Here is a 111,917-nt window from a genome sequence, read left to right as displayed (position 1 = left end):
ATGGAACGGACCCCAGAGGCGATCGCCAACAGGCGGATAGCGCACGCTGCGCACCGCCTTCTCGGCATCAGTGCGGCTCGAGATCATCGGGAAGTTGATGCCGAGTGCGCCCAAGTCCATCGGCGCCTTCGCCAGATGCGGCTCGTTGGCGGCGATGCGCACCAAGGGCACGCACGGCGTGCCGGCCGTGGCCGTGATCATCGCATGCGCGGTGGAGAGATCGATCGGCCCGTGCTCAAGGTCGACGATGATCCAGTCGAGCTGCTGCGCCATGATGCGCACCGTCTGAATGCTCGGGATGGTGGCGATGGCGCCGAAGGTCGGCCGCTTGTCGCGCCAGGCCTGCTTGAGGCGGTTCAGCGGCTTGGGCGTTGCGGACATCATCTGCTCTCCGTCAGGCCGGCACGCGGCCGCCGAAATAGGGTGTGAGCGCGCCGCTCAGCTGGTGCGGCTTGTTCGAGGTGAAGATCATGGTGGCGCCGCCGTCGGCGGCCTCGGCCACGGCAGGGCCGAGCAGGTCGGCGACGCGCCGGGCGATCGCCGGGGCTGGATCGATCCAGGTCACGGGCCAGGGCGCCAGCCGTTCGAGCCGGTCGAGCAGCAGCGGATAATGCGTGCAGGCCAGCACCACCGTGTCGGTGCGGGCGGCCGGATCCTCGGCATCGCCAGTGAAGCAGGCGGCGATCTCGGCCGCGATCGCGGCGTCGCTGACGCTGGTTCCGCTCAGCGCGGCTTCGGCCAGCGACGCCAGCTCCGGCGAGCCGACCAGCGTGACCGCGCAGCCCTGCGCAAAGTCGCGGATCAGCGCGTGGGTGTATTCGCGCTGCACGGTCGCCTTGGTGCCGAGCACGGAGACGCGTTTCGTCCGGGATTGGGCGCAGGCCGGCTTGATCGCCGGCACGGTGCCGACGAACGGCGTCTTGTAGGCCGCGCGCAGCTCGGCCAGCGTCTGCACCGAGGCGGTGTTGCAGGCGATGACGACGAGATCCGGCCGATGCGCTGATATCAATTCGCCCATCAGCGGCACCACGCGGGCGATCAGCGCCTCCTGGCTGTGATGGCCATAGGGAAAGAACGCGTCATCGGCGACATAGACGACATGCGCATCGGGCCGAGCGCGCACTACCTCGCGCAGCACGGACAGGCCGCCGAGGCCGGAGTCGAACACGAGAATCGTGGGGCGCTGGGTCACGCGGGCAGTGTACCGGAAGCAGGAGGCGGGTTCAGTCGGTTTTTCCCGTTAGGCTCGGGCGGGAGTAGGGCGCCTGGGTGTGTTCCGGCGGCGGAAGCGAAGGTTCAAAGCCGGCCTCTGTGTCGTTGCTGGGTCATGGTGTCCTTATGGCCACCGGCGCATCCTCAAATTCAGTGTCATCCCGGCGAACGCCGGGATCCATAACCACCGGCGGCAGCTGATGCGCGAACTGGCCGCTCCAGCGTGCCTCCCACGCCCGCCGCGGCGTCTGGGTCACGGGTCGGCGCCGCGCCGACGCTGTCGCGTCGTCGTGTCTTGCCCGGGACGACAGTGGGGGCGTCATGCGAGCGAAGCGAAGCAATCCAGAGTCCCGCGACGACTCTGGATTGCGTCGTCGCTGCGCTCCTCGCAATGACGGCGGTGAGATACGGGTGAAACATGCGCTCTCATCCTCGCACCCGCTTTCGCGTCCGAGTATTGCTCGTTTCATCGCCCTCTCGAAAATGAGGGCGCGGGGAAGGCCGGGTGCCGGTCGCACCCATGGCCCGCCTGCGAAAAAAAATGCAGGCGGCAGGAACCACAGGTACGGGCCGGATCATCCGGCCTTCCCCGCGCAATGGGTTTACGGCTTATACGTGCTCTCCCCGGGGACCGGCTGTCTTGCCCCCGTCATCAGCGCGCTCGTCGAACTTGCAAGCGCCAACTTGGCATCAGCACCGGGATGCCAGGACCACACGATTTCGCCGTGCGCATCGGATCGTTCGTCGGCATGATCGCTCACGCTGCAACCCGACACGCCCACCGCAGCCCGCACTCCACGCTCGTGACGATCGCGAAACGCCCCTCAAGTGAGACGGGATGGGGCGCAACATAGCATGTGTTTCTGAAAAACGGAAGCAAAAACTTCCCGCTCCAGGCGGGCGGGCGATCTGCCTGTAACGATTTGGAAAACCTGATTTCGGGTGAAGGTGATCGCCAAATTGCCGTGACAGTGCAGGGCTGCAACTCGAAGCGGCTTGTAATCAGACTTGCTTCCGTGGGTAGATTTTCGATGAAACGCGTTTCACAATATGTATGATCGCCGCATGGGCATGAAACAATTTTCTGGCGAGCTAAGGCGGTTCCTCGCAACGGAAGAGCCGGAAGTTCTATGTATCACTGGCAAATGGGGTGTAGGTAAAACTTTCGCATGGAGGTTTTATCTCAGGGAAGCGAAAGACGCGAAAGCGATCGGGCTGGAAAAATACGCGTATGTGTCACTCTTCGGGCAGAGTGCCCTTGATGACGTTCGGTATGCCATTTTCGAGAACACGATCCCTCGTGACGAGATTGGCAAGAAAGCTGACCTCAAGACATTTGAAAAGACGGTCGATACGTTGTGGGGCCGTTGGCGCGGCCTCCTTCGATTCTCTCAATACATCCCCCGCTTCGGCGATACAGTATTCAACTTGGCTAAGCTCGGTTTTCTGAGCGTCAGGAAACAAGTCGTATGCATTGATGACCTTGAACGGGCCGGCAAGAATCTTGATCCACGAGACCTTCTTGGCCTTGTTTCATTTTTGAAGGAGGAGCGCGATTGCAAGGTCGTTCTCCTTTTGAATGATGAAGCATTGGAGGAGCAGAAGCTCCAAGAATTCCGAACTCAGCTGGAAAAGGTTGCTGACACCGTGCTTCGTTTCGAGCCTACGCCACTCGAGGCTGTTGAGATTGGCGTCGACAAAAGCCAATCCTTTTCAGCTTGGCTGGCCAATGATTGCATCGGCCTGGGTGTCGTAAATATTAGGCTCATTAAGCGGATCGAACGATTGGCCAAGCGTCTCCAGGAGGAACTGAAGAGCTTTGACCGGAGAGTACTTCAACAAGCAGTCCACTCGGCCGCTCTTTTTTGCTTTGCGAAATATCAACCTCCCGGTACTGCGCCCCCTCTGGAGTTTATCAAGGATTTCAATCCTTACGAAGGAGTTTTCAACAAAGACAAGACAGTGGTCGATCCTAATGCCATCTGGCGGGCCTTGTTGCTTCAATTCGGGTGGACGCACACCGACGAATTCGATGCGGTGATTTTCAGGTGCGTAGAACAGGGAAGCTTCGACACCGCAGCCTTGAAAGCCGCTGCTGAAGAGAAGGAAAAAGAACTAAAAATTCAAGATAAGGACCGATCCTTCTCCGATGCCTGGGATCTTTATCATGGTTCCTTCGCGGATAACTCAGCAGAAGTAATCGCTGCACTCACCGACTCAATAGCCAAATGCGCGCCCGCAATTTCTCCGATGAACCTATCAAGCACGATTAGCTTTCTGAAGGAAATGGATGCGGGCAGCAACGCAAAAGACCTAATACGAAAGTACGTAGAGGTCCGGTCGAGCGAGCCTAGGGACTTTTGGAGGTTGGATAAGGCGCCGTTTGGTGATGAGGTGAAGGACGCTGACGTTCGTGAGGCCTTCAAGGAGAAGTGCGATTCTCTAGCGCTGGCTCCCGACGTAGCTGAAATCCTTCAACGGATTGGAGTTCAGAAGGGATGGAATTCTGAAGATGTTTCAGTTTTGGGGATGCTAACCTCTGATGACTTTCTTGCTGTGTTCAAGAGCCAGCAAGGCGACGATCTGAGAAGGGTCGTATATGGTGCATTGATGTTCCGCGATATCGGCAATTCAAGCGAGGCAATGAAATCCATCACCAAAAATGCTGAGGATGCTCTACGCAAAATTGGCAAAGAATCAAAGCTTAACGCCCGTCGTGTCAGAGCATTCGGTATCGACCTCTCTGAATAGAGAGTTCAAGTGAAGTCGAAATTACGAAATGGCTGCGTCTCGGTGGGCCGAATAGCTCGGTGACTGTCATTGCGAGACAATCCGAAAACGCTGACCCAAAACCGCTCCGGGAAACGTTCATCCAGTAGGGGGCCAGATGGGCCGATCCTGAAGGAGATGCGAATGGCGCCGGAGCGCGGAAAGTCCACTGTGTATTTCTACGGATCATGCCCGCTGTGCCGGGCAGGGATCGGCTACTACAGCCGCACCGACGAGGCTGGCGCGCTGTGCTTCATCGACGTCTCCCAGGCGCGCGCCGAAGTGCCGGACGGATTGACGCAGCGAGAGGCGATGCAGCTGCGTAGAGTGTGCAAAGCGCCGCCGTCAGGCGGCGTGGGCCCCACCGTCGGGCGGCGTGTTCTGTCGTGAGGTGGCGGGCACGGCGGCATGAAGAGCTGCGTGTGACGCGATGGCCCGGCCTGACCGCGCCCAGCGCTTCAGTCCTCGTCGTGCTCGCCTTCTTCGAGCTCCTCCAGCTCCTCGCTCGCGTGGTCGATCACGTCGAGGGCTTGCTGGACCTCGATGAGGCTCTTGACCGCAATTTCCGTTTCGCCCTTCTTGTAGCCGGCCGAAACGGCCTTGGCCAAATTCAGGCGCATTTCGACCAGCACGTTGCGCGCGGTCAGGAAGACGTCGATGTCGTTGTCGGCCATGTTGCTCCTCGTCAAGGCTGTTCATGCAATTGGTAGCCCAGGCGTATGGCGGGCATATGTCGAATCGGCCGTGCATCGGCATGACGGTTGTCGTGTCGAGTCCCGTGGTGCCAGCGCCTGCCCGTGTCGACACCTTCGCTGCAACCTCCCAAGGCGACAGTGCACTCAATAGACCTGCGTCGACGGCCGGGGTGATCACGTTCCTGGCGAGAGGCTGACCCAAACCGCTCGCGCAGACGTTTGGGAAGCACGGGCCGAAGTCGGTCCTGGCCAGGGAGATGCGCGTGGCGCAAGAGCAGGCACAGTCCACCGTGTATTTCGACGGATCCTGCCCGCTGTGCCGGGCGGAGATCGGCTACTACGGCCGCACCGACGAGGCTGGCGCGCTGTGCTTCATAGACGTCTCCCGGGCGGGCGCCGAAGTGCCGGACGGATTGACCCAGCGGGAGGCGATGCAGCGGTTCCACGTGCGGGCCGGTGACGGGCGGCTGCTGTCGGGCGCTGCAGCCTTCGTCGAGGTCTGGCGGCGGTTGCCGCGCTGGCGCTGGGCGGCGCGGCTGGCCTCGTTGCCGGGCGCGCTGGCGGCGCTGGAACTCGGCTACCGGCTGTTCCTTCCCGTCAGGCCGTTGATCTCCCGCACCGTCGCGCGCGTCCAGCATCGCAAGGTGGGGCATCCCACGGTGCCCCGCACCGGGGACGGTTCGGCCGGTCAATGACACCCCCGGTCCTTGAACGACCGCGGCGGACATCCATATCACATCCATAGGCCATCCATATGGATGGTACACGGATGGTCCCCATGCCCGACAATGTCCACCCGCTCCGCAGCAAAGCTCCCGATACCGAGAAGATCACGGTCAATCTCGGCTTTGTCGATCTCGGCCAGGTCGACCTGATGGTGCGGGAGGGGTTCTATTCCAACCGCGCCGACTTCATCCGGACGGCAATCCGCAACCAGCTCGACCGGCACGCCGACGTGGTCAAGCAGTCCACGCTGCGCCACAGCCTGGATCTCGGCCTGCGCAACTTCAGCCGCGCCGATCTCGAAGCCGTGCAGCGCGCAGGCCAGATGCTGCAGATCAACGTGCTGGGGCTCGCGACCATCGCCGCCGACGTCACGCCCGAATTGGCGCGCGCCACCATCGCCTCGATCGCGGTGCTGGGCGCGCTGCATGCTCCTCCCGCGGTCAAGGCCGCGCTCGCCGACAGGATGAGGTAGCGTCATGCTCGATCAGGATATCATGCGCGAAGCGACGCGGCTGACGCGGGCCGGCCGGCTGGCGGAGGCCACGGCGTTGCTGCAGCGGATGCTGCAAGGCGCGAGCCGCCCGGCTGCGGCAAAGGCTGATCCCGCGCGGCCGGCGCCGGCGCGGCTGTCACCGCCGACCATCGACGGCGAAGCGACGCGCATCGGCGAGCGCGCGCGCGCCGATCGGGACGCGGCTGCGCCCGCGCGCACCGCGCAACCCGCGACAGCGCAAGATATGTCGACGCAAGAGATGCCATCGCGCGGCCCGTCCGCCTTGGTGCGCAAGCGCTTCGTCCGTCGTGACGGCCTTGGTGGCCTCCCGGGGATCGGCCTGCGAGGTCCAAATCTCCGCGCGCCTTCGCCACGGGACACCACACCCGAGGGCGCTCGCTTCCTCCAAGCCAGTTTCAGCAATGCGGCCGGCCGCCGGTCCTACAAGCTGCTGATCCCCAGCCGGACGCACCAGCGGCCGCTGCCGCTCGTCGTCATGCTGCACGGCTGCACCCAGTCGGCCGACGATTTCGCCGCCGGCACACGGATGAATTTCGCGGCCGAGGAGCAGGGTTGCTTCGTCGTCTATCCCGAGCAGCCCAGCGGCGCCAACCCGTCGAAATGCTGGAACTGGTTTCGCCCCGGCGATCAGCAGCGCGACGGCGGCGAGCCGTCGCTGATCGCGGGCATCACCCGCCAGGTGATGCGCGACCATCAGGTCGATCCCCGGCGCATCTACGTCGCGGGCCTGTCGGCCGGCGGCGCGGCCGCGGCCGTGATGGCCGCGACCTATCCCGATCTCTACGCAGCCGCCGGCATTCATTCCGGCCTCGCCTGCGGGGCCGCGCGTGATCTGCCCTCGGCGCTTCAGGCCATGCGCCAGGGCGGCTCGGCGCGTGTGGCCGAGCGCGGCCCGGTTGTGCCGACCATCGTCTTCCACGGCGATCGCGACGCGACCGTGCATCCCGTCAATGGCGACCGGATCGCGCAGTTGGCTGGTGGACGCGGGACGGCCTCCGTCATCAGCGGCCGCGTGCCCGGCGGCCATGCCTACACCCGGACCATCCTGACCGATCGCGGGCAGGTGATTTCGGAGAACTGGATGATCCACGGCGCCGCTCACGCCTGGTCGGGCGGCAGCCCGGCCGGCTCTTACACCGATCCCAAAGGCCCGGACGCATCGCGCGAGATGCTGCGCTTCTTCCTCGCGCACGCGCTGAAGTGACCTGGTGCCACCAACATTAGTCTTGACTAATGAATTAGTCTTGGCTATTGTTTCCGAATGACCGAAGCCGAAACCGTCACTGCCGTCATGCGCGCGTTGGCCGATCCGACGCGGCGGGCGGTGTTCGAGCGCATCGTCGCGTCCGACGAGATCACCGTCGTCGAGCTGACCCGCGGCAGCAGCGTGACGCAGGGCGCCATCTCGCAGCATCTGAAATCCCTCAAGCAGGCTGGCCTCGTTTGCGAGCGCCCGCAGGGACGCAAGGTCTATTACCGCGCCGAGCCACGCGGCCTGGAGCCGCTGGCCGACTGGATGAGCCATTACGGCGCGTTCTGGCGCGACCGCTTCGCCGATCTGAGACAGCTGCTGAAGGACATCGATCCATGAACCAGACCGTCAAACCGGACACGCAGGCTATCGTGGTCGAGGAGATCTTTCCGCACGCGCCCGAAATCATCTGGAAAGTCCTGACCAATGGCGAGTTGATCGGCCGCTGGCTGATGGCGCCGAAGGGTTTTGCAGCCGTCGCCGGCACGCGCTTCACCTTTCAAACGACGCCGGCGGGCGGATGGGACGGCACCATTCATTGCGAGGTGCTGGAGGTCGTGCCGAACCAGCGGCTGGCCTACGCGTGGAAGGGCGGCCATACCGGCAATGTCGGCTACGGCGCGCCATTGGAGACGGTGGTCACCTTCAGCCTGTCCAGGGCCGATAAGGGCACGCGTCTTCGCCTCGTGCATTCCGGCTTCGTGCTGCCGGCCAACGAGACGGCCTACCGCAAGATGGGTGAGGGTTGGAAGGTCGTCGTCAAGAAGCTCGATCAGATCGCCGCCGAACAAGATGCTTCGACGCGATCGCATTGAGAGGGCAACATGACCAGGTCCTATGTCGGTGGCTGCGCCTGCGGCGCGGTGCGTTATGAGATCAAGGGCGAGCCCGCCGTGATGCTGGATTGCCGGTGCCGGCAATGTCAGCGCGACAGCGGCACCGGCCATCAATCGCACCTGACCTTCGTTGCGGCGGAGGTGAAGGTCGACGGCGAGGTCTCTCATTTTCAAACCATCGGCGATGGCGGCACCGTGAAGCGGCGCGCGTTCTGTCCGAGCTGCGGCTCGTCGATGCATCTGACGTTTCCGGCGATGCCCGACGTCTTCATCGTGACGCCGGCAAGCCTCGACGATCCCAGCCGTTACAAGCCGCAACTGGTGTCCTGGACATCAGCCGGACACGCCTGGGATCACCTCGATCCGGCGCTGCAGACATTCGACAAGATGCCGCCGCGATGAGTTCGGGACTGGGGTGATATCGACATTGTCGACCTCCGCTGTCATCGTCCGCGACGGCGGACGATCCAGTACGCCGTGGCGTTTCGATTCAATCTCGTCCGCCGCGGAACACTGGATTGGGCAATTTCCAACCCTGGTGGCACGATGTCGCGAGTCCTGAACTGGTTCTTCCGCAATCGCGCGACCGGCAAGATCACGATCGCGCAGATGCCGAACCCGGCGCTGTGGCTCGTGCTGGTCGGCATCCTCGTCGGCTGGGTCTGGCATCCCGCGGGGCAGACGGGCCGCAATCTCGATTGTCTGGTCAAAGCGGGCCTCGTCGTCTGGGCGTTCGACGAGCTGGTCCGCGGCGTCAATCCCTGGCGCCGCTGCCTCGGCGCGGCGGTGCTGATCTACGAAGCCGCGACCTTTGAATGGTCGTGAACGGATGTGAGTGAGGCGCCACGTCGCCGGCGACTCCTTGCTTGATATGCATCAACCGGCAAACATGGCTTCGGACCGATTGTACGGTGTCGTCCGGTCTCGAGACGTTCGCCGGATAGGAATGCAGCCCGATGAGCCCGACCATCACCAACGATGCGAGCGCCGTCACGCACAGGGAAGCCGGCGCTGTCCCGGTGTTTCGCGCCCGCAAGCTCTCCAAGACCTACCTGATGGGCGAGGTCGAGGTGCATGCGTTGCGCGATGTCGATCTCGACATCCATGAAGGCGAGTTCGTCGTGCTGCTCGGTCCGTCGGGGTCGGGCAAGTCGACCTTGCTGAACATCCTCGGCGGGCTGGACAGCCCGACCTCGGGCGATGCGCAATGGCGCGATCATCAACTGGTCGGCGCCGATGACGCCGCGCTGACGCGCTACCGGCGAGAGCATGTCGGCTTCGTGTTCCAGTTCTACAATCTGATCCCGAGCCTGACCGTGCTGGAAAACGTCCAGCTCGTCACGGAGATCGCCGACCGGCCGCTCGATTCCCTGGAGGTGCTGAAGCTCGTCGGACTCGAGCGGCGGATCGACCATTTTCCCTCGCAATTGTCCGGCGGCGAGCAGCAGCGGGTCGCAGTGGCCCGCGCCATCGTCAAGGCGCCGGACGTGCTGTTGTGCGACGAGCCGACAGGGGCGCTCGACTACGAGACCGGCAAGGTGGTGCTCGCCGCGATCGCGCGCGCCAATGAGCGGCTCGGTACCACCACCATCGTCATCACCCACAATGCGGCGATCGCCGGCATGGCCGACCGCGTGCTGCGGCTCGGCGGCGGCCGCATCGTCGGCGAGACGCGCAATCCACGGCGGCTCTCGGCCGAAGAGGTGACGTGGTGAGCCTGCTGAACCGCAAGCTCTGGCGCGACATCGGCGCCATGCGCGGGCAGGTGATCACCATCGCGCTGCTGGTGGCGGCCGGTGTCGCCGTGTTCGTCGGCTCGGTTTCGACCTATCAATCGCTGCGCGCCGGCTGCGAGCAGTTTTATGCGGAAGCGCGCTTTCCGCAGGTCTTCGTCACCTTGAAGCGCGCGCCGCTGGCGCTGGTCGCCCGGCTCAACGAGATCGCCGGCGTCATCGCGGTCGAGCCGCGCATCGTGCGCGAGGTCATCGTCGATGCGCCGGCCGCGTCGCTGCCGGTGTCCGCGCGTCTCGTTTCGCTCAGCCGCGCCGGCGACGAGCCGCTGGCGCGGCTGCATCTGCGCCGCGGCACGGCGCCCGCGCCGGGCGACGCGCGCAGCGCCGCCGTCAACGAGGCCTTCGCCGAGGCCAACGGCGTCAAGCCGGGCGATGAGATCCGCGTGCTGCTCAATGGCCGGCTGCAGGCGTTCCGGGTCTCCGGCATCGCGCTGTCGCCGGAATATGTCTATGCCGTGCGGCCGGGATTGCCGATCCCGGACGATCGACTCTACGCCATCCTGTGGGTCGACCGCAGCGCGGCCGAGGCCGCCTTCGACATGAAGGGGGCGTTCAACGACGCGGTGGTCGCGCTGGCGCCGGGGGCCGATGCGCAGCCCGTCATCGAGGAACTCGACCGGCTGCTCGAACCGTATGGCTCGATCGGCGCGATCGCGCGTCGCGACCAGCCGTCGAACCGGTTTCTCGAGGACGAGCTGAACCAGCAGAAGGTGATGTCGATCACCATTCCGATCATCTTCTTCGGCGTCGCCGCCTTTCTGCTCAACAGTGCGCTGGGACGGCTGGTCGCGGCGCAGCGCGAGCAGATCGCGGCGCTCAAGGCGCTCGGCTTCCCGACCTCGGCTCTGACCTTGCATTACCTCGCGCTGATGCTGGTCATCGTGCTGATCGGCTGCTTGCTCGGCATTGCCGGCGGCTTCGGCTTCGGGCAGGCGATGATCGCGAGCTATCACGGCTTCTTTCGCCTGCCGGAGCTGCCGTTCCGGCTGGCGCCATGGGCGATGCTGGCAGGCGTCGCGATCAGCGCTGCGGCCGGCTCACTCGGCGTCATCACGGCGCTGCGCGCCGTCGTCCGCCTCGCGCCGGCGGAGGCGATGCGGCCGGCGATGCCACTCGGCTTTCGCCGCTCCTGGCTCGAACTGATGATGCCCGGCGGGGCACGTCGTGCGCGGCGGATGATGATGCTGCGAAATATCGCGGGGCGTCCGTTCCGCTCGCTGTTCACCGTCATCGGCATCGCCTTCGCGGTGCCGATGATGGTGCTCGGGATCTTCTGGCGCGATGCGATCGGCGAGATGATCGAGCTGCAGTTCAATCTGGTCGAGCGCGGCAACGCCACCATCAGCTTCCCGCATCCGGTGGATCGCGCGGTGTTGCGCGATCTGGCGCGGGAGCCTGGCGTGCTGCTCGCCGAAGGTCAGCGCATCGTCCCGGTGCGGCTGCGCGCCGGTCATCGCAGCTATCTCACCGCGGTGGTCGGGCTGGCGGCGACGGATCAATTGCGCCGCCCGCATGATGCGGCGCGCCGGCCGATCGCAGCAGTGCCCGACGGCATTACCCTGACGCGGCGGCTCGCCGAGCGGCTGGCGCTCGGCGCCGGCGACCTCGTCACCGTCGAGGCGATGGAGGGCCGGAGGCAACGGCGCGACGTCCCGGTCAGCGCCATCGTCGACGAGGCGATCGGCATGGCGTCCTACATGGATATCGACACGCTCAACCGCTTCACCGGCGAGGGCAACGTCCTCTCGGCCGCCAGCCTGCACGTCGAGCCGACGGCGCTGGCCGCGCTCGGCACGCGGTTCAAGAGTCTGCCGATGATCGAATCTGTCTCGATGAAGGCCTATGCGGTGGCCTCATTCATGGACAAGATCGCGGGCCTCGTGTTCGTCACGGCGGGCATCCTCACCGGCTTCGCCGCGATCATCACGATCGGCGTGGTCTACAACAGCGCCCGCATCAGCCTGCAGGAACGCGCCTGGGAGCTCGCCAGCCTGCGCGTGCTCGGCTTCACCCGCAGCGAGGTGGCGGGCATTCTGTTCGGCGAGTTCGCGCTGGAGATCGCGGTCGGGATTCCGCTCGGTCTGCTGCTGTCGCGCGGCATCATCGCGCTGATCGCCCGCCTGCATTCCAACGAGAGCTTCGAGATCCCCGGCGTGATCGCACCGCAGACCTACCTGATCGCGACTGCTGTGGTGTTGGCCAGCGCCGGGATCAGCGCCATCATCGTCCGCAGGCGGGTCGATCGGCTCGATCTGGTCGCCGCCCTCAAGACCAGGGAATGAGCATGCGTCCCGTGTTGCGCCTGATCGTCATCGTGTCGGCAGCTCTGGTGGTCGCCGCCGGCATCGCCTGGATGGTGATGCCGAGCCCGGTGCCGGTGGAGACGGCTATCGTGACCAAAGGACGGTTCGTTGCGACCGTCGAGGACGACGGCAAGACGCGGGTGCGCCAGCGCTATGTCGTGGCCGCGCCGCTCGCCGGCCGGTTGGGGCGCATCCGTTTCAAGGCCGGCGACCAGGTCAAGGCCGATGATGTGGTTGCCACCATCACGCCAGCGCCGGCGCCGCTGCTCGATCCGCGCGCCCGCCGCGAGGTCGAGGAGCGGCTCGGCGCGGCCGAAGCGAATGTGGAGCGCGCCAAGGCCGTGGTGGCGCGGGCGCAGGCGCAGAGCGCGCAGGCGAGCGCCGATCTCGCGCGCACCAAGGCGCTGGCCACGAGCGGGGCTGCGACGGCCCAGGCGAAGGAGCGCGCCGAGCTCGCGATGCAGGTCGCCGACCGCGACCTACGGGCCGCCGAATATGTCGACCATGCCGCCGGACACGAGCTCAATCAGCTCCGCGCCATGCTGGCCCGCTATGGCAGCAATACAGATGCCGACGCGCCCGCGGACAGTTGGAACGTGACGGCGCCGGTCGGCGGGCTCGTGCTGAAGGTGACGCAGGAAAGCGAGACGACGGTGCAGCCGGGCACGGCTCTGCTCGAGCTCGGCGATCCCCACGATCTCGAAGTGGTCATCGACGTGCTGAGTACCGATGCCATCGAGATCCGTCCCGGCGCCGAGGTGACGATCGATCGCTGGGGCGGTCCGGGCCGCCTGTTGGGACGGGTTCGCCGTGTCGAGCCGGCCGCCTTCACCAAGATCTCGACCCTCGGCGTCGAGGAGCAGCGCGTCAACGTGCTGATCGACATCGTCTCGCCGGCCGAGCAATGGCAGCGGCTCGGCGACGCCTATCAGCTCGATGCGCAGATCGTCGTCTTCACCCAGGACGATGCGACCATCGTGCCGACCGGCGCGCTGTTCAAGCGCGGCGACGACTGGTCGGTGTTCGCATTGAAGGACGGCCGCGCCGAGCTGCGCAAACTGCGCATCATCCGCCGCTCCGGCCGGTTCGCCGCGGTGGCCGAGGGCGTCGCCGGCGGCGATGTCGTGATCATCTATCCGAGCGACCGCGTTGCAGATGGTGTCAAGGTCGCGCCGCGCTGACACGTGGCGTCCCCCGGGGCCTCAGCGCTGCGACGCCAGCGCTCTGAGCCGCGATTGCCGCGCCAGCGCATGCGCGATCAGGCTGTCCATCAGCGCGGGCTGGGGCAGGCCGGTGGCCTCCCACATCTTCGGGTACATGCTGATGTTGGTGAAGCCGGGCAGCGTGTTGACCTCGTTGACGTAGACCTCGTCGCCGCGGACGAAGACGTCGACGCGCGCGAGACCTTCGCAGCAGAGCACGCCGAACACCTCGGTCGCCATCTTGCGGATGCGCTGCGCCAGGCCGGGCTCGACCTGCGCCGGCACGTGCAGCGAGGCGCCGTTGGCATCGGTGTACTTGGCCTCGTAGGAGTAGAAGCCGTGGCTGCCCGCGGGCACGATCTCGCCGAGCTCGGAGGCGGCAATCTCGCCGTCGGCGCGCTCCAGCACGGCGCATTCGATCTCGCGCACCGGCGCGATGCAGCGCTCGATCAGGATTTTTCGATCGAAGCGCAGCGCCAGCCGGCACGAGGCGTCGAATTCGTCGGCGTTGCGCGCCTTGGAGATGCCGACCGAGGAGCCGAGATTGGCCGGCTTCACGAACAGCTCGGAAGAGCCGATGGCGGCGACCGCCGCGTCATAGGTCACCGGCGATGCCGCCGTCATGGTGACGAAGGGCACGATCGGCAGGCCGGCATCGCGCAGCAGGCGCTTGGCGACATCCTTGTCCATCGCCACCGCCGATCCCAGCACGCGGCCGCCGACATAGGCGACGTCGGCCAGCTCGAGGGCGCCTTGCACGGTGCCGTCCTCGCCGTTCGGGCCATGCAGCACCGGAAAGATCACGTCGAAGGCGAGCTCGCGCGGGCCGGCGCCGCCATCGCCAAGGACGAGCGCACGGCCCTGGCCGGCGGGCAGCAGCACGATGTCAGGCCCGTCCATGGGTACCGTGAGTGCGGCGCTCGCGCGATCATTGGCGGCATCGGCGAGCACCCAGCGGCCGTCATGCGTGATGCCGATCAGCGTGACGGCGTAGCGCCCGGCATCGAGCGAGCGGAAGATGTTGGCCGCCGACGCCCGGGAGACGTCGTGCTCCGCCGAGCGCCCGCCGAACAGGATCGCCACGCGGATCTTTGTGTCAGTCATCGTTCGTCACCAGCCCCAAGCCTCTGCGGTGCGTGACGCTACAGCAAGAACGCGACGCGTCGCAATCACGCTGTTCCGTGCATGTCGCGCGGGGCCGCGCGGTTCACCGGCTTCGCATGTCGCCGTCCGAGCACAGCATCGTCGTGCCGCTGGCATGCATGCAGCTGCGGTAGAGCGGCGGGGCGACGAACTGGCCGGACCAGATGCCGCGGCTGGCGCGGCGGGCGGCGAGCTGATCGTTCGCGTAGGCGCCGTGCGAATATTGTGGCTCCTCGATCGCGAGCCCGCGCGACACCATGAACTGCCCGATGTCGACAGCGCCGGCGGCGCAGCGCGCGAGGATGCGGCCATAGCGATCGCCATCGACGGGCACGCAGCGGAGAACCTTGCCGCGCGCAAACCCGTCGAGCGTGTTGGCGGCCAGCGCGCCGCATCGATACGGTTTGCGGTCGCGGCCGCGACAGAGCTGCGCGCTCTCCGGCGCATCGATCCCCCACAGGCGAATTCGCGCGCCGTGAATGTCCAGCGTATCGCCGTCGACGATGCTGGCGCGGCCCACGAGGTGGGCGCTGCCCACGAGGTCGCGGGCCATCGCCGGCGATGCCGTGACGAGCGACAGAACGATGCAGAGGAGACGAGGAATGATGACGCGCAAGACCGGACCCGTTCACGAGCAGCCGTGCCGTTCCATCGACGGACGAATCAACCTGGCTCGTGAGTTGTTATAGCGAAGCTCAGTCGTGCATTTGTATGACGTGCCATCGTATGACCCGGCGAGCGCAGCCGGCGTGATGAACAAATCGCGAGATGGCGACGGTTTACTGCTCCGGCTCAGCGGACGTGGTCAGCTTAAGGCGGTCCCATTGATGCGCGCGGCGCGTTCCACCTCTGCGGCCAGCATGCTCAGGTGTTCGGCAAGTCGCGCGAACAGCTCGCGCTTGTCGCGGTCGGTGGCGAGATCACGGATGAGGGCGCATTCCGCTGCGTCGGCTCGCAGCTTTTCTGGCTGCGTCATCAACTCTGACATGTTTCGCTTCCTTGCGCGCCGGCAACTTTTCGAAACGGACGAGACTCCACATTGTTCCGCGGTCACGTAAAACTTTCTGACGGGGTCTGTCGTCGCCCGATCGGAGTACCGTCGTGAGCCTGGTTGCGGCGCGCGGGGCCGTCAGCGCTCGCCCGGCCACCACGTCGACGCAGGATGGGCTGCCGAGATCTTGGTCTCGCGCAGTGCGACTAGCGCACTCCGCTTGTAGGGATGGCCGCGCAGCCGCGAGCAGTCCTGGCAGCGCATGTAGCGCTCGAGTTCATGGATCGGCGTTGTTTTCGGGCGCCGGATGATATCGAGCGCGACGGTCTGGTTGGTATCGCAGCCGAGGCAGCGCACTTCGAGATAGAAGTAACCGGCATTGAGGGCGTCGCCGAGCAGCGGCGAGGGCTGCGCCGGGCCCTTGTAGCCGAGCATGCGCTTGTTCCAGGCCTCGCAGGCGAGACGATCGGCTTGCTTGCGCGCGCGCGTCGCCTGCTCCTGGGCGATACGGATGCCGGCACCGTACAATCTCTCGCGCGATTTGGTGGTCATGGCGCCATGATCGGCGCGGACGTGTGCAGCGGCAAGCCGCTAGGTTTTGGGCTGCAGCATCGTTCGACCTACAAGCCCGTTCACAGGGGAGCGCTCCAATACCGTTGCCGAGCAATGGGCTACCATCGGGGCGCTCCGCGTCCTGGCCGCATCTCGAAATGCAGTCTCAGCGATACTACGTAGAACGCCGCAACCTCCACGGCATGTTGGGCGCTCGTTGTCCTACGTAGCCCGCGCGAGCAGATGTCTCTGCAACGGCGCTTGCCAGCGCGTGAAAGACTACTTTTCATCCTGCGGAAGGATGAGATGACGTCGGCAGGTGCAGCGGAACGCAACTAAGTAGAAAAAGTTCCAAAGTTTTTCGTCGCGCGCAGGAGTTCCTAGTGCTTGTTCCCCCTCGCCGGGAGCGATAGACCTTCGGCTCGGGGTCAATCGTGCGCGCGGGTCAGAGTCTTTCAAAGTTGGTCGTTCGAAGCAGGCCGTGGTCGCCGATCACGTTCCTGCTCACGGCCCTTGCTGTCGCGCTGTCCGCCGGCGGCCGCGTCGGACTCGATCTGCTCGGCGCGACCCTGCCATACGCGACGTTCTATCCAGCGGTGATGCTGGCGGCTCTGCTCGGCGGCGTCCCCTCGGCCATCTTTGCCGCCTGGCTGTCTGCCGCCGTCGTGCTGATCGGATTCACCGATCGTCCCGGCCATGAGGAGGCCGTCAACCTCGTCGGCTTCCTCAGCACATCGGCGCTGATCATTTGGCTCGCGAGCCTGAGCCGCGACGCGTTGCTCGAGCTCAAGCGCAGTGAGCACGCACGCGAGCTGCTGCTCGGCGAACTGAGGCATCGCGTGAACAACCAGCTCGCGGTGTTTCAATCGATCGTGCGGTCCAGCCTGTCGGGCGAGGATCGCAGCAAGGGCGAGGCGATCGCGCTCAGGCTCGACGCGGTCGCGCGCGCCAACACTCTTGCGTGGTCGGACCACCGCCTCATGAGCCTGCGGATGCTGCTCGATGCCGAGCTGCAGCCCTATCGTGCCTCCGGCGCCGTGACGCTCGAGGGAGCGGACGTGCAATTGGGGCCGGACGCGGTGCGCAATCTCGCGCTGGTGTTTCATGAGCTCGCGACCAATGCGGTCAAATACGGCGCGCTGCGCGGCGACGGCGGACGGCTCGAGGTGCAGCTCACGCAGGACGGCAGCCGCAGCGTCGTGACATGGCGCGAGATCAGTCCGCACGCCGTCGCACCACCGCACAACGAGGGATTCGGTACGCGCATGATCCGCGCCAGCCTCGCCGCGATCGGCGGCAGCATCGAGCAGGATTATCGCGACACCGGCCTGCTGTGCCGGATCAGGTTCGAACCGGGTGTGTAACGAGCACTGATGAAGTTCCCTGTCTTCAGGTTCCGCGGGCGCGCGATCATCCTAATCTGAAACGCGCGCCTGCGTTGTCACGTATGTCTTCAATGGATCGACGTGACATGCTGCTGCTGGTGGGAATGCTGATGATTGCGGGCATCGTGACCTGGATGGGCACGGAGTACGTGATCGATCACGTCGTCACGCCCCTGGTCGACGGCGCGCAGACGCCGCTGTCACCGCCGCCGTGACTTGATCACCGGCTGGAAACGCTCCACGATTGACCCGTAGACGATGTGAGCAGGGGAGCGTGCGATGAAATGCTGGGAGATGCAGGGGCCGGGCGGCATCGATGCGCTCGCGCTGGTCGACAAACCGGTGCGAGCGCCTGCGCGCGGCGAGGTGCTGGTGCGGCTGACGGCGGCGAGCCTCAATTATCGCGATCTGCTGACGGTGAAGGGCGGCTACGGCTCGCGGCAGAAATTTCCGCTGGTGCCGCTGTCGGACGGCGCCGGCGTGGTCGAGGCCGTCGGTGACGGCGTCGCGGCGTTCGCGCCGGGCGATCGGGTGATCGGCAGCTTCTTCGAGAGCTGGACCGGCGGCGAGCCGAGCGAGACCAAGATGCGCGCGGCGCTCGGTGGCGCCGTCGACGGCACCCTGACGGAGTACCGGATCTTTCCGGCGCAGGCGCTGGTGCGGACGCCCGCCCATCTCTCCGACATCGAGGCCGCGACCCTGCCTTGCGCCGGCGTGACCGCGTGGAGCGCGGTCGTCAAGCTCGGCGGCATCCGGCCGGGCCAGACCGTGCTGACGCAGGGCACCGGCGGCGTCTCGATGTTCGCGCTGCAGATCGCCAAGCTCGCCGGCGCGCGCGTGATCGCGACCTCGTCGAGCGAGGCGAAGATCGCGCGGCTGAAGGACCTCGGGGCCGATGTCACGCTGAACTACAAGACCACGCCGGACTGGGGCAAGCAGGCGCGCGAGCTGACCCGACAGGGTGTTGATCTCGTGGTCGAGGTCGGCGGCGTCGGCACGCTCAACGAGTCGATCCGCGCCACCCGGATCGGCGGCACCATCGCCTTCATCGGCGTGCTCGCCGGCGCGCCGGCCTCCGAGCTGCGCCTGCCGCTGATGGTGATCCAGCAGCAGCGGCTGCAGGGTGTCACCGTCGGCTCGGTCGACGACCTGCAGGCGCTGGCCAATGCATTGGCGCTGCATCAGGTGAAGCCGGTGGTCGACCGGGTGTTTCCGTTTGCCGAGGCGCGCGAGGCGTTCCACTACATGTCGAGCGGCGCGCATGTCGGCAAGGTCGCGATCGCGCTTCGCTAGGCTGTCTTGCGCGCCGGCAGCGTCATCGCGACCACGCCGATGACGACGCAGCCGAGGCCGATCCAGGCGGTCGGCGCGAGCCGTTCGCCGAGGCCCGCCACGGCGATCGCGACGCCGATCGGCACGCGCAGATAGGATTGCGCCGTCGCGCCGATCGAGCCGAGCGTCTGCACCAGGCGGAAATAGATCACCATCGCGGCTGCGGTCGAGACGGTCGCCAGCGCAAGCAGCGCCAGCACGGAACGCAGCGATGGCGTCAACGTCCAGGGATGATCGACCATCAGCGCCAGCGGTATCAGGATCACCGCGCCCGACAGCAGCGAGCCGGCGGCTGGCAGCATCGGGTCGAGGCCCTTGAAGCTCTTTCCCATGATCGCGGCACCCGCATAGCAGATCGTCGCGGCGACGATTGCAAGCTGCGCCGAGAATTGCTCGCCGAGACCGTGCAGCGCCCCGACGCCGACGATGAGCCCGGTGCCGGCGAGACCGGCGGCGACACCGCCGAGCTTGCGCAAGGTCACCGGCTCGTGGCGCGTGACCAGTGCGGTCAGCATGAAGGTGAAGATCGGCGAGGTCGCATTCAGGATCGTGGCAAGGCCAGCCTCGACGCTGCGCTCGGCCCAGGCAATTAGCGTGAACGGGACGACGCTGTTGAGGCCGGCCTGGATCATGAAGCGGCGCCACGTTGCGCGCTCGCGCGGCCAGGCCAGCCCGCGGCTGCGGATGAGGAGCGCGAGCAGCAGGCCGGCGATCAGCGTGCGCGCGGCAATCAGCGTCAGCGGCGGGATCGTCTCGACGCCGATCCTGATGAACGTATAGGACGCGCCCCACAAGGTGGAGAGCAGGAGGAGTAGGGCGAGGTCTGTCGTAAGGGCGGTCCGGCGCTGCATTCGGGCCTCGCGGGCTAGGAGAAGGATGACTTCTCATAGCCGCAAGGGGACACATGACGTTTCGATACGGGACGAATTGTTGTCTTGGAGCGCGAAGCGCGCAATCGCGGTTCGTGCGCTCGGCCCCTGGATCGCTTCGCTTGCGCTCGCGATGACGGAGTCTGCGGGACGTCCGGTGCCAGCCACACGCGTCATTGCGAGCGCAGCGAAGCAATCCAGAATGGCAACTCGGATACGATTGTTGATTGTGTTCCTGGAGCGCTCCTCGCAATGAGACCATTGCGAGGAGCCGTCCGTCGTGCCGGTCAGTTCGCCGGCATGCTCTTCTCGACCAGCTTCACCCAGTAGGAGGCGCCGGCGCTGAGGATGTTGTCGTTGAAGCGGTAGGCCGGGTGGTGGCACTCGTTGCCGGGGCCCATGCCGAGGAACACGAATGCGCCGGGGCGGGCCTCCAGCATGAAGGCAAAATCCTCGCCGCCCATCAGGGGGATGGCGCGGTCGTTGACGCGCTCATTGCCGGCGACATCACGCGCGACATCGGCGGCGAAGGCCGCCTGCGCCGGATGGTTCATGGTGACCGGATATTTGCGCTCGTAGATCGCCTCCGCCGAGCCGCCATAGGCGCGCGCGGTGGCCTCGCAGACTTCGACGATGCGCTTCTCGACGAGGTCGCGGATCTCCGGGTCGAGCGTGCGCACGGTGCCGAGCATCTCCACGGTCTCGGGGATCACGTTGAAGGTGGTGCCGCCGTGGATGGCGCACACCGAGATCACCGCCGACTTCAAGGGATCGACGTTGCGCGCCACGATCGACTGCAGCGCGTTGACGATCTGCGCGGCGATCAGGATGCTGTCGACCGCCTTGTGCGGGCCGGCGCCGCCATGGCCGCCCTTGCCGGTGACCTTGATGTGGATCGCATCGGCCGAGGCGAGCATCGCGCCGGGTGACACCTGGAAATGGCCTTCCGGCACGCCGGGCATGTTGTGCATGCCGTAGACCTCCTGGATGCCCCAGCGCGTCATCAGGCCGTCGTCGACCATCGCCTTGCCGCCGGCGCCGCCTTCCTCGGCCGGCTGGAAGATCACGATCGCCGTGCCGTCGAAATTGCGCGTCTCGGCGAGGTACTTCGCAGCACCCAGCAGCATCGCGGTATGGCCGTCATGGCCGCAGGCATGCATCAGCCCAGGCGTCTTCGAGGCGTAGGGCACGCCCGAGGTTTCCTCGATCGGCAACGCGTCCATGTCGGCGCGCAGGCCGATGGTCTTGCCCGAGGCCGAGTTGCGGCCACGGATCACGCCGACGACGCCGGTGCGGCCGATGCCGGTCACGACCTCGTCGCAGCCGAAGGCGCGCAGCTTGTCGGCGACGATGCCGGCGGTGCGGTGCACCTCGTACAGCAGTTCGGGATGTTCGTGGAAGTCGTGGCGCCAGGCGGCCATTTCGTCTGACAGTGCGGCGATGCTGTTGAGGATCGGCATGAGGAGGTCGAACTCGCTGAGAGGGGATTGCTCGCTGAGCGGATGAGGGTGCGCCGGCCGGGACCTTGCGCGAAGCCGCGACTATGACCCGTGCCAAAAGGCGAGGCAAGTTGCGGCCGGGAAGGGCGCCATGCAGCGACGGGCGGTCGAAGCGGCAACCCTGCCGGTCGTTCCGCAAAACGGAACGGCGTCACGCCTCGTCCGGCGTTTCCCACGGAGTCGGCGCCTTGGTGAAGGCGCGCCACGCCTCGCACAGCGGACGTTCGAGCTTGACCAGCGCATGCGCCTGCCAGCCGGCAATCGCGGCCGCGGCCATCGCGGCATCGGTCGAGGTGGTGCCGAGACCTTCGATCACGTCAGCGGTCACCGCGATGTCGTTGAACTGCCCGAGCTGCTGCTGCAGGCCCGCCAGCCGGCCGGCGTATTTCTTCGCAGGTTTGGTCGCACCATGCAGCGGCAGCAGGAAGTCGACGCTGTAGCGCAGCTTCTTCAACGCCAAGCGCAGGCGGTGGCGATCCTCCGCCGGCAGCTTCCTGAAGCCACGGCCGCGCTTCAGCGCCTTGCGATGACGCTCGGCCAGGATGTGATCGGCGAAGCCGATCGCGGGGGCGGCGAGGCGCCGCAGCGTCTCCGGCGCCACGTCGTTGCGCCAGCCGCGGGTTTCGATCCAGGCGCCGAGGCCGAGCACGAAGCCGGCGCAGCGCCGGTCAGCCAGGGCCAGACGCAGCCTGCGATAGGCCAGATCGCGCTGCCGTTCGGCCAGCGCGCGCAGCGTGTCGAAGCCGGCTACCGACGGACAGGCCTGCGCGATCTCCGGCAGCGTCTCGGTCAGGAAGACGTCGAGGTCGCGCGCCGCCGAGAGGCTCTGCGCGAGCCAACGGGCGTCGGCGGCCAAGCCGTCGAGCGTGGCCGACGTCTCGACCGGCTGCATCAGATGCAGCGCGGCGCGCAGCCGGCGCAGCGCGACCCGCAGCTGATGCACGCCCTCGGTGTTGCGGCCGTCTTCGGCGGCGGGCATCGCCTGCAGCAGATGATGCAGGCTGCCCTGCAGGATGACGGCAAAGGCTTCGTCGAGCGAGGCGGCCGGATCGAGCCGCGGCTTGCGCGGCTTGTCGGCGCCGGGCGCGCGGCCGGCGGCAAGGTCGAACCCGCGCGCCGACTTGCTGCGGATCGAAGGCCTGATAGGACCATGCTCGGCGAGCCGCAGCGCGATCTCATAGAGCGCGGCCGGACTGCCGCTCTTGAGCTCCAGCTCGATCTCGCTCACGACCTCGCTGCGCTCACCGGCCCGGATGACGCCACCGTCGAAGGCGACCTCGATCGTGCCCGAGGACAGCTCGAGGAGGCGGGCGTGACGATGGACGTCGGCGGCAAACACCGGCTCGAGCTTGTGCGTGTCGAGCTCGCTGCGCAGCTCCTCCGGGAGGAGGGTCATTGCCAGTGCGGGATCGGGCGCCAGCGACGGCACGCTCGCCTCCCACTCGCCGCGCTTGAGCGGATCGTCGGCCGCTTGCGTCTTCACGGTCTGGATGAAGCGGCTGCCGCTCTGGCGCACGCGCAAGGTCAGCCCGTGCTTCCACAGCGTGCGCTTCGGCGTGTCGTAGTAGACCGACTTCAGATGTTTGCGCGTGCCCTTGTTGCGCGCATGGGCCGTGATCACGGCGGCCTCGTTGAAGCTCGCGAGCTGATCCGGCGCGACCAGGAGCTTCAGCTCGATCTCGTGGCCGTCGGTGGACGTCGCGGGGAGGGCCGGCAGCTCCGACGTCGCCATCTCCGGCGGCACGGGCGAGCCGCCGCTGGCCGCTGGCGGCTCCACTCTTTCGACAGCGCGGTCGCTGATCGACGCGCTCGCGCCCTGGTCCGGCATGTTGAGGTCTGTAACGGTTCAATGACGACGGCAGCAGCTTATCGAATGTGGCGCGATAGGACAGCATGGAACCGGGGAGCGCGATCTCTCTCCGTTGGCTGGTTGGCGCCGCGTCCGGCGTCTTTGGCCAGCGCCTTCAAGGCGGTAGAGTGCAGCCGGGCGCGATGGCCGGCTCGCGGGGAATCAAATCAAAATTATGTGTGTGCAGCGGGCGGCGAGCCGGGTTTGGCATGCCATGCCCTACGACCCCTGTCAGATCCAGCCCGTCAGCATGAAGCGTGTCGCAACGAACACCGCGGTGGCGGCGGTCGCGACGCTCGCGGCGGCCAGCAGATTGCGGCTCCGGCGCGCCAGCGCACGCGAGCGCTCGCGCGGGTCGAGGGCGGGATCGAACGAGGTCCGCCGGCTGCGCCGGTGGCGGATCGTCTGCACCCAGAAGGCCAGCGCGACGAGGCCGGCTGCGACCGCAAACACGGTCGATACGCCGGCCGCAAAGCCGAGATCGACGCCGACGCTTTCGAGCATGGCGCGCAGCCGCACAGCGAGGCCGGCCAGCAGCGTGGCCGCGTAGTCCGCAGCCGCTGCGCCGGTGTAGAGCAGCACCGCCGTCCACACGACGGCGGCCATGGCGATCAGCATCGACAGCAGCACGGCAAGGCCGTCGCCGGCCATGAAGCCGATCGAGGCGGCGATCAGCGCCAGCGCCGGCATCACGTTGCCCAGCGGAATGGGAAGGATGATGGTGACGGCCATCAGCAGCAGCGGCAGCGCCAGCAGCATCCGTGCCGTGCGGCCGGTGAGCCAGACCAGCCGGTCCTCGCGCAGGCCGCGCTCGGCATAGCCGGCCCAGTCGAGCCCGGCGCGGATCACCTTGCGCAGCAGCCGCTGCGGCACCGGCCGGCGGCGCAGCGGTTCCGGCAGCCACAGCCGCTCGGCCCCGAACAGGATCTGCAGCGCCACCAGCGCGACCAGGGTGCCGAACACCATGCCGAACGGTCCGGGAAGCGGCAGCAGCGCCGGAATGGTCAGCAGCAGCAGCGTGAGGCCGAGGCCTTCCGATTCCAGCCGGTCGAACAGCTCGCCGACCGACGGCTCGTCCGACCGCACCGTGCGGGCAATGGCGAGCAGCCGCCGGCTGATCGGGCCGTTGTGGCGGCGTGGCCCGGACGAGAGCTCATCATTGGATGCGACATCGTTCATTGCCACGCCGTGACCTTTCACTCGTCCATCGTTCTTACTTCACCTGCTCGACCGCAGGCCGGGTCTTCCACAGCGAATAGGCAATGCCCGCGCCGAGCAGACCGAAGGTGATGCCGAGCGACAGCGCCGGCGGAAACTTCTCCAGCCCGAGCAGGTCGGCCAGGAAGATCTTCGAGCCGATGAAGATCAGCACCGCCGCCAGCGCCAGCTTGAGATACTGGAAGCGGTCGACCATCGCAGCCAGCGCGAAGTACAGCGCGCGCAGACCGAGGATCGCGAAGATGTTCGAGGTGTAGACCACGAACGGGTCGGTCGAGATCGCGAAGATCGCGGGCACCGAGTCGACGGCGAAGATGACGTCGGCGAACTCGATCAGGATCAGCGCCAGGAACAGCGGCGTCATGAACCAGGTCGGCTTGCCGTTCGCATTGGGCTGACGCACGAAGAAGCGCTCTTCGTGCAGGCGGTCGGTGACGTCGAAGCGGCGGCGCATCCAGTTCAGCGCCGGGTTGGCGCCGACGTCGTGCGGCTTGTCCTTGAACACCAGCATCTTGATGCCGGTCGCGACCAGGAACAGCGCGAACACGTAGAGCACCCAGCTGGCCTGCGCGACGATCGCAGCGCCCAGGCCGATCATGATGGCGCGCAGCACGATGACGCCGACGATGCCCCAGAACAGCACGCGATGCTGATAGGCGCGCGGGATCGCGAAATAGCTGAAGATCATGGCGATGACGAACACGTTGTCCATCGCCAGCGCCTTCTCGATCGTGAACGCGGTGAGATAGGCGGTGCCGGCCTCCGAGCCGAGCTGCCACCACACCCAGCCGCCGAAGGCCAGCGCGAGCAGGATGTAGACGGCGCTCATGATGAGGCTCTCGCGCACCGAGATCTCGCGCGTCTTGCGATGGAGGATGCCAAGATCGAAAACGAGAAGGGCGAGCACGATTGCGAGGAAGGCGAGCCACATCCAGACAGGCTTGCCGGCAAACGCGATGAACAGGAAATCCACGGGGATCCTCTTATCAGACCGGTGAAATTGATGTCGTCAGGTCCGACATCGTGAGCACCGGCAGCTTCACCAGAGGGGCCCGGACCAGGGGTATGCCCGATGACGTATGTGCCTCCCGGTCGGTTTTCAAGAGCCGGTCGTCCGCATCGGCGTTCAGCAACATGAACGACGCGGCAGCGCAGGCGGAGGTGCGACAGAGTGTCTGCCGGCGCGGCAGCCGGCTTGCAGGCGCAGGCCTGCGAACTAATTCCAGGGAGCCGGAGATCCGGGCCCCTCTGATAGTCCCCCAGACTATGATGTCGGACTCTTTTTGTAACAGATACCGCTGGCGGTATCGCGCGCGTCGCGCGCTGCTTGGAGTTTGACGAGATGCGGCCACACGCGTCGCTTGTGACTATCAACCTTTGCGGCCCTTGCTCCACACGCCACGAGTCCGACAGGCGAAGAAAAGTTTGCTCGGCCGTGAACCCTGCGGTCAACGAGTGCGATCGTGATGGAACCGGAGTGGCCGCTCGTCATTTGGTATGGAACCTGCGCGGCGACGCGCGCTGGCATTTTGTGTACGGGAGACAGTCGTGACCACGGGGGCTGACCAGATGTCGATCGCGAAGGCGCCGCCGTCGCGACCGAATGTCGCAACACGCCGGCTCCTGGTGATCATCAACCGCGGCAGCCGCTCCGGCGGCGAGGCCGCCGGCGTCGCCGTGTCGCGGCTGGGCGCGGCGGGCTACGACCTCGTGATCTCGGCACCGCACAGTCCGCGCGAGGTGTCGCCGTGGATCGAAGCCCACGCTGACGATGCGGAGGCGGTCATCGTCGCCGGGGGAGACGGCAGCCTGAACGCGGCTGCGCCGGCGCTGGTCAAGACCGGGCTGCCGCTCGGCATCATTCCGGCCGGCACCGCCAACGATCTCGCCCGTACGCTCGGCCTGCCGCCGGACATGGAGGCGGCGGCCGACGTGATTGCGGCCGGCCATCGCCGGCAGATCGATCTGGGCGAGGTCAACGGACATCCGTTCTTCAACGTCGCCAGCCTCGGCCTGAGTGCCGAACTCGCGCGGCAGCTGACCAAGGAAACGAAGCGCAGGTTCGGACGACTGGGCTACGCGATCACGGCATTGAAGGTGCTCACCAACGCGCGGCCGTTCCGGGCGATGATCGTGTCGTCCGACGGCGCGGTGCGCGTGAAGACCTTGCAGATCGCAGTCGGCAATGGCCGCTACTACGGCGGCGGCATGGCCGTCGATCACCGCGCGGAGATCGACGATTCCCATCTCGATCTCTATTCGCTCGAGATCGGCCGGGTCTGGAAGCTGTTGGCGATGGCCTATGACTTTCGCAGGGGCCGGCACGGGCTATGGCAGGAGGTGCGCGCGTCGCGCGACACGTCGTTCGAGATCCGCACCCGCAAGCCGCGCCCGATCAATGCGGACGGCGAGCTCGTCACCTTCACCCCGGCGCGGTTTTCCGTGCTGCCGCGCGCGGTCACCGTGTTCGTGCCCAAGGCCGAAAAGACTGAAGCGAAGACCGAAGGGCAGGCGAGGGCCTGACGCCCCGCCGCTAGATCCGCGCCGCGCGCCACCTCGTTTCCGACTGATCACCCCATCGAGAGACCCATGACCAAGCAGACCCGCTTCAATCTCTGGTACGCTGTTGTCGCGATCTTCGTCGCGATGATGATCCACAATGCGTGGACGAGCTATCGCCAGGTCGCCGTCATCCCCTACAGCCAGTTCCAGGACCTGCTGTCGGCGGGCAAGGTGAAGGAGGTCGGCGTCTCCGAGAACTATCTCGAAGGCAGCCTGAAGGAGCCGCTGCCCGGTGGGCAGACGCGCTTCGCGACGACGCGCGTCGACCAGGAGTTCGCCAAGGAGCTCGCCAAGGCCAACGTCACCTTCACCGGCCGCGTCGAGAGCAACATCCTCGGTGACATCCTTTCGCTGGTGATGCCGATCGCGCTGTTCTTCGGCGTCTGGTTCTGGCTGTCGCGGCGGATGATGGGCGGCGCCGGCGGGCTCGGCGGCGGCCTGATGCAGATCGGCAAGAGCAAGGCCAAGGTCTATGTCGAGGCCAACACCGGCGTGCGCTTCGACGATGTCGCCGGCGTCGACGAGGCCAAGGACGAGTTGCGCGAGATCGTCGCCTTCCTGAGAGATCCGAAATCCTATGGCCGGCTCGGCGGCCGCATGCCGAAGGGCGTGCTGCTGGTCGGCCCGCCCGGCACCGGCAAGACGCTGCTCGCCAAGGCTGTCGCGGGCGAGGCGGGCGTGCCGTTCTTCTCGATCTCCGGCTCCGAGTTCGTCGAGATGTTCGTCGGCGTCGGCGCGGCGCGTGTGCGCGATCTTTTCGAGCAGGCGCGTGCGAAAGCTCCCGCCATCATCTTCATCGACGAGCTCGATGCGCTTGGGCGCGCCCGCGGCATGGGCCCGTTCGCCGGCGGGCACGACGAGAAGGAGCAGACGCTCAACCAGCTGCTGGTCGAGCTCGACGGTTTCGATTCCTCTGTCGGTCTTGTGCTGCTGGCGGCGACCAACCGGCCGGAGATCCTCGATCCCGCGCTGCTGCGCGCCGGCCGCTTCGACCGCCAGGTGCTGGTCGATCGTCCGGACAAGCCGGGCCGCATCCAGATCCTGCGGGTGCATCTGAAGAAGGCCAAGCTCGCAGCCGACGTCGATCCGGAGAAGGTGGCGGCGCTGACGCCCGGCTTTACCGGTGCCGATCTCGCCAACCTTGTCAACGAGGCGACCTTGCTGGCGACGCGGCGCGGCGCCGACGAGGTCTCGCTCGATGATTTCAACAATGCGATCGAGCGCATCGTCGCGGGGCTGGAGAAGCGCAACCGGCTGCTCAATCCCAAGGAGCGCGAGATCGTCGCCTATCACGAGATGGGGCATGCGATCGTCGCGATGAGCCTGCCGGGCACCGATCCCGTGCACAAGGTCTCGATCATTCCGCGCGGCGTCGGCGCGCTCGGCTACACCATCCAGCGCCCGACCGAGGACCGCTTCCTGATGACCCGCGAGGAGCTCGAGAACAAGATGGCGGTGCTGCTCGGCGGCCGCGCCGCGGAGCTCGTGGTCTACGGCCATCTGTCGACCGGAGCGGCGGACGATCTTCGCCGCGTCACCGACATCGCGCGGTCGATGGTGACGCGCTACGGCATGTCGGAGCAATTGGGTTCGGTCGCCTATGAGCGCGACAACCAGTCGTTCCTGGCGCCCGGCGCCTCGCGCAGCGCCGACTATGGCGAGGCCGCGGGCGACGCCATCGACGCCGAGGTCCGCGCCATCGTCACGTCGGCGCTGGAGCGCACCCGCAAGCTCCTGCAGGACAAGCGCGACGTCCTGGAGCGCGCCGCGCGCCGCCTGCTCGTCAAGGAGACGCTGGACGAGAGCGAGCTCGCGGCCCTGCTTAAGCAGGACCAGCGCGCGAGCGATCTGGTGGCGGCCGCGCAGCCGATGTAGCCCGTGACTGCGTAGGGTTGGCAAAGGCGCCGCCGTGCTCCTTCCGCGATCGAGATCGTGATGACGCCGTGCCCACCATTTGAGCACTAGCTCTGCAGCACGACGGTGGGCACGCTGCCGCCTCCGGCGGCTGCTTTGCCCACCCTACGGCAAACTCGCGGACGTCTCCTCCGTCATTGCGAGCGCAGCGAAGCAATCCAGGACCCAGCAAGGACTCTGGATTGCTTCGCTGCGCTCGCAATGACGAGGTGAGAGCATTCTTACGCGAGCCGCGCAGGGATGCGAGACGGTCGCGACATTCCCAGGGCGCGACGGTGTCCTAATTAGTTTCGAACGATTCCATTTTTGCATCGCATCGAAGCGCCATAAAAGAGTTCCATGCATCTCGGAAGCAGAAGAGATCGCAGTTGGGAATTCAGTCATGATCAGAAACACGGCATCGAGCTGGGGTGGCGTCGCGCGCGCTCTGCATTGGGTGATCGGTCCGACCATCCTGGTGATGATCGCCTTCGGCTGGTGGATGAACCACATCCCGGCGCGACCGGATCGCTTCTTCTATCGCTCCATCCATGCAGACATCGGCTATGTCCTGCTGGTGCTGTTGCTCGTACGCATGGCGTGGCGCCTGATCAATCCGACACCGGCGCTGCCGGCAGACACCCCGCGTTGGCTCGCGACCATCGCGCGCGCCAACCAATGGGGGCTCGATCTCGTCACCCTGGTCGTGATCATGCTGGGCTGGGCGCATTCGGGCGCGCACACGCCGGACTATTCCAGCTGGTTCGGGTTCTTCCACGTGCCGCAGTTCACCTCGCCCGACAAGGAAGCGGCGCGCGCCTGGGAGGACCGCCACATCTTCTTTGCCTACGTGCTGCTGGCGCTCGCGGTTCTGCACATCGGCGCAGCCGTCTGGCATCACCGCGTCAAGCGCGACGACGTTGCGCTGCGGATGGTACGCGGCGCAGGCTAGCGTTGGCGCGGGGACAGGGTAGGATGCAGGCCAGGATAGCCTGCGCGAGGACTGCCATGACCCGACGAAGCCGGACCGGATGGATCGCATGCCTGGGGCTCGCCGCCGTCACGCTCGGCGGCGTGGGCGCCGAGGCCGCCGAGCGGACGATGTCCTGGGAGAGCGGCTGCCGTTTCACTGTGCGCTTCGATCCCGCCAAGCAGGACGAGACGCGGCTGCGCAACACTGTGCATCTCCTGTTCGGCCCGTCCGATTTCGACTCCCCTGGCACGCTGCCGGCGTTCGAGCCGAAGGCCGTCGCCGCGCTCGACCCCGACAAGATCGACCGCACCTGCAAGGCCACGCTCGACGCCGCCGCGCGTCTGGAGTTCATCACGCTGCCCGGCATCGACGACTACCGCCGCGCCAGGATGGCGGAACTGAAGGACAGCTGCGATTTCGACCTGGCGCAGACCCGCGGCTTCAAGACGCCCTCGGCGCTGCGCGACTATCAGCCCGCCGCCGCCTGCGCGCGCTTCGTCGACGCCATCGAGGGCAAGACCGACCTGCAGCAGATGTTTCGCCAGACCGTCGACAAAGGCTGCGCCGATAATGCCAGCCCGAAGGCCTGCGTCGCCCGCTACGTGGCCGAATCGCAGAAGCCGGACGGCCAGGAGCGCATGCGCATCTACCTGGTCAATTTCGGCTGGACCAATTGCGCCATCAACTACAATCTCCGCAACACCGGTGAGAAGAAGATGGAGGCGATGCGGAGCGCGCTCGAGACCCAGTTCCGGAAGATGTTCAAGGTCAAGCAGGACAAATGCGAGGAGGCGGACTGAGTCAGCGTGCGCCCCGTCCGCAGCCGCGCTCTCGTTCCGTTCCCGTTCGATGCGGCGCACTCGTGCGCAGATTGCAGCTTGCTTTTCCTGCAATTGGCTCCCAAGCTGAGGTGCTTTGGCATTCTGGTCGGGGGGCCTCATGTCCAACACGGTTCCAAGGAACATCGTGCTGCTGTCGGACGGCACCGGCAACAGCGCCAAGGCATTGTTCAAGACCAACGTCTGGCGACTTTTCCAGCTGCTGGACCTGCGTGATCCGAGCAGGCAGATCGCGTTTTACGACGACGGTGTCGGCACCTCGTCCTTCAAGCTGTTCGCGGCGCTCGGCGGCATCTTCGGCTTCGGCCTGAAGCGCAACGTGATCGCGATCTACAGCTTCTGCTGCCGCAACTACCGGCCGGGCGATCGCATCTACTGCTTCGGCTTCAGCCGTGGCGCGTTCACGATCCGCATCGTGGCGGCGATGATCGCAGGGCAGGGGCTGGTCCCCTATCACGACAACGAGGCCGATCTCGCGCGCTTCGCTGCGGACGCGTATCGCCGCTACCGCCGGCGCTACAACAGCGGCCTCCTGCGCTATCTCGGCAAGGTCGGCGTGGACCTGCGTGGCATCCGGGACTGGGGAATCAGGACGCTGCGCCGCCTGACGGGCGTCGCCGCCGAGGCGCCGCCCGCTGTCGCGGTCGAGAGCGTGCATTTCGTCGGCATCTGGGACACGGTCGACGCCTATGGCGGTCCGATCGAGGAGATGACGCGCGCCATCGACTATTGGATCTGGCCGCTGTCGATGCCGGACCAGTTCATGAGCTCGAAAATCCACCGCGCCTGCCATGCGCTCGCGATCGAGGAGGAGCGCGACGCCTTCCGCCCGGTGATCTGGGACGAGCGCTATGTGCGGGGACGCGACGCCCACGTGCCGGGGCGTCCGGACAAGACCGACTGGCTGTTCGACATCAACCATGATCCGCGCAGCGAGGCCGCGAAGCTGGCCGAGCCGGCACCGCATCTGCGCACAGACCTGCCGCCGCGCGACCGCGAGCGCATCAGCCAGGTGTGGTTCACCGGCGTGCATTCCGACGTCGGCGGCGGCTATCCGCAGGACGGCCTCGCCTATGTCACGCTCGACTGGATGCTCGACCGCGCCCAGGCCTACGGCCTCGTCTATCTCGATGAGCGGCGGCGGCTGTTGTACGATCCCGAGATCGATCCGCTCGACAAGCTCAACGATTCCCGCAAGGGGATCGCTGCCTATTATCGCTACAAGCCGCGCAATCTGCGCGAGATCTACGACGCGCCGCCGTACCGGCTGTCGTTGCGCTACGATCTCCGTCGCATCAAATGGCTGCTGCGGTCGCCGTTCAAGCCGCAGACCGAGCTTCTGGCGGCCGACCTGCATCCGAGCCTCCCACAGCCGCCGCTGCTGCCGGTGAAGCCGACCATCCACCGCACCGTGTTCGAGCGCATCGCGGCCGGCCCCGATCGTTATGCCCCGGTGGTCGTGCCCGCGTCCTACCGGGTCACGGATGAGACCGATACGCCGGTCGATGCGCCGCATCCGCTCGACAAGGGCCACGCGCGGACCCGGGTTCAGGACGACGTCTGGAACTGGGTGTGGCTGCGCCGCGTGGTCTATTTCGCGACGATGCTTGCGCTGCTGTTCGTCGTCGCGATCCCTTGCGCCGTCATCTATTGGCCGCGCTTCCTTTATGATCCGCTGCATGTGGTCGGCGACCCCGTCATCAACGCGGCCGCTGCCTTCCTGCCGAAGCTCGTCGCGCCATGGCTCGTCGCATGGCGTGACTCGCCGGGTTTCATGTTGATCGGCGCGGCTGCGGCCCTCGGCCTGACGCTGTGGGGCACCTCGCTGCAGCAGACCATCCGCGATGCCGCGCGCATTGCCTGGAACGATCCATCCGCGCACAAGCCGGTGACCGGCTGGCGCGCGACGGTCTATGCGCTGCGTCGCCAGGGCTGGTACATCGCCGGCTTCTACGTCCTGAAATCGTGGATCTTCCCGACGGCGATCACGTTCTGGCTGTTCTGGTGGCTGGCGTTCGGTGCGGCCAACACGGCCGGCCTGTTCTGCAAGGCCACGCTGAGGCCGACCGAGGTCGAGTACACCGAGATCGGCGCCTACCCTGGTGGCAGCATCCGGCCGGTGTTCGAGACGCGCCACCATTGCTATCCGACGGCACTCAGCGTGGCGCAGGACGAGACCTATCAGATCACGCTCGATGTCGGAGAGGCGTGGAGCGACGCCGACATTCCTGCGACTCCGGCCGGCTTCGGGTACGGGACCTGGGCGCAACTGCCGGGCGTGCCGTTCAAGCGGCTGATCTGGTCGAACTGGTTCGCGCCCATCGTGCGCGTGGGCAGCACGGGATTGGAGGAGCATCTCCTCGCATTCCAACCGGAATCACCCGGCAGCAGCCGCTGGACGGCCAGGTTCACCGCACGCAGCGACGGGGAGGTGTTCGTCTACGTCAACGACACCTCCATCCTGTTTCCCAGGCTGTTGTATCAGTTCTATTTCAACAACAAGGGCAACGCGGCCGTCTCGATGAATAAGCTGTAACGTCCCGCGCCGTCACGCAGCGTTGCCGAACACGCGCTTGAAGATCGTGTCGACGTGCTTGAGGTGATAGCCGAGTGCTCCCGCCTGCGGCTCGCGTACGCCTCTCTCGCCTGGGACGGCGGCGAATGTTCAGATCATTCCGGACCAGCGCGGCAGGCGGCGCATCTTCTGCTCCAGCCTGCTTCTGAACGCTCGTATGATGTCCTCGGACATCTCCTGCTTGGTGATCGGCTGGCCGATCGACTTGCTGAGACAGAGCAGGAAGATCGCCTTGTTCTCCTTGAAGCCGCGGAAATCCGACCAGGCAAACCTTGACGTCATCCGCGGACCCCTGATCTCGATGCCGTCATCGTCCTCGCGCAGTTCCATCGCGCCATACAACATGGGATTCTGCCGATAGAGCGATCCCGCGCGGATCGGGATCATGACAAATATCGTCAGCGCAGCGGTGGCCAGACCTGCGACGGCGCAGAACAACAGCCACAGCAGCGCTGCGACCGCCAGGGTCGTTCCTTCATATCTGTCGAACAGCTCCAGCAACTGCGTTACGGCAAAGACCGCAAAGAGCACCGTCCCGAAGACGATCGCTTGGCCATCGCCATTCTGCAGACGAGCCCCTTGGACCAGCGCTGCTTTGTCGAGTTGGTAGCGTAGTTGCATTTGTAAGAGATCCTGGCCGCCGGCGCCCCGTCACGCTGCGCCGAACACGCGCTTGAAGATCGTGTCGACGTGCTTGAGGTGATAGTCGAGGTCGAACTGCTCGTCGATCTCGGCGTCGGTGAGATACTTCTTCACCTCGGCATCGGCCTTGAGCAGGGTGCGGAAGTCGCCTTCGCCGCGCCACACCGGCATCGCGTTGCGCTGCACGAGCTTGTAGGAGTCCTCGCGGCTCGCGCCCTTCTGGGTGAGGGCGATCAGCAGGCGCTGCGAGTGGACGAGGCCGCCGAGCTTGTCGAGATTCTTCTCCATGTTGGCCGGATAGACCAGCAGCTTCTCGACCAGGCCGGCGAGGCGCACCAGCGCGAAGTCGAGCGTGACCGTGGCATCCGGGCCGATCATGCGCTCGACCGAAGAGTGCGAGATGTCGCGCTCGTGCCAGAGCACGACGTTCTCCATCGCCGGCGTCACATAGGCGCGCACCATGCGGGCGAGGCCGGTGAGGTTCTCCGACAGCACCGGATTGCGCTTGTGCGGCATCGCGGAGGAGCCCTTCTGGCCCTCCGAGAAGAACTCCTCGGCTTCCAGCACTTCCGTGCGCTGCAGGTGGCGCACCTCGGTGGCGAAGCGCTCCACGGAGGAGGCGATCACGCCGAGGGTAGCAAAGAACATCGCGTGGCGGTCGCGGGGAATCACCTGCGTGGAGATCGGCTCCGGCGACAGGCCCATCGCCTTGGCGACGTGCTCCTCCACGCGCGGATCGATCTGCGCAAAAGTGCCGACCGCGCCGGAGATCGCGCAGGTCGCGACCTCCTTGCGCGCGGCGACCAGGCGCTCGCGGGCGCGTGAGAACTCGGCATGGGCGTAAGCGAGCTTGAGACCGAACGTGACCGGCTCGGCATGAATGCCGTGCGAGCGGCCGATGGTCGGCGTCATCTTGTGCTCGAAGGCGCGCTTCTTCAGCGCGGCGAGGACCTTGTCGAGATCGGCGAGCAGCAGGTCGGCGGCGCGCGTCAGCTGCACGTTGAGGCAGGTGTCGAGCACGTCCGACGACGTCATGCCCTGGTGCACGAAGCGCGCCTCGGGGCCGACGATCTCGGCGAGATGGGTGAGGAAGGCGATGACGTCGTGCTTGGTCTCGCGCTCGATCTCATCGATGCGGGCGACGTCGAAGGTGGAGTCCTTGGCCTTGGCCCAGATCGTCTTGGCCGCGTCCTTCGGGATCGTGCCGAGCTCCGCCAGCGCGTCCGCCGCATGCGCCTCGATCTCGAACCAGATCTTGAACCGGGTCTGCGGCTCCCAGATCGAGGCCATTTCGGGACGGGTATAGCGGGGGATCATCGACGTCGCTCCAGGCGGGAGGGAAGGTGGGCGGGACGAAAGCGTCCGCGCCGGCAGCATTTTACGCCGCGCTTTACCAGAGCGGCCGGGGCGACACAAACAATGGCGTTCCCAGGTGGAAATGGCTCGATAAAGGTATCTAAATACTTTTCCAAAAATCGCGCTGACAGATATTGAAATCTGTCAGCGCGATGGTGTATGTTCTCTTAGCTATCGTGCTTAAGACCAACTTACACTGTCTGACCTTTGGTTCAGCGGTTTCAACTGCGAAGGACCGCTTCGATGAAGATTGAAAAGCGATTGTTGCACTCACAATTTCAGGACTGGTTGAACGTCCAGGTCGCGCGTCACCTGGAGGCGCAAGCGGCCAAGTTCCGTGCGCCGGTCTCGGGCGAATTGGCCGAGACGATCCAGATCAAGGCGCATGCGACCGACTCCGATATGGTGCACGCATGAATGAGGCCGTGGTTCTGACGTCCGAGCGCATCCTCGAAGTCACCGAGGACGTGTTGCGCCGTTACGGGCTCGCCAAAGCGACGGTCGTCGACGTCGCGAGAGCGCTCGATGTCAGCCACGGCTCCGTCTACCGTCACTTTCCGAGCAAGGCGTCGCTGCGCGAGGCGGTCGCCAAACGCTGGCTCGAGCGGGTCAGCGCGCCGCTGGCGCAGATCGCCGCCGAGCCCGGGCCGGCGCCGGCCAGGCTGGAGCGCTGGCTGCGCGAGCTGTTCGACGCCAAGCACAAGCGGGTCTGCGAGGACCCCGAGATGTTCGCGACCTATCTGACCCTCGCGCGCGAAGCCTGCTCGGTGGTCAGGGCGCACAAGCAGGACCTGATCGCCCAGGTCGAAGGCATCATCGCCGAGGGAGTCGCGCAGGGCGCGTTCGACGTCACCGATCCCAAGGTTGCAGCCGCCGCCATCTTCGATGCGACCCGCAGCTTCCATCACCCCGCCCACGCCGACGAATGGGCCGACTGCACCTGCTCGACCCGCGTCGATGCCGTGCTGACGCTGCTGTTGCGGGGTCTGGCGGCGCGCTAGTCTGCACGCCTGAGGTGTTCGCATCGCGACGAGCGGGCACGCCCAAATCTCTCCGCCGTCATTCCGGGGCGGCGCGAAGCGACGAGCCCGGAATCCATAACCACGACCGTCCGCGTAGCGAAGACAGGCGCAACGGCCTGCTCGCGTCACACGCCATCCCGTGGCTACGGATTCCGGGCTCGCGCCGCTGCGCGACGCGCCCCGGAATGACGCGGTGAGAGCGTGCCAGCATCTCGTCGCAAATGATGTCGCGCGAAGGTCGCAAGCCCTCTCCGCGTCATTGCGAGCGCAGCGAAGCAATCCGGGGTGGTGGGCGGGACTCTGGATTGCTTCGCTGCGCTCGCAATGACGGGTGGATAGGGCTTGGGCGCCAATGAGCGGCAGCGCGCGCCCTGCGGGCAGGAGCTACAAATCCGTCAGGCCGCTGGTGACCGCCAGTCGCACCAGCTGCGCATCGGTCTGCAATCCCGTCTTGGCCTTCACCAGATAATGATAGTTCTGCACCGTCTTGACGCTGAGATGCAGATTGGCGGCGATCTGCTCGGTGGTGAGGCCGGAGGCGAGCTGGCGCAGGATTTCGATCTCGCGCTCGCCGAGCCGGTCGAGCACGGTCTGCTGCGGATCGAGGCTGTCGGCGGCGAGCACGTGGGCGACGTCGTCGCTTAGCGCGCGCTCGCCACGGATCACCATTCGGATGGCGCGGACCAGCGCCGACGGCTCGCTGCTCTTGGTGACGAAGCCGCTCGCACCGGCGGCGAATGCCGCCTTCACCAGCGGCGCCTCGCCATGCATCGAGAACACCAGGATGCAGGCGCGGCTGTCGCGGGCGCGGATGTTGCGGATCGCCTCGAGCCCGCTGGCGCCTTTCATCGAGATGTCGAGCACGACGACGTCGGGCGTGTGCGCCTTGAACGCGGCGTAGGCCGCCGCGGCGCTGTCGGCCTCGGCGATGACGCGAAAACCATCCTGGCTCTCCAGCACGCGGCGATAGCCCTGGCGGACGACGGGATGATCATCGACCAGCAGAATCGAGATGCCTTTCGGCTCGGCCATGGTCTCAGGCCGCCAGCGGAATCGTGGCTGATACGCTGAGCCCGCGCGCCGCCGGCGCGATCGACAGCGAGCCGCCGACCGCGGCGATGCGCTCGCGGATGCCGGTGAGGCCGAAGCCGGCCGATTGTGCGAGCTGGGCCGCGTCACCGCCGCCGTCATCCTCCACCGAGATCACGAGCGCGCTCTCAGCACCCGAGCGGCGCTCGACGCGCAGCGACACTTCGCTGGCATCGCCGTGGCGCAGCGCATTGGTCAGGCATTCCTGCGCCATGCGATAGGCTGTGACGGCGACCGGCCCCTGGATGTCGGCGAGGTCGCCATGCAGATCGAGCCGGATCGCCGGCCGCGCGGCATGCTGATAGTTCTGCGTCAGCGCCACGAGGCCAGCTTCGAGGCCGAGCTCCTCGGCGAGCGGACGGCGCAGCCGGCTCAAGGTGCCGCGCAGGCAGGCCATCAGATGCGTGACGGATTGCGTGATCATGCGCGCATCCTGCGCGACCTGGTCTTTACGGCCCTGGGCGCTTTCAATGGTCGATGCGAAGGCCAGGATCGCGGTCAGGTTCTGCCCGAACTCGTCGTGCAGCTCGCGCGCCAGCGCGCGACGCTCCTCGTCGCGGATGTCGAGCAGGCGCTCGGTCAGCGCCGCGCGCTGTTCGTTGGCCTGGGAGAGCCGGTCGCCGAGTTCGCCGACGGCGCGGCCAATCATGGCGAGCTCCATCGAGCGGAAGCGCGGCAGCGCCGGGCGGTGCTCGCCTTCGGCCATCCGCTGCAACGCCTGGACGATGCTGCGCGCCGGCGCCAGCGCATGCGCGATCGCCAGCGACGCGAGCACGCCGATCGCGACCGCCATCGCCATCGCCACGCCGAACGAGTCCTGGATGCGCTGCCAGGCGAGCTGGATGGCGGCATCGGGATCGGCGATCGCCGACACGGTTCCGGCCGTCGTGGTGCGGGCGCTGATCGCTTGCGCGACAGCGGCGTGTTCGCCGAGCACGGCTTCAACGAGTCCTGAGAACCAGCGCGGCGGGGCGGCGCCGAGGCCCTTGCTCTGGCCGCACAGCGGCTTTTCGAAGGCGGCTTCCGGCTTGAACTGCACGCAGATGCCCGGTGCGATCAGCTTCATCGTCTCGGTCGTGCGCCAGTCGGGCACCGGCAGCAGGTGATCGCGCGTCCGATTGCTGCGCAACAGCAGCTCGCGCCAATACAGCGCCTCGAGCGCCTGCGACACGCGATCGGCGGAGGCGGCCGTGGCGCGGTCGACGCTGCGATAGGCATCGACGGTGACCCAGACCGCGGCAGCGGCGAGGCACAGCACCACGATCAGCGCAAGACGCGCAATCAGCGCAAGCACGAGGCGCATGCGATCCCTCCACGGCGTTTGCCGCAGCGTAACAACAGGCCCCGGATGCCGCCAAGCAAATGCACTGCAGCAAGCGCAATTTGGGAAAATTTCCCGAACGCCCCGAGGCAGATGTCTTTGGACGACGTTCCGCTGCTCTGCTTAACTTGACCGTCAAGGCGCCGGACACAAACGGGCGCGTCGGGGAGTTCATGCATGAGCGTGGTCAGCGGTGCCGAAGCGGTGGAACCTGCGCGCGACAGCGCCGAGCGCGGCCCGCTGCTGCTCTGGATGATCTTCACCGGGCTGACCGTGTTCGCCGCCGTGGTGCTGGCGCGCTACGGCTATTTCCATCTGATGGTCGCCTCCGACCGCACCTACATCTCCAGCGTCGTCACCGTGCTCTATGTCGTGACCTGCTGCCACTGCTTCTGGCGCACCAGGGCGATCGCCCGCGAGGCGGACGCGGCGAGGCGCTGTCGCGCGGTCCTGATCGGACCCGACGCCGAGCGCGCGCTCGAGCCGGAGGCGCAATTGCTGCCGCAGGGGCTCGTCACCAATCACATCAGGAGCCTCGTCACCAAGGCGAGGACGCAAGGGGCAGGGCGGCTCGACCAGACGCTGCTGCTCCGCACGCTCGCCGACCGGCTGCGCGGCTCGAACGGCTTTGGCGGCTTCGCCTCGGACACGCTGATGAAGCTCGGCCTGCTCGGCACCATCATCGGCTTCATCATCATGCTGGCGCCGATCGCCGGCCTCGACGTGAACGACAAGCTCGCCATGAAATCCTCGATGGGGCTGATGAGCGACGGCATGGCGGTGGCGATGTACACGACGCTCGCCGGCCTGGTCGGCTCGATCCTGGTGCGGATCCAGTACTACATGCTGGACGCAGCGACCGGCCGGGTGTTCTCCGACGCGGTCATGCTGACCGAAACGCGGGTGACGCCGCGGCTCGAGCGCGCGATGGAGCGCGTCGCGGAGCAGGGCGCATGATGGACGATTTCGGACTCTATCCGCGCGAGGAGCAGTTCGATCCGTTCAGCGTGATGCTGTTCAAGGCGCTGCAGATCGTCGCGTTCTTCTTCTTCATCGCGGTGCTCGCGATCTCCCCGGACGCCAAGGACGGCAAGGTCGACAGCAAGGCCGAGTTCCTGATCACGATGGATTGGCCGGACAACCATCCTGATGATCTCGATTTGTTCGTGCAGGACCCCGTCGGCAACATCGCCTGGTACCGGCACCGCGAGGCCGGCTTCCTCACGCTCGACCGCGACGACCGCGGCGGCGCCAATGATTTCATCCTGGTCAACGGACTGAAGATCCCGTCGCCGATCCGCGAGGAGATCGTGACCATCCGGGGCATCGTCGCCGGCGAATACACCGTCAATATCTCGCATTTCCAGAACGTCAGCGGCACGCCGGTCGAGGCTACTGTGAAGGTGCAGAAGCTCAACCCGACGGCGCAGGTGATCTTCGACGACAAGGTCGTGCTCGACCATTCCGGCGACGAGAAGACCGCGCTGCGCTTCAAGCTCGATGCGGCCGGCAAGGTGATCGACGTGCAGCGCCGGCCGAAATCACTGCTGGAGACGTTCCGCAGCAACTGGCGCAACGGCGCCGATCTCGATCCCAAAACCGGCGTCCGGGTGATCAGGCAATGATGAGCAGTCTGCAGACCGTCATCGTCACGCTGTCCGTCTGCTATGCGCTGATCGGCGCGCTGCTGCTCTTGGTGCTGGTCTATGCGCGGCTGCCGTGGCCGGTGAAGGCGGTGGCGGTGGTCATCACCAGCGCGTTCTATATCGGCAGCTTCGTCGGCGCGCGCGGCCTGCTCGGCTGGGCCAGCATCGACCGGCTGCCGAAGAGCTTCAAGGTGCTGCAGGTGCGGATCGTCGACCCGCACAGCCTCGCGGGCGATCCCGGCGCGGTCTATCTGTGGGTCGAGGCGCTCGACGACGACAATCGCCCGAGCGGCGTGCCGCGCGCCTATCGCATCCCCTTCAGCGATACGCTGGCCGAGAAAGCCCAGCACGCCGCCGACCAGATCGCCGCCGGCCATCCGCAGGGCGGCCGCGCCGCCGATTTCGGCACGGGCGACGGTGGGGTCATCGACGCCGCGCGCGAATACATCCTGCCCAAGACCATCATCGAGACCGCTGGCGGCGATCCTTCGACCGGCGAATTCAAGGCGGCGAAAAACGCCGGCGACGGCGTCTCGTTCACGCCCCTGCTGCCGCCGCGCATGCCGCCGAAGGACGAGCAGTAGCGGCGCGGGCGGGGCTGTCGTCAGTTCGACGTGGTCTCGGCTGCAATCCGGTGGGCAACGAACGTGCCGTTGGGTTGATGAAAGACCAGCGTGTCGATCTCGCCGGCAGCATTGCGTCGAAACTCGACGCGGAAACCTTCGAGCTCGACGATGCTGAAGATGCCGCCTTGGTAGGGCCGCAGGCGATACAGCGGCTGATAGTCCGATTTCAGCGTCAGTTCGCCGTCGTCCTGAAGCGTGATCAAATGCGTCGTCGCGCCGTGCCGCCAAGCGCCAGCACAGGACGCGCGGAAGTCCGCTTCCATGCAGTCGCCACCGGGAGTGCGCTGAAACACGATGTCCGCGACCAACGGGTCGAGCTGCGCGGAGAGGCTGGCGACATTGCCGTCACGATCGGTGTGGAACGAGAGCGCGAGACGGTCGGGATTGAGGTCATACGGCAGCAGTGGCGTCTCGAAGGTCTCGTAGTGGCGATGCGCGAGTGGCCCTGCGAAGCTGCGGTAAGCCCAGTCGAGGCCGTCATCCGCCACCGTGATGGTGATCCGTCCGTAGCCGGGATGCTGGTAGCTGCCGGCGTAGTCCGATAGCGGATGCGCCGGCGGAGCGTTGGGCTTCCGCGCGGCCGTGCGGGTCTGCTCGTCGGTCTCGGCCTGCGCCAATGCCTTGCGGCGGAGATCACGCAACCGTTCGAGCCACGGCACCGGCTCCTGGCCCACGACGAGGCGGTCGGTCACGTAGTTGATCAGGATGGCGGGAACAGGCGCCCCCGAGACATTGCAGAATACGGCCACCCCGAATTTCTTGTCGGGGATCATCCGCATCAGCGTGCTCCAGCCGAGCCAGCCGCCGGAATGCCCGACGACCCGCTCGCCGCGATAGGACGTCGAGGTGAAGCCCAGCCCATAATGGAAATGGCCGAACTCACGATCCGGGCCGGACGACAGCACGCGCGGTGCCTGCATCTCGTGGACCAGGGCTGCGGGGAGCAGCCGCCGGCCTTCGAACTCGCCTTCGGCGAGCAGGAACCTCATCCAATTGGCGATCGCCGTCACCGACGTGTTGATGCCGCCGGCGGCTGCCGCATGAAGCGGCCAGAGTTTCGTTCGCTGCCGCTCGTTGCGATGGACGATGTAGGGCGCGGCCGCGTCTTCCGCCTTCGCCAGATCGGCGACGGTCGTCGTCATCGCCATCTGCAGCGGATCGGTGATCCGGCTGCGGATGAAGTCCTCCCAGCGCTGACCGCTGACCCGTTCGGCGACCAGGCCGGCGACGAAGTAGCCGAGATTGCTGTATTGCCAGCTGGTGCGAATGTCCCGGCTCGGCTCGATGTGGCGCATGGCGGCCAGCATCTCCGTCTGCGACAGCCCGCCCGGCATCCAGATCCAGTCGTGTCGGGGCAGGCCGCTGTGATGGGACAACAGGTCACGCACGGTCACACGGTCCGTTGCGATCGGGTCGTGCAGGCGGAATTCCGGCACGTAGTCGCGAACCGGCTTGCTCCAGTCGAGCCGGCCATCGGCCACCAGCATCGCAAGGCCCGTGGCGGTGAAGGTCTTGGTGATCGAGCAAATAGTGAATTGGGTTTGCGGAGTCGTCGGCAATCCGGCTTCGACGTCGCGTTGACCATACGCCTTGAGCAGCGCGGTCTCGCCATTCTGGACGATCGCGATGGCGACGGCGGGGACCTGCCATTCCTGCATCGCTTCGGCAGCGAGTGCGTCGAGGCCGGGCGTAACGGCAGCCAGATCCGATGGCACGACGGGGATGTTCATCTGTTTCTCGCATGGGACCATGCGACGCCGCATCTGGCGGTGTGTCGCAGGGTTGAATGAGCAACGTGAGGTGATCGAAGTGTTAGCGTCGCGAGACGACCAGCCTATGCCGATCGCAATGTTACGTTGTGTAACATCATGAACGCGACGAAGCAACCGAAGAGACGAGAGCATCTTTGCTCCGCGCCGTGTCGCGCATGCTCGGCCCGACGATGAAGCAGCACGCGATTGAGCCGCGTGGACGTCTCACGGCGGACGAAATTGCCAACTGCTCTCCTCCGCGATAGGTTGCACATCATCACGGTTCGATTGGTGCTTGCATGGACGACATTTCAAGGAGGGCATTGCGATGCGCAGGCTGACGATTGCTTTGACCGTTGCCGTGGTGTGGCCAGCAGGACAGGCGCTCGCCTGGTGGGACGAGGGCCACATGCAGATTGCCTATGTGGCCTACAAGAAGCTCTCTCCCGCGGCGCGCGACCGCGCCGATGCGCTGCTCAAGCTCAATCCCGACTATGCCAGCTGGATCGCTGGCGCGCCGCAGGGCCAGGAGAAGCTCTACGCCTTCGTGCATGCCGCGACCTGGCCCGACGACATCAAGATGAAGACGGACTATTACGACGATCAGGTGACGGACTCGACCGCCAAGCAGCTCGTGCCGTACGGTCATCTCAAGCACACCCATTGGCACTACAAGGATTCGCTGATCGCGGCCGACGACACGCCGCTGCCGCGCCCGGATCCGGTCGACGCGGTATCGCAGCTCAAGCTGATGATCGCAAAGCTGCCGGCGAGCACCGACGCCTCGGAGCCGCTGCGCTCGTACAGCCTGAGCTGGGCGATCCACCTGGTCGGCGATCTGCACCAGCCGCTGCACGCCATCGCGCGCTACTCGGCCGCGCTGCCCGACAAGGGCGGAGACCGCGGCGGCAACGAGCTGCAGGTCGTCGCCGCCAATGGCGAGACGCAGAATCTGCACGCCTATTGGGACGGCATCTTCGGCGGTTATTCCACGGTGTTCGGCGCCATCTTCGATGCCGATCAGCGCGGCGGCCTGTCCTCCATCGTCGCCGATGCCGGCAAGGCGCAGATCATCGATCCCGCGACCTGGGCGCAGGAGAGCTTCGAACTGGCCAAGAGCGTCGCCTACGCCGCGCCTGTTCGGACCGACAAGCAGCCGGTCGAACTCACGCGCGACTACGAGACCAACGCTCGCGACCTCGCCCGTAAGCAGGCCCCACTCGCCGCCGCGCGGCTCGCCAACCTGCTGGAGGTCGTGTTGCATTAGAGCAGCGCGTGTAGCCCGGTTGAGCACCGCGATATCCGAATTCACCGCAACAGGCTGCGCGCGCAGTCTTTCCTCGGCCATCCTTCGAGACGCCCGCCTTCGGCGGGCTCCTCAGGATGAGGGCTTTTCTCCGCGGCAAAGCTGTTGATCCTCGCCATGAACGCCCCGCTCGGCGTGTTCATGATCGATGTGCAACACCGTATTCGGTGCCAGCCCCTCATGGTGAGGAGCGTCGCTCTTGACGCGTCTCGAACCATGAGGCCACGGAAATCCCGCGTCGGAAAACCATATGCGATCGCCCTGCGGCTATGAGGCGATGAACCTGACAACGGTCGACAGCAACTCATCGCGAGAGGAGGCGAGGTTGCCAGTGGTATTCGGAGCCTCCGGCACAGCAACAGAGCCAAATCTCATGCCATACATCATCGTGCTGATTGCCATCATCGGCATCGTGGGCCTGCAACTGATCGGTGCGGTCCCGACCGACGCCGTCGGCGGAGGCCTGGTGATCGCCGCGGCCACGTTCGTCGCGGTTCTGGCCATTGCCGTCCACGAGGCCTGGACGAAGCAGCGCGGTGTGCTCGGCTGGATCGTGAACATCGTCGTTTCGCTGCTCGGCGCCTTCCTGGCCGCCCAGCTCGCTGGTCCGCTCGTCGCCATTCCGCTCCTGAAGCTTACAGGCGATGGCAGCAGCTCGCTGGCGGCCGCGGGAGGCGGCGTGATGTCTGCCGCGCTCGCCCTCATGATGATCGTCACGATCGCGGGGTCCTCGGGCGCGCTGTGGCTCGTGAACCGCCGACGATAACGTGAAAACGCACCGACGCGAAAATTTCTATTTCCTTTTTTCAGAAATCATGCTTAGATCCCGCCATCCCGTTCCGATGCAGAGGGACGTAGCGCGCGATCGTCACGATACGTGGGGCGGGGATGCGATGGACGCTGGGCTGGCGTGAGACGAACGTCTGGCCTGCGGACGTGAAGTCGTGTGGTCCTGGCCTCCCGGTGCCGAGGTCAAGTCGATGCCAGCGCTCGTGCGTTGCGTCGATGACGGGGTCAACAAGCCGGTCCCCGGGGAGAGCACGATATAAGCGTTAAAACCGTCGCGCGGGGAATGCCGGATGTTCGGCTGAACCTGTGGTGACTGCCGCCTGCTTTCTTTTCTGCAGGCGGGCCATGGGTGAGGCCTTCACCCGGCATTCCCCGCGCCCTCTCGCTTGTCGACGGGGCGGAACGACGCAAAGCTCGGGCGTGATCCGCCGCGAGAACGAGAGGTCGTGCCGCGCGCGAAGCGGCGCGGCAAAAACCTCTTGCTCAGGCGCGCCCGGTTTGATGTTGCTCAAAGGCCGTGCGACGCCCACTTGTACGGTGCAACCGGGAGGATGCGCGTGCTGCTGGCGATTTTCACCGATATCCATGCCAATCGGCAGGCCTTTGCGGCCTGTCTGGAGGCGGCTCGCGCGCGCGGCGCCGAGCGCCTCATTTGCCTGGGCGATATCGTCGGCTATGGCGCCGATCCGGAATGGTCGGTCGACACGGTGATGAAGATCGTCGCCGAGGGCGGGCTGGCGGTGCGCGGGAATCACGACAATGCGGTCTCGACCGCGAGTGAGACCATGAATGCCGAAGCGCAGGCGGCGATGGAATGGACGCGGGGCCGGCTCAGCGCCGAGCAGCGGCGCTTTCTTGCCGAGCTGCCGATGAGCGTCGGCGATGATGACCGGCTGTTCGTCCATTCCGAGGCGTCGAGCCCGCCGCGCTGGCGCTACGTGCAATCGTCGGCCGATGCCGCGCGCAGCATGATCGCGACCGAGGCGGCTGTGACGTTCTGCGGCCACATCCACCGTCCGGCGCTGTACTCGATGTCCGCCACCGCCAAGATGACGAGTTTCACCCCGACCGCCAACATGCCGGTTCAGCTGCTGCGCGGCCGGCAATGGCTCGCCGTGGTCGGCTCGGTCGGCCAGCCGCGCGACGGCGATCCGGCCGCGTCCTTCGTGACCTTCGACACGAAGACGCGCGAGCTGACCTATTGCCGCGTGCCCTACGATATCGAGACGGCGGCGCAGCGCATCCGCGACAATGGCCTGCCGCCCTGGCTGGCGCAGCGGCTCTCTATGGGACGTTAGAGCATGCCAAGACCAAAGCTTCAGCCGGGCGCCGTCATCGACGGTTTCACGGTCGGCGAATGCCTGCATTCCGGCGGGATGGCGACGTTGTGGAGCGTCACCCGTCCCGACATCGACCGTCCCATCCTGATGAAGGTGCCGCGCGTCTCCGAGGGCGAGGACCCCGCGGCGATCGTCAGCTTCGAGATGGAGCAGATGATCCTGCCGAAGCTGTCGGGACCGCACGTGCCGGCATGCTTCGCGACCGGTGACTTCACCACCCAGGCCTATGTCGTGATCGAGCAGCTCCCGGGGGAGACGCTGTACAAGCGGCTGCCCGAGCTGCCTTTGTCATATGAGGAGGCGAGGGGGCTGGTGGCGAAGATCGCGACCGCGCTGGCCGATCTGCACCGGCAGCACGTCATCCATCACGACATCAAGCCGTCGAGCATCATGTTCCGCTCGACCGGGGAGGCGGTGCTGATCGACTACGGCCTGTCGTGCCACAAGCACCTGCCGGATCTGCTGCAGGAGGAATTCCGCCTGCCTTACGGCACCGCGCCCTACATGGCGCCGGAGCGCATGATGGGCACGCGCAGCGATCCGCGCAGCGACATCTTCTCGCTCGGCGTGCTCTTGTATTTCTTCACCACGGGCGTGCGGCCGTTCGGCGAGACCGAGACGCTGCGCGGCATGCGCCGGCGTCTCTGGCGCGATCCCTATCCGCCGCGGCAGCTGAAGCCGGACTATCCGCCGTGGCTGCAGGAGATCGTGCTGCGTTGCCTCGAGATCGAGCCGGTGTGGCGCTATCCGACCGCGGCGCAGCTCGCGTTTGATCTCGGCAACCCCGATCAGGTCAAGCTGACGGCGCGCGCGGAGAAGCTCAAGCGCGATCCGATCACGACCGTGTGGCGGCGCCGTTTCAATCGCGGCCTGGTGCAGCCGGAAACGAAGCCGTCCGACGTCGCGTTGCAGATCGCATCGAGCCCGATCGTGGCGGTCGCGATCGACACCTCGGAAGGCGGCGAGGAGCTCAACGGCGCGCTGCGCGTCACCGCCGAGCGCATTCTCGCGACGCTGCCGTCGGCGCGGCTCGCCTGCGTCAACGTGCTCAAGCTCGGCCGCCTGACCATCGACCGCACGCTGGACGAGGAGGGCAACAACAAGCACATCGACCGCATGGTCGCGCTGAAGCACTGGGCGACCCCGCTGAAGCTCGACGCCAGCCGGCTGACGGTGCACGTGCTCGAAGCCGTCGACCCGGCGGCGTCGATCATCGAGTTCGCCGAGGTCAACCAGGTCGACCACATCATCATCGGCGCGAGACGCGACTCCGTGCTGCGCTCGCTGCTCGGCAGCGTCTCGGCGAAGGTGGCCGCGGAAGCTGGCTGCACCGTGACCGTCGTGCGCACCCGCGCCGCCGCGCGCGAGGCGGAGGACGAGGACGACGATACGCCGGCGAAGGTGGTGTCGGGGGGATGAGGGGACGGATGGCGGCGCGTGCTCATCCATTTTACTGAGTTGTGAGTTGGGGGCACATCAACTGAACGTCGGAGCCGAGCTCCTGCAACGAGGGCGGTGCGCTCCCTCGCCCCGTTCTTACGGGGAGAGGGTTGGGGTGAGGGGCAGCCGCACGGGCGGTATCAGTAGGGGCAAACGCGCCGGGAGTGTTTGTGGTTGGACCTGTACCCCCTCACCCGGATTGCATCTTCGATGCAATCCGAACCTCTCCCCGCCCTAGCGAAGCTTCGCTTCGCCCTGGCGGGGCGAGGTGCGCCGTGCGCGCTGCGATATTGTCGCAAGCCAACAAGTAGGAGATCAAATTCGATCGCTGCAGCTGATGACCGCCAACCGTCACCTTCCAACCCTGACCTTCGAAGCGGCATCCACAGCCTCAAATTCGAGCGCAGCTGCCATTGCCTTTCAAACTCACGGCCGCCAGAGTGACATTGTGTCGCGCGTGGGGCGCGCTGGTCTGGTTTGACGAGGGGGACTTCGATGGCGGCAACGGATGTGAGCGTGGCGGGGACGGCATCGCCGAAGGGCAGCCTGTTCGGCTCGCTGTTCTTTCAGGTCGTGGCGGCGCTCGCGATCGGCATCCTGATCGGCGTCGTCGCGCCGGAGACCGCCCAGGGCCTGAAATTCTTCAGCGATGCCTTCCTGCGCCTGATCGCGATGGTCGTTGCCCCGATCGTGTTCTGTGTCGTCGTGCACGGCATCGCCAGCGCCGGCGACCTCAAGAAGGTCGGCCGCGTCGGCGTCAAGTCGCTGTTCTATTTCGAGGGCATGACCACGATCGCGCTGGCCTTCGGCCTGGTGCTGGCGTTGATCTTCGGGCCCGGCCACGGCATGAACATCGACGTCTCCAAGCTCGATGCCAAGCAGCTCGCAACCTTCGCCGACAACGCCCACAAGCTGCAGGGCGGCGGCCTCGGCGGCTTCATCCTCAACATCATTCCGCCGACCGCATTCGATGCCTTCGCCCGCAACGACGTGCTGCAGGTGCTGTTCTTCGCCGTGATCTTCGGCGTCAGCCTGGCGCTGGTCGGCGAGCCCGGCAAGCCGGTGGTCAACCTGATCGATTCCGTGGCGAAGGTGCTGTTCAAGGCGATGGGCCTGATCGTGCGCGTGGCGCCGCTCGGCGTGCTCGGCGCGATCGGCTTCACCGTCGGCAAATACGGCATCGGCTCACTCAAGCAGCTGCTCGCGCTGGTCGTGCTGTTCTACGTCTCGGTGGCGCTGTTCGTCGTCATCGCGCTCGGCCTCGTGATGCGGCTCGCCGGTCTCAGCCTGTTCAAGTTCTTGCGCTACCTGAAGGAGGAGCTGTTGATCGTGTTGGCGACGGCATCATCGGATTCCGTGCTGCCGCAGATCATGCGCAAGCTCGAGGCGATGGGCGTCAAGCAGGAGGTCGTGGGCTTGGTCATCCCGACCGGCTACTCCTTCAACCTCGATGCGTTCTCGATCTACCTGACGCTTGCCGTGGTGTTCATCGCCCAGGCCACCAACACGCCGCTGTCGGTGAGCGACCTGCTGCTGGTGCTCGGCGTGTCCCTGGTGACGTCGAAGGGTGCCCATGGCGTGCCGGGTTCGGCGATCGTCATCCTCGCCGCGACGCTCGGCGCCGTGCCGGCGATCCCCGCCATCGGCCTCGTGCTCGTGCTGTCGGTCGACTGGTTCGTCGGCATCGCGCGGGCCGTCGGCAACCTGATCGGCAACTGCGTCGCCACCGTCGTGGTGGCGGCCTGGGAGAACGACCTCGATCTGGCCAAGGCCAAGACGGTGCTCGACCGCGGCACGGCGGACGAGGTGGAGTATCAGGGGGCGTGAGCGGCGAGTGTCGGAAAATACAGGAGTCATGTCGCCCGCATGAGCGAAGCGCAGGCAAGACGAGTATTCTCGACTGCCACTCCGCTCATGCGGCCTCGGCCATCAGAGCAGGGTCAGGCTCAGCATCAAGCCGATCCCGATCAAAAGGGCGAGAACCAACATCTTGAGCTCGACCAGCTCGGAGCCGATCAGCGGAGCCAGGCGATTCCTCAGCTCGGCATGCCCCGCGTATTTTGTGGGGGAACGCACATGGGTGACCGCCCATGTGCCGATGGCCATCGCCACGAATAGCAGCACGAGCAAACCGATCTTGAAAAAGGAGAGTTCCCAGTGGGCGTGCAGGGCGCCGAGACTCCCCATGATCAGAAGAACGATGAAGGCCGGCCAGATCGCGACAATCGTTCCATCGAGCATGACATGGAGCAATATATCGCTCGCCGAATGTTCACGCTGAAAGCCGCCGGTGACATAGGTGCCGTGGACACCCAAGGCACCGCAGGTGATCACACCAATGAGATAGATGACTGCGACGATCTTGAATGCGGGTGACATCGAGATGCGGGCTTGAGCCATGGGCGTATCAACCGAGAGCGTAGTTCGAGTATTCTACGGAGCCATCTGGAAAGTGGATCTGCCAGATCTCGTAGGCGGTGAAGTTGAAGATCTGCAGCTTGAGAGAGTTGCCGAAGAGCAGGATCAGATCAGCCGTCTCCCTGTCGAACCGGGCATCGCTGCACGATGTCCCATGGAGGAGCCTCGACATTTCCTGCGTCGCATCGATGGGGGCCGGGAGACCATATTGCTGTCGATGGTCGAAGCTCGACAGCACAGCGCGGCCGTGTTGGATGAGACGCCAATAGAAGGCCTTCAGGATGGTGCCGTCTGAAAACCTCAAGCCGACGGCCGCTGTTCCGTTTTCATCAGGGACATCTTCAGCGGAGACATCGACCTGGGTTCCCCGAAGCTTGACGAGACGTTGCTCCAAAGCGGTCAGCATCTCGAATCTCTCTACACTCGATGACGTAATCCAACCTGCCAGTCGCGCTGCAAATGCGCCGACACTGCAGCGCCCGCTCACCTCACCGGAACGGCCGCAGCTTCATATGCCGGTTCGAGTCCTTGTAGAGCAGATAGCGGAAGCGGCCGGGGCCACCGGCGTAGCAGGCTTGCGGGCAGAAGGCGCGCAGCCACATGAAGTCGCCGGCCTCGACCTCGACCCAGTCGCGGTTGAGCTTGTAGACCGCCTTGCCTTCGAGCACGTAGAGGCCGTGCTCCATGACATGCGTCTCCAGGAACGGGATGACCGCGCCCGGCTCGAAGGTGACGATGTTGACGTGCATGTCGTGGCGGACGTCGAGCGGATCGACGAAGCGGGTGGTCGCCCAGCGGCCCTCGGTGCCGGGCATCCCGACCGGCGCGATCGTCGCCTCGTTGGTGACGAAGGCCTCGGGCAGGGGAATGCCGGGGACCGCCTCATAGGCCTTGCGGATCCAGTGGAAGGTTGCGGGTGCCGCGCTGTCGTTCTTGAGCGTCCATTTGCAGGATGGCGGCAGGAAAGCGTAGCCGCCCTTGGCCAGGCGATGCACGGTGCCGGCGATGGTCAGCGCGATCTCGCCGCCGACGACGAACAGCACGCCCTCGGCTTCGGGATCAGGCTCCGGCTGGGTGCTGCCGCCGCCCGGCGAGACCTCGACAATGTATTGCGAGAACGTCTCCGAGAAGCCGGAGAGCGGACGCGCGATCACCCAGGTCCGCGTCTTGTCCCAGAACGGCAGTGGGGACGTGACGATGTCGCGCATCACACCCTTGGGGATGACGGCATAGGCCTCGGTGAACACGGCGCGCCCGGTCAGCAACTCGGTCTGCGGCGGGTGGCCGCCATGCGGCACGAAGTAGTTCGGCTTGTCCATCGTCGTCTCTCCTGCGCGCGGATCGTCGAGTTCGCGCGCCATCGTTCAGGGGATGCTCAAAAACAGCGGCTGGTCGAGCCACAGCTCCTCGAGATTGTCGGCGGTCATGCGATCGACCACCATGAAGCGCGAGGCCTCGTCGAACACCAGCAGCGGATGGTGCCAGACGTTGCGCGCGTAGTTCACGCCCTGGCGGCCGCTGGCGGTGAAGGCGCGGTAGCTCGCGGCATCGCGCGGATCATGGCACACCAGCACCAGCCAGGGACGGTCCTGCAGCGGCATGAACAGCTGGGTGCCGAGCGGATGCCGCTCCATCAGCCTGATCTCGATCGGCAAAGGCCGCGGCTTGGCCTCGAACAGGCTGATGTTCACGGCCGCGCCGCCCGACGCCACGTCGATGGCGGCAAGCCCGTTGCAGCGGCGGGCAAAGCCCTGGTTGATCTCGATCGGAGCGGCGCCGTCGGTCTCGACGACGTCGCCGAAAGCAGCGAAGGCGGCCTTGGTCAGCGGCTGCGGTGTCAGCGTCTGCATCGTCCCGCGCGCTCAGATCGCTTCGCCGCGCGCCGATGCGGCGGCATCGCGGATCGCTGCGATGTTGCTGCGATAGGCCTCGGTGGTGCCGCCCTTGAACACGGCCGAGCCGGCGACGAGTGCATTGGCGCCGGCGGCGGCGAGCGCGCCGGCATTGTCGCGGCCGACGCCGCCATCGACCTCGATGTCGATTGGGCGGCCCGCGGTCATCGCGCGCAGATCCTGGATCTTGCCGATCGCCGAGGGAATGAAGGCCTGGCCGCCGAAGCCGGGGTTGACCGACATGATCAGCACGAGGTCGACGAGGTCGAGCACGTATTCGATGACGTTGAGCGGGGTCGACGGGTTGAGCGAGACGCCGGCCTTCTTGCCGAGCGCGCGGATTGCCTGCAGCGAGCGATGCAGATGGGGACCTGCCTCGGCATGCACCGTGATGTGGTCGCAGCCGGCCTTGGCGAAGGCTTCGAGATAGGGATCGCACGGCGTGATCATCAGATGCGCGTCGAAGATCTTGGTGGTGTGCGGGCGCAGCGCCTTGATCACGTCGGGACCGTAGGAAATGTTCGGCACGAAATGGCCGTCCATCACGTCAAGATGGATCCAGTCGGCGCCGGCAGCATCGACCGCGCGCACCTCCTCGCCCAGCTTGGAGAAATCCGACGCCAGGATCGATGGCGCGATGACGAGCGGACGCGGCGTGAAGGACTGGGTCATGGGCAGGTGTTCCAGTGCGATCGGGAATTGTCGCCGTATCATGCGGGGGCGGCTGCGGCAACGCGAGCGGGAAAAATCTGCCGGCCGCGGCATGATCTGCCGGGCTCTGACCATCGCAACATTGCGAAATATCCGGACATATCAGCGATTTGGCGCTGGCACGGGGATTGCGATGCCTATAGCGGCTTTGGTTTCGCTGCCGTTCGCCGCGGCCTCGTCGGAGTTTCGCCATGTGGTTCGCACTGGGGGCCGCCTCGTCGGTCCTGGAAAGTCTGCAGTCGATCGGCTCGACCAAGTCCGGTTCCGGGAAATCGGGCCAGTCCGGCGGCAGCCCGTTCAGTCTGGACAGCACCGGCTCCAGCGGGGCCGGCACTTTCAGCCCGTGGTCCAGCTCTGGACAGGGCGGGACCGGGCAGATCGCGCCGGACACGATGCGCGCGCTGCTCGCGGCCCAGAGCCAGTCCGGCACGTCGTCGAGCGCGAGCGCGTCGAGCAATCCGCTGCAGGATCTGTTCTCGCAGATCGACGGCGATGGCGACGGCAAGATCACCAAGTCGGAATTCGAGACCGCGCTCGGCGCCGGCGGTACCAACCTCGCCAATGCGGACAAGGTGTTCGGCAAGCTCGACAAGAACAGCGACGGCAATGTCGGCATGGACGAGCTGACCTCGGCGCTGCAGGGCGCGCGTGGCCGTCGCGGCCACCATCACCACGAGGCCGGCGCATCCGGCGGCTCGGGCAGTTCGACGGGCGCAGGCGCCGATGCGCTGATGCAGGCGCTGTCGGGCGCATCGAGCTCCTCGTCCACCAACAGCGACGGCTCGACGACGACGACCATCACCTATGCCGACGGCTCGAAGATGATGCTGACGACGCCAGCAGCCACGACGGGCTCCAATGCCGCGACGTCGTCCTACAATCTGATCGAGAAGCTGATCCACCACGGAGACAAGGCCTCATCGACGGCATCGACGCCTACGACGGCGGTTACCGCCTGACATCCGCGGGCCTGGCCCGTAGTTCTACCGGCGTGAAAATTAGGCCGCTGGTCACGGGCCAACGCCGAACCTGCCGCGATATCTCTCTTCGGAGACGCGCCCAGGGAGGGCGCCATCGCTGCGGAAACGATGACAAACGACGCCGTGTGGAATGGTGCCGCCAGGAACGTCGGGCTCGCAGTCGCGTGCGGGATCGGGCTGACCGTCCTTGCCAGCGTGGGCGTGTTCTTTCTGCACCAAGCTCGCAACCAGGCCGTCATCTCGACGCGCTTCGACGAACTGAGCGCGCGCGTTGTCGATCAACTGTCGAACCGACTTCAGCTATACGAATATGGATTGCGTGGCCTCCGGGGCTTGGTGGTCGCGAGTGGCGGGCTGCCCCGGCAGGAGATCTTCCAGAAATACTCTTCGCAGCGCGATGTGGACGCCGAGTTTCCGGGAGCGCGCGGTTACGGTTTCATCCGGATTGTCCCATCCGATATGGTGGAGCAGTTCGTGGCGGAGGTCAGGGCGGATGGGCGCGCCGATTTCAAGATCCGCGAACTCAGCGCCAACCATGGCCCACGATTCGTCATTGAACATATCGCGCCGGAAGCGCGCAATGCGCAGGCCGTCGGTCTCGATATCGCGTCCGAACCGACCAGGAGGACGGCGGCGTTGGCCGCGATCGATAGCGGCGGGGCCAGACTGACGGCGCCGATCACATTGGTTCAGGCGTCGGGCAAGGCAGGTAGCGGCTTTCTGTTCTTGCTTCCGATCTACCGATTTGGACAGCCGGTCGATACGGCCGAGCAGCGGCGCGCCGCCGCGATCGGCTGGACCTATGCGCCTCTCGTAATCGACGAAATCATTACGAACTCTCGAATTCTGACGGGCGAGTTCGCGCTGTCGATGTCGGACGAGACAGACGGCAAATCCGCGACATTCTATTCGGGACCGGCATCAGAAGACGAAGGCCTGCATCGAAGCCTGCCGTTGAGCATCTATGGACGGAACTGGGAAGTCAACGTCCGCGCTCTCCCGCCGTTTGTCGCGCAGCTCAACTTCGTTCATCCGATCACGTCCGCCCTCACCGTTCTCGTCATGGGATCGCTCGCGACGTGGCTGATAGGTCTCCATCTGTCGTCACTCAGCCGGAGGCAGCGCGCGTGGCTCGAGAGATCGCGGCTTGCGTCGATCGTTGCCGAGTCCAGCGAAGCCATCATTGCCACGACATTGACCGGTGAAGTCACGGACTGGAATCCGGCAGCCGAGAAGCTCTTCCATTACCCCGCCTCCGAAGCGTTGGGGCGACGCCTGTCGGAGCTCATCGTTCCCGAAGATCTCGTCGAGGAACTCGACGACGCCGTCGTCCGCCTGCTTGAAAGCAGATCGCCGGTGAGGTTGATGACGCAGCGCCGGTCGAAGGACTGGCAGACCCTCGATATGCTCGTCAACTTGTCGCCGATCCGGTCAGAAAATGGAGAGGTCGTCGGCATCGGCACGTCGGCCCGCGACATGACGGCCTATATCGAGGCACAGCGCGAGGTGACGATCCTCAACGAGTCGCTCGAGCAGCAGGTGATCGCCAGGACGGCCGAGCTCAAGACCATCATCAATGCGATCCCGAGCCGCATCGCCTACTGGGACAATCAGCTGCGTTGCGGGTTTGCCAACAAGGCCTATCTCGACTGGTATGGCCGAACCATGGAGTCGGTCGCCGGCCAGACCATGATGTCGGTGCTCGGCGAGGAGCTCTTTGCGCAGAACGAGCCGTTCGTCAGGGCGGCCCTGGCCGGCGTCGCGAAGAATTTCGAGCGCGACGTGACCAGGTCGGATGGGACCTTCAATCACGTCTGGGCCAACTATGTTCCGCAGTTCGACGAGAGTGGCGAGGTCCTGGGCTTCTTCGCCCTGATTACCGACGTCACGCCGCTATGGGAGGCCGAGCAGCGACTCGAGGCGAGCGAGTCGCGCTACCGGCTTCTGGCCGACAACAGCGCCGACATGATCTTCCAGCTCGACCGCGATCTGGTCCCTCGCTACGTCTCGCCGACATCGCGGCGGATCCTCGGCTACGAAGCCTCCGAGCTCACGGGCCAGGTGCCGGAAGGGCGGTTCCACCCGGATGATGTCGAACACGTCGCTCAGGCCTATCGATCACTGTTAGCGGGCGCGTCCGAGCACGGCTCGATCGTGTACCGCATCCGTCATCGGGACGGTCGTTGGCTGTGGGTGGAGACCGCCTTGCAGGTGCTGCGCGAACCTGGGACAGGTGTCATCAACGGCATTCTCGGCGCGTTGCGCGACATCTCGGAACGGAAGGCCATCGAGGCCGAGTTGCAGGCAGCGAAGCAGGCCGCGGAGCTTGCGGCGCGGACCAAGGGCGAGTTCCTCGCTGCGATGAGTCACGAGTTGCGGACACCGTTGAACAGCATCATCGGTTTCTCGCAGTTGATTCTCGAGAGCGATGGCCCGAAGGATTCTCTCAACGAGCATCGGACGAAGCTGATCCACGACGCGAGCGAGACGCTGCTGTCGATCGTGAACGATGTGCTCGACATTTCCAAGCTCGACGCCGGGCGTCTCGAGCTCGATTGCCGCAGCTTCTCACCCCGCGCTCTGCTCGAAAGCACACTCGAACTGCTCAAGCCGGAAGCCGCGGCGAAGGAGCTCGATCTCGTCATGCAGGTCGATGCCGACGTGCCGCAGTCCGTTGTCGGGGACGACGCTCGGCTGCGTCAGGTGCTGCTCAATCTGGTGTCGAACGCGCTCAAGTTCACCTCGCGCGGCGGCGTGACCGTGACGGTCGCCCGAGCGGGAGACGAGGCCGGCATCGCACGGTTGCGGGTCGGCGTGCGGGACACGGGCATCGGAATTCCCGATGCCGCAAAGCATCTGATCTTCGAAAAATTCCGCCAAGTCGATGGGACCATCGCGCGGCGCTATGGCGGAACGGGACTTGGTCTATCGATCTGCAAGGCGCTGGTCGAGCGAATGGGCGGCAATATCGGGTTCGACAGCAAGGAGGGGGAGGGGTCCGAGTTCTGGTTCGTCGTCGCTCTCCCGCTCGGCGCACAGCAGCAGGAGGCTCCGAGCCCCGGCGAATCGAGCGGCGGGCTTGCAGAAGGCCGTCGGGCGACGATCCTGCTGGCGGAGGACCATCCGCTCAATCAAGAGCTTGCCGTGGCCATCATTGGCAAGAAGTGGGGACATCACGTCGATGTCGTGGCCAACGGCAGCGAGGCTCTCGAAGCGGTCCGCCAGAAGCACTACGACCTCGTGCTGATGGATGTGCAGATGCCTGTTCTCGACGGCGTCGAGGCGACCGCACAGATCCGGGCGCTTGGGGGGCGTTATGCCACCCTACCGATCATTGCGATGACCGCGGCGGTTCTGGTGGATCAGGTCGAAAGCTTCAGACGCGCCGGCATGAGCGATCACGTCGGCAAGCCATTCCGACCGGCAGAACTGAAACGGGTTCTCGACCGATGGCTCCAGGTCGAGCATGCCAAGACCCCGGTCATTTCTGATTCCAAGCAGAGCGCTCTGTAACGTTTCGGAGCGCCAGGTCGTCATCGGCTTCACGACGGGACGCACGAGGCTAGCGGCCGAAGCGATCCTGCCAGGACGGCAGGGCGCCTGTGAACGGCAGCCGCTTCGCGTGATAGACGCCGCTCGCGATCGCGCGCGCCAGCACGTTGGCGGCGACCATGCCGAGTTCGCTCAGTTCGACCAGCGGCTCGACCGGCTTGGCGCAGGTCGCCGCCGCGAACACGATGTCGCCGTCGAGTGGCAGGTGCACCGGATAGATCGCGCGCGCCATGCCGGTCTGCGCCATCATGGCCAGCCGCTTGGCCTGCGCCTTGGTCAGGGTGGCGTCGGTGACGACCAGGGTGATCGTCGTATTTTCCGACGCGGCCGGCGCCGGACCGCCCTTGAGGCGCATCGCCAGCATGTCGGGCGTGAACGTCGCGGGCAGGCCGCGGCCACCGAACTCGGCATTGACCTCGTAGGGCGCGGCCCAGAACCATGGGCCATCGCCGACGGTGACGCTGCCGACCGCGTTGACCACGGCGATCGCCGCGACCTTGATGCCGTTGCGGGTCACGGCCGAGGCCGAGCCGAGCCCGCCCTGCAGATTGGCGGTGGTGGCGCCGAGCCCGGCGCCGACGCTGCCGAGCGCGAACGTCGTATCGGCCGCGTCGGCGGCCGCATAGCCGAGTTCGCGGTAGGGCGCGTAGCGGCCCCATTGCTTGTTGCCGCCGTTCAGGAGGTCGAACATGATGGCGCCGGGCACGATCGGGACCAGCGCCTCGCGCACGGCAAAGCCGCGCCCCCGTTCGGCGAGCCAGGCCTGAATGCCGCTGGCCGCTTCCAACCCGAACGCCGAGCCGCCCGACAAGGCGATGGCGTCGATCTGTTCCACTGTGTTGACGGGATCGAGCAGCGCATCCTCGCGCACGCCCGGCCCGCCACCGCGGATGTCGATGGCCGCGACCGCGGGCTGATCGAACAGGATCGCGGTCACGCCGGAGGCGAGCGCCGCGTCCTCGGCGTGGCCGACGCGCACGCCGGCGATGTCGGTGAGGAGATTCTGCACGGTCATGCTCGCTGGATGGTGACGTTGGCAAAGGCATAGCCCGGCCCGGCCGCCGGCTCAACGCCGCGCGCGAGCCCTGTCGAGTTCCCGCGTCAAAACGCGTCGACCGAGCGCGGGGCTCGACGGTCTACCCGTCCAGAGCAATGCGGATCATGCGGGCGAGCTCGGGCTTGCGGTAGGGCTTGGCCAGCAGCAGGACGCCGGCGTCGAGGCGGCCGTGGTGTACGATCGCATTCTCGGTATAGCCTGAGGTGAACAACGTCTTGAGCGCGGGCCGCCGCGTACGAGCGGCGTCGGCGAGTTGCCGGCCGTTCATGGCGCCGGGCATGATGACGTCGGTGAACAGCAGGTCGATCTCCGGATGGTGCTCGAGGACGTCGAGCGCCTCGGCGGCATTGGCCGCTGCGAGCGTCGTGTAGCCGAGACTCGTGACCTGGGCGACGACGTGCTGGCGGACCAGGAGGTCATCCTCGACCACCAGGATGGTTTCGTCACCGCCGCGATAATCCTGGCTCTTCGGATGGGCGGTCGCGGCCGGGCCGGCGGCGTTCGAGCGCGGCAGATACAGCTTGATCGAGGTGCCGTGACCGACCTCGCTGTAGATCTTGATGTGTCCGCCGGACTGCTTCACGAAGCCGAACACCATGCTGAGGCCAAGCCCGGTGCCTCTGCCGAGGCCCTTGGTCGAGAAGAATGGGTCGAACACCTTGTCGAGATAGGCAGGCGGAATGCCGCAGCCGGTGTCGCTCACTGCGATCATCACGTAGTCGCCGATCGCAACCTCGCTGTTGGCATCGGCGTAGTCCTGGTCGAGGGAGACGTTGGCGGTCTCCAGCGTCAGCTTGCCGCCCTGCGGCATCGCATCGCGTGCATTGAGAGCCAGATTGACGATCGAGGTGGCGAGCTGGTTCGGATCGGCTAGCGCCGTGCATTGCTCCGCGACCAGCATTCGTTCGATCTCGATGTGCTCGCCGAGCGTCGGTCGCAGCAGTTCGGCGGTTTCGATCACCAGCGCGTTGACATCCAGATCCGTCGGCTGCAGCGGCTGCTTGCGCGCGAAGGCGAGCAGTTGCTGGGTCAGCCGGGCGCCGCGGTCGGCGGAATCCTCGATCAGCTTAGCGACCGGCGACAGCTCCGGGCGATCCGACACGGAGTCGGAGAGGATGCCGATGCTGCCGGTAATAACCGTCAGGATGTTGTTGAAGTCGTGCGCGATGCCGCCGGTGAGATGGCCGACGGATTCCATCTTCTGCGCCTGGCGGAACTGCGCTTCGGCAGCACGTTTCTCGGTGAGGTCGCGGCCGATGAAGAAATGCCGTTGCACCGGCTCCGACCAGTTCGCCATCCAGTTCAGCACGACTCCGCGGCCCTCCTTGTGCAGGAGTTGTGCCTCGAAATTGTGGATGTCGCGCCCGCGCCGGCAGTCGCGCATCTGGTTGCGAACGATCTCCAGTTCGGGCGGATAGACGAAGTCGCTGGCATTGCGGCCGACCATCTCGTCGGGCCGATAGCCGAGAATGGCCTGCGCGCTCGGGCTGACCTGCATGAGATTGCCGCGGGAATCGGCAATCAGGATCAGATCCTGCGAGGTCTCGAAGATGCGCCGCCGCTCCTCGGTCTCGCGGTTCAGCGCATCGCGGGTGCGCTTGCTCTCGGTGATGTCACGGGCAACCTTCGAGGCGCCGATCACGGCGCCGCGCGCATCGAGGATCGGTGAGATGCTCAGCGACACCTCGATCTCGTGACCATCCTTGTGCCGGCGCAGCGTTTCGTGGTGCTCGAACTTCTCGCCGCCGCCGATCCGGTTCAGGATGCGATCGACCTCGATGCGCCGCTCGGGCGGAACGATCAGGCCGATGTCGTTGCCCAACGCTTCCGCAATCTCGTATCCGAAAAGCTGCTCCGCCGCGCGATTCCACGATGTGATCTTGCCGTGCAGGGTGAGCGTGATGATGGCGTCGTTGGAGGATTCCACGACGGCGCTGAACAGCCGCTCACGGGCGATGAAGCGCGCCCGCTCGCTTTCGCTCTGGCGTCGCTGCTGCTGCAGCAGTCGCGCGAGTCTGGTCTGCAGCCCGACATTGTCGGCAAGCAGCACGCCGAGCACGAAGCTCGCTGCCAGCAGCCCATAGAGGCGGCCCGCATAAAAACCGAGATCGAAGCGTGCTGCGTTCAGCAGCGAGGCCAGTGCGAGATCGAACAGCCAGGCGCACAGCACCACCATGACCCACAGGTCGAGAATACTGTAGGGCCGGCGCACCGCCAGGAGCAGAAGCGCTGCGAGCGTCGTGCACCAGATCGCGCCGACGACGACCTTCAGCGACTGCGTCGCAACGCCGCCGTCGATGAGGACCGGAAGTGAATTTTCGAAAGCGATCACCGACCAAACCAGGACGGAGAGCGTCGTCACGACGCCGACGATGGCCAGCAACAGCGACGCGGTCACCGATGCCACGGCACGCGGCTGGTCGCTTCTCTGCAGCGCGTAGGCGGCAACGAACAACGGGAATGCGCCGTGCCAGATCATGTAGATCCACACGGCGGTCTGTGGTCCGGCGCCGAGCAGACCCATCGGTGCGAACAGGCCCGGGAATGCCAGCGTATGCAGAAGGGCAGCGGGCGCGGTGAAGAGGTAGCCGCAGCCGAGCCAGAGCAGCGGCGGCGATCTTAGCAGGACGAACTGGGAGAACAGCAGAAACGCGGTGATGAGATCGTTCAGCACCAGCGCAGATTGATAGCTCGCGATGAACGCCGGCATAGCCGCCAGCTGCACCTTCGCGAAGGGAGCGGCAGCGGTAAACAGCACGGCTGAAATCACGACAACGGCGAGCGCTGCAAGTTTGTCGCGCTGCGTCGCCGTGGAAGTCGACAAAAGAATTTCGCGAGGATCTTCGACGCTCTGCATCTCCAATGCCCTGCGCACCAGGCATCAATTCAGGGGGGCCGCAACTCCGCATCGCCTGATGAGCGAAAAATATGATTATTCGACTAAAGGTTGTATAGTGCCAACGTGAAACGTTCTGTAGAATGAGTCGCTATTATGAGTAACCGCACCTTTACCGCAAATCAGATAAATATACCGGTAGTTGTACCTGATTTCTTTTTATGTTGTAGGCTGTCCAACGAAAATTCTGGAGAAGTTGATGCCGCGGATTCTCGTGGTCGACGATCAGAAGGACGTGCGCGCCATGATCAGCATGGTGCTGCGCGTCAATCAGTTTGACGTGGTGGAAGCAGGAACGGCAACGGCAGGACTGCAGCTTTTCCGCGAACAAACGTTCGATGCCGTGATCGTAGACATTTATCTGGATGATTCCAATGGTCTCGATCTGGTCGGCAGCATGCGGGAACTGGTTCCCGATCTGCCCGTCGTCGCGGTGTCGGGAATGACGGCGTTCGACGGTGCCTCGATGTCCGAGCAATTGACGCGCGTGGTGTACCTGCAGAAGCCATTCCGGCCCGCGGATCTCACGCGCTCGCTCGAACTCGCCCGTTCCGCCGTGCGTGAGCAGGAGACTTCGCCGCTCTCGGCCTGCGCAGGATAGGGTTGCCGGCACTTTCGGGGCGGTGCCCGAGAGGCAGAAATCCTGGCATTCAGGTACCTTTAAAGCAGAACGCCCCGGTCAAGGACCGGGGCGTCTGCATTTCGGATCGTGATCGGGCGCGATCAGGAGCCCTTGCTGCCGAGTTCGGCATAGCCGCCCTTGGCGTCCCACTTGTAGACGACATAGTCGATCTGCTTGATGTCGCCCTTGGCGTCGAAGCCGAGCTTGCCCAGCACCGTGTCCCACTCGCCGGCCTTGATGACGTCCATCACCTTCTTGGCGTCGGTGGTGTTGGCCTTCTTCACGGCCTGCGACCAGACCTGGATCGCGGCGTAGGTGTAGAGGGTGTAGCCCTCGGGATCGATGTTCTTGGCCTTGAACTTGTCGACGATCGCCTTCGCGGTCGGCTTGTTGCGCGGCTCGGGGCCGAAGGTGAACAGCGTGCCTTCCGCGGCCGGACCGGTGATCGAGGCGAACTCCTTGTCGTTCATGGCGTCGCCCGCCATCAGGATGGTCTTGAGGCCCTGGTCGCGCATCTGACGCAGGATCAGGCCGGCTTCCTGGTGATAGCCGCCGACATAGACGAGATCGATGTTCTCACGCTTCAGGCGCGAGACGATCGCGTTGAAGTCCTTGTCGCCCTTGTTGTACGACTCGAACATCTTCTCGGTGACGCCGGCCTTGTTGAGCGCCTTCTTCGTTTCGTCGGCGAGACCCTTGCCGTAGGTGGTCTTGTCGTTGAGGATCGCGATGTTCTTGCCCTTGAAGTTCTTCGCGATGTAGTTGGCGGCAACCAGGCCCTGCTGGTCGTCGCGGCCGCAGACGCGCGCCACGTTCCACAGCTTGCGCTCGGTGAACAGCGGGTTGGTCGAGGCCGGCGTAATCTGCAGGACGTTGCTGTCGGCATAGGCCTCCGAGGCCGGGATCGACGACGACGAGCAGAAGTGGCCTGCGACGAACGGAATGCCGGAGCCGGCGAGCTTCTCGGCGACCGAGCGGGCCTGCTTTGGATCGCAGGCATCGTCACCGATCTGCAGAGCAAGCTTCTTGCCGAGAACACCGCCGGCCGCGTTGAGATCGGCAATCGCCATCTCGGCGCCGTTCTGCATCTGGCGGCCGAACGCCGACTCGCCGCCGGTCATCGGGCCGGCTACGGCGATGGTGATGTCGTCGGCGTAAGCGGCCGTCGAGAGCGCAAGCGTGGCGCCCAGGGCCAGACCGATAAATTTGAGTGGTTTCATGAGAAATCCTCACAGGGGTCAGTCGACACGGAAACGGCCCGAAGGGCGGGCCGCAGACCGCGCGCATTGTGGCTGATTTTGCGGCGAAGTCACCGGCAATTTTCGGACAGACCGACAAAGGACGTAGCCAATCTGGCCGGGTTTCGGCCAAAGGCTGTTTCGGCGAGCCGCCTAGTGGCGGCCGCCCTCCAGATACGCGGCGCGGATCTCCGGCCGCTGCAGCAGCTCGGTGCCGGTGCCCGACAGCGTGATCAGGCCGTTGACCAGCACATATCCGCGGTGCGCGAGCTTCAGCGCATGATTGGCATTCTGCTCTACGATCAGCACCGTCAGCCCGTCCTGGCGGTTGAGGGTCCGGATGGCCTCGAAAATCTGACGCGCAATCAGCGGCGCGAGGCCGAGCGACGGCTCGTCGAGCAGCAGCAGGCGCGGCCGGCTCATCAAGGCGCGCCCGATCGCCAGCATCTGCTGCTCGCCGCCGGACAGCGTGCCGCCGCGCTGGTCGATGCGCTCCTTCAGCCGCGGGAACAGCGCGAAAACGCGCTCGAGCGTGTCGGCGCGCTCGGCTTCCGTGGCTTCGCCGGCGTCGGCCCCCATCTGCAGGTTCTCGGCCACGCTCATGCGCGGGAAGATGCGACGGCCCTCCGGCGACTGCGCGATCTTGAGACGCGCGATCTGATGCGTCGGCACCTGGGTGATGTCATGGCCGTCATAGACGATATGACCGGAACTGGCGCGCGGCCGGCCGAAGATCGACATCATCAGGGTCGATTTGCCGGCGCCGTTGGCCCCGATCAGCGCGACGATCTCGCCGGCCTTGATGTCGAGGTCGACGCCCTTGAGCGCTTCGATCTTGCCGTAAGACGCGCGCAGGTTGTGGATCTCGAGCAGGGACGCGCTCACGCTTCGGCCTCCATCACGGCTGCGGCCTCTTGCTCGTCGGTGCCGAGATAGGCGGCGATGACCTTCGGATCGTCGCGGATCTCGCGCGGCGTGCCCTCTGCGATCTTGACGCCGTAATCCATCACCACCACGCGGTCGGAGATTTCCATCACGACGCTCATGTCGTGCTCGATGAGCAGGATCGAGGTGCCGTGGTCGGCGCGGATCGACAGCAGAAGCTCGCTGAGCGCCGCGCTCTCGCGCGCGTTGAGACCGGCGGCCGGCTCGTCGAGGCAGAGCAGGGCAGGGCCGGTGCACATCGCGCGCGCGATCTCCAGCCGGCGCTGGTCGCCATAGGCGAGATTGCCGGCGGCGTCGTCGGCGCGGTCGATCAGTCCGACGCGCTTCAGCCAGAACACCGCATTGTCGATGGCGCTCTGTTCCGCCGCGCGCCACGAGGGCAGGCCGAGCAGCCCGATCAGCGTGAGCCCTGAGGCGCGCATCAGCGCGTTGTGCTGCGCCACCATCAGGTTCTCCAGCGCCGTCATGCCGGGAAACAGCCGGATGTTCTGGAAGGTGCGCGCCACCTTGGCCTGCTTGGAGATGTTGAAGTCCTTGAGCTTCTGCATCTCGTACTGGGCGCCGTCATCATGCGTCAGGCGGATGACCCCGGAGGTCGGCTTGTAGAAGCCGGTGATGCAGTTGAACACGGTGGTCTTGCCGGCGCCGTTCGGGCCGATCAAGGCCGTGATCTGCTTGCGCTGCGCGGTGAAAGACAGCGCGTTGACGGCGACGATGCCGCCGAAACGCATGGTGACGCTTTCGAGCGCGAGGATCGGAGCGGAGCTCATCCGTGGCCTTCCTTGACGAGGTCCGAAGAGATGCTCTTGGATTTTTCCAGGAACACGGTCGGCGCGCGGTGGCCGACGATGCCGCGGGGACGCCAGATCATCACCAGCACCATGGCGAGACCGAACACCAGCATGCGGTAGACTTCGAGGCTTCGGAACAGTTCGAAGCCGCCGATCATGGCGAGCGCCGCGAGCGCCACGCCGAGCTGTGATCCCATGCCGCCGAGCACGACGATCGCGAGCACCAGTGCCGATTCCTGGAAGGTGAAGGATTCCGGGCTGATGAAGCCCTGGCGGGTGGCGAAGAAGGCGCCGGCGAAGCCGCCGAACATCGCGCCGGTGGCGAAGGCGGTCAGCTTCGTCGTCGTGATGTTGATGCCGAGCGCGCGGCAGGCGACCTCGTCTTCACGAAGGGCTTCCCAGGCGCGCCCGATCGGCAGCCGGCGCAGCCGGATCGTGACCCAGTTGGTGAGCAGCGCCAGCGCCAGGATCAGGTAGAACAGGAAAACGATACGATGCGTCGGCGAAAACGGGATGCCGAGCATGGCGGCGAGGCCGCCTTCGCCTGGGGCCAGCGGAATGCCGAACAGGGTCGGCCGCGGAATGCCGGAGACGCCGTTCGGACCGCCGGTCACCTCCTGCCAGTTGATCAGCACGAGGCGGATGATCTCGCCGAACGCCAGGGTGACGATCGCGAGATAGTCGCCGCGCAACCGCAGCACCGGGAAGCCGAGCAGCACGCCCCAGAACGCCGCGAGGATGCCGGCGAGCGGCAGGCAGATCCAGAACGACAGGCCGAAGGTGGTCGACAGCAATCCGTAAGAGTAGGCGCCGACGGCGTAGAACGCGACGTAGCCGAGGTCGAGCAGGCCGGCGAGCCCGACCACCACGTTGAGACCCCAGCCGAGCATCACATAGGTCAGCACCAGGATGCCGAGGTCGAGAATGTAGCGCTGATTGTAGAAGATGACCGGCACCAGGAAGGTGAAGATCAGCAGTGCCGGCGCGACATAGCGGCCGGCGACGGTCATGCCGTTCTGGACCGAGGACGGCACGAAGCTGCCGAGACCGCCGCGCGGACCGAGCCACAGCCGCAGCAGCTCGACGACGATCGAGCCGATGAACACCGCGCCGACAAGGCTCGCGAGCTCGCCGAAGCGGGTCCAGTATTCGAGCTGGCCGCTCTGGCCGGCCTCGGTGCGGACGCCGACCATCAGCGAGAACAGGCCGAGGGCGACCAGGGCGCTGAGGACGGCCTTCTTTAGGATGAAGGCGGCTCCGACCGGCTCGGAGCCATTCGAAGAGGCGGGCGAAGAGGCTCGAGGGGACGCGCTCACACGGGCTCCATCGTCAGACTTTTTCGACTTCGGGTCGACCGAGCAGGCCGGTCGGCATGAAGATCAACACCACGATGAGGATCGAGAACGCCGCGACGTCCTTGTACTCGACGGAGAAATAGGCCGACCAGAACGTCTCGATCAGGCCGATCGCGAGACCGCCGAGCATGGCGCCCGGCAGCGAGCCGATGCCGCCCAGCACGGCCGCGGTGAATGCCTTGATGCCGGCGACGAAGCCCATGAAGAAATCGACGAGCCCGTAGTAGAGCAGGTACATCATGCCGGCGACAGCGGCCAGCGCCGCGCCGATCACGAAGGTCATCGAGATGGTGCGGTCGACGTCGACGCCGAGCAGCGCGGCCATGGTCTGGTCCTGCTCGCAGGCGCGCATGTCGCGGCCGAGCCGGGTGCGCGACACCAGCCAGGTGAACAGGCCGAGCAGCACGATGGTGGTGATGACCACGACGATCTGAACGTTGGACAACTGGACGACGAAGCCGCTGCTGCCCTCGTGCAGCGTGTAGCCGCCGGTGATGATCGGCGGCACCGGCTTGACCCGCGCGCCCTGCGCCACCTGCGAAAAATTCGTCAGCACGAACGACATGCCGATCGCCGACAGCATCGGCGCCAGCCGGAAGGAGTGTCGCAGCGGCCGGTAGGCGATGCGCTCGATGGTCCAGCCATAGAGCGCGGTGATCGCCATCGAGACCAGCAGCACGATCAGCAGAATGACCGGAATCGCGGTGAGTCCGATCGACACCAGCACCAGGAACGAGATCAGGGCAATGAAGCCGCCGATCATGAAGACGTCGCCATGGGCGAAATTGATCATGCCCACGATGCCGTAGACCATGGTGTAGCCGATGGCGATCAGGCCATAGATCGAGCCGAGGACGAGGCCGTTGATGAGCTGTTGCGCGAAATAATCCATGGACTGCCGTGGCTGGGACTGTCGATACCGGTTCGCAACGCGGCGAGGGCCGTCCGGAGCGAGGCGGGCCTGCCCGCACCCGCGACCAGAGGCGACGCGTCGGCCAGTACTAACAGCTAGGAACCGGGTGCCGCAACAGCGTGCAGTGCCGCAATTGCGGGCTTATCCCGCCTCTTTCGCGGCTCGGTTCCGCTCAGCCCGATGAGGCACAGCGGGACAACCGTCTCGAATGGCCGGCTCAAGGCAACGTAACGCGCGGCTCACGCGTTGGTTGTGCGTGCAACAGCCAACGAGGAGACGCTCATGACCAATCTGACCGACAAGAACCAAGGTCACCAGAACCCCGGGCAGAACCAGCAGGGTCAGACCCAAGGCAAGCCGATCCGGCAGGGCGGTGACGAGCCGAGTCAGGGGCAGCAGCCGGATCGGGACACGGCGCCGGGGAAATAGGGCGGTACGGATCGCCGAGCGGGCACGGTGTCGACCCTCCCGGTTAAGGTAAACAAAGGGTTTAAATTGCCCGCTGCATTTGCCGCGCGTTAGCTCCTCTGGAACCTGCCGGACGGGCGACCGCGCGGGGATTGCAGAGGTGGGCGTGACATGATCAAGAACTGCATCATCGGAAGCTGGCGGCTCAGCTGCTTCAACGGCGTGCTGCTGGCGCTGTATTTCGTTCCGGCCTGGACGATCGTCGCCCTTCACATCATGGTCTCGCCGATTCAGGGCCTGTTCGAGCGGCCCAACGTCGCTGTCGCACTGTTCATCAGCGACCATCTGCAACTGTCTGGTCTAGAGACGGTTCGCGCGGCTTGGCTGCTCGCGCTGGCGCGACTGACGGTCGCAGGGTTCTTCGCGATGTTCGTCGTCCTGATCGCCGTTCCACGGGTGCGAAAGGTCGGGGGCTATGTCGAGGCGCTGTCGATCGGACTGGGCCTGGGCAGCGCCCTGAGCTTCTTCAGCATGATCATGGCCGCACGCGTCGGCGAGACCCAGGCGCTGCGTCTGCATGCGACCGAACTGCTGATGCTGTTGGGAACGGCCATCGTCATGCTGGTGGAAAAGCCGGCCACGCAGTCCAACGCGTCGGCTCCGGCCTCCGCGCCGCCGCCGGTCGAGCCCACAGTCGGCGACAGCGTCGCAGCCGTTGCGAAGGCCTGATCGCCCTCGTCGGAGGCTGGCGACGCGACAGCGCGGTCAGCGCTGTGTCAGGAAGCCGAGCACCGCATCGTTGAATTGGCCCGCGGCTTCGACGTTCGAGATGTGCGCGGCATCGACGATGGTCATGCTCGCCCCCGGGATCCGGCTGCGAATCGCCTCCGCCATCGCAATCGGTGTCGACTTGTCGTATCGGCCGGCCACGACGAGCGTCGGGCTCGTGATGCCCGGCAGATCGTCGCGCAGGTCGAGCGCGCGCAATGCCGCGCAGCAGGCGAGATAACCCTCGACCGGCGTCGCGACCAGCATCGCCTTCATGCGATCGGCGATGTCCGGATGGTGATCGCGAAACTCCTGCGTCAGCCAGCCTGCGATCACGGTATCGGCGATCCCGGCGAGTCCGCCGTCCTGAACCGCCTTGATGCGCGCGTCCCAGATGGCCGGATCGGGGTAATGGCAGGTGGTGTTGGCGAGCACGAGCTTGCCGATTCGCTCGGAGGCGTGGGCGGCGAGCCACTGTCCGACCATGCCGCCCATCGAGACGCCGCACCAGTGCACTTTCTCGATGTTCAGGTCATCCAGGATCGCCAGCGCGTCGCGACCGAATCGCTCGATCGAGTAGGGTCCCGGAGGGACTTGTGACTTGCCATGACCACGCCGGTCATAGCGGATGACACGAAAAATCTGGGTGAGGGCGCGCATCTGCGGCTCCCACATCTGCAGCGTCGAGCCGAGCGAGTTCGACAGCATCAGGGTCGGCCCGCCGTCGCGGCCTTCGACGGTGACGTTCAACAGGCAGCCGTCAGCATCGATCATCGGCATGGGCGGAGTCCTCGTCGAAGGCGGCTGCGCCACCTCAGGAATCGTGCAGATTTGATGGCGAACTAACCATTGCGGGCGCGGTCTGCCAATCGAAACCCGTGGGCGCCAGACCCGAATGCTGCGCTGCTCCAGCTTTTCTGCAACGCTTCCGGGCGCTGCTCGCCCTTTCTTTTGGGCGTTCGGTGCTTTACTTGAATGCCTCAAACCGCGCCAAACGGGGGGAGATGCAGATGGCAATGACGATGACGGGCGAGGTCCAGCTGGCGGCACCGCGTGAGGCCGTCTGGGCCAAGTTGAACGATCCCGAGGTGCTCAAGGCCTGCATTCCCGGCTGCGAGGAACTGGAGAGGACCGAGGATGGCGGCTTTCGCGCCGTTGCCAAGATGAAGGTCGGACCGGTGTCCGCGCGCTTCAAGGGCAAGGTCACCCTGAGCGATCTCGATCCGCCGAACGGCTACAAGATCTCCGGCGAGGGCGAGGGCGGCGTGGCTGGCTTTGCCAAGGGCGGCGCTGTGGTCGGGCTGGCCGAAAAGGATGGCGGCACGCTGCTGAGCTACAATGTCGAGGCGCAGATCGGCGGCAAGCTGGCACAGCTTGGCCAGCGCTTGATTAACGGCGCTGCAAAAAAACTCGCCGACGAATTCTTCGCGAACTTCGCCAAGGCCGTTCAAGGCTGACCGCAACCGACCCATGCGCTGTCGGTGGCGAGGTTGCCCGCCGCCGGGAGCCCCCATATGATGGTTTTCGACTGATTTTGCTGGGCTGCGCTGCAGTGCAACGCTGTGGTGCGGATTAATAGAGAGTCCTGAATGGCCAAGATTTCCATGATTGTGAACGGTAATCCCGTCACGGCAAATGTTGATCCCCGGACGCTGCTCGTTCAGTTCCTGCGCGAGAATCTGCGGCTCACCGGCACCCATGTCGGCTGCGACACCTCGCAGTGCGGCGCCTGTGTCGTCCATCTCGACGGCAAGGCCGTGAAGTCCTGCACGACCCTGGCTGTGATGGCCGACGGTCACGAGGTCAGGACGATCGAAGGCCTCGCGGCCGATGGCGCGCCGCTGCATCCGATGCAGGAGGCGTTTCGCGAGCACCACGGTCTGCAATGCGGCTTCTGCACGCCGGGCATGATCATGACCGCGGTCGACCTCGTGCACCGCAAGGGGCACGACCTCACCGAGGAGACCATCCGCGAGGAGCTGGAAGGCAATCTCTGCCGCTGCACCGGATATCAGAACATCGTGCAATCGATCGCCGCCGGCGCCAAGGCGATGGCGAAGTCGGACCTCGCCTAAACGTCCCCGCCGCGCACAGGACACTCACATGTACGAATTCAAATATCATCGGCCGGCCACGGTGCGCCAGGCCGCCAATCTCCTGACCAAGAACGAGGACGCCAAGCTGGTCGCCGGCGGTCACACGCTGGTGCCGGTGATGAAGCAGCGGCTCGCAAGCCCGCCGCATCTCGTCGACCTCTCCCACGTCGAAGGGCTCGACACGATCGAGCTGAAGGGCCGCAATCTGGTGATCGGCGCCATGGCGCGTCACGCCGATGTGGCGAACTCCGCCACGGTGGGCGAGGCGATCCCCGCGCTCGCACATCTCGCCGGTCTGATCGGTGACCCCGCCGTCCGCCATCGCGGCACGATCGGCGGCTCGATCGCCAACAACGATCCGACCGCGGACTATCCGGCGGCGTGCCTGGCGCTCGGCGCCACCATCGTCACCAACAAGCGCAAGCTCAAGGCGGAGGAGTTCTTCCAGGGCCTGTTCACGACCGCGCTGGAGCCGGACGAGATCATCACCAAGGTGAGCTTCCCGCTGGCCAAGAAGGCGGCCTATGTGAAGTTCCGCAACCAGGCCTCGCGCTACGCGCTGGTCGGCGTGTTCGTCGCGCGGCGTCCGTCCGACGTGCGCGTCGCCGTTACCGGCGCCGGTGGCAATGGCGTGTTCCGCGTCACCGCGTTCGAGGAAGCGTTGCAGAAGCGCTTCTCGCCGAAGGTGCTCGAAGGCATCGCGGTGTCGGCCGACGGGCTCAGCAGCGACATTCACGGCAGCGCCGAATATCGCGCCCATCTCATCGGCGTGCTCGCGCGTCGCGCGGTCGATGCGGCGAACGCTGGGGCCAAGGCCTCATCGGGAGCCGACGAGTCCGAGGCTCCGGCCTCGTGACGGGCGAGCGCGGTCAGGGAAGGCGGTCTCGCCCATGAGTGCTGCAGCGCTGCCGGCGTCGGTCGACGCGATGCTCGAATTGCTGTCCTCGCGCGGCTATCTCGCCGAGCGATCGCTGGCGACGGTGACCTATCTGTCGCTGCGCATGGGCCGGCCGCTGTTCCTCGAAGGCGAGGCCGGCGTCGGCAAGACCGAGATCGCCAAGGTGCTGTCGGCGGCGCTCGGGCGCAAGCTCATCCGCCTGCAGTGCTACGAGGGTCTCGACGTCGCCTCGGCCGTCTACGAGTGGAACTCGGCGGCCCAGATGATCGCGATCCGGCTGGCGGAAGCCGGCGGCGACGTCGATCGCGACCAGCTCACGTCCGACATCTTCGCCGACCGCTATCTGATCAAGCGCCCGCTGCTGCAGGCGCTGGAGCCGGATGTCGCGGGCGCGCCGGTGTTGCTGATCGACGAGCTCGACCGCGCTGACGAGGCATTCGAGGCCTATCTGCTGGAGATCCTCTCCGACTTCCAGGTCACGATCCCCGAGTTCGGCACCGTCAAGGCGCCGCATCCGCCGATCGTCATCATCACCTCGAACCGGACGCGCGAGATCCACGACGCGCTGAAGCGGCGCTGCCTGTATCACTGGGTCGACTATCCCTCCGCCGAACGCGAGCTCGCGATCGTCAAGACCCGGCTGCCAGGCATCTCGCAGCGGCTGTCGCAGCAGATCGTGCGCTTCGTCCAGGCGCTGCGCGACCAGGACTTCTACAAGTCGCCGGGCGTCGCCGAGACCTTGGACTGGGCGACCGCGCTGACCGAGCTCGACGCGCGCTCGCTGAACGCCGAGGTCGTCGGCGACACCTTGGGCGCGCTGCTGAAATATCAGGACGACATCGCCCGCATGCAGGGCGATCAGTTGCAGAAGGTAATCAAGGACGCGACCAGCGAGACTTGAGTTCACGCTGGTGCCTCTAACAACGATCGTCATTCCGGGATGCGTGCGCAGCACGCAGGCCCGGAATCCATAACCCACGATCGTGCGTATGGATTCCGGGCTCGCCCTTCGGGCGCCCCGGAATGACGGCCTCAAGTTGAGGCGTGCCCGGAATGACGAGGGGATAGAGACGTGCCCACCAGCATCAATCACCTCGCGCCGCCGACCGGCGGCATCGCCGACAACATTGCGGGCTTTGCGCGCGCGCTGCGCGCTGCGGGCCTGCCGGTCGGGCCGGGCGCCGTGATCGATGCCATGAGCGCGCTGGAAGCGATCGACATCGGCAAGCGCGCGGACGTCTTCACCACGCTCGAATCGATCTTCGTCAAGCGCCACGAGCATGCGCTGATCTTCGCCCAGGCCTTCGACCTGTTCTTCCGCCCAGCTGAAGAGTGGAAGTCGATGCTCGATTCGGTGCCGCTGCCGGATCACGCCAAGAAGAAGCCGCCGCCGGCCTCGCGTCGGGTCCAGGAGGCGATGTCGCAGCCGCAGACGCATGAGGAGCCGCAGGCGCAGGAGCAGGATCTGCGGCTCGCCGTGTCCGATCGCGAGGTGCTGCAGAAGAAGGACTTTGCGCAGATGAGCGCCGCCGAGATCGCCGAGGTCACGCGCGCGATCGCCAAGATGCGGCTGCCGCAGGCCGAGCTGAAGACGCGCCGCCACGCCACCGACCCGCGCGGCCACCGCATCGACATGCGCAAGACGTTGCGCCAGGCGCTGCGCACCGAGGGCGAGATCATCAACTTCCATCGCCTGGGGAGACTCGAGAAGCCGGCGCCGATCGTGGCGTTGCTCGACATTTCAGGCTCGATGAGCGAGTACACCCGCCTGTTCCTGCACTTCCTCCATGCCATCACCGACGCTCGCAAGCGCGTCTCGGTGTTCCTGTTCGGCACCCGCCTGACCAACGTGACGCGGGCGCTGCGGCAGCGCGATCCCGACGAAGCGCTGGCGAGTTGCACGGCCAATGTCGAGGACTGGGCCGGTGGCACGAGGATCGCGACCTCGCTGCAGACCTTCAACAAGCAATGGGCGCGGCGCGTCCTCGGGCAGGGCGCCATCGTGCTGCTGATCTCGGACGGGCTGGAGCGCGAGGCCGACAGCAAGCTCGCCTTCGAGATGGACCGGCTGCACCGCTCCTGCCGCCGGCTGATCTGGCTGAACCCGCTGCTGCGCTATTCCGGCTTCGAGGCCAAGGCGCAGGGCATCAAAACCATGCTGCCCCACGTTGACGAATTCCGCCCGGTACATAACTTGACGTCGATCGAGACGCTGATCTCGGCGCTGTCGTCGCCGCTGCCGCCGCATCAGCGCAGCGCGATCCGGCCCGCCGCCTGAGATCGTCCGAGAAGGGAGATTGCCATGCTCAACCGCGACGAAGACATCCTCAAGGCTGCCGAGGATTGGCACAAGACCGGTCACGGCGTGGCGCTCGCCACCGTGGTCGAGACCTGGGGCTCGGCGCCGCGGCCGGTCGGCTCCAACCTCGTGATCAACGACGACGGCACGTTCCTGGGCTCGGTGTCCGGCGGCTGCGTCGAGGGTGCTGTCGTCACCGAGGCGCTCGACGTGATCTCCAGCGGTCAGCCGAAGATGCTGGAGTTCGGCGTCGCCGACGAGACCGCCTGGAATGTCGGGCTGTCCTGCGGCGGCACCATCCGCGTGTTCGTCGAGAAGGTGGGCTGATCCATGCAGCTTTCGACCCTGGCCGAGCTGAACGCCGAGCGCGCCGCGCGCCGCCCGGCCATCCTCGTCACCGACGTCGCCTCCGGCGAGCAGCGCCTGGTCAAGGCCGCGGCGATCGCCACGGACCCGCTGCGCAACGAGCTGTCCACCCATCTGCGAATGGGCAAGAGCGGGATGGTCGAGGTGGCCGGCAAGCGGCTGTTCCTCAACGTCTACGCGCCGACGGCCAAGCTCGTCATCGTCGGCGCCGTCCACATCAGCCAGGCGCTGGCGCCGATCGCCAAGTCGCTCGGCTATGACGTCACCGTCGTCGATCCGCGCACGGCGTTCGCCAGCCCGGAGCGCTTCCCGGACGTGCCGCTGATCGCCGAATGGCCTGACGTGGCGCTGCCGCCCCTCAACGTCGATCACTACACGGCGTTCGTCGCGCTGACGCATGATCCGAAGATCGACGATCCGGCGCTGCTGCACGCCTTTTCGCGCGACTGCTTCTATATCGGCGCGCTGGGCTCGCGGAAGACGCATGCCAAGCGTCACGACCGGCTGCGCGCGCAGGGCGCCAGCGATGCCGACATCGCCCGCATCCATGCCCCGATCGGGCTGGCCATCGGCGCGGTGTCGCCGTCGGAGATCGCCGTCTCGATCATGGCCGAGATCACCGCCACCTTGCGGTTGCCGGCCAAGGAGAAAGAGCAGGCGGCATGAAGTTCGGTCCTGCCAGTCCGCGTGAGGCGATCGGCGGGGTGACCGTGCACACCCTGCGCAAGGGATCATTGGTGCTCAAGAAGGGTACCACGATCGGTCCCGCCGAGGTCGAGGCCCTGTCCAGGGAGGGCGTCAAGGAGATCGTGGTCGTCCGGCTCGAAGCCGGCGACGTCTCGGAGGACGAGGCCGCCGCCGACGTTGCCAAGGTCGTGGCCGGCGAGGGCATTCATGTCGATCGGGCCTTCACCGGACGGGCCAATCTGTTCGCGGCGCAGCCCGGCATTCTGATGGTCGATCGTGCCGCCGTCGACCGCATCAACGATGTCGACGAAGCCATCACCTTCGCGACCTTGCCGGCGTTCAAGCCGGTGGTCGAAGGCGAGATGGTCGGCACCGTCAAGCTGATCCCGTTCGGCGTCGAGGGCCGGCTGCGCGATGCCGCCGTGGCGGCCGCCGGCAAGGGCGCGCTCAGCGTCGCGCCGTATATGGTCAAGCGCGTCGGCGTGGTCTCGACCATCCTGCCCGGTCTGGCGTCGAAGGTCATCGACAAGACGCTGCGCGTCACCGCCGAGCGCCTGGCGCCGGCCGGGGCCAGCATCATCGCCGAACGCCGCGTGCCGCATGAGCAGGCCGCGCTGGCGGCTGCGATCAAGGAGCTGCTGGCGCACGGCGCCGAGCTCGTGATCGTGTTCGGCGCCTCGGCGATCGCCGATCGCCGTGACGTCATTCCCGCCGCGATCACCGGCATCGGCGGCGCGATCGAGCATTTCGGCATGCCGGTCGATCCGGGCAATCTGCTGCTGATCGGCCGTGCCGGCAACGTCCCGCTGCTCGGCGCGCCAGGCTGTGCGCGCTCGCCGGCGGAGAACGGCTTCGACTGGGTGCTGATGCGGCTCTTGGCGGGCATCAAGGTCACCCGCGCCGAACTGACGGCGATGGGCGTCGGTGGTCTGCTGATGGAGATCGTGACGCGTCCGCAACCGCGCGCCCAGCCAGAGGCGGAAGGCGAGCGCCACGTCGCCGCCATCGTCCTCGCCGCCGGGCGTTCGACCCGGATGGGCGGGCCGAACAAGCTGCTGGCTGAACTCGACGGCAGGAAGCTGGTGCGGATCGTCACCGAGCAGGCGCTGGCGTCGAAAGCCAGCGACATCATCGTCGTCACCGGCCACCAGGCGGAGCTAGTCGAGCAGGCGCTTTCCGACCTCAACGTCCGCTTCGTCCGCAATCCGGATTTCGCCGGCGGTCTTGCGAGCTCGGTGAAGGCCGGCATCGCCGCCGTGTCTGATCGCGCCGATGGCGCGGTCGTCTGCCTCGGTGATATGCCGATGGTGTCGGCCGACCTGCTCGACCGTCTGATCGCCGCCTTCGCGCCGGATCGCGGCAATTTGATCGTCGTCCCCGTGTCCGAAGGACGCCGTGGAAACCCGGTGCTGTGGTCGCGCCGCTTCTTCGCCGAGTTGATGACGCTCGACGGCGACGTCGGCGCGCGGCATCTGATCGCCAAGCACACCGAAGCCGTCGCCGAGGTGACGGTCGAGGGCGAGAGCGCGTTCCTCGACATCGACACGCCGCAGGCGCTGGAGGCTGCGCGGCGCGGGTGATGAGCGTCGTTTTGCGGCTGCGCGATCTCTCCGCGTCATCCCGGAACGGCGCCGGCGACACCTGATCTCAACCTCTCATTCACCAAGTTTCAACGACCCCCGGCTAGATTTGCCGACATTGGCCTCGGGGGAGGAGAGATGATCATTTCGACCGCCGCGCGACGTCTCGCGCTGTTTGCATTTGGATTGACCGTGCTCGTCGGCGCCGCGCGCCTTGCGAGCTACGACGCGATCAGCCCGGCGCATGCGGCCGGCGCCTTCGCCATCGGCCAGTGCGCCGCCTATGGCCAGGCCTTCGACTATCCGGCGGAGCATCTCGCCAAGGCTGCGGCGCTGAAGCAGTGCAAGGGCGAATGCACCGCGGTGACGATGAAGAAGGCGTGCGCCGCGTTCGCCGTCGATCTGACCAATCCGTGCGGCGCGCACGGCTACGCCGTCCGGCCGAAGATCTCCACCTCGCTCAACGAAGCGACCCGCGAATGCTACAAATATGGCGGCAAGGAATGCGTCATTCGCGCCTGGGTGTGCGACGCCAAGGGTTGATTGAAGCGCTGATCGAAGCCGGATGATTTGAGCGGCTATCGTCCAAGTTCCGCCCGCGCGTCGTTTCGATGCTTCACGCTCCGAATGGCTCGGCTATTCTGAGTATTCGTGGACATCGACGATGGAATTGACATGCAATTCGACACCAAGATCGCGCTGATCATCCGCAACGACCTCGAAGCCTGGCAGAAGCTGAACGCCGCGGCGTTTCTGTCCAGCGGCATCGCCGCGGCCTTTCCGGAATGCATCGGCACGCCCTATGAAGACGGATCGGCGACGAGCTATCACGCGCTGATCGGCCAGCCGATCCTGATCTACGGCGCACCGGACCGTGCTGCATTGGCACGTGCGCTGGATCGCGCGCTGTCGCGGAATGTGAAGCCCGCGCTCTACACCGAGGACATGTTCAAGACCACGCATGACGAAGCCAACCGCGCGGCGGTGAAGGCGGTCGCGCGTCCTGATCTCAATCTCGTCGGATTGGCGCTGCGCGCGGAGCGCAAGGTGGTCGACAAGATCGTCGACGGCTTGAAGTTTCATGCCTGAGATCGCAGCGTGAGATCTGCTGTCATGAATCTGTTACATGCTGCGTATCAAAGCAGCAGCAGCGTTTGACACCGATCAAGTCCGGAATAGATCTGCGTCGTTAGTTTGCGCCTCGATATGAGGAGCAGACAGATGCAGACCATGAAAGCCGCAATCGTCAAAGCCTTCGGCAAGCCGCTCGTCATCGAGGACGTTCCTGTTCCGGTGCCGGGGCCGGGCGAGCTTCTCGTCAAGCTCAAGGCCTGCGGCGTATGTCATACCGACCTTCACGCCGCCTCGGGCGACTGGCCGGTCAAGCCTGTGCCGCCGTTCATTCCCGGTCATGAAGCAGCCGGTGTCGTTGCCGCGCTCGGCGCCGGCGTCACCGATTTCAAGATCGGCGACGCGGTTGGTGTGGCGTGGCTGCACGATGCCTGTCTGCGCTGCGAATATTGCGAGACCGGCTGGGAGACGCTGTGCGAGCACCAGCACAATACCGGCTACAGCGTGAACGGCGGCTTCGCGGAGTATGTCATCGCCTCCGCGGCGTTCGCAGCGCGCCTGCCGGCCAACGTCAACTTCGCCAGCATTGCGCCGATCCTCTGCGCCGGCGTCACGACCTACAAGGGCCTGAAGGAAACCGACACGCGCCCCGGCGAGTGGGTCGTCATTTCCGGTGTCGGCGGGCTCGGCCATGTCGCGATCCAGTACGCGAAGGCGATGGGACTGAAGGCGATCGGTCTCGACATCGCCGAGGACAAGCTCAAGCTGGCGCTCGAGGCCGGCGCCGAGCACGCGGTGAACGCGCTCGACAAGGATGCGGTCGAGCGGGTCATCGCGCTCACCGGCGGCGGTGCGCATGGCGTGCTGGTGACCGCGGTGTCGACGCCGGCCTTCGCGCAGGCGCTGAAGATGGTCCGTCGCAGGGGCACCGTCAGCCTGGTCGGCCTGCCGCCGGGGGAATTCCCGACGCCGATCTTCGACGTCGTCCTGAAGCGCATCACCGTGCGCGGCTCGATCGTCGGCACCAGGCGCGATCTCGATGAGGCCGTCGCCTTTGCCGCGGAGGGCAAGGTCAAGGCCGAGGTGACCACCGCGCCACTGTCCGAGATCAACACCGTCTTCGAGCGCATGAAGGCCGGCAAGATCGACGGCCGCGTGGTGCTCGATTTCACGTAGGTTGCCCATGCAAGGCGGGCACCATCGCTCCGCGCGTCTGCCGCAAGATGGTGCGCGTCTCTCTCCACGCGTCATTCCGGGGCGCGCGTAGCGCGAGCCCGGAATCCATAGCCCCGACCGGCGTGTGGTGCGGGATGGCTGTGGCGCAGGTCTTCGTCACACCGACTCTCGTGGCTATGGATTCCGGGCTCGTCGCTTCGCGCCGCCCCGGAATGACGGCGGAGAGATCTCTGCGCGAGGCGTCCGCTGGGGGGGCAGATTATTGCGACGTACATCGTCTGGAGCCTCTTGACAATGACTGACTAGTCAGTCATTTATGGATCATGGAAAAAGCGGCGGCATCAAAAAAGGGCAGGGCCGGAGCGGCGAATTCCCCGGCGGTTTCGCGCCGGGCCGATCGGGCGGCCGAACGCCGTGCCGCGATCGTTGAAGCCGCGATGGACGAGTTCATCGCCCGCGGCTTTGCGGCCACCCGGCTCGACGACGTGGCGAAGCGCGCCGGTGTCGCCAAGGGCACGATCTATCTGCACTTCAAGGACAAGGAATCGATGTTCGAGGAATTGATCCGGACCGCGATCGTGCCGTTCGTCGGCCGACTGGCCGCGCCGTTGCCGCCGAGCGGCTCGGTGCGCGACCTCGTCGAGAATCTGGCGCGGATGTTCCTGCAGGAGATCGCCGGCACGCGGCGGGCCGACCTCGTGCGGCTCATCGTTGCCGAAGGACCGCGTTTCCCCGCGATTGCCGACTTCTACTACCGCGAGGTCGTGTCGCGCGGCCTCGCTGCCATGCGCGCGCTGATCCAGCTCGCCATCACCCGCGGCGAGATCCGCGAGCCCACGCTGGTGCAGTTTCCGCAGCTGATGGTCGCGCCGATGATGCTTGCGGTGCTCTGGAAGAGCCTGTTCGAGCGCCATGCGCCGCTCGATACGGAAGCGATGCTGCAGACGCATCTCGATCTGATCTTCGGCGCAAGGAGGCCGACATGAGCCTGCTGCATTGCCTCGCCGTGCTGGTCACGGCCTTCACCTTCGACGGCTGCAAGGACACCCGCGATCCCGGCTATCAGGGCTGGGTCGAGGCCGACATGATCTTCGTCAGTCCCGACGAGGCGGGACGCGTCACCAAGCTGAACGTGCATGAGGGCGAAGAGATCAAGGTTGGTGATCCCCTCTACGCCGTCGACGATGATCTGCAACAGGCCGATCTCAACCAGACCAAGGCGACGCTCGCCAATGCGCAGCAGACCTATGATCGTGCGGCGGCACTGAGCAAGACCGGGGCAGGGACGCAGGCAACGCTCGATTCGGCGGTGTCGGCGCTGCGCATCGCCGAGGCCCATGTCGTGACGTCGCAGACCCGCCTCGCGCGCCGCAAGGGCGTGGCGCCGGTCGCCGGCACCATCCAGCAGATCTACTTCCGCGAGGGCGAGATGGTCGCGGCGCAGCGGCCGGTGCTGTCGATCATGCCGCCGGGCAACATGAAGCTGCGCTTCTACGTGCCCGAGACGGATCTGCCCAAATTCGCGATCGGAGACGAGGTCAGGGTCACCTGCGACAACTGCGCCGCCGATCTCAGCGCGCGGGTCTATTTCCTCGCGACCACGGCGGAGTATACCCCGCCCGTCATCTACAGCCTCGATGAGCGCAACAAGCTCGTCTATCTGATCCAGGCGCGGCCCTCGCGTCCCGACGCGCTGCGCGTCGGTCAGCCCGTCAGCATCTATCCGAATCCCAAGACCCCGGTGGCGGACAAGCAATGACGGCGGCAGTGCCAGCCGAGATCGCGATCGACGTCAAGGGACTGTCCAAGTCCTTCGGCGGCCGCGAGGTCGTGCACGATCTGTCGATGCAGGTGCGGCGTGGCGCGATCTACGGCTTCCTCGGACCGAACGGCTCGGGCAAGACCACGACCATCCGCATGCTTTGCGGCCTGCTGACGCCCGACGGCGGCGAGGGCACCTGTCTCGGCTTCGACATTCGCCGCGACGCCGACAAGATCAAGCGCCGGGTCGGCTACATGACCCAGCGCTTCAGCCTCTACCAGGACCTGTCGGTGCGCGAAAATCTCGAATTCGTCGCGCGGCTCTACGGCATGCCGGATCCGCGAGCCGCCGCGCGCGACATGGTGCAGCGGCTCGGGCTTGCCGGACGCGAGCGGCAGCTGGCCGGCGAATTGTCGGGCGGCTGGAAGCAGCGCCTCGCGCTCGGCGCCTGCACCTTGCCGAACCCGCAACTGCTGCTGCTCGACGAACCCACCGCCGGCGTCGATCCGAAAGCGCGGCGCGACTTCTGGAACGAGATCCACGCGCTGGCGAGAGACGGGCTGACGGTGCTGGTCTCGACCCACTACATGGACGAAGCAGAGCGCTGTCACGAGATCGCCTATATCGCCTACGGCCATCTGCTGGCGCACGGCACCGTCTCCGAGGTCATCGCGCAATCGGCGCTTACCACCTACACGGTCAGCGGTGACGACCTGCGCGAGCTCACGACGTCGCTCACGGGCAAGCCGGGCGTCGACATGGTGGCGCCGTTCGGTACCAGCCTGCACGTCTCCGGCCGCGACGGCAGGGCACTGGATGCTGCGATTGCGCCCTGGCGCGACAGGCCTGACCTTCACTGGCAGCATGCTGCGCCCTCGCTCGAGGACGTCTTCATCGACCTGATGAACCGCTCGCGGGACAATTTCCAATGAGCGAAGCTCTCCACCACATCTCTCCTGAGCCGCGCTTCGGCTTCGGGCGCCGGACCTACGCGATGCTGGTCAAGGAGTTCATCCAGCTCCGCCGCGACCGGGTGTCGTTCGCGATGATCGTGATGCTTCCGGTGATGCAGCTGATGCTGTTCGGCTATGCCATCAACACCACGCCGCATCATCTGCCAGCGGCGGTGCTGCTGCAGGAGGACAGCGACCTCGGCCGCTCGATCCTGAAGGCGATGGAGAACACCGCCTATTTCCGCTTTACCCGCGAGGTCGACAACGTCGCCGAATTCGACGATCTGCTGCTGTCCGGCAAGGTGCTGTTCGGCGTCGAGATCCCGCGCGGCTTCGAGCGCGCGGTTCGCCGCGGCGACCGGCCGGCGCTGCTGGTGGCGGCCGATGCCACCGATCCGGTCGCGGCGTCCTCTGCGCTGTCCTCGCTCGGCATGATCGTGCAGACGGCGCTGTCGCACGATCTCTACACCGGCGATCCGGCCACGCCGCCGTTCGAGATCAGGGCGCATGCGCGCTACAATCCGGCCGCCTCGTCCCGGCTCAACATCGTGCCCGGTCTGGTCGGCACCATCCTAACCATGACGATGCTGATCTTCACGGCGCTCTCGGTTACACGGGAGATCGAGCGCGGCACCATGGAGAGCCTGCTGTCGATGCCGATCAAGCCGGTCGAGGTCATGCTCGGCAAGATCATTCCCTATGTGATGGTCGGCTTCCTGCAGGCCGCCATCATCATCGGCATCGGCGTGTTCCTGTTCGGCGTTCCCATCATGGGGAGCCTGTTGCTCCTGGCCGTCCTGTCGACCCTGTTCATCGCGGCCAACCTCTCGATCGGCTACACGTTCTCGACCCTGGCGCAGAACCAGCTGCAGGCCATGCAGCTGTCCATGATGTTCTTCCTGCCGAGCATCCTGCTGTCGGGCTTCATGTTTCCGTTCCTCGGCATGCCGCAATGGGCGCAGATCGTCGGCGAGTGCCTGCCGCTCACGCACTACCTGCGCATCGTCCGCGCCATCATGCTCAAGGGTTCGACGCTGCCGAACCTGCAGTACGATACGGTGGCTTTGTTCGGCCTGATGCTGTTCGCCATGACGGTGGCCGTCTTGCGCTTCCGCCGCACCCTCGATTGAGGCACAATGTCGGCGGCGTGGCAGATCGGCTGAGGCAAGATGCAGTTCGCGGGGGCTGGCAAGGGGAACGGCGCGGCGGCGGCGTCGGAGTTCAACAAAGCGCTGATGCGCCAGACGTTGAACACCGAGCTGCTGCGGGTCAAGGCGTTGATCGCGACGGCGGGGTTGTTCCTCGTCACCTCGGCGTTGGTCGAGATCATCGAACCGAGGATCTTGGAATGGATCTGGCCTAGCCGGGTCGGGGTCCTCAACGTCTACGTGATCATCGGCTGCTTCGTTGCTTTCGAGCTTCTGGTCCTGTCCAGAATCAAGGCCAACATCCGCCTCGGCGGTGATCCTCCCACGTTCCTGCGCTACGTCAGCGCGGTGATCGAGACGTCGATGCCTACCCTCGTGCTCATATTGCAGATCGAGGGCATCGGCCGCGACCGGGCCCTCGGCTTCGGCGCGCCGCTGGTCTATTTCATCTTCATCATCCTGTCGACCTTGCGTCTGGACTTCTGGTTGTCCAGCTTCACCGGTTTGGTCGCCGCAGCAGAATTGCTGATTGTGGCCCTGATGGACAGGCCGTCTGTCGACGTGAGCCAGAATCCGGAGATCTATTATCACGGCGAGCGCAGCTTCATCATCCTGCTGTGCGGGATCCTGGCCGGCGCCGTCAGCGTGCAGCTGCGGCGCCAGTTCGCTGCGAGCATCGAGGCCGCGTCCGCGCGCGATCGCGTGACCGATCTGTTCGGCCAACACGTCTCGCCGCAGGTGGTCGAACGGCTGATGAAGGAAGGGAGCGCAGAGCCACGCGACATCCGCGAGGTCGCGGTGATGTTCGTCGATTTCCGCGGCTTCACCGCTGCCTCGCGCTCCAAGGCGCCGCAGGAGATCGTCGATCGTCTCGACGGTGCGTTCGCCGTGCTGGTCGAGATTCTCGAGCGTCACGGCGGCATCGTGAACAAGTTTCTCGGCGACGGCTTCCTGGCGCTGTTCGGCGCCCCGTTCGAGTCTCGCGACGCGGCCGTGCATGCGGTGGCTGCGGCGCGCGAGATGGTGGCCGCCATGGAGCGCGTCAATGCGGCGTCGTCCTGGCCGCTCCGGCTCGGGATCGGTCTGCATCTCGGGGAGGTCGTCGCCGGCAGCATCGGCTCGCCGCGGCGCAAGGAATACACCGTCATCGGCGACACCGTGAACTTCGCCTCGCGGCTCGAGGCGCTCAACAAGGAGTTCGACTCGCAACTTCTGATATCGAGCGAGGTGCGCCACGCCGTGGGGGACGGGGCCCGCGATGCCGTTTTCCACGGCGAAGTGTCGGTGCGCGGATACGACCGGCCGTTCGAGGTCTGGCAATTGCAGTAGACCGTTCGTTCAGGATGGCGGGAGGCGATCGACCTGGGCGATTTACATTGGGCGAGAGCCGCGTTTAACTGCGCGCCAACGAACAGCAATTCAGGGGGAAATGCATGATCCGAACCAGGACCTCGTTGGTGGCTGGACTGAGCCTCGTCTGCGCAGTCACCGCCGGCTCCGCGCAAGCCGAGGAGGCGAGCTGCAGCCAGGTGACCGCCGAGGCGCTGAAGGTGCCGGGGCTCGTCCTGACCGGATCCAAGCTGCAGGAGGCCGCCGACGGGCTGCCGCGACACTGCATCCTCTCGGGCAAGGTCAACGAGCGCACCGGTGCCGACGGCCACGCCTACGCCATCCAGTTCGAGATCCGCTTGCCGGAGACCTGGAACGGTCGTTTCCTGCACCAGGTCAATGGCGGCAATGACGGCGTGGTGGTACCGGCGCTCGGCGACAAGGCCGATGGCCTCGTCAGCGGCGGCGTGACGCCGCTCGCCCGCGGCTTTGCCGTGCTGTCGTCGGATAGTGGCCACTCCGGCAATGACCCTGCCAACAAGCCGCGCGGTCTTGCGGCAGGCTCCGCCTTCGGCATGGATCCGCAGGCGCGCCGTGACTACGGCTACGCGGCCGACGTCACGCTGTCGCCGATCGCCAAGGCGATCATCTCGGCGCACTACGGCAAGAAGCCGGACTACTCCTATATTGCCGGCTGTTCGAATGGCGGCCGCCATACCATGGTCGCTGCCGAGCGCATGCCGGAGCAATATGACGGCTTCCTGGTCGGCAATCCCGGCTTCAACCTGCCGCGGGCCGCGGTCCAGCACGCCTGGGACGTTCAGGCGCTGACCAAGGCCGATGCCGACATCCGCAAATCGATCACGCGCGAGGACGCCAAGCTGATCTCGTCCAAGATCATCGAGGTCTGCGACGGCCTCGACGGCGCCAAGGACGGGCTGACGGCGAACCTCAAGGCCTGCCAGAAGGCGTTCAGCTTCGACAGCCTGCGCTGCGCGGCGGGCGCGACCGACGCGTGCCTGCCGGCTGCCAAGGTCGATGCGCTGAAGACGATCTTCGCCGGGCCCCGCAATTCGAAGGGCGAGCCGCTGTATTCCGATTGGCCCGCCGATGGCGGCGTCGGCACCGGCAATTGGCGGGCCTGGAAGGTCGAGAGCCCGGTGGCGCCCTGGAACAACCTTCCGATCATCGCCACCATGGGCGGCGCCTCGCTGAACTACATCTTCTCCACCCCGCCGGTGGAAGTCGAAGGCTCGCCCGACAAGCTGGTCGAGAAGCTTAAGGCCTTCGACTTCGACAAGGATGCGCCGAAGATCTACGCCAAGGACGGCACGTTCACGGAGTCGGCGATGGATTTCATGGCCCCGCCTGCGGTCGACAACCCGACCTTGCCGGCGTTCCAGAACGGCTCCCGCAAGATGCTGATCTATCACGGTCAGGCCGATCCGGTGTTCTCGGTGAACGACACGATCGACTGGTACGAGAAGCTCAACGCCAATGTGCAGGGCAAAGCTGATGGCTTCGCGCGCCTGTTTGCGTTGCCCGGCGAGACCCATTGCGGCGGCGGCATCACGCTGGAGAAGTTCGATGCGCTGGGCGCGCTGATGGACTGGGTCGAGAAGGGCAAGGCGCCGGAGGCGATCACGGCCTCGGTAAATGCTGCCAACAAGGAAGTGCCCGCGAACTGGACTCCGCAGCGCACCCGGCCGCTGTGCCCGTGGCCCAAATTCGCCAAATACGTCAGCGGCGACGTCGAGCAGGCCTCGTCGTTCACCTGCGCCGCGGAGTGACGCCTCAGACTTGAGGCGCGACCAGGTTCTCGACACGGACCTGGTCGCGCTTCTCGATGATCTCGGCGATCCATTGCCGGTGACAATGGGCGTGGTCGCGCTCGTAGCAGAGCAGGCACACCGGGCCGGCGCTCTTCACCAGTGACGCCAGCTCGTCCATCTGCTCCTTGGCCTGCGGCGTCTTCAGATGCGCGCTGTAGATCTTGTGCAGCGTATCGTAGTGGCCTCTGCGGGCCGCCTCGCGGCCTTCCTTCGGCGTGCCGAGGCCGCGCAGGTGGACATAGCCGATGCCGCGCTCGTCGAGCCCCGCGGCAAGCTGGCTCTTCGAAAAGCCCGGCCGGCGCGACGCCGCCACCGCGCGGACATCGACCAGCAGCTTGACACCGGCCGATTGCAGCTCGTCGAGCACGGCCTTGGCCGGCGTGTGCTCATAGCCGATGGTGAACAGCGTCGTGCTCTTGGTTTTGGCCATCATGACGCACCTCAGCTGACCCGTTCGATCAATTCCATGGCGCCGGCCGGCGCGCGCACCTTGCCCTCGTGGATGACGTAGGCGAACACGTCACGCGGCGTCTTCTTTGCGGATGTCTCATCAACCCGTGGCAGATCATCCGGTTCACCGCCGGCGGCCCACAGCTGCAGCCGCTTGGCCCAGGCGTCGAGCTGTTTTGGCGGATAGCAGGTCTTGAGCTCGTCGTTGCCCTTCTGCAATCGCGCATAGACGAAGTCGCCAGCGACGTCGGCGATCGCCGGATATTTGCCATGCTCGGCGTACACCACCGGCGTCGCGAACTCGCGCAGCAGCTTGACGAAGCCGGGCACGCAGAAACTGTCGTGCCGGACCTCGACGACGTGACGCAGCTTGCGGCCGTCGAGCTCGCGCGGCAGCAGCTCCAGGAACTTGCCGAAATCGGCCTCGTCGAACTTCTTGGTCGGCGCGAACTGCCACAGCACCGGGCCGAGCCGGTCGCCGAGTTCGAGCACGCCGGTGTCATAGAAGCGCTTCACGGAATCGCCGGCCTCGGCGAGCACGCGGCGATTGGTCGCGAAGCGCGGGCCCTTCAGCGAAAAGATGAAGCCGTCGGGCACCTCGCGGGCCCATTTGCGAAAACTCTCCGGCTTCTGCGAGCCGTAATAGGTACCGTTGATCTCGATCGAGGTCAGCTTGGAGGCGGCGTATTCGAGCTCCTTCGATTGCGGCAGCTTGTCCGGATAGAATACCCCGCGCCACGGCGCGAAGGTCCAGCCGCCGATGCCGATATAGATCTGGCTCTTGGATTGCGAGGCACGTGCAGGCGCTTTGCTCACCGGAAGTTCCGTTGCTGACGAGAGGTATTGGAGCGAGGACAGTAGTCAAATGCGGCAGTCCTGGCCAGTTGCCACGGTGTTGCGCTGCCGCTCTTCCAGCCGTCCCGGGCGTCGTGTATTCAGGACGCGGGCCGGGAAGGGGAGACATGGCAATGAGAGCGGAATCTGTCGGCGGCCTGCTGGGCGCAATCGTTGCGGCGGCCGTGCTTGCGTCGGCGTTCTATTTCGTTCCGGTCGGGCCGATGGCCGGCCATAGGCAGCCGGCCAAGGTCGAAGTGCCGCAGACCCCCGTGCAGACCGTTCCGGTCGCACCGGCGGTGCGGGGACCGGTGGTCCGTGAGGTTCCGAACTAGCCCAAGAAACTATCCCAACACGGGGAGCCTTGAATTCCGGCTGGGGCACCCCATCTGGGTAGGGACGGTGACGTCGAGCTTCATCGGCTCCGGCACCGAGACGACCACGGCAGAGCGGTTGCGCCGGATGTACGCGCGCCCTTTGTTTGTGGTCGTTGGCATTTTTGGGCTGTGCGATGCCCGGCGGCACCACACCAGGCTTTTTGCCGCTGTCCGGGGGCCGTTGCGCTTGGCAGTGCCGGGTGCGGCGGATATACGCATCCGCACCATGAACGATGCCATCCGATCGGCCCCGCCCGTGCCGCTGCAAACCTCTGACATTCCGGTTGTTTCGGTGGTCGTGCCGACCTTCAACGAGCGCGACAATGTCACCACGCTGTACCGGCGGCTGGAGGCGACGTTCAAGGACGTGCCGTGGGAGGTGGTGTTCGTCGACGACAACTCGCCCGACGGCACCTGGCAGGTGGTGCGCGAATTGTCGCGCAATGACAACCGGGTGCGCGGCATCCGCCGCATCGGCCGCCGCGGCCTGTCCGGCGCCTGCATCGAGGGCATCCTGGCGGCCAGTGCGCCGTATGCCGCCGTGATCGACGCCGATCTGCAACATGATGAGACCCAGCTGCCGAAGATGCTGGCGCTGCTGCAGAGCGGCGCCGCCGAGCTCGTGGTCGGCAGCCGTTACATCGAGGGCGGCAGCGCCGCGAGCTTCGACAGCAAGCGAGCCGGCGCCAGCGCCTTCGCCACCGAGATCGCGCGCCGCGCGCTCAAGGTCGAGGTCAACGACCCCATGAGCGGCTTCTTCATGATCCGCCGCGATCGCTTCGAGCAGATCGCGCCGAAGCTCTCCACGCAGGGCTTCAAGATCCTGCTCGACATCGTCGCCAGCGCCGAGGGCGGGCTGAAGACCGTCGAGGTGCCCTATACGTTCGGCTCGCGGCTGCATGGCGAGAGCAAGCTCGACTCGATGGTCGCGCTCGACTTCCTCGGCCTCGTGCTGGCCAAGATGACCAACGACGTGGTGTCGCTGCGCTTCCTGCTGTTCGCCATGGTCGGCGGCACCGGTCTCGTCGTGCATCTGGCGACGCTCTTCCTCGGTCTCAATGCGTTCGACATGCCGTTCGCGGAGGCTCAGGCGCTCGGCGCCTTCGTCGCGATGACCTCGAACTTCATCCTCAACAACTTCCTCACCTATCGCGACCAGCGCCTGAAGGGCTTTGCCATCCTGCGCGGCCTGCTCGCGTTCTATCTGGTCTGCTCGGTCGGCCTGCTCGCCAATGTCGGCGTCGCCTTCTCGGTCTACGACCAGGAGCCGATCTGGTGGCTGGCGGGCGCCGCCGGTGCGCTGATGGGCGTGGTCTGGAATTACGCGATCTCCGGATTGTTCGTCTGGCGCAAGCGATGACCTCTGCGGCAGCTGCCGACGACGCGGGCCTGGCGCGCAACGTCTGGCTGATCATCGCGGGCCTCGTCGTGCTCAGGCTGATCGCGGCCGCGGTCACGCCGATCACCTTCGACGAAGCCTATTACTGGATGTGGTCGAAGCATCTCGCCGGCGGCTACTACGACCACCCGCCGATGGTTGCGGTCGTGATCCGCCTGGGCACGCTGGTCGCCGGCGACAGCGAGCTCGGCGTGCGGCTGGCCTCGATCCTGCTTGGCCTTCCCATGAGCTACGCTGTGTATCGCACCGCGCAGATCCTGTTCGGCAGCGTGCGCGTGGCGGCAACCGCCGCGCTGCTGCTCAACGTCACCCTGATGGCGGCGGTCGGCACGCTGATCGTGACGCCCGATGCGCCGCTGCTGGTCGCATCGAGCTTCGTGCTGTTGTTCTGCGCCAAGGTGCTGGAGACGGGCAGGGGCGTTTGGTGGCTCGCCGTGGGGGCTGCGGTCGGCGCGGCGCTGCTGTCGAAATACACCGCATTGTTCTTCGGCGCCGCGATCCTGATCTGGCTCGTCGCCGTGCCGAAGCTCCGGCATTGGCTGGCCTCGCCTTGGCCGTATCTCGGCGGCGCCGTGGCGTTTGCGATCTTCTCGCCGGTCATTTTGTGGAATGCCGATCACCAATGGGTGTCGTTCATCAAGCAGCTCGGCCGCGCCAGGGTCGAGGACATCAGGCCCGTCTACATCGCCGAGATCATCCCGACCCAGTTCGCGTTTGCGACCCCGCTGGTCTTCATCCTCGGCCTCATGGGCCTCTACGCCCTGGCGCGGCGCAGGGCGGGCGAGGCGGCGGCGCGGCTGCTGGTCGAGGTTATGGTCTGGGTCATCGTCGTCTATTTTGTCTGGCACGGCCTGCATGCCCGGGTCGAGGCCAACTGGTTCGCGCCGATCTATCCGGCCTTCGTCGTCGCCGCGGCGGCGGCCGCCCATCTCGTCGCATGGAAGCCGCGCGAGCAGCGCACGGCGGCCTTCTGCCTGCGCTGGGCGCTGCCAGCCGGCGTCGTGATGTTCGTTGCGCTGATCGTGCAGGCCAATACCGGGCTGCTCTCCGGCTACAGGCGCGACGCTACCGTGCGCAGCGTCGGCGTCGGCTGGCGGCCGCTCGCCGCAGAGATCGAAGCGGCCCGGGTGCGCGCCGGGGCCAACTGCGTGCTCGCCATGGATTACGGCACCACCGCGTGGCTGTCGTTCTATCTGCCGCGGGACACCTGCGTGCTGCAGCCGATCCAGCGCATCCGCTGGGTGAACTTTCCCGAGCCTGATCCGGCCAAGCTCGCGGGAACGCAGCTGCTCGTCGACGAGGCGCAGATCGGAACGCGGTTCTACACCACCAACGCGTTCGCCCGCGCCGAGATGGTGGGCGAGGCGTCGCGGATGCGCGGTCCCCTGACCATCGAGACCTACGCCTTCTACGCGCTCAGGGAGCCCAAGGGCGAGGTCATCGATCGCACCCCGCCGCCGGAGCTGCAGCGCTGACGGCCGCATCAGGCCTGCTGCGGAATGATGTCCCCCATCGACTTGTCGCGGCTGTGGATCGCAACCATGTTGATGCCCGCGTCGACGGTCTTGTAGCCGCGGCGCTCGAGCCATTGCCGCAGCTGGTCGGCATCGGTCTTGATCTTTTCGATCAGCATGATCGGCGTGCAGCGCTCGATCGTCGACGCGGCGCCCTCGAGCGCCTCGATCTCCATGCCTTCGACGTCGAGCTTGATCAGGTCGCAGCGCGGCAGGTTGAAGTCGTCCAGCGGCAGCTTGCGCACCTCGACGGTGTCGTTGGCGTAGTCGATGGCCTGCCCGATGAACTCGGTATTGGGGCGCTGGCGCAGCTCGAGGCTGCCGAAGCTCGACGGCGTCAGATAGTTCGGGCTCGGGATGTTCAGCACGCCGCGCTCCGATGAGACCGCGGCATGGATGGCGATCGCGTTGAAGCAGTTGTTGATCGCGATGTTGCCGGCGAGCGCGTAGTAGATCCGCTCCTGCGCCTCGACCGAGAGCACCGAGCCCCAGCCGGTCATCGCCTTGGCCCATTCGATCGTATGCACGCCGATATTGGCGCCACAGTCGATCGCGACCGCGCCGTCGCCATGATGCCGGCGACGCACCAGGAGCAGGCGAACGGCGAGCTGCACCTCCGAGGGGTCGAAGGCGCCGCTCTCGAGGATCTGATAGCCCACGCCGTAGCCGCGGGTGGCGTCGACCATGCGATAGTCGAGACGGTTGACGATCATGGTGCCGTGATTGCTCGAGGCCAGAACGAAGGCCAGCTTCCGGTCGGGGATCTGCATGGAGGTCCTTCTCGTGTCGTTTCGGCAGGAGCGGACGCGGTACGATGTGCCGACACGGTGATGCAGGGAATCGCTCGCTACCATACCGCCGCCCATGGCTGAGCGCCGCAGACTCCGGAATGCTACGGGTGCTGCGCAAGCGCAGCCGGCGTCTGCCGGGCCTCGACCGCCCCTGGCCCGATCGGTCCGGTTGAGAGGGGTGACCCACGCACCCCTTTACGTGACCAATACTTGCACCGGCATGGCAAAGATCCTCGGGTCGGCGCGGGAGCAGGGCCCGTTGATCAATGAAGACTGCGTATTTTACCTTGCCAATGCTTCGCAACGAGAGATCATCGACTGCGCCGGTCCGTCGCAGCTCAATCGTTAACGCGATCTGCGATGTTTTACGGATTTGACGGAAGGTCGAATGCTGTCGCCCCGGAATCTCCCGGTGCGGCATTATTGCTTCGATCTGCAATTTTGCCCTGTTTCCGCCCTCTTTGCCGGCAAAACAGACGTTCATGGTTAACCCGCCCTTAATCCGTCAAAACTTAATCAGCATTTAACTAAAAGTCGCCTTAATGAAGCTCGGTGCTTCTGCGAGATGCAAAGCGGGTGTCCGTGACGCATCGCGTGAGAGTTTTCGAGTATTCGTTCGGGCGTGAGTGAATGAGTAAAAGTCGAACTGCGTTGGCTGCACGAAACCGCAGGAAATCCTCCCTGATCGCGTTCTCTCACAAATTGATTGGTGGCGCGGCTGTCGCGTGCCTGATCGGAGGCTGCGCCGTCTTGGTCTATACCAAGATCATCGCGGCCGACGCCTATCCGACGTTGGGCAGCATCGAGCAGGACGAGCCCGTGGTGCGCCCGGCACTGCCGCGGATCGTGGCGCGTAGCGCGGCTGATGCCGTGGGCGATGCGTTCTCGGCCTTCCCGGAAACACCGGCGACGACCACCGTCGCCGCCATTACGCCGCAGATGTTCAACGACCGCTTCGGCGCGGCCGTGCCGCAGGGCATCGCCTCCAACGCCGCCGCCGGTGCGCCGCCGCTGCCCAGGCTCGCCGACGCTGCGCCCAAGCTGCTCGAGACCAAGCCCGCCGACGCCAAGCCGGCCGAGGCTGCCAAGGTCGCGGAAGCCCCGAAGAAGGACGCCCGGCCGCCGATGCAGCTGGCGCTCGCCAACACCAATCCGAAGCAGCCGGCGAAGCCGCAGGCCGACGCTCCGGCGCAGGCCGCCGAGGGCAACGGCGCCAAGGGCAACGGGTTCTCGCTGCGCGCCATGACCGAGCGCGCCAAGGCGGCGGTGCTGTCGATCGCCGGCGAACGGCATTCGATCCAGGAAAAGCTCTGGGGCAAGCCGGAGAACCAGGATGGCGGGCTCTTGGCCTACGCCTCGGCTGACGCCAACATCACCGCCAGCATCGCCAAGGATCCGACCCGAGGCGGCCGGCCGCCTTACGACCTGAGCACCGCGGTCTACGACATCTCGGCCAAGGCCGTGTATCTGCCCGACGGCACCAAGCTCGAGGCGCATTCCGGCCTCGGCGACAACCTCGACAAGCCGAGCTCGGAAAAGATCAAGATGCGCGGTGTCACCCCGCCGCATATCTACGAGTTGAAGCCGCGCGAGGCGCTGTTCCACGGCGTGCCGGCGCTGCGGCTCAATCCGATCGGCGGCGAGGATGCCATCCACGGCCGCAACGGCCTGCTGGCGCACACCTTCATGCTCGGCCCGAACGGCGACTCCAACGGCTGCGTGTCGTTCCGCGACTACTCCGCGTTCCTCGATGCCTACAAGACCAAGGGCATCCGCAAGCTCGCCGTGCTCGCCCGCATCGAGTGACGCGGGCTGGGGGGCCTCGTGATCCCAGGTCCCGTAGGGTGGGCAAAGGCGCGGCACCGCTCTCGCTCCACGAAAACACTTAGTTGGCGCCGTGCCCACCATCTCTCGAAACAACACGCTGCTTGCCGGTGGGCACGCTGCCGCCTTCGGCGGCCGCTTTGCCCACCCTACGTATCCTGCTTGATGCACGCACGGCATCGCGTTCTCGCGGCGGATGATGCCCGAGTGTTGGTGTCGACATCGCCCTCGAAAATCGTGAGAGGGCGCGGGGAATGCCGGGTGAGGGCCTCACCCATGGCCCGCCTGCAGAAAAGAAAGCAGGCGGCAGTCACCACAGGTTCAGCCGCATCATCCGGCATTCCCCGCGCGATGGCCTTACGGCTTATACGTGGTCTCCCTGGTGCGCCGGCTGTCTGGCCACCATCGGTCGGAGCACGTCGGGCTCCACAACCTTGACACCAGCGTCGGGGTGTCAGGACATCACGACTTCGCCGTGCGCGCCGGATCGTTCGTCCGCATGATCAGATCACGCTGCGACCGACGCGCCCACCGCATCCCGCCCTCCACGTTCGTGACGATCGCGAGGCGTCCCTCTCATGAGGACGGGACGCGGGCATGATGCATGATTTCTGATTTTTGAAAACAGAAAAATCGCGGGCCGATCGGCTGGCGCGGCTGATCTCATTGAACGTCTTCAACAAATGAGTTTCTCCGCGCATCCGTTTCGCGGCCCGCGATGGGCGCTGATCGGCTGCCTGATCAGCAAGACTGCGCAGCTGATTTGCCCGACGGGCAGTCTGATTGTTGCAAATTCGTCGCGGTGCGCGGGCGAGCCGCGAGCGCGCCTCACGCTCCGGCCTTGACGGCTTCGGAAAATTCTGCGCATAGCTCTGCCCCATCGAAATCGGACCGCCGCATTCTGGCGCTCCCTTGAGGATCACGACCGTGTTGAGCCTACGCTCACATCTCGCGAACGTCGCCACCAACGAACGACCGTTTACCTGGTCGCGCGATCGGTTCGGCATGGGCGTCGCCTGTCAAGGTCCAAGCTATCTCGTGCTGTCCCTGAGCAAATCGGGACGCCCAATTCAAGCAGAAGCGTAACCGGCGGCGGGATCTCACCCTCCGCATTTCGAGCGGAGGGTCCGATGACCCGCATGACGAGCCAAGATCCCGACATTTGCGAGCATGCGCGAGCCCTGTCCTCGCCGGTGGCGATCGCTTTCGTGCGCATCGTGATGGCGTGCCGCGGCGTCAGCGAGGCAGCGGCCCGCCAGATCTATCTCGACTACATCAACGGTGTTCGTCCGGAGCGCGCTCCGGACGAAGGCAGCTGTATTCAGGCGCATCGCCATCGATGAGCCTGCCAGGGAAAAGGAAAGGAGGTCCGCGATGTCAGCAACACACCCCGCGCTCGTGCTCAACGCCGACTTCCAGCCGTTGAGCTACTTCCCGTTGTCGGTGGTCTCTTGGGAGGACGCGATCAGGGCGATCGTCAGCGGCTCTCACGTGGTCGTCGCGGAGTACGACCGCGTCGTGCGGAGCCCGAGCGTCACGATGCGGTTGCCCTCGGTGATCGCGTTGCGCGACTACGTCAGGCCGGCGATGCGCGTGCCGTTCACGCGCTTCAACGTCTTCCTGCGCGATCGGTTCGAATGTCAGTACTGCGGAGTGCGCCATCTCCACGGCGAGCTGACGTTCGACCACGTCGTGCCGCGCGCCGATGGCGGCGACACGTCGTGGACCAACATCGTCGCCGCCTGCAGTCCCTGCAATGCGCGCAAGGACCGGCGTTACGTGAAGCCGCGGCGGCCGCCGTTCGAGCCGACGCGGCACGAGCTGATGGCTGCACAGCGCCTGTTTCCGCCGCGTTTCCTGCACGTGACGTGGCAGGACTATCTCTACTGGGACGTGGAGCTGGAGCGGTGATTGCCTCCTTGCTCGCGTATGTAGGCCGGATGAGCCCACGTCGCCGCCAAATAGGCGGCGGCGTGGGCGATATCCAGATTCTCGTGAGCTGTGTGTGAACCCGGAAGTCGCTTCGCTCATCCGGGCTACCACTTGCCTCGTGCTTCGGCGGACAGCTTGTTGATCGGCATGCGATGTTGCAGCGGTCTCATCGTCATTCCGGGGCGCGCGCAGCGCGAGCCCGGAATCCATAGCCACAGCCTTTCATGTGGCACGAGATGCGAGTGGCGCCTGTATTCGACAAACTTCCGCTCGTGGTTATGGATTCCGGGCTCGCGCTACGCGCGCCCCGGAATGACTGCGAGGATGTATTTGCGTCTGTGACCAGCGAACGAGTTAGAATTTCAGATGTAGTTACTAATTAGCACTTGAATAATAAAATTAGTTGATCTATGTGCAGCGTCCTTCGCTTCGGCCATGGGTTCGGGCTCGTTGAGATCCCGACCGGTGCGCGCTGGTCTCCGGTGGCGTATTCCGCTGAAGAGAGGATGCAGTTGCAGGTCGCCGTTCCCTTTGGGCCGGCCCTGCTGCAAAAGGATAGCTCAGTGGGTAGAGCAGATGACTGTGAATCATCGGGTCGCGGGTTCGACTCCCGCTCCAGCGCTCCGGAATAGCTTGAAAGCTAGGCGCCTCTTCTGACGACGAGGACCGGACGCGCGCTTCAGTCGCGGTCCGGCCGTTTTGCTCCGAGGCAATGCCTCGGACATTGCGACCTGATCAGGACACTGCAGAACCGGCTCTGTGTCGCGGTGGATACCGCGTCGCGTATCGCCGGGACAGCTTGCGCATCGCCACGTCCGCTTCGGCGGCCGTGAGATGCGCAGGCGCCCGTGCGCATGCGACGCTCAAGCCGCGGCCCGCTCGGTTCAGGCAGGAAGCGCCGTCCGGTCCTCACGTCCTTTGAATTTCAAACTGCTGCGGGCGCAGGCCTGCAGCCAACAGAGCAGGGCCCGGCATCCGGCCGGACCTTGCGTGACAGGAGAGTGCCATGAGCTGGCATGTGATGATGAAGACGCAGACGGTGGCGGATGGCGAGCGGGCGCTGGTCTGGCGTGACGGTCAGCTCGTGCGCGTGCTCGGTCCCGGCCGCCATGCGCTGCTCGATCCGATGCACCGGCTGAAGTTGCAGTTGTTCGACGTGGTCAAGGCCGAGTACCCGGCGGATCGTTACGCGGTGCTGAAGGCGGCGCGGCCCGATCTCGCTGGGGAGCTGTTCGCGGCAGTGGAGACGGGCGCGGATGAGATCGCGATCGTCAGCCTCGACGGCCGGCCCACGCACCTGCTGACGCCCTGGCAGACCCGCGTCTACTGGAAGGTGGCGACGCAGGTCGAGGTCGAGCGGATCGACATCACCAGCGACGTGCGCGTGAGCGCGCGGCATCTGGCGATGATCGAGCGCAACCGCCCGGGCATCGTGACCGAGGTCGTGGTCGAGAACCACGAGGCCGGTCTGCTGCACGTCGACGGCAAGCTGTCCGAGCGGCTCGCGCCGGGCCGGCACGCCTTCTGGGCGGTCGGCCGCAAGATCGAGGTCAAGCGCCTGGATCTCAGGCCGACCGCGCTGGAGATCACCGCGCAGGAGATGCTGACCAAGGATCGCATCGCGCTGCGGGTGACCTTGACGGCGTTCCGCCGGATCGTCGATCCGGAGGCGGCGGTGGCGACCACTCCTGACGTGGATGCGTGGCTGTACCGGCTGGTGCAGTTCGCGATCCGGGAAGCGGTGGCGTCGCGCACGCTCGACGAGGTGCTGGCGGCGAAGGCCTCGCTCGATGCCGAGCTGCGCGACTACGTGCGCGCGCGGCTCGACGGTTCGGGCGTGGAGGTGACGGAGCTCGGCGTGAAGGACGTGATCCTGCCCGGCGAGATCCGCGAGCTCGTCAACAAGGTGGTGGAGGCGGAGCGGGTGGCGAAGGCCAACCTGATCCGCCGGCAGGAGGAGACCGCGGCGACGCGCTCGCTTCTGAACACCGCCAAGCTGATGGAGGAGAACCCGCTGCTGTTGCGGCTCAAGGAGCTGGAGTCGCTGGAGCGCCTGGTCGAGAAGGTCGGCCGCATCGACCTGCATGCCGGCGACGGCGCAGGCCTCGATGCGCTGCTGACAAAGCTGGTCCGGCTGAAGACGCCGGATGCGGCGTGAGCTGCAGCATCGCCGATAGACTGATGAGAAAGGCCGCCTACGGGCGGCCTTTCGACTATTTGGGAGGATATGAGACAGAGTTGAAATCCCAACTGAGTTTCGGGAGTTTGGATTCCGGGCTCTCGCTGCGCGAGCCCCGGAATAACGAGGGGAGAGAGTGCGGAATCTCTCTCCTCGTCATTCCGGGGCAGCCGCGAAGCGGATGAGCCCGGAATCCATAACCACGGCTGTCCGATGGCGTACTATGTCTATCTGCTAGCAAGCAAGAAGCACGGCACGCTGTATCTTGGCGTGACAAATGATCTCGTCCGCCGTGTCTATGAGCACAGGTCCAAGGCCGTTCCGAGCTTCACGTCCCGCTACGACGTCGGAAAGCTTGTCTGGTTCGAAATCTACGACGATGCGATCACCGCGATCACGCGCGAGAAGGAATTGAAGAAGTGGCGACGCGATTGGAAGATCCGGTTGATCGAGGAGCAGAACCCGAATTGGGATGATCTGTATCCAGGCTTATGTCGCTGATCGCTCGCGTCAAACTGTCATAATGCGTATGGATTCCGGGCTCTCGCTGCGCGAGCCCCGGAATGACGGGTGGAGAGGGTCTTCGCTCTCTCCACCCGTCATTCCGGGGCAGCCGCATTAGCGGCTGAGCCCGGAATCCATAACCACGACCATGAGTGGAGTGCTCCTTTCCCGCCACATCGTGCCGAACTTCGGCGGGACGGTGTGCGTCGTTACTTTACAAACTCGAAAATTCCTGTAAGAGCACGCGCCAACTCATTCGGCGGCATTCCGCCCGCGAGAGACCCATGTCGATTTCGAACACACGTCAGAGAGAGGAGATCGCGCTGCCGCTGCTGCGGCGTCGTGGTCGCGTCCTGTGCGTGCCGGTGGTCTCCGCGGCAAGCGCGCTATCCCGTCACAATCAGCTCGCAGCATAGCGAGGCAGCGGATCGATCCTCTGCCTTGAAGGCCAGAGAGACGATCCGTCCGGCTCAGGTCCCCTCGGGGACGCCCCATCAGATCCATCTCTCTGTTTGCATCAACTGATATGCGCGGCATCACGCCATGCAGGTCTGCCACACGGGCGCCGCGTTGGTGCTCGTGGGTCCGCATTCGAAGACGAGAGAGGAGGATCACATGAGAGCCGATCCCTATCAGGAGCGCGCGCGACAGCTGGCGGTCGAGGCCGGGCTCGATCCGGATGCGCGGGTCGAGCGGCCCGGGCAGCGCGCGATGCCGTTGTGGTGCACCTTCCGCGATGCTGCGCGCAAGGAGCAGCTCGCGCGCGAGGTCGACGCGCTGGCGGACACCGTGGCGAGCCGGCCGCAGGCGGCGCAGTATCAGAACAGCCCGCTGAAGGTGTTCGGCCAGCACGAGGACGCGACCATCGCGCAGATGAAGAACTGCATGGCCGTGGGCAACGCCGTGGCCGGCGTGATCTGCGCCGACGGCCATCTCGGCTATGCGCAGCCGGTCGGCGGCGTGATCGCCTATGAGAAGCAGATCAGCATCTCCGGCGTCGGCTTCGACATCGGCTGCGGCAACATGGCGGTGCGGCTCGACACGCCCTTCAGCGCGATCGAGGACAAGGTCGGCACGATCATCAAGGACGTCGCCAAGGTGATCTCGTTCGGCGTCGGCCGCAAGAACGCCGAGCGCGTCGAGCATGAGTTGTTCGATGATGCCGATGCTTGGCGCGCGTCCGACATGGATGCGTACCGGCAGAAGGCGGTCGGACAGCTCGGCACGGTCGGATCGGGCAACCACTATGTCGATCTGATGCGCGACGAGACAGGCTTCGTCTGGATCGGCGTGCATTTCGGCAGCCGTGGTCTCGGCCACACCTCGGCGACGCGCTACCTCAAGGCCGCCGGCGGCAAGGACGGCATGAACGTGCCGCCCGCCGTGGTCGACGAGGACTCGGAGGTCGGGCAGCGCTACATCGCCGCGATGCAGCTCGCCGGGCGCTACGCCTATGCGGGACGCGAGTGGGTGGTGGAGCGCGTGCGCCAGATCATCGGCGGCAGCGTCACCGACAGCGTGCACAACCACCACAACTACGCCTGGCGTGAGACGCACGACGGGCGCGATCTGTGGGTGGTGCGCAAGGGCGCCACGCCGGCCTTTCCGGGCCAGCGCGGCTTCGTCGGCGGCTCGATGGGCGACGACGCCGTCATCATCGAGGGCCTGGAGTCGGAGGAGGCGAAGGCCTCGCTGTACTCCACCGTGCACGGTGCCGGCCGCCTGTTCGGCCGCAGGGAGGCGAAGCGCCGCTTCACGCGCGCCGAGATGGACGAATGGCTGCAGGGCCGCGGCGTCACCCTGGTCGGTGCCGACCTCGACGAAAGCCCGATGGCCTATCGCCGTCTGCCCGAGGTGCTCGCCGAGCACGCAGGCTCGGTGAAGGTCGTGCACACCTTGCGGCCGTTCGCCGTGGCGATGGCCGGCGAGGGCGAGTTCGATCCGTTCAAGGATTGAGCGAGTGCTCGGTTGAAACCGCATCGAAACATCACGGGCCGCTCACGAGCGGCCCGTCACCTTCCGGAGGATCTGATCATGACCGAACTGACCTGGCGCGCCGACTACATCGAGACGATCGCGAATTTCCTCTCGGCCGAGGAGTGCGATGCCTATGTGAACTGGGGCGAGGCCCTCGGTTTCACGGACGCGCCGATCTCGACGTCGCTGGGCATGATCATGGCCAAGGACGTGCGCGACAACGAGCGGGTCATGGTCGACGATCGCGATCGCGCGCAGGCGCTTTATCAACGGCTCAGCCGCCACCTCGCGCCGACGTTCCAGCATCGCTGGCAACCGGTCGGGCTGAACGAGCGGCTGCGGATCTATCGCTACGATGTCGGCCAGAAGTTCGACTGGCATCGCGACGGTCATTTCGCGCGCGACAACGGCGAGCGCAGCTATTTCACCTTCCTGATCTATCTTAACGATGATTTCGAAGGCGGCGCGACGTCGTTCTGTGACGACACCGGCCTGATGCCGGAGGGGCCGCTGCGCATCAAGCCGGAGCAGGGCATGGCGCTGCTGTTCCATCACCCGATCATGCATCGCGGCGATCGGGTGATACGGGGCCGCAAATACGTGCTCCGAACGGACGTGATGTATCGGCGCATGACATGAGGGGCGAGCTCTCTCCTCGTCATTCCGGGGCAGCCGCGTCGCGGCTGAGCCCGGAATCCATAACCACGAGCGGAAGTGGATCGAAGACAAGCGCCACACGCATCGCGCGACACACCCTGGCCTGTGGCTATGGATTCCGGGCTCGCGCTGCGCGCGCCCCGGAATGACGGCGGAGAGGGAGGCGAGGGCTGCGGCAATGAACGCGAGCGTGGCCCACGGCTACAAATGAATCAGACTGAACACGAGACCCGCCATGATCGACGGAAACACGCTGATCGCCTGGGGCTTCAAGCCTGGCCGCTGGTTCAAGGACGGGCTGGCGACGGCCAACGCGATGCGGGCCGATGGCGCTGACGACGACGCGATCTTCATCGCGCTGCAGGCCTTGCAGCCGGCGGAGACGTTGATGCGCACCAATGGCGTGCCGTTTTCGATGCTGATCGAGGCGGAGAACGAGCTCGAGCGTGCCAATGTCGCGGCGGTCGCGCAGCACATGGACGCCTTGATGCGGGTGCCGACCATCGTCGCCGGTGCTGTCATGCCGGACGCCTGCCCGTCGGGCACGGCGCTCGGCACCATCCCGGTCGGCGGCGTGGTGGCCTGTGAGGATGCCATTCACCCTGGCTTCCACTCCTCGGACATCTGCTGCTCGGTGGCGGTGACCGTGTTCGGCCGCAACGACGATCCGAAGCGCATCCTCGATGCGGTCCACGCCGTGACCCATTTCGGTCCCGGCGGACGCGACCGGCTGCAGCAGCCGCCGGACGAGGTGATGCAGGGCTTCGAGTCCAATCCGTTCCTGAAGGGATTGGAGCGCTTCGCGATCGGCCACTTCGCGACCCAGGGGGACGGCAATCATTTCGCCTTCGTCGGCCATCTGAAGTCGAGCGGACAGCCGGCGCTGGTGACGCATCACGGCTCGCGCGGGCTCGGCGCGCAGCTCTACAAGCGCGGCATGGCCGCGGCGCGCAGGCACGCGGCGATCCACGCGCCGAAGGTCCCGGAGCACAGCGCCTGGATCAAGGCGTCGAGCGACGACGGCCGCGCCTATTGGGACGCGCTGCAGACGGCGCGGCTGTGGACGCGCGCCAACCATCACGCCATCCACGATCTCGCGGCGGCGAAGCTCGGCAACAAGGTCGTCGATCGGTTCTGGAACGAACACAACTTCGTCTTCCGGAAAAGCGATGGCCTGTACTACCACGGCAAGGGCGCGACGCCGAACTGGTCGGGCTTCTCGGCCGACGACGATGGCCGCACCATCGTGCCGCTCAACATGGCCGAACCGGTGCTGATCCTGAAGCATCGCGACAACAAGGACGCGCTCGGCTTCGCGCCGCATGGCGCCGGCCGCAATCTCGGCCGCAAGGCGTTTTTGCGCGCGCATCGTCCGGAACTGCCCGAGGGCATCGATGCGCGGTTCTATTGCGGCAAGCCCGATTTGTCGGAGCTGCCCCAGGCCTACAAGAACGCAGCCTCCGTGCGGGCGCAGATCGCACGTTTCGGGCTCGGCGAAGTCGTCGACGAGGTGATCCCCTACGGCTCGATCATGGCCGGCGACTGGGAGGACAGCGCGCCGTGGCGGAAGAAGCGGTGAGGGCCCATCGTTCGTGGCGTTGCGTGTAGCCGCGTCGCTTGCAGCTGATCGGGGTGGTGGCGACCGCCGGCCGGCTCCGATCCTGGCGCTCTCTTGCCAATCCTGTTAGCAGGTCGCCGTGAACGAGGAGACCCCATGTCCGAGCCCATCGTAGCGCCCGCGCCGCGCTCGCCTCTGCTGTCAATCTGGTGGGCGCCGCGCCGGGCGGCCGATGACATCGTTGCCGCGAGGCCGGGCGCATGGCTGGTCCTGTTGCTCGCCGTGTTCGGTGGCATGGCTGGCGCCGTCAATCTGCTGTCCGGCGTGGTCGGCACCGGGGGCGGCCTGATCGACGGGCGTCTTCTGCTCGGAGCGCTGCTGGTCGGCGGCAGCCTGTTCGGTCTCGTCACCCTCTACGTCTCGGCTTACCTCCTGAGCAGGGTGGGGCGCGGGCTCGGCGGCGAGGTCTCGGCCGCGACGATGCGTGCGGTTTTGGCCTTCGCGATGCTGCCGAGCATTCTGGGTTTGCTGCTGAGCCTGCTGGTGGCCTGGCTGGTGCCGTCGGTCAGCAGTGCCGTGTTGCAGCTGATCAGCGGCGTCTGCACGCTATGGGCGATCATCGTCGCGTTGTTGATGCTGGCGCGCGCCGCGCGTTTCGGCGTCGGCAAGACGCTGCTCGCCTATGCCGTCGCGACGTGGTTGATTCCCGTGCTCGCGGCGTCGCTGATCAGGAGCTTTCTTTTCCAGCCGTTCAGCATCCCGTCCGGCTCGGACGTTCCTACGCTCCTGGTTGGCGACTACGTGTTCGCCACCAAATACGCCTATGGTTATACCCGCTTCTCGATTCCGTTCTCGCCGCCGATCTTCTCCGGGCGCCTGCTGGCGCGCGACCCAGCGCGCGGCGACGTCGTCGTGTTCCGTCTGCCGGACGGCCAGACCGACTACGTCAAGCGGATCGTGGGACTGCCGGGCGACCGCGTGCAGATGAAGGACGGTCAGCTCTTCATCAACGATGCGCCGGTCGCGCGCGAGCGGATCGATGACCTCGTCGATGCAGATGCCTGTGGCACTGAGAGCGTTGGCCGGGTCAAGCGTTGGCGCGAGACCCTGCCCAATGGTGTCAGCTACGACACGCTCGATTGCGTCGACGGAGGCTACTACGACACCACCAACCCGTACAGGGTGCCGCCGGGCCATGTGTTCACGATCGGCGACAATCGCGACAATTCGACCGACAGCCGCATGCTGACGGCCGTCGGCTACATTCCGTTCGAAAACCTCATCGGCCGCGTCGGCATGATCTTCTTCTCGCGCGAAGCCGGCGCGCCCGGACATGTCCGCTTCGAGCGGATCGGGACCGTGGTGCGCTAGACCAGCGCGGCGCCATCGCGGGCGATGATGGCGAAGCGATCGGACAGTTCGGCAAGCGCGACCTCGTGGACCAGCGCCGCCGGCAGCGTGCCGCCCTTGCCGTCCGGCAGGTCGCGCGTCGCGCAGCTCTGCGCGTCGATGGTGACGCGCCAGCCGAGATCGAGCGCGGCCCGCGCCGTCGACGACACGCACATGTGCGTCATCAGGCCGGCGAGCACGACGTTCTTGCGGCCGGCTTCGGTGAGGCGGGCCTGCAGATCGGTGCCGGCGAAGGAATTCGGCAGCGTCTTTTCGATGACGGCCTCACCCGCGAGCGGCGCCACCGCTGCAACGATCGCGCCGCGCGGCGCCTCGCGGTCGAACAGGCTGCCGGCCTTGCCGCGATGGGCAACGTGGATGATCACGCTGCCGGCGGCCCTGGCGCGGGCGAGCAGGCGGGCCGCCTGCGCGATCGCGGCCTCGGCGCCGGGCAGCGCCAGCGGGCCGTCGCGATATTCGTTCTGGATGTCGATCAGGACGAGGCTGGAGTCCGCGAGGGCGGGCAGGCTGAGATCGGTGCCGGCCAGCTGCAGCAGCGTCGGAGGGAGGGTCATGGCTTGGTCCTGCGTTATGAGTTGACCGGCGCAGGATAGCCGGGATTCGGCCTGCAAGATTGCAGGTAAGTTGCAGCCATTGGCTGCAGGATTGCAGGCTATGGGTCGCCGTGCTACGGCCGAACAATGAACCCTGGTGATTTGAACTGGGACGACCTGCGCATCGTTGCCGCCGTGCGCGATGCTGGCAGCTACGCCAGCGCCGGCGCACGGCTGCGCATCGACGAGACCACGGTCGGCCGGCGGCTGTCACGCATCGAGGCCGCGCTTGGGGTCCGGCTGTTCGAGGCGGTCGACGGCATGCGCCGGCCGACGGCGGCCTGCGAAACGGTGCTGGCGCATGTCGAGGCGATGGCCCGTCACGCTGCCGAACTCGCGCGGGTCGGCGCCGTCCAGAGCGGCGTCGGCGGCCGGTTTCGCATCGCTGCGACGCCCGCCGTTGCTGAAGGCATCCTTGCACCCCAGATGGCCTTGCTGCTGGGCGCACATCCCGGCCTGCGGCTGCACGTGCTCACCGCCAGCTATAATGTCAGCTTCTCGCGCTGGCAGGCCGACTTTGCCATTCGGTTGCGCAAGCCCGACAAGGGCGACTTCACCATCACGCGGCTCGGCAGCGTCAGGCTCCATCTGATCGAGCCGGCGAACGCGGCGCCGGACTTCGTCTGCGCCTATCCGGACGCGCTCGATGACATTCCCGAGCAGCAGGTCCTCAAGCAACGCAAGCTCATCGATGCCGCGCGCTGCATCACCGACAACGTGCGGGTGATGTCGGAGCTGCTGCGCAGCGGTCAGGCCGCGGCGGTGCTTCCCGAGCACGCCTGCCGCGATCTCCTGTCCGACCGCACGCTGCGGATCACGCAGCTGCCGCGCCGCCGTGACATCTGGCTGCTGGTGCAGACGCATCTGAAGCGCGATCCCGCCGCGCGGGTGGTCATCAACTGGCTGCGGGATTGCTTTGCGGACTATCAGGGCGCGCAGGATAGATAGGGCAAAGGCGCTGCCGATGGCGTCATCCGCTGCACAAAGACAATTTGTGATCCGCATGAGACGCTCGCGCCGCGTCCTCGTCTGCTTGACAGCTCAAAGCCGGGCAACGCAACGTGCGGCTGGCGGGAGAGTCTCCCGCCCGCTTTCGTCCTGGATCTCGCATGACCACGGCTCTGCATCGCAACTCCTTCCATGTTCTCGGCGCGACGCCGCGCGACCCCGCTTCTCGCCTGTTTCAATTGGCCGAGGCGCCGGACACCACGGGGGATGCTGCGGCACGGCGGCGCGCCTGTGCGGAGCTGCTCAATCCACGCGTCCGGCTGGTCGCGGAGCTCGGCTGGCTGCCCGGCGTGCCGCAACAGGCGCAGGCGCCAGCTGCCTTGAGCTGGCTCGATCGCGTTGACGAACCCGGTTCGAAGGACGAACTGCCGCCGCTCGCACTTGCCAATCTCGTGGCGGCCGAGATCGAGCGCCGGCCGCGGTCGATGGATCGCGAGGCGATCACCGGCAGGATCCTTCACCTTGCCGCCACCTGTGAACGGATCGACCTGGAGCGGCTGCGCGAGGACATCAACGCCGATCGGGCCGCGTGCGGCCTTCCGTCCGTGACGAATCCGGAGGCGCTCAGCGGCGCGCTCGAGGGCCAGCGGCGCTATTTTGCGCGCGTGATGCGCGACCTGGTGGACGGGCTGCCGACCGGCGAACTGATCGACACGGTGTACGCGATCATCTCTCGGAGCACCCGGTACGGCACCTGCGCGGCGCCGCGGCTGGTGAGTGATCTTGCGGCCATCTATGAGCGCGAGGCGCAGCCGTTCATGGCCGGCGAGATGGCCAACGCCGACCGGCTGATCGCGCGGATCCGGGCCGAAGCCGCGCAACGCGACAGCCGGATGACGACGACGATCGATGCGCTCGACAGGGTCGCGTCAAACTGGACGCGGGTGATGCGGCCAATGCAATTGCTGCAGCGGGCCAATGGGGTCGATCATGCGACTAGCAGTGAACTCGCGCTGCGGATGCGCAGCCTCGCGATCTGGCTGTGCAACGACCAGCGCATGATCGACGCGATGCGACGGATCTATGCGATCCTGCGTCGTGAGTTCGGCCTGCTCGCCGATCTCTCGGCGCGTCTTGAGCAGGATCTGGCGCCGGCGCCACGGCAGGCCGGCTGACGCCACGCCGACCGCGGACGAGCGCGTCAGCGCCACGCCGCGAGCTGGTCCTTGGCTTGTGTCCTCAGGACGGGACGGAGCAACTCGATGCGGCGTTGCGCGGCATCGAGGTCGGCCTGCCGGTAGTTGTAGTCCAGGCAGCGCACATTGTAGTCCGCAACGAGACCGTTGAATCCGTTCAGCTGGGCCGGAGACTGCTCGTCGACCAGCGGGTCCATGACGTTGAGGCGCGCGCTTTCTGCCAGGCAATACAGGATTTCTGATTGCGTCAGCGAGCGTTTCAATCCTGCCTCGGGCTTGACCTCGGAGATCGCCGTCGACTGAAACGTGGTGGACTGCACGCTGGGCGAGGACGTTGGCGGCGAGCTCTGGATCGTCGGGCCCGGCGCATAAGTGATGACAGAGGTGGGCGTGTAGGTCGGATTCTTGGGAAGTCCGTAGGATAGGAAGAGCTTCGTGATCAGCAGGCCGACCCCGACGACCAGACCGAGATACAGTTTGGGCTGCTCCGCCGGCTTGGCCGGCGGGTCGACGCGATCGGGAATCGCTGAGACCTGAGCGGCCAGGCCGGCAAAGCCCATCGGCGGTTGATCGGTCATGATGTCGTCGTCTCGAATGAAGTCGTTGCCAATTCGTCCGCGGCTGCGCCGGTCGGACGTAGCGGCGGACGGATAATGATATGACCCAAATCCAAGATGCAAGAGGGCGCCGACCTTGCGGCGTGATCGGCGTCAACGAACGCGGACCGAACGCGTCCAATGCCGATCATCCAGCGGTTGCGTCGTGTCGGGACTTCCACCATGCCCCGGCGAGGCGCGCCTTTGCCCACCCTACACGCCCAAACAAAAAGGGCGCAGCTCGCGCTGCGCCCCTTCGTATTTGTGTTGGAAGCCGGACTTAGAAGTCCATGCCGCCCATGCCGCCGCCCGGAGGCATCGCGGGGCCGCCGGCGTTCTTCTTCGGCAGCTCGGCGACCATCGCCTCGGTGGTGATCAGCAGGCCGGCCACCGACGCTGCGTTCTGGATCGCGGCGCGCACGACCTTCGTCGGGTCGATGATGCCCTTGGACACCATGTTCACGTAGTCGCCCGACTGCGAGTCGAAGCCGTACGCATACTGCTCCTTCTCGAGGATCTTGCCGACGATGACCGAACCGTCCTCGCCCGCGTTGATCGCGATCTGGCGGGCCGGGGCGGAGAGCGCCTTGCGGACGATCTCGATGCCGGTCTTCTGGTCTTCGTTCTTGGCGCGGACGCCCTTGAGCTGCTCGGAAGCACGGAGCAGGGCGACGCCGCCGCCCGGCAGGATGCCTTCCTCGACAGCCGCGCGGGTCGCATGCATCGCGTCATCCACGCGATCCTTGCGCTCCTTGACCTCGACCTCGGTCGCGCCGCCGACGCGGATCACCGCGACGCCGCCGGCGAGCTTGGCCAGACGCTCCTGCAGCTTCTCACGGTCGTAGTCCGAGGTGGTCTCCTCGATCTGCGCCTTGATCTGGGCCACGCGCGCCTCGATGTCGGCCTTCTTGCCGGCGCCGTTGACGATCGTGGTGTTCTCCTTGTCGATCATCACCTTCTTGGCGCGGCCGAGCATGGAGAGGTTGACGTTCTCGAGCTTGATGCCGAGATCTTCCGAGATCGCCTGGCCGCCGGTCAGGATCGCGATGTCCTGCAGCATGGCCTTGCGGCGGTCGCCGAAGCCCGGCGCCTTGACAGCAGCGACCTTCAGGCCGCCACGCAGACGGTTGACGACGAGCGTAGCCAGGGCCTCACCCTCGACGTCCTCGGCAACGATCACCAGCGGCTTGCCGGTCTGCACCACGGCCTCGAGCAGCGGCAGCAGCTCGTTCAGCGACGACAGCTTCTTCTCGTTGATGAGGATGTAGGCGTCGTCCATCTCAACGCGCATCTTGTCGGCGTTGGTGACGAAGTAGGGCGAGATGTAGCCGCGATCGAACTGCATGCCCTCGACGACGTCGAGCTCGGTCTCGAGCGACTTGGCTTCCTCGACGGTGATGACACCCTCGTTGCCGACCTTCTTCATGGCGTCGGCGAGGAACTTGCCGATCTCGGAGTCGCCGTTGGCGGAGATGGTGCCGACCTGGGCGATCTCGTCGTTCGACGTGACCTTCTTGGAGTTCTTGACGAGATCGGCGACGACCGCCTCGACCGCGAGGTCGATGCCGCGCTTCAGATCCATCGGGTTCATGCCGGCGGCAACCGCCTTGGCGCCTTCGCGCACGATGGCCTGGGCCAGCACGGTCGCGGTGGTGGTGCCGTCGCCGGCCGCGTCAGCGGACTTCGAGGCGACTTCGCGCACCATCTGCGCGCCCATGTTCTCGAACTTGTCGTCGAGCTCGATCTCCTTGGCGACGGTGACGCCGTCCTTGGTGATGCGCGGAGCGCCGAACGACTTGTCGAGGACGACGTTGCGGCCCTTCGGACCGAGCGTGACCTTCACGGCATTGGCGAGAATGTCCACGCCGCGCAGCATGCGGTCGCGGGCTTCGACGCCGAACTTTACGTCTTTTGCTGACATATTGGGTTTCCCTGAGTTGAAATGTCGGTCTCACCCTTGGAAAGGCGCCCGCAGGCGCTCCTCAGGGTGAGCGTTGTGCGAGCTTGGATCAGGCGGCCTTCTTCTTGGCGCCGACGTCGGTCAGGACGCCCATGATGTCGCTTTCCTTCATGATCAGCAGCTCCTGGCCGTCGATCTTGACCTCGGTGCCCGACCACTTGCCGAACAGCACGCGATCACCGGCCTTGACGTCGAGCGGAACCAGCTTGCCGCTCTCGTCGCGGGCGCCGGGGCCCACCGCGATCACTTCGCCCTGCGAGGGCTTTTCCTTGGCCGAGTCGGGAATGATGATGCCGCCAGCGGTCTTCTCTTCGGCGTCGATGCGCTTGACCACGACGCGGTCGTGAAGCGGACGGAAAGCCATACAGTCCTCCTAAGCAATTGAAGCGATTGTCAGTTTCTGGAGATTTGGCAGTCGGTGCCAGCGAGTGCCAGCACGCGGGCTGGATTTAGGCGAGAGTTTTCGGCCGGGCAAGGGCTTGTAGCAGAAAAATTAGCAGTCCACTCCAGCCTCTGCCAAAGCGTTCCGACAGCGTTAACGGAAGCCGGCCCGGGCTCGGATCCGTATTAGCACCTAGGCTAAGTGGCTGCTAATGCAGCATATTTCAACCGGCCGTTAAACATTTAAGCTTGAGATGGGTTGAGGACATGCGTCACATTTCGAGAGCGTGAGCGCATCTTTGCCGGGTGGCTCCATCCCGGGTTGGCCACACGGACATGCGCTCCAGAAACGGAGGTTGGCATGGTGTCGAAGGTTGAGGTTTCCGAGGACTTTCGGAAACAGGTGCTGGGTTACGGGCTGACGACCGCGCAGATCCTGTATCGGATGCCGGACCATCGCTCGCTGCTGCAGACATACGTCTGGCAGAACTACGACCTGTTCCCGAAATTCCCGGCGCTGCAGGACTTCCTGGCGTTCTGGCAGGAGAAGCTTGAGGGGCCGCTGTACTCGGTCACGGTGGCGCATTCGAAGCTCATCAAGCCTGCCGAGCTGCGCGCCGTCGACGGCGTGTTCCGGCTGCATTGAGCTGAAGGCCACCGTAGCCGCCTCATTTGCCGGTGTCATTCCGGGGCGCGCGGAGCGCGAGCCCGGAATCCATCGGGCGGCAGAGCGCGCGGAGCAATGGATTCCGGGCTCGTGCTGCGCACGCCCCGGAATGACGACCTCGTGCGGAGCGTCTGCGGAGTTTCTTCCAACTGTGATAGCCTCAGGTCGAGGACTCGCAGGGAGAGCGCCATGGCCAGGAAGAGCCGCAGCACCACGTCAGCATCTCGCGCCGCCGCCAAGGCCGCGCCGCGTAAGACGGCAAAGACCAAGCCCGCGGCGAAGACCGTCGCCAAGACAGTTGCTAAGGCATCTGCCAACACAGCTGCCAAGACAGCTGCCAAGACAGCCTCGAAGCCCGGTCGGGCGGCTGCACCGTCCGCACGCAAGGCGCTCGCCACCAAGGGGCGGCCGGCGCCGGCGCCACGGCGGCCAAGGCAGAAGATCGCGATCAGCCATCACCGCGAGGAGGACTTCAAGGCCGACGGCCTGCGCGCCTATGCACACTACCGCGACCTCGGCATTGCCGCCGCGACTCACGGGCTGGCACGCGCGCACGTCATCCGCATGCTGCCGCCGTGCAACCCGCAGGAGGTGTCGAAGCTGCACACCCATGCGGTCGATTTCCAGATGGTCTACGTGCTCAAGGGTTGGGTGAAGAGCTATCTGGAAGGCACTGGCGAGACGCTGATGAAGGAGGGCAGCTGCTGGACGCAGCCGCCGAAGATCCGGCACATGATCCTCGACTATTCCGACGACGTCGAGCTGCTCGAGGTGATCCTGCCGGCCGATTTCAAAACGGTCGAAATTGTGGCCAACAACAATTAGACATAAAACTGCGGTTCCTCTAACCTTTGAACAAGGATTGGGGAATCGTCCGCGCCAGGGTCGTTGTAGCGGTGCGTGGCTCAGTCAGGCCAGCTGCAGATCGGCATCTGCGTCCCGCTGGCTAATGGCGAGCGTCAATCCTCCTCGTTCGGGAGGAACGCCAAGTGTTGCCCATCCATCGCGACGACATCGACTGGTTGCGCGCCCTCGCGGTGCTCGCGGTCGTCGCTTTTCATTTCGAGGCGCCGGCGATCTTCGGCGGCTTCGTCGGCGTCGACATCTTCTTCGTCATCTCGGGCTATCTGATCACCGGCATCATCACGGCCGAGATCGCCAAGGGCGAGTTCTCGTTCGTCCGCTTCTACGAGCGGCGGGTGCGGCGGCTGTTGCCCGCGCTCTACGTCATGGTTGCTGTCGCGGCGATTCCGGCGTCGTGGGACCTGCTGAACTCGGAGCGCGCCGAGTTCTTCCGCTCCGCGGCGGCGGTGGTCAGCTTCACCTCGAACATCTTCTTCTGGCTGCAGTCGGGCTATTTCGATCACGCGGCGGTGGACAAGCCGCTGCTGCACACCTGGTCGCTGGCGGTCGAAGAGCAGTTCTATCTGGTCCTGCCCATCGTGGTTTGGCTGGTGCTGCGGGGCGTGCGCGGCCGCTGGCTGCCGTTGATCCTGGCACTGCTCGCCGCCGGCTCGTTTGCGCTCGGTCTGATGCTGATGCGAAACGGCGCGTCCGCGAGCGCCTTCTTCCTTAGCCCGCCGCGTGCCTGGGAGTTCCTGCTCGGCAGCCTGGTTGCGGTTTCGGGCCTTCCGGAGCCACGGCCCGGCTTGGCTCAGCGTTCGGCGCGCGTGCTCTCGCTGGTGCTGATGGTCGTGCCGATCCTGTCGCTGCGGCCGGGACCGGGTTTCCCGGGCGTCGACGCACTGGCGCCGTGCCTGGGCGCTGCTCTGTTCCTGTGGAGCGGGGTGGGCGTCGCCAACGTCCGGCGCAGCCCGTTGTCACCGCTCGGCGTGGCCGGGTTCTTCGGCCGCATCTCCTATTCGTTGTATCTCTGGCACTGGCCGGTGTTCGCGTTCGCGCGCTTTGCCAAGCCGGGTCTCGCGCTCGATGGCTGGGAACGGCTGGGCCTGTTCATGCTGACGGTCGCGGTCGCCACGCTCTCCTGGCGCTTTGTCGAGCAGCCGTTCCGCACGCGCCGGCTCGTGGCCACCCCGCGAGCTGCCTTCGGCCTCGCGGCGGCGGCGAGCCTCGTGCTGCTCGCCGGCAGCGGCACCGGCCTGCTGCGCGCCGGAGCCCTGTCGGACGTCGACCGCGAGGCGCAGCGGTTCGATGCCTACAACGACTATGACAGGGCGCAGCCCTACCGCGTCGGCACCTGCTTCGCCACGCCGGACGGGCGGGTCGCGTCGGAGTGCCTGCGGACGGTGACCGGCAAGACAAATGTCCTGCTCTGGGGCGACAGCTTCGCGGCGCAGTACTACCATGGCCTCAGGGCGCAGCTCGATCCGGAGAGCGTCAACATTCTGCAGGCCAGCCAGCCGACCTGCATGCCGACCTTCAGCGCGGAGACGCAAGGCGTATCGGCTTGCCGCGCGCTGGCCGACCAGATGCGCGATTATCTCGCCACGACGCGGCCCGATCTGATCTTGCTGTCCGCGGACTGGCTCGAGAACGCGCGCCCGCCGCGCTTTCCCGGCATGGTGCGCGATCTCAGGTCGACGTTGCAGCGGCTGCAGGCCGCCGGAATCCCGGTGGTGCTGCTCGGCCCCGCCGTGCAGTTCCGGGCGCGGCTGCCGTCGATGCTGGCGCGGGCGACCTTGCGCGGCGTGACGCCCGATCCCGTCGCATTCGTCCGGTCGGACATCTTCGCGCTGGATGCGGCGATGCAGGCCGCTCTTCCGACGAGCGCGGGCTTTGCCTATGTCTCGGTGCTGGCGTCGGTGTGTGAAGGCGGCCGATGTCCGCTCACCACCGCCAATGTCCCGCTATCCTTCGATCATGCCCATCTCACGGCGCAGGGCTCGGAGACGGTCATGAGGAAGGTCGTGCCGCAAATTCTTCCCGGCGCGACGCAGCCCGGCTCAATTCAGCATCCCGACGATCGCGCCCATCAGGCACGTGGTGAGGGTGCCGGAGACGATTGATTTGAGGCCGAGCGCGTTGATCTCGTCGCGTCGCGTCGGCGCCATCGTGCCGAGGCCGCCGATCATGATGCCGAGGCTGGCGAAGTTGGCGAAGCCGCACATCGCATAGAGCATGATCAGCCGGGCACGCGGATCGAGCGCGGCGGTATCG

108 protein-coding genes (2 of these 108 cut by a window edge) are annotated in these 111,917 nt (G+C 65.8%); 69 read left to right on the top strand and 39 right to left on the bottom strand.

What is annotated here, in order from left to right; all coding sequences use genetic code 11:
• Positions 1-381 carry the 5' end (the start) of an HpcH/HpaI aldolase family protein gene (locus ACQR1I_RS12530; protein WP_434864898.1) on the bottom strand. The gene continues 393 nt to the left of window position 1, outside the view, so the window shows 381 of its 774 coding nt (coding positions 1-381); the start codon lies at positions 379-381; its stop codon lies beyond the left edge, outside the window.
• 13 nt (positions 382-394) lie between these two features.
• The gene (murI, locus tag ACQR1I_RS12525; protein WP_434864897.1) at positions 395-1,192 is read right to left on the bottom strand and encodes a glutamate racemase; all 798 of its coding nucleotides are present in this window, start codon (positions 1,190-1,192) and stop codon (positions 395-397) included.
• A gap of 1,085 nt (positions 1,193-2,277) precedes the next feature.
• On the opposite strand from murI, the gene ACQR1I_RS12520 reads away from it, so the two are divergent.
• Together ACQR1I_RS12520 and ACQR1I_RS12515 are read left to right on the top strand one after the other, a co-directional pair.
• Positions 2,278-3,963 carry a hypothetical protein gene (locus tag ACQR1I_RS12520; protein WP_434864896.1) on the top strand — a complete coding sequence of 562 codons (1,686 nt, stop codon included), beginning with the start codon at positions 2,278-2,280 and terminating at the stop codon, positions 3,961-3,963.
• A gap of 162 nt (positions 3,964-4,125) precedes the next feature.
• Positions 4,126-4,371, top strand: coding sequence for a DCC1-like thiol-disulfide oxidoreductase family protein (locus ACQR1I_RS12515; RefSeq protein WP_434864895.1), 246 nt, complete (start codon positions 4,126-4,128; stop codon positions 4,369-4,371).
• A 68-nt stretch (positions 4,372-4,439) separates the two neighbouring features.
• On the opposite strand, the gene ACQR1I_RS12510 is transcribed toward ACQR1I_RS12515, so the two are convergent.
• Positions 4,440-4,655 carry a hypothetical protein gene (locus ACQR1I_RS12510; RefSeq protein WP_434864894.1) on the bottom strand — a complete coding sequence of 72 codons (216 nt, stop codon included), beginning with the start codon at positions 4,653-4,655 and terminating at the stop codon, positions 4,440-4,442.
• A gap of 278 nt (positions 4,656-4,933) precedes the next feature.
• On the opposite strand from ACQR1I_RS12510, the gene ACQR1I_RS12505 reads away from it, so the two are divergent.
• From ACQR1I_RS12505 to ACQR1I_RS12460, 10 genes are all read left to right on the top strand, one after another.
• Entirely contained in the window at positions 4,934-5,371 is a 438-nt protein-coding gene (locus tag ACQR1I_RS12505; protein ID WP_434864893.1) for a thiol-disulfide oxidoreductase DCC family protein, read from the top strand.
• A gap of 83 nt (positions 5,372-5,454) precedes the next feature.
• A complete protein-coding gene (locus ACQR1I_RS12500) occupies positions 5,455-5,874 on the top strand; it encodes a CopG family transcriptional regulator (protein WP_434864892.1) in 420 nt (139 codons plus the stop codon).
• Positions 5,875-5,878: 4 nt separating this feature from the next.
• A complete protein-coding gene (locus ACQR1I_RS12495) occupies positions 5,879-7,120 on the top strand; it encodes an extracellular catalytic domain type 1 short-chain-length polyhydroxyalkanoate depolymerase (protein WP_434864891.1) in 1,242 nt (413 codons plus the stop codon).
• A 57-nt stretch (positions 7,121-7,177) separates the two neighbouring features.
• On the top strand, positions 7,178-7,507 hold the full coding sequence (locus ACQR1I_RS12490; RefSeq protein WP_434864890.1) for an ArsR/SmtB family transcription factor: 330 nt from the start codon (positions 7,178-7,180) through the stop codon (positions 7,505-7,507).
• Entirely contained in the window at positions 7,504-7,983 is a 480-nt protein-coding gene (locus ACQR1I_RS12485) for an SRPBCC family protein (protein WP_434864889.1), read from the top strand. The genes ACQR1I_RS12490 and ACQR1I_RS12485 overlap by 4 nt, the downstream gene beginning before the upstream one ends.
• A 9-nt stretch (positions 7,984-7,992) precedes the next feature.
• Positions 7,993-8,406, top strand: a complete 414-nt coding sequence (locus tag ACQR1I_RS12480; protein ID WP_434864888.1) for a GFA family protein — start codon at positions 7,993-7,995, stop codon at positions 8,404-8,406.
• A 144-nt stretch (positions 8,407-8,550) separates the two neighbouring features.
• Positions 8,551-8,829, top strand: a complete 279-nt coding sequence (locus tag ACQR1I_RS12475) for a hypothetical protein (RefSeq protein ID WP_434864887.1) — start codon at positions 8,551-8,553, stop codon at positions 8,827-8,829.
• Positions 8,830-8,960: 131 nt separating this feature from the next.
• Positions 8,961-9,719 (top strand): ABC transporter ATP-binding protein, encoded by a 759-nt coding sequence (locus tag ACQR1I_RS12470; protein ID WP_434864886.1) that lies wholly within the window; start codon positions 8,961-8,963, stop codon positions 9,717-9,719.
• Positions 9,713-12,079 carry an ABC transporter permease gene (locus ACQR1I_RS12465; RefSeq protein WP_434864885.1) on the top strand — a complete coding sequence of 789 codons (2,367 nt, stop codon included), beginning with the start codon at positions 9,713-9,715 and terminating at the stop codon, positions 12,077-12,079. Before ACQR1I_RS12470 ends, ACQR1I_RS12465 begins: the two co-directional genes overlap by 7 nt.
• A gap of 2 nt (positions 12,080-12,081) precedes the next feature.
• Positions 12,082-13,281 (top strand): efflux RND transporter periplasmic adaptor subunit, encoded by a 1,200-nt coding sequence (locus ACQR1I_RS12460; RefSeq protein WP_434865132.1) that lies wholly within the window; start codon positions 12,082-12,084, stop codon positions 13,279-13,281.
• 21 nt (positions 13,282-13,302) lie between these two features.
• Here ACQR1I_RS12460 and ACQR1I_RS12455 read toward each other — a convergent pair whose 3' ends face one another.
• From ACQR1I_RS12455 to ACQR1I_RS12440, 4 genes are all read right to left on the bottom strand, one after another.
• Positions 13,303-14,406 (bottom strand): D-alanine--D-alanine ligase family protein, encoded by a 1,104-nt coding sequence (locus ACQR1I_RS12455; protein ID WP_434864884.1) that lies wholly within the window; start codon positions 14,404-14,406, stop codon positions 13,303-13,305.
• A 103-nt stretch (positions 14,407-14,509) separates the two neighbouring features.
• Positions 14,510-14,998, bottom strand: coding sequence for a thermonuclease family protein (locus tag ACQR1I_RS12450; protein WP_434864883.1), 489 nt, complete (start codon positions 14,996-14,998; stop codon positions 14,510-14,512).
• A gap of 252 nt (positions 14,999-15,250) precedes the next feature.
• Positions 15,251-15,433 (bottom strand): hypothetical protein, encoded by a 183-nt coding sequence (locus tag ACQR1I_RS12445; protein ID WP_434864882.1) that lies wholly within the window; start codon positions 15,431-15,433, stop codon positions 15,251-15,253.
• Positions 15,434-15,574: 141 nt separating this feature from the next.
• Complete coding sequence (locus ACQR1I_RS12440) at positions 15,575-15,988, bottom strand: hypothetical protein (RefSeq protein WP_434864881.1); 414 nt, start codon at positions 15,986-15,988, stop codon at positions 15,575-15,577.
• A gap of 500 nt (positions 15,989-16,488) precedes the next feature.
• On the opposite strand from ACQR1I_RS12440, the gene ACQR1I_RS12435 reads away from it, so the two are divergent.
• From ACQR1I_RS12435 to ACQR1I_RS12425, 3 genes are all read left to right on the top strand, one after another.
• Positions 16,489-17,352: an HWE histidine kinase domain-containing protein gene (locus tag ACQR1I_RS12435; RefSeq protein WP_434865131.1), complete on the top strand. Its 864-nt coding sequence runs from the start codon at positions 16,489-16,491 to the stop codon at positions 17,350-17,352.
• 107 nt (positions 17,353-17,459) lie between these two features.
• Positions 17,460-17,588, top strand: a complete 129-nt coding sequence (locus ACQR1I_RS12430) for a hypothetical protein (protein ID WP_434864880.1) — start codon at positions 17,460-17,462, stop codon at positions 17,586-17,588.
• A 64-nt stretch (positions 17,589-17,652) separates the two neighbouring features.
• Positions 17,653-18,666 (top strand): zinc-dependent alcohol dehydrogenase family protein, encoded by a 1,014-nt coding sequence (locus ACQR1I_RS12425; protein ID WP_434864879.1) that lies wholly within the window; start codon positions 17,653-17,655, stop codon positions 18,664-18,666.
• On the opposite strand, the gene ACQR1I_RS12420 is transcribed toward ACQR1I_RS12425, so the two are convergent.
• The 6 genes from ACQR1I_RS12420 to ACQR1I_RS12395 all read right to left on the bottom strand — a co-directional run bounded on the left by ACQR1I_RS12420 (position 18,663) and on the right by ACQR1I_RS12395 (position 25,276).
• Entirely contained in the window at positions 18,663-19,556 is an 894-nt protein-coding gene (locus tag ACQR1I_RS12420; protein WP_434864878.1) for a DMT family transporter, read from the bottom strand. The two genes, ACQR1I_RS12425 and ACQR1I_RS12420, sit on opposite strands and share 4 nt — an antisense overlap.
• 305 nt (positions 19,557-19,861) lie before the next feature.
• A complete protein-coding gene (locus tag ACQR1I_RS12415; protein ID WP_434864877.1) occupies positions 19,862-21,034 on the bottom strand; it encodes a M20 aminoacylase family protein in 1,173 nt (390 codons plus the stop codon).
• A 190-nt stretch (positions 21,035-21,224) separates the two neighbouring features.
• Positions 21,225-22,901, bottom strand: a complete 1,677-nt coding sequence (locus tag ACQR1I_RS12410) for a CHAD domain-containing protein (RefSeq protein WP_434864876.1) — start codon at positions 22,899-22,901, stop codon at positions 21,225-21,227.
• Positions 22,902-23,153: 252 nt separating this feature from the next.
• Positions 23,154-24,107: an exopolysaccharide biosynthesis protein gene (locus tag ACQR1I_RS12405; protein ID WP_434864875.1), complete on the bottom strand. Its 954-nt coding sequence runs from the start codon at positions 24,105-24,107 to the stop codon at positions 23,154-23,156.
• A 28-nt stretch (positions 24,108-24,135) separates the two neighbouring features.
• Positions 24,136-25,113, bottom strand: a complete 978-nt coding sequence (locus ACQR1I_RS12400) for a TerC family protein (RefSeq protein WP_434864874.1) — start codon at positions 25,111-25,113, stop codon at positions 24,136-24,138.
• A 13-nt stretch (positions 25,114-25,126) separates the two neighbouring features.
• On the bottom strand, positions 25,127-25,276 hold the full coding sequence (locus ACQR1I_RS12395; RefSeq protein WP_434888731.1) for a hypothetical protein: 150 nt from the start codon (positions 25,274-25,276) through the stop codon (positions 25,127-25,129).
• A gap of 412 nt (positions 25,277-25,688) precedes the next feature.
• Here ACQR1I_RS12395 and ACQR1I_RS12390 point away from each other — a divergent pair, with 412 nt between their 5' ends.
• From ACQR1I_RS12390 to ACQR1I_RS12370, 5 genes are all read left to right on the top strand, one after another.
• The gene (locus ACQR1I_RS12390) at positions 25,689-26,663 is read left to right on the top strand and encodes a lipid kinase (RefSeq protein WP_434864873.1); all 975 of its coding nucleotides are present in this window, start codon (positions 25,689-25,691) and stop codon (positions 26,661-26,663) included.
• Positions 26,664-26,729: 66 nt separating this feature from the next.
• Positions 26,730-28,577: an ATP-dependent zinc metalloprotease FtsH gene (ftsH, locus tag ACQR1I_RS12385; RefSeq protein WP_434864872.1), complete on the top strand. Its 1,848-nt coding sequence runs from the start codon at positions 26,730-26,732 to the stop codon at positions 28,575-28,577.
• A gap of 421 nt (positions 28,578-28,998) precedes the next feature.
• On the top strand, positions 28,999-29,547 hold the full coding sequence (locus ACQR1I_RS12380) for a cytochrome b (protein WP_434864871.1): 549 nt from the start codon (positions 28,999-29,001) through the stop codon (positions 29,545-29,547).
• Between the two features lie 56 nt (positions 29,548-29,603).
• Complete coding sequence (locus tag ACQR1I_RS12375) at positions 29,604-30,368, top strand: hypothetical protein (protein WP_434864870.1); 765 nt, start codon at positions 29,604-29,606, stop codon at positions 30,366-30,368.
• Positions 30,369-30,507: 139 nt separating this feature from the next.
• The gene (locus ACQR1I_RS12370) at positions 30,508-32,943 is read left to right on the top strand and encodes a DUF2235 domain-containing protein (RefSeq protein WP_434864869.1); all 2,436 of its coding nucleotides are present in this window, start codon (positions 30,508-30,510) and stop codon (positions 32,941-32,943) included.
• A 129-nt stretch (positions 32,944-33,072) separates the two neighbouring features.
• Here the strand turns inward: ACQR1I_RS12370 and ACQR1I_RS12365 are convergent, their stop codons facing one another.
• Positions 33,073-33,603 carry a YcxB family protein gene (locus ACQR1I_RS12365; RefSeq protein WP_434864868.1) on the bottom strand — a complete coding sequence of 177 codons (531 nt, stop codon included), beginning with the start codon at positions 33,601-33,603 and terminating at the stop codon, positions 33,073-33,075.
• Positions 33,604-33,633: 30 nt separating this feature from the next.
• Entirely contained in the window at positions 33,634-34,941 is a 1,308-nt protein-coding gene (gene purB, locus ACQR1I_RS12360) for an adenylosuccinate lyase (protein ID WP_434864867.1), read from the bottom strand.
• Between the two features lie 282 nt (positions 34,942-35,223).
• On the opposite strand from purB, the gene ACQR1I_RS12355 reads away from it, so the two are divergent.
• The gene (locus ACQR1I_RS12355) at positions 35,224-35,397 is read left to right on the top strand and encodes a hypothetical protein (RefSeq protein ID WP_434864866.1); all 174 of its coding nucleotides are present in this window, start codon (positions 35,224-35,226) and stop codon (positions 35,395-35,397) included.
• Positions 35,394-35,981 (top strand): TetR family transcriptional regulator, encoded by a 588-nt coding sequence (locus ACQR1I_RS12350; protein WP_434864865.1) that lies wholly within the window; start codon positions 35,394-35,396, stop codon positions 35,979-35,981. The genes ACQR1I_RS12355 and ACQR1I_RS12350 overlap by 4 nt, the downstream gene beginning before the upstream one ends.
• Positions 35,982-36,386: 405 nt before the next feature.
• On the opposite strand, the gene ACQR1I_RS12345 is transcribed toward ACQR1I_RS12350, so the two are convergent.
• Together ACQR1I_RS12345 and ACQR1I_RS12340 are read right to left on the bottom strand one after the other, a co-directional pair.
• A complete protein-coding gene (locus tag ACQR1I_RS12345) occupies positions 36,387-37,034 on the bottom strand; it encodes a response regulator (protein WP_434864864.1) in 648 nt (215 codons plus the stop codon).
• Between the two features lie 4 nt (positions 37,035-37,038).
• Positions 37,039-38,394 (bottom strand): histidine kinase, encoded by a 1,356-nt coding sequence (locus ACQR1I_RS12340; protein ID WP_434864863.1) that lies wholly within the window; start codon positions 38,392-38,394, stop codon positions 37,039-37,041.
• A 195-nt stretch (positions 38,395-38,589) separates the two neighbouring features.
• Here ACQR1I_RS12340 and ACQR1I_RS12335 point away from each other — a divergent pair, with 195 nt between their 5' ends.
• From ACQR1I_RS12335 to ACQR1I_RS12325, 3 genes are read left to right on the top strand one after another with little or no spacing between them, the layout of a single operon-like run.
• Positions 38,590-39,369 carry a MotA/TolQ/ExbB proton channel family protein gene (locus ACQR1I_RS12335; protein WP_434864862.1) on the top strand — a complete coding sequence of 260 codons (780 nt, stop codon included), beginning with the start codon at positions 38,590-38,592 and terminating at the stop codon, positions 39,367-39,369.
• Positions 39,366-40,037 carry a hypothetical protein gene (locus ACQR1I_RS12330; RefSeq protein WP_434864861.1) on the top strand — a complete coding sequence of 224 codons (672 nt, stop codon included), beginning with the start codon at positions 39,366-39,368 and terminating at the stop codon, positions 40,035-40,037. Before ACQR1I_RS12335 ends, ACQR1I_RS12330 begins: the two co-directional genes overlap by 4 nt.
• On the top strand, positions 40,034-40,642 hold the full coding sequence (locus tag ACQR1I_RS12325) for a hypothetical protein (protein ID WP_434864860.1): 609 nt from the start codon (positions 40,034-40,036) through the stop codon (positions 40,640-40,642). The genes ACQR1I_RS12330 and ACQR1I_RS12325 overlap by 4 nt, the downstream gene beginning before the upstream one ends.
• Positions 40,643-40,662: 20 nt before the next feature.
• Here the strand turns inward: ACQR1I_RS12325 and ACQR1I_RS12320 are convergent, their stop codons facing one another.
• A complete protein-coding gene (locus tag ACQR1I_RS12320) occupies positions 40,663-42,414 on the bottom strand; it encodes a serine hydrolase (protein WP_434864859.1) in 1,752 nt (583 codons plus the stop codon).
• Between the two features lie 349 nt (positions 42,415-42,763).
• Between ACQR1I_RS12320 and ACQR1I_RS12315 the strand changes: the two genes are divergently transcribed.
• From ACQR1I_RS12315 to ACQR1I_RS12295, 5 genes are all read left to right on the top strand, one after another.
• The gene (locus ACQR1I_RS12315) at positions 42,764-43,702 is read left to right on the top strand and encodes a S1/P1 nuclease (protein ID WP_434864858.1); all 939 of its coding nucleotides are present in this window, start codon (positions 42,764-42,766) and stop codon (positions 43,700-43,702) included.
• A 316-nt stretch (positions 43,703-44,018) separates the two neighbouring features.
• The gene (locus tag ACQR1I_RS12310) at positions 44,019-44,507 is read left to right on the top strand and encodes a hypothetical protein (RefSeq protein WP_434864857.1); all 489 of its coding nucleotides are present in this window, start codon (positions 44,019-44,021) and stop codon (positions 44,505-44,507) included.
• A 580-nt stretch (positions 44,508-45,087) separates the two neighbouring features.
• Positions 45,088-45,828 carry a metallophosphoesterase family protein gene (locus ACQR1I_RS12305; RefSeq protein WP_434864856.1) on the top strand — a complete coding sequence of 247 codons (741 nt, stop codon included), beginning with the start codon at positions 45,088-45,090 and terminating at the stop codon, positions 45,826-45,828.
• A gap of 3 nt (positions 45,829-45,831) precedes the next feature.
• Positions 45,832-47,289 (top strand): serine/threonine protein kinase, encoded by a 1,458-nt coding sequence (locus ACQR1I_RS12300; RefSeq protein WP_434864855.1) that lies wholly within the window; start codon positions 45,832-45,834, stop codon positions 47,287-47,289.
• 516 nt (positions 47,290-47,805) lie between these two features.
• On the top strand, positions 47,806-49,137 hold the full coding sequence (locus ACQR1I_RS12295) for a dicarboxylate/amino acid:cation symporter (protein WP_434864854.1): 1,332 nt from the start codon (positions 47,806-47,808) through the stop codon (positions 49,135-49,137).
• Positions 49,138-49,239: 102 nt separating this feature from the next.
• Here the strand turns inward: ACQR1I_RS12295 and ACQR1I_RS12290 are convergent, their stop codons facing one another.
• From ACQR1I_RS12290 to rpe, 5 genes are all read right to left on the bottom strand, one after another.
• On the bottom strand, positions 49,240-49,710 hold the full coding sequence (locus tag ACQR1I_RS12290) for a hypothetical protein (RefSeq protein ID WP_434864853.1): 471 nt from the start codon (positions 49,708-49,710) through the stop codon (positions 49,240-49,242).
• Between the two features lie 7 nt (positions 49,711-49,717).
• Complete coding sequence (locus tag ACQR1I_RS12285; protein ID WP_434864852.1) at positions 49,718-50,134, bottom strand: hypothetical protein; 417 nt, start codon at positions 50,132-50,134, stop codon at positions 49,718-49,720.
• Between the two features lie 82 nt (positions 50,135-50,216).
• Positions 50,217-51,047, bottom strand: coding sequence for a bifunctional allantoicase/(S)-ureidoglycine aminohydrolase (locus ACQR1I_RS12280; RefSeq protein ID WP_434865130.1), 831 nt, complete (start codon positions 51,045-51,047; stop codon positions 50,217-50,219).
• Positions 51,048-51,092: 45 nt separating this feature from the next.
• Positions 51,093-51,578 carry an ureidoglycolate lyase gene (locus ACQR1I_RS12275; protein ID WP_434864851.1) on the bottom strand — a complete coding sequence of 162 codons (486 nt, stop codon included), beginning with the start codon at positions 51,576-51,578 and terminating at the stop codon, positions 51,093-51,095.
• 12 nt (positions 51,579-51,590) lie between these two features.
• On the bottom strand, positions 51,591-52,292 hold the full coding sequence (rpe, locus tag ACQR1I_RS12270; RefSeq protein ID WP_434864850.1) for a ribulose-phosphate 3-epimerase: 702 nt from the start codon (positions 52,290-52,292) through the stop codon (positions 51,591-51,593).
• A 230-nt stretch (positions 52,293-52,522) separates the two neighbouring features.
• Here rpe and ACQR1I_RS12265 point away from each other — a divergent pair, with 230 nt between their 5' ends.
• Together ACQR1I_RS12265 and ACQR1I_RS12260 are read left to right on the top strand one after the other, a co-directional pair.
• Positions 52,523-53,290: an EF-hand domain-containing protein gene (locus ACQR1I_RS12265; protein ID WP_434864849.1), complete on the top strand. Its 768-nt coding sequence runs from the start codon at positions 52,523-52,525 to the stop codon at positions 53,288-53,290.
• Positions 53,291-53,419: 129 nt separating this feature from the next.
• Positions 53,420-56,824: a PAS domain S-box protein gene (locus ACQR1I_RS12260; RefSeq protein WP_434864848.1), complete on the top strand. Its 3,405-nt coding sequence runs from the start codon at positions 53,420-53,422 to the stop codon at positions 56,822-56,824.
• Between the two features lie 49 nt (positions 56,825-56,873).
• On the opposite strand, the gene ACQR1I_RS12255 is transcribed toward ACQR1I_RS12260, so the two are convergent.
• Both ACQR1I_RS12255 and ACQR1I_RS12250 read right to left on the bottom strand, forming a co-directional pair.
• Entirely contained in the window at positions 56,874-57,872 is a 999-nt protein-coding gene (locus ACQR1I_RS12255) for a P1 family peptidase (RefSeq protein ID WP_434864847.1), read from the bottom strand.
• Positions 57,873-57,999: 127 nt separating this feature from the next.
• On the bottom strand, positions 58,000-60,777 hold the full coding sequence (locus ACQR1I_RS12250; RefSeq protein WP_434864846.1) for a PAS domain S-box protein: 2,778 nt from the start codon (positions 60,775-60,777) through the stop codon (positions 58,000-58,002).
• 238 nt (positions 60,778-61,015) lie between these two features.
• On the opposite strand from ACQR1I_RS12250, the gene ACQR1I_RS12245 reads away from it, so the two are divergent.
• On the top strand, positions 61,016-61,417 hold the full coding sequence (locus tag ACQR1I_RS12245; RefSeq protein WP_434864845.1) for a response regulator: 402 nt from the start codon (positions 61,016-61,018) through the stop codon (positions 61,415-61,417).
• Positions 61,418-61,539: 122 nt separating this feature from the next.
• Here the strand turns inward: ACQR1I_RS12245 and ACQR1I_RS12240 are convergent, their stop codons facing one another.
• The 5 genes from ACQR1I_RS12240 to ACQR1I_RS12220 form a co-directional block, all read right to left on the bottom strand.
• A complete protein-coding gene (locus tag ACQR1I_RS12240) occupies positions 61,540-62,658 on the bottom strand; it encodes a branched-chain amino acid ABC transporter substrate-binding protein (protein WP_434864844.1) in 1,119 nt (372 codons plus the stop codon).
• A gap of 171 nt (positions 62,659-62,829) precedes the next feature.
• Positions 62,830-63,561 carry an ABC transporter ATP-binding protein gene (locus ACQR1I_RS12235; RefSeq protein ID WP_434864843.1) on the bottom strand — a complete coding sequence of 244 codons (732 nt, stop codon included), beginning with the start codon at positions 63,559-63,561 and terminating at the stop codon, positions 62,830-62,832.
• Positions 63,558-64,391 carry an ABC transporter ATP-binding protein gene (locus tag ACQR1I_RS12230; RefSeq protein ID WP_434864842.1) on the bottom strand — a complete coding sequence of 278 codons (834 nt, stop codon included), beginning with the start codon at positions 64,389-64,391 and terminating at the stop codon, positions 63,558-63,560. The genes ACQR1I_RS12235 and ACQR1I_RS12230 overlap by 4 nt, the downstream gene beginning before the upstream one ends.
• Entirely contained in the window at positions 64,388-65,728 is a 1,341-nt protein-coding gene (gene livM, locus ACQR1I_RS12225; protein ID WP_434864841.1) for a high-affinity branched-chain amino acid ABC transporter permease LivM, read from the bottom strand. Before livM ends, ACQR1I_RS12230 begins: the two co-directional genes overlap by 4 nt.
• A gap of 13 nt (positions 65,729-65,741) precedes the next feature.
• Complete coding sequence (locus ACQR1I_RS12220; protein ID WP_434864840.1) at positions 65,742-66,659, bottom strand: ABC transporter permease subunit; 918 nt, start codon at positions 66,657-66,659, stop codon at positions 65,742-65,744.
• Between the two features lie 303 nt (positions 66,660-66,962).
• Here ACQR1I_RS12220 and ACQR1I_RS12215 point away from each other — a divergent pair, with 303 nt between their 5' ends.
• Both ACQR1I_RS12215 and ACQR1I_RS12210 read left to right on the top strand, forming a co-directional pair.
• Positions 66,963-67,109, top strand: a complete 147-nt coding sequence (locus ACQR1I_RS12215; RefSeq protein ID WP_434864839.1) for a hypothetical protein — start codon at positions 66,963-66,965, stop codon at positions 67,107-67,109.
• Between the two features lie 150 nt (positions 67,110-67,259).
• Positions 67,260-67,817, top strand: coding sequence for a hypothetical protein (locus ACQR1I_RS12210; protein WP_434864838.1), 558 nt, complete (start codon positions 67,260-67,262; stop codon positions 67,815-67,817).
• Positions 67,818-67,853: 36 nt separating this feature from the next.
• On the opposite strand, the gene pcaD is transcribed toward ACQR1I_RS12210, so the two are convergent.
• On the bottom strand, positions 67,854-68,636 hold the full coding sequence (gene pcaD, locus ACQR1I_RS12205; RefSeq protein ID WP_434864837.1) for a 3-oxoadipate enol-lactonase: 783 nt from the start codon (positions 68,634-68,636) through the stop codon (positions 67,854-67,856).
• 230 nt (positions 68,637-68,866) lie between these two features.
• On the opposite strand from pcaD, the gene ACQR1I_RS12200 reads away from it, so the two are divergent.
• From ACQR1I_RS12200 to ACQR1I_RS12120, 17 genes are all read left to right on the top strand, one after another.
• On the top strand, positions 68,867-69,313 hold the full coding sequence (locus ACQR1I_RS12200) for an SRPBCC family protein (protein WP_434865129.1): 447 nt from the start codon (positions 68,867-68,869) through the stop codon (positions 69,311-69,313).
• A 132-nt stretch (positions 69,314-69,445) separates the two neighbouring features.
• Positions 69,446-69,931: a (2Fe-2S)-binding protein gene (locus ACQR1I_RS12195; RefSeq protein WP_434864836.1), complete on the top strand. Its 486-nt coding sequence runs from the start codon at positions 69,446-69,448 to the stop codon at positions 69,929-69,931.
• Between the two features lie 28 nt (positions 69,932-69,959).
• Positions 69,960-70,808 carry an FAD binding domain-containing protein gene (locus ACQR1I_RS12190; protein WP_434864835.1) on the top strand — a complete coding sequence of 283 codons (849 nt, stop codon included), beginning with the start codon at positions 69,960-69,962 and terminating at the stop codon, positions 70,806-70,808.
• A 34-nt stretch (positions 70,809-70,842) separates the two neighbouring features.
• Positions 70,843-71,751 (top strand): AAA family ATPase, encoded by a 909-nt coding sequence (locus tag ACQR1I_RS12185; protein WP_434864834.1) that lies wholly within the window; start codon positions 70,843-70,845, stop codon positions 71,749-71,751.
• Between the two features lie 171 nt (positions 71,752-71,922).
• On the top strand, positions 71,923-73,128 hold the full coding sequence (locus tag ACQR1I_RS12180) for a vWA domain-containing protein (protein WP_434864833.1): 1,206 nt from the start codon (positions 71,923-71,925) through the stop codon (positions 73,126-73,128).
• Between the two features lie 24 nt (positions 73,129-73,152).
• Positions 73,153-73,476, top strand: coding sequence for an XdhC family protein (locus ACQR1I_RS12175; RefSeq protein ID WP_434864832.1), 324 nt, complete (start codon positions 73,153-73,155; stop codon positions 73,474-73,476).
• Positions 73,477-73,479: 3 nt separating this feature from the next.
• Positions 73,480-74,181, top strand: a complete 702-nt coding sequence (locus tag ACQR1I_RS12170) for an XdhC family protein (protein WP_434864831.1) — start codon at positions 73,480-73,482, stop codon at positions 74,179-74,181.
• Positions 74,178-75,782 (top strand): NTP transferase domain-containing protein, encoded by a 1,605-nt coding sequence (locus ACQR1I_RS12165; protein WP_434864830.1) that lies wholly within the window; start codon positions 74,178-74,180, stop codon positions 75,780-75,782. The genes ACQR1I_RS12170 and ACQR1I_RS12165 overlap by 4 nt, the downstream gene beginning before the upstream one ends.
• A gap of 138 nt (positions 75,783-75,920) precedes the next feature.
• Positions 75,921-76,325, top strand: a complete 405-nt coding sequence (locus ACQR1I_RS12160) for a DUF4189 domain-containing protein (RefSeq protein WP_434864829.1) — start codon at positions 75,921-75,923, stop codon at positions 76,323-76,325.
• Between the two features lie 132 nt (positions 76,326-76,457).
• Complete coding sequence (locus ACQR1I_RS12155; RefSeq protein ID WP_434864828.1) at positions 76,458-76,871, top strand: DUF2000 family protein; 414 nt, start codon at positions 76,458-76,460, stop codon at positions 76,869-76,871.
• 132 nt (positions 76,872-77,003) lie between these two features.
• The gene (gene adhP, locus ACQR1I_RS12150; RefSeq protein WP_434864827.1) at positions 77,004-78,029 is read left to right on the top strand and encodes an alcohol dehydrogenase AdhP; all 1,026 of its coding nucleotides are present in this window, start codon (positions 77,004-77,006) and stop codon (positions 78,027-78,029) included.
• Between the two features lie 323 nt (positions 78,030-78,352).
• Complete coding sequence (locus ACQR1I_RS12145) at positions 78,353-79,015, top strand: TetR/AcrR family transcriptional regulator (RefSeq protein ID WP_434864826.1); 663 nt, start codon at positions 78,353-78,355, stop codon at positions 79,013-79,015.
• On the top strand, positions 79,012-79,788 hold the full coding sequence (locus ACQR1I_RS12140; RefSeq protein ID WP_434864825.1) for an HlyD family secretion protein: 777 nt from the start codon (positions 79,012-79,014) through the stop codon (positions 79,786-79,788). The genes ACQR1I_RS12145 and ACQR1I_RS12140 overlap by 4 nt, the downstream gene beginning before the upstream one ends.
• Entirely contained in the window at positions 79,785-80,723 is a 939-nt protein-coding gene (locus tag ACQR1I_RS12135) for an ABC transporter ATP-binding protein (protein WP_434864824.1), read from the top strand. Before ACQR1I_RS12140 ends, ACQR1I_RS12135 begins: the two co-directional genes overlap by 4 nt.
• Positions 80,720-81,874 (top strand): ABC transporter permease, encoded by a 1,155-nt coding sequence (locus ACQR1I_RS12130; protein WP_434864823.1) that lies wholly within the window; start codon positions 80,720-80,722, stop codon positions 81,872-81,874. The genes ACQR1I_RS12135 and ACQR1I_RS12130 overlap by 4 nt, the downstream gene beginning before the upstream one ends.
• A gap of 39 nt (positions 81,875-81,913) precedes the next feature.
• On the top strand, positions 81,914-83,221 hold the full coding sequence (locus ACQR1I_RS12125) for an adenylate/guanylate cyclase domain-containing protein (protein WP_434864822.1): 1,308 nt from the start codon (positions 81,914-81,916) through the stop codon (positions 83,219-83,221).
• A gap of 104 nt (positions 83,222-83,325) precedes the next feature.
• Entirely contained in the window at positions 83,326-85,011 is a 1,686-nt protein-coding gene (locus ACQR1I_RS12120) for a tannase/feruloyl esterase family alpha/beta hydrolase (protein WP_434864821.1), read from the top strand.
• A gap of 4 nt (positions 85,012-85,015) precedes the next feature.
• On the opposite strand, the gene ACQR1I_RS12115 is transcribed toward ACQR1I_RS12120, so the two are convergent.
• Both ACQR1I_RS12115 and ACQR1I_RS12110 read right to left on the bottom strand, forming a co-directional pair.
• Positions 85,016-85,483, bottom strand: coding sequence for a DUF488 domain-containing protein (locus ACQR1I_RS12115; RefSeq protein ID WP_434865128.1), 468 nt, complete (start codon positions 85,481-85,483; stop codon positions 85,016-85,018).
• Between the two features lie 11 nt (positions 85,484-85,494).
• Complete coding sequence (locus ACQR1I_RS12110; protein ID WP_434864820.1) at positions 85,495-86,319, bottom strand: DUF72 domain-containing protein; 825 nt, start codon at positions 86,317-86,319, stop codon at positions 85,495-85,497.
• A gap of 152 nt (positions 86,320-86,471) precedes the next feature.
• Between ACQR1I_RS12110 and ACQR1I_RS12105 the strand changes: the two genes are divergently transcribed.
• The 3 genes from ACQR1I_RS12105 to ACQR1I_RS12095 all read left to right on the top strand — a co-directional run bounded on the left by ACQR1I_RS12105 (position 86,472) and on the right by ACQR1I_RS12095 (position 89,588).
• Entirely contained in the window at positions 86,472-86,672 is a 201-nt protein-coding gene (locus tag ACQR1I_RS12105; protein WP_434864819.1) for a hypothetical protein, read from the top strand.
• A 268-nt stretch (positions 86,673-86,940) separates the two neighbouring features.
• A complete protein-coding gene (locus tag ACQR1I_RS12100) occupies positions 86,941-88,074 on the top strand; it encodes a glycosyltransferase family 2 protein (RefSeq protein WP_434864818.1) in 1,134 nt (377 codons plus the stop codon).
• Entirely contained in the window at positions 88,071-89,588 is a 1,518-nt protein-coding gene (locus ACQR1I_RS12095; RefSeq protein ID WP_434864817.1) for a glycosyltransferase family 39 protein, read from the top strand. Before ACQR1I_RS12100 ends, ACQR1I_RS12095 begins: the two co-directional genes overlap by 4 nt.
• 8 nt (positions 89,589-89,596) lie before the next feature.
• Here the strand turns inward: ACQR1I_RS12095 and ACQR1I_RS12090 are convergent, their stop codons facing one another.
• A complete protein-coding gene (locus ACQR1I_RS12090; RefSeq protein ID WP_434864816.1) occupies positions 89,597-90,397 on the bottom strand; it encodes an FkbM family methyltransferase in 801 nt (266 codons plus the stop codon).
• 651 nt (positions 90,398-91,048) lie between these two features.
• Here ACQR1I_RS12090 and ACQR1I_RS12085 point away from each other — a divergent pair.
• The 9 genes from ACQR1I_RS12085 (at position 91,049) to lepB (ending at position 102,420) form a co-directional block, all read left to right on the top strand.
• Positions 91,049-92,224 (top strand): tlde1 domain-containing protein, encoded by a 1,176-nt coding sequence (locus ACQR1I_RS12085; RefSeq protein WP_434864815.1) that lies wholly within the window; start codon positions 91,049-91,051, stop codon positions 92,222-92,224.
• Positions 92,225-93,372: 1,148 nt separating this feature from the next.
• Positions 93,373-93,585: a hypothetical protein gene (locus ACQR1I_RS12080; protein ID WP_434864814.1), complete on the top strand. Its 213-nt coding sequence runs from the start codon at positions 93,373-93,375 to the stop codon at positions 93,583-93,585.
• A 31-nt stretch (positions 93,586-93,616) separates the two neighbouring features.
• Positions 93,617-94,153, top strand: a complete 537-nt coding sequence (locus tag ACQR1I_RS12075) for an HNH endonuclease (protein ID WP_434864813.1) — start codon at positions 93,617-93,619, stop codon at positions 94,151-94,153.
• 1,027 nt (positions 94,154-95,180) lie between these two features.
• Positions 95,181-96,332 (top strand): slipin family protein, encoded by a 1,152-nt coding sequence (locus ACQR1I_RS12070; protein ID WP_434864812.1) that lies wholly within the window; start codon positions 95,181-95,183, stop codon positions 96,330-96,332.
• Positions 96,333-96,566: 234 nt separating this feature from the next.
• Complete coding sequence (locus ACQR1I_RS12065) at positions 96,567-96,854, top strand: GIY-YIG nuclease family protein (protein WP_434864811.1); 288 nt, start codon at positions 96,567-96,569, stop codon at positions 96,852-96,854.
• Between the two features lie 618 nt (positions 96,855-97,472).
• Positions 97,473-98,813, top strand: coding sequence for an RtcB family protein (locus ACQR1I_RS12060; protein WP_434864810.1), 1,341 nt, complete (start codon positions 97,473-97,475; stop codon positions 98,811-98,813).
• 78 nt (positions 98,814-98,891) lie between these two features.
• Positions 98,892-99,473, top strand: a complete 582-nt coding sequence (locus ACQR1I_RS12055) for a 2OG-Fe(II) oxygenase family protein (RefSeq protein ID WP_434864809.1) — start codon at positions 98,892-98,894, stop codon at positions 99,471-99,473.
• A gap of 253 nt (positions 99,474-99,726) precedes the next feature.
• Positions 99,727-101,070: an RtcB family protein gene (locus ACQR1I_RS12050; protein WP_434864808.1), complete on the top strand. Its 1,344-nt coding sequence runs from the start codon at positions 99,727-99,729 to the stop codon at positions 101,068-101,070.
• Positions 101,071-101,205: 135 nt separating this feature from the next.
• A complete protein-coding gene (gene lepB, locus ACQR1I_RS12045) occupies positions 101,206-102,420 on the top strand; it encodes a signal peptidase I (RefSeq protein WP_434864807.1) in 1,215 nt (404 codons plus the stop codon).
• Here the strand turns inward: lepB and ACQR1I_RS12040 are convergent.
• Positions 102,417-103,013, bottom strand: a complete 597-nt coding sequence (locus ACQR1I_RS12040; protein WP_434864806.1) for a cysteine hydrolase family protein — start codon at positions 103,011-103,013, stop codon at positions 102,417-102,419. The genes lepB and ACQR1I_RS12040 overlap by 4 nt on opposite strands.
• Positions 103,014-103,154: 141 nt before the next feature.
• On the opposite strand from ACQR1I_RS12040, the gene ACQR1I_RS12035 reads away from it, so the two are divergent.
• Entirely contained in the window at positions 103,155-104,000 is an 846-nt protein-coding gene (locus tag ACQR1I_RS12035) for a LysR family transcriptional regulator (protein ID WP_434865127.1), read from the top strand.
• A 380-nt stretch (positions 104,001-104,380) separates the two neighbouring features.
• Positions 104,381-105,175 carry a hypothetical protein gene (locus ACQR1I_RS12030; protein ID WP_434864805.1) on the top strand — a complete coding sequence of 265 codons (795 nt, stop codon included), beginning with the start codon at positions 104,381-104,383 and terminating at the stop codon, positions 105,173-105,175.
• A gap of 26 nt (positions 105,176-105,201) precedes the next feature.
• On the opposite strand, the gene ACQR1I_RS12025 is transcribed toward ACQR1I_RS12030, so the two are convergent.
• The 3 genes from ACQR1I_RS12025 to groES all read right to left on the bottom strand — a co-directional run bounded on the left by ACQR1I_RS12025 (position 105,202) and on the right by groES (position 108,116).
• The gene (locus tag ACQR1I_RS12025; protein WP_434864804.1) at positions 105,202-105,774 is read right to left on the bottom strand and encodes a hypothetical protein; all 573 of its coding nucleotides are present in this window, start codon (positions 105,772-105,774) and stop codon (positions 105,202-105,204) included.
• A gap of 298 nt (positions 105,775-106,072) precedes the next feature.
• Positions 106,073-107,713: a chaperonin GroEL gene (gene groL, locus ACQR1I_RS12020; protein ID WP_257166717.1), complete on the bottom strand. Its 1,641-nt coding sequence runs from the start codon at positions 107,711-107,713 to the stop codon at positions 106,073-106,075.
• A gap of 88 nt (positions 107,714-107,801) precedes the next feature.
• The gene (groES, locus tag ACQR1I_RS12015) at positions 107,802-108,116 is read right to left on the bottom strand and encodes a co-chaperone GroES (protein WP_434864803.1); all 315 of its coding nucleotides are present in this window, start codon (positions 108,114-108,116) and stop codon (positions 107,802-107,804) included.
• 378 nt (positions 108,117-108,494) lie between these two features.
• Here groES and ACQR1I_RS12010 point away from each other — a divergent pair, with 378 nt between their 5' ends.
• The 3 genes from ACQR1I_RS12010 to ACQR1I_RS12000 all read left to right on the top strand — a co-directional run bounded on the left by ACQR1I_RS12010 (position 108,495) and on the right by ACQR1I_RS12000 (position 111,766).
• Positions 108,495-108,779: an usg protein gene (locus ACQR1I_RS12010; RefSeq protein WP_434864802.1), complete on the top strand. Its 285-nt coding sequence runs from the start codon at positions 108,495-108,497 to the stop codon at positions 108,777-108,779.
• Positions 108,780-108,989: 210 nt separating this feature from the next.
• Positions 108,990-109,625, top strand: coding sequence for a cupin domain-containing protein (locus ACQR1I_RS12005; RefSeq protein WP_434864801.1), 636 nt, complete (start codon positions 108,990-108,992; stop codon positions 109,623-109,625).
• 164 nt (positions 109,626-109,789) lie between these two features.
• Positions 109,790-111,766, top strand: coding sequence for an acyltransferase family protein (locus ACQR1I_RS12000; protein WP_434864800.1), 1,977 nt, complete (start codon positions 109,790-109,792; stop codon positions 111,764-111,766).
• Here the strand turns inward: ACQR1I_RS12000 and ACQR1I_RS11995 are convergent.
• On the bottom strand, positions 111,704-111,917 hold the end of the coding sequence (locus tag ACQR1I_RS11995; RefSeq protein WP_434864799.1) for a NupC/NupG family nucleoside CNT transporter. 1,037 nt of this gene lie beyond the right edge of the window; 214 of the gene's 1,251 nt are visible here — the last part of the coding sequence; its start codon lies beyond the right edge, outside the window — the gene reads right to left on this strand; it ends in the stop codon at positions 111,704-111,706. The two genes, ACQR1I_RS12000 and ACQR1I_RS11995, sit on opposite strands and share 63 nt — an antisense overlap.

The organism is Bradyrhizobium sp. HKCCYLS2038 (genome assembly GCF_051167655.1).
Classification (GTDB): Bacteria; Pseudomonadota; Alphaproteobacteria; order Rhizobiales; family Xanthobacteraceae; genus Bradyrhizobium.
Note: the sequence above shows the minus strand (reverse complement) of the source record. Positions and strands in the feature narration are given on the sequence as shown.

What these genes read in the sequence shown, in the direction of transcription:
- ACQR1I_RS12485 (WP_434864889.1), top strand. Translation starts at nt 7,504, where the DNA reads ATGAACCAGACCGTCAAACCGGACACGCAGGCTATCGTGGTCGAGGAG.
- ACQR1I_RS12280 (WP_434865130.1), bottom strand. Translation starts at nt 51,047, where the DNA reads ATGGACAAGCCGAACTACTTCGTGCCGCATGGCGGCCACCCGCCGCAG.
- ACQR1I_RS12200 (WP_434865129.1), top strand. Translation starts at nt 68,867, where the DNA reads ATGGCAATGACGATGACGGGCGAGGTCCAGCTGGCGGCACCGCGTGAG.
- ACQR1I_RS12520 (WP_434864896.1), top strand. Translation starts at nt 2,278, where the DNA reads ATGGGCATGAAACAATTTTCTGGCGAGCTAAGGCGGTTCCTCGCAACG.
- ACQR1I_RS12335 (WP_434864862.1), top strand. Translation starts at nt 38,590, where the DNA reads ATGAGCGTGGTCAGCGGTGCCGAAGCGGTGGAACCTGCGCGCGACAGC.
- ACQR1I_RS12220 (WP_434864840.1), bottom strand. Translation starts at nt 66,659, where the DNA reads ATGGATTATTTCGCGCAACAGCTCATCAACGGCCTCGTCCTCGGCTCG.
- ACQR1I_RS12415 (WP_434864877.1), bottom strand. Translation starts at nt 21,034, where the DNA reads ATGCCGATCCTCAACAGCATCGCCGCACTGTCAGACGAAATGGCCGCC.
- ACQR1I_RS12210 (WP_434864838.1), top strand. Translation starts at nt 67,260, where the DNA reads ATGATCAAGAACTGCATCATCGGAAGCTGGCGGCTCAGCTGCTTCAAC.
- ACQR1I_RS12170 (WP_434864831.1), top strand. Translation starts at nt 73,480, where the DNA reads ATGCAGCTTTCGACCCTGGCCGAGCTGAACGCCGAGCGCGCCGCGCGC.
- pcaD (WP_434864837.1), bottom strand. Translation starts at nt 68,636, where the DNA reads ATGCCGATGATCGATGCTGACGGCTGCCTGTTGAACGTCACCGTCGAA.
- ACQR1I_RS12460 (WP_434865132.1), top strand. Translation starts at nt 12,082, where the DNA reads ATGCGTCCCGTGTTGCGCCTGATCGTCATCGTGTCGGCAGCTCTGGTG.
- ACQR1I_RS12365 (WP_434864868.1), bottom strand. Translation starts at nt 33,603, where the DNA reads ATGCAACTACGCTACCAACTCGACAAAGCAGCGCTGGTCCAAGGGGCT.
- ACQR1I_RS12190 (WP_434864835.1), top strand. Translation starts at nt 69,960, where the DNA reads ATGTACGAATTCAAATATCATCGGCCGGCCACGGTGCGCCAGGCCGCC.
- purB (WP_434864867.1), bottom strand. Translation starts at nt 34,941, where the DNA reads ATGATCCCCCGCTATACCCGTCCCGAAATGGCCTCGATCTGGGAGCCG.
- ACQR1I_RS12070 (WP_434864812.1), top strand. Translation starts at nt 95,181, where the DNA reads ATGAGCTGGCATGTGATGATGAAGACGCAGACGGTGGCGGATGGCGAG.
- ACQR1I_RS12345 (WP_434864864.1), bottom strand. Translation starts at nt 37,034, where the DNA reads ATGGCCGAGCCGAAAGGCATCTCGATTCTGCTGGTCGATGATCATCCC.
- ACQR1I_RS12470 (WP_434864886.1), top strand. Translation starts at nt 8,961, where the DNA reads ATGAGCCCGACCATCACCAACGATGCGAGCGCCGTCACGCACAGGGAA.
- ACQR1I_RS12495 (WP_434864891.1), top strand. Translation starts at nt 5,879, where the DNA reads ATGCTCGATCAGGATATCATGCGCGAAGCGACGCGGCTGACGCGGGCC.
- ACQR1I_RS12175 (WP_434864832.1), top strand. Translation starts at nt 73,153, where the DNA reads ATGCTCAACCGCGACGAAGACATCCTCAAGGCTGCCGAGGATTGGCAC.
- ACQR1I_RS12430 (WP_434864880.1), top strand. Translation starts at nt 17,460, where the DNA reads ATGCTGCTGCTGGTGGGAATGCTGATGATTGCGGGCATCGTGACCTGG.
- ACQR1I_RS12105 (WP_434864819.1), top strand. Translation starts at nt 86,472, where the DNA reads ATGAGAGCGGAATCTGTCGGCGGCCTGCTGGGCGCAATCGTTGCGGCG.
- ACQR1I_RS12410 (WP_434864876.1), bottom strand. Translation starts at nt 22,901, where the DNA reads ATGCCGGACCAGGGCGCGAGCGCGTCGATCAGCGACCGCGCTGTCGAA.
- ACQR1I_RS12440 (WP_434864881.1), bottom strand. Translation starts at nt 15,988, where the DNA reads ATGACCACCAAATCGCGCGAGAGATTGTACGGTGCCGGCATCCGTATC.
- ACQR1I_RS12425 (WP_434864879.1), top strand. Translation starts at nt 17,653, where the DNA reads ATGAAATGCTGGGAGATGCAGGGGCCGGGCGGCATCGATGCGCTCGCG.
- ACQR1I_RS12155 (WP_434864828.1), top strand. Translation starts at nt 76,458, where the DNA reads ATGCAATTCGACACCAAGATCGCGCTGATCATCCGCAACGACCTCGAA.
- ACQR1I_RS12230 (WP_434864842.1), bottom strand. Translation starts at nt 64,391, where the DNA reads ATGAGCTCCGCTCCGATCCTCGCGCTCGAAAGCGTCACCATGCGTTTC.
- ACQR1I_RS12075 (WP_434864813.1), top strand. Translation starts at nt 93,617, where the DNA reads ATGTCAGCAACACACCCCGCGCTCGTGCTCAACGCCGACTTCCAGCCG.
- ACQR1I_RS12025 (WP_434864804.1), bottom strand. Translation starts at nt 105,774, where the DNA reads ATGACCGATCAACCGCCGATGGGCTTTGCCGGCCTGGCCGCTCAGGTC.
- ACQR1I_RS12120 (WP_434864821.1), top strand. Translation starts at nt 83,326, where the DNA reads ATGATCCGAACCAGGACCTCGTTGGTGGCTGGACTGAGCCTCGTCTGC.
- ACQR1I_RS12050 (WP_434864808.1), top strand. Translation starts at nt 99,727, where the DNA reads ATGATCGACGGAAACACGCTGATCGCCTGGGGCTTCAAGCCTGGCCGC.
- ACQR1I_RS12195 (WP_434864836.1), top strand. Translation starts at nt 69,446, where the DNA reads ATGGCCAAGATTTCCATGATTGTGAACGGTAATCCCGTCACGGCAAAT.
- ACQR1I_RS12080 (WP_434864814.1), top strand. Translation starts at nt 93,373, where the DNA reads ATGACCCGCATGACGAGCCAAGATCCCGACATTTGCGAGCATGCGCGA.
- ACQR1I_RS12160 (WP_434864829.1), top strand. Translation starts at nt 75,921, where the DNA reads ATGATCATTTCGACCGCCGCGCGACGTCTCGCGCTGTTTGCATTTGGA.
- ACQR1I_RS12300 (WP_434864855.1), top strand. Translation starts at nt 45,832, where the DNA reads ATGCCAAGACCAAAGCTTCAGCCGGGCGCCGTCATCGACGGTTTCACG.
- ACQR1I_RS12185 (WP_434864834.1), top strand. Translation starts at nt 70,843, where the DNA reads ATGAGTGCTGCAGCGCTGCCGGCGTCGGTCGACGCGATGCTCGAATTG.
- lepB (WP_434864807.1), top strand. Translation starts at nt 101,206, where the DNA reads ATGTCCGAGCCCATCGTAGCGCCCGCGCCGCGCTCGCCTCTGCTGTCA.
- ACQR1I_RS12510 (WP_434864894.1), bottom strand. Translation starts at nt 4,655, where the DNA reads ATGGCCGACAACGACATCGACGTCTTCCTGACCGCGCGCAACGTGCTG.
- ACQR1I_RS12140 (WP_434864825.1), top strand. Translation starts at nt 79,012, where the DNA reads ATGAGCCTGCTGCATTGCCTCGCCGTGCTGGTCACGGCCTTCACCTTC.
- ACQR1I_RS12370 (WP_434864869.1), top strand. Translation starts at nt 30,508, where the DNA reads ATGTCCAACACGGTTCCAAGGAACATCGTGCTGCTGTCGGACGGCACC.
- ACQR1I_RS12515 (WP_434864895.1), top strand. Translation starts at nt 4,126, where the DNA reads ATGGCGCCGGAGCGCGGAAAGTCCACTGTGTATTTCTACGGATCATGC.
- ACQR1I_RS12355 (WP_434864866.1), top strand. Translation starts at nt 35,224, where the DNA reads ATGAAGATTGAAAAGCGATTGTTGCACTCACAATTTCAGGACTGGTTG.
- rpe (WP_434864850.1), bottom strand. Translation starts at nt 52,292, where the DNA reads ATGACCCAGTCCTTCACGCCGCGTCCGCTCGTCATCGCGCCATCGATC.
- ftsH (WP_434864872.1), top strand. Translation starts at nt 26,730, where the DNA reads ATGACCAAGCAGACCCGCTTCAATCTCTGGTACGCTGTTGTCGCGATC.
- ACQR1I_RS12165 (WP_434864830.1), top strand. Translation starts at nt 74,178, where the DNA reads ATGAAGTTCGGTCCTGCCAGTCCGCGTGAGGCGATCGGCGGGGTGACC.
- ACQR1I_RS12395 (WP_434888731.1), bottom strand. Translation starts at nt 25,276, where the DNA reads ATGTTGCTGAACGCCGATGCGGACGACCGGCTCTTGAAAACCGACCGG.
- ACQR1I_RS12285 (WP_434864852.1), bottom strand. Translation starts at nt 50,134, where the DNA reads ATGCTGACCGCTTTGGAGCAACGTCTCGTCAAGCTTCGGGGAACCCAG.
- ACQR1I_RS12310 (WP_434864857.1), top strand. Translation starts at nt 44,019, where the DNA reads ATGAACCTGACAACGGTCGACAGCAACTCATCGCGAGAGGAGGCGAGG.
- ACQR1I_RS12090 (WP_434864816.1), bottom strand. Translation starts at nt 90,397, where the DNA reads ATGCAGATCCCCGACCGGAAGCTGGCCTTCGTTCTGGCCTCGAGCAAT.
- ACQR1I_RS12275 (WP_434864851.1), bottom strand. Translation starts at nt 51,578, where the DNA reads ATGCAGACGCTGACACCGCAGCCGCTGACCAAGGCCGCCTTCGCTGCT.
- ACQR1I_RS12095 (WP_434864817.1), top strand. Translation starts at nt 88,071, where the DNA reads ATGACCTCTGCGGCAGCTGCCGACGACGCGGGCCTGGCGCGCAACGTC.
- groL (WP_257166717.1), bottom strand. Translation starts at nt 107,713, where the DNA reads ATGTCAGCAAAAGACGTAAAGTTCGGCGTCGAAGCCCGCGACCGCATG.
- ACQR1I_RS12010 (WP_434864802.1), top strand. Translation starts at nt 108,495, where the DNA reads ATGGTGTCGAAGGTTGAGGTTTCCGAGGACTTTCGGAAACAGGTGCTG.
- ACQR1I_RS12145 (WP_434864826.1), top strand. Translation starts at nt 78,353, where the DNA reads ATGGAAAAAGCGGCGGCATCAAAAAAGGGCAGGGCCGGAGCGGCGAAT.
- ACQR1I_RS12215 (WP_434864839.1), top strand. Translation starts at nt 66,963, where the DNA reads ATGACCAATCTGACCGACAAGAACCAAGGTCACCAGAACCCCGGGCAG.
- ACQR1I_RS12320 (WP_434864859.1), bottom strand. Translation starts at nt 42,414, where the DNA reads ATGAACATCCCCGTCGTGCCATCGGATCTGGCTGCCGTTACGCCCGGC.
- ACQR1I_RS12005 (WP_434864801.1), top strand. Translation starts at nt 108,990, where the DNA reads ATGGCCAGGAAGAGCCGCAGCACCACGTCAGCATCTCGCGCCGCCGCC.
- ACQR1I_RS12245 (WP_434864845.1), top strand. Translation starts at nt 61,016, where the DNA reads ATGCCGCGGATTCTCGTGGTCGACGATCAGAAGGACGTGCGCGCCATG.
- ACQR1I_RS12330 (WP_434864861.1), top strand. Translation starts at nt 39,366, where the DNA reads ATGATGGACGATTTCGGACTCTATCCGCGCGAGGAGCAGTTCGATCCG.
- ACQR1I_RS12505 (WP_434864893.1), top strand. Translation starts at nt 4,934, where the DNA reads ATGCGCGTGGCGCAAGAGCAGGCACAGTCCACCGTGTATTTCGACGGA.
- ACQR1I_RS12295 (WP_434864854.1), top strand. Translation starts at nt 47,806, where the DNA reads ATGGCGGCAACGGATGTGAGCGTGGCGGGGACGGCATCGCCGAAGGGC.
- ACQR1I_RS12380 (WP_434864871.1), top strand. Translation starts at nt 28,999, where the DNA reads ATGATCAGAAACACGGCATCGAGCTGGGGTGGCGTCGCGCGCGCTCTG.
- ACQR1I_RS12315 (WP_434864858.1), top strand. Translation starts at nt 42,764, where the DNA reads ATGCGCAGGCTGACGATTGCTTTGACCGTTGCCGTGGTGTGGCCAGCA.
- ACQR1I_RS12085 (WP_434864815.1), top strand. Translation starts at nt 91,049, where the DNA reads ATGAGTAAAAGTCGAACTGCGTTGGCTGCACGAAACCGCAGGAAATCC.
- ACQR1I_RS12445 (WP_434864882.1), bottom strand. Translation starts at nt 15,433, where the DNA reads ATGTCAGAGTTGATGACGCAGCCAGAAAAGCTGCGAGCCGACGCAGCG.
- ACQR1I_RS12260 (WP_434864848.1), top strand. Translation starts at nt 53,420, where the DNA reads ATGACAAACGACGCCGTGTGGAATGGTGCCGCCAGGAACGTCGGGCTC.
- ACQR1I_RS12450 (WP_434864883.1), bottom strand. Translation starts at nt 14,998, where the DNA reads ATGGCCCGCGACCTCGTGGGCAGCGCCCACCTCGTGGGCCGCGCCAGC.
- ACQR1I_RS12250 (WP_434864846.1), bottom strand. Translation starts at nt 60,777, where the DNA reads ATGCAGAGCGTCGAAGATCCTCGCGAAATTCTTTTGTCGACTTCCACG.
- adhP (WP_434864827.1), top strand. Translation starts at nt 77,004, where the DNA reads ATGCAGACCATGAAAGCCGCAATCGTCAAAGCCTTCGGCAAGCCGCTC.
- ACQR1I_RS12240 (WP_434864844.1), bottom strand. Translation starts at nt 62,658, where the DNA reads ATGAAACCACTCAAATTTATCGGTCTGGCCCTGGGCGCCACGCTTGCG.
- ACQR1I_RS12490 (WP_434864890.1), top strand. Translation starts at nt 7,178, where the DNA reads ATGACCGAAGCCGAAACCGTCACTGCCGTCATGCGCGCGTTGGCCGAT.
- ACQR1I_RS12500 (WP_434864892.1), top strand. Translation starts at nt 5,455, where the DNA reads ATGCCCGACAATGTCCACCCGCTCCGCAGCAAAGCTCCCGATACCGAG.
- ACQR1I_RS12340 (WP_434864863.1), bottom strand. Translation starts at nt 38,394, where the DNA reads ATGCGCCTCGTGCTTGCGCTGATTGCGCGTCTTGCGCTGATCGTGGTG.
- ACQR1I_RS12130 (WP_434864823.1), top strand. Translation starts at nt 80,720, where the DNA reads ATGAGCGAAGCTCTCCACCACATCTCTCCTGAGCCGCGCTTCGGCTTC.
- groES (WP_434864803.1), bottom strand. Translation starts at nt 108,116, where the DNA reads ATGGCTTTCCGTCCGCTTCACGACCGCGTCGTGGTCAAGCGCATCGAC.
- ACQR1I_RS12475 (WP_434864887.1), top strand. Translation starts at nt 8,551, where the DNA reads ATGTCGCGAGTCCTGAACTGGTTCTTCCGCAATCGCGCGACCGGCAAG.
- ACQR1I_RS12265 (WP_434864849.1), top strand. Translation starts at nt 52,523, where the DNA reads ATGTGGTTCGCACTGGGGGCCGCCTCGTCGGTCCTGGAAAGTCTGCAG.
- ACQR1I_RS12375 (WP_434864870.1), top strand. Translation starts at nt 29,604, where the DNA reads ATGACCCGACGAAGCCGGACCGGATGGATCGCATGCCTGGGGCTCGCC.
- ACQR1I_RS12040 (WP_434864806.1), bottom strand. Translation starts at nt 103,013, where the DNA reads ATGACCCTCCCTCCGACGCTGCTGCAGCTGGCCGGCACCGATCTCAGC.
- ACQR1I_RS12480 (WP_434864888.1), top strand. Translation starts at nt 7,993, where the DNA reads ATGACCAGGTCCTATGTCGGTGGCTGCGCCTGCGGCGCGGTGCGTTAT.
- ACQR1I_RS12290 (WP_434864853.1), bottom strand. Translation starts at nt 49,710, where the DNA reads ATGGCTCAAGCCCGCATCTCGATGTCACCCGCATTCAAGATCGTCGCA.
- ACQR1I_RS12420 (WP_434864878.1), bottom strand. Translation starts at nt 19,556, where the DNA reads ATGCAGCGCCGGACCGCCCTTACGACAGACCTCGCCCTACTCCTCCTG.
- ACQR1I_RS12055 (WP_434864809.1), top strand. Translation starts at nt 98,892, where the DNA reads ATGACCGAACTGACCTGGCGCGCCGACTACATCGAGACGATCGCGAAT.
- ACQR1I_RS12455 (WP_434864884.1), bottom strand. Translation starts at nt 14,406, where the DNA reads ATGACTGACACAAAGATCCGCGTGGCGATCCTGTTCGGCGGGCGCTCG.
- ACQR1I_RS12135 (WP_434864824.1), top strand. Translation starts at nt 79,785, where the DNA reads ATGACGGCGGCAGTGCCAGCCGAGATCGCGATCGACGTCAAGGGACTG.
- ACQR1I_RS12350 (WP_434864865.1), top strand. Translation starts at nt 35,394, where the DNA reads ATGAATGAGGCCGTGGTTCTGACGTCCGAGCGCATCCTCGAAGTCACC.
- ACQR1I_RS12115 (WP_434865128.1), bottom strand. Translation starts at nt 85,483, where the DNA reads ATGGCCAAAACCAAGAGCACGACGCTGTTCACCATCGGCTATGAGCAC.
- ACQR1I_RS12060 (WP_434864810.1), top strand. Translation starts at nt 97,473, where the DNA reads ATGAGAGCCGATCCCTATCAGGAGCGCGCGCGACAGCTGGCGGTCGAG.
- ACQR1I_RS12100 (WP_434864818.1), top strand. Translation starts at nt 86,941, where the DNA reads ATGAACGATGCCATCCGATCGGCCCCGCCCGTGCCGCTGCAAACCTCT.
- ACQR1I_RS12125 (WP_434864822.1), top strand. Translation starts at nt 81,914, where the DNA reads ATGCAGTTCGCGGGGGCTGGCAAGGGGAACGGCGCGGCGGCGGCGTCG.
- ACQR1I_RS12325 (WP_434864860.1), top strand. Translation starts at nt 40,034, where the DNA reads ATGATGAGCAGTCTGCAGACCGTCATCGTCACGCTGTCCGTCTGCTAT.
- ACQR1I_RS12065 (WP_434864811.1), top strand. Translation starts at nt 96,567, where the DNA reads ATGGCGTACTATGTCTATCTGCTAGCAAGCAAGAAGCACGGCACGCTG.